The organism is Pseudomonas acericola (SeqCode), from assembly GCF_053456465.1.
The window spans coordinates 1-111,988 of sequence record NZ_JBRFJB010000002.1 but is presented as its reverse complement, the minus strand read 5'-3'; the positions used below and the strand labels follow the sequence as shown (position 1 = coordinate 111,988).

Annotated in this window: 114 protein-coding genes, 7 tRNA genes and 2 pseudogenes (1 of these 123 cut by a window edge); 60 read left to right on the top strand and 63 right to left on the bottom strand. The window is 61.3% G+C overall.

The window, feature by feature from the left end:
• Together pfkB and ptsP are read right to left on the bottom strand one after the other, a co-directional pair.
• Window positions 1–178, bottom strand: partial view of a 1-phosphofructokinase gene (gene pfkB / locus ACU688_RS06535; RefSeq protein ID WP_448184125.1) — the beginning only. The gene continues 743 nt to the left of window position 1, outside the view; only the first 178 of its 921 coding nucleotides appear in the window; it begins with the start codon at window positions 176–178; the stop codon falls past the left edge of the window.
• A complete protein-coding gene (ptsP, locus tag ACU688_RS06530; protein ID WP_448184124.1) occupies window positions 179–3,037 on the bottom strand; it encodes a phosphoenolpyruvate--protein phosphotransferase in 2,859 nt (952 codons plus the stop codon). It abuts the gene before it with no gap.
• Window positions 3,038–3,330: 293 nt separating this feature from the next.
• Here ptsP and cra point away from each other — a divergent pair, with 293 nt between their 5' ends.
• A complete protein-coding gene (gene cra, locus ACU688_RS06525; protein WP_448184123.1) occupies window positions 3,331–4,326 on the top strand; it encodes a catabolite repressor/activator in 996 nt (331 codons plus the stop codon).
• A gap of 2 nt (window positions 4,327–4,328) precedes the next feature.
• On the top strand, window positions 4,329–5,105 hold the full coding sequence (locus tag ACU688_RS06520; RefSeq protein WP_448184122.1) for a TatD family hydrolase: 777 nt from the start codon (window positions 4,329–4,331) through the stop codon (window positions 5,103–5,105).
• On the opposite strand, the gene ACU688_RS06515 is transcribed toward ACU688_RS06520, so the two are convergent.
• The 5 genes from ACU688_RS06515 to ACU688_RS06495 form a co-directional block, all read right to left on the bottom strand.
• Window positions 5,052–5,480, bottom strand: coding sequence for a hypothetical protein (locus ACU688_RS06515; RefSeq protein ID WP_448184121.1), 429 nt, complete (start codon window positions 5,478–5,480; stop codon window positions 5,052–5,054). The genes ACU688_RS06520 and ACU688_RS06515 overlap by 54 nt on opposite strands.
• Window positions 5,481–5,606: 126 nt before the next feature.
• Window positions 5,607–6,311, bottom strand: coding sequence for a methyl-accepting chemotaxis protein (locus ACU688_RS06510; RefSeq protein ID WP_448184842.1), 705 nt, complete (start codon window positions 6,309–6,311; stop codon window positions 5,607–5,609).
• A 1,520-nt stretch (window positions 6,312–7,831) separates the two neighbouring features.
• Window positions 7,832–8,668, bottom strand: a complete 837-nt coding sequence (gene ampE / locus ACU688_RS06505; RefSeq protein WP_448184120.1) for a regulatory signaling modulator protein AmpE — start codon at window positions 8,666–8,668, stop codon at window positions 7,832–7,834.
• Complete coding sequence (gene ampD / locus ACU688_RS06500) at window positions 8,665–9,228, bottom strand: 1,6-anhydro-N-acetylmuramyl-L-alanine amidase AmpD (RefSeq protein WP_448184119.1); 564 nt, start codon at window positions 9,226–9,228, stop codon at window positions 8,665–8,667. Before ampD ends, ampE begins: the two co-directional genes overlap by 4 nt.
• Before the next feature lie 43 nt (window positions 9,229–9,271).
• A complete protein-coding gene (locus ACU688_RS06495; RefSeq protein WP_448184118.1) occupies window positions 9,272–11,440 on the bottom strand; it encodes a DUF1631 domain-containing protein in 2,169 nt (722 codons plus the stop codon).
• Window positions 11,441–11,674: 234 nt separating this feature from the next.
• Between ACU688_RS06495 and nadC the strand changes: the two genes are divergently transcribed.
• Window positions 11,675–12,523 carry a carboxylating nicotinate-nucleotide diphosphorylase gene (gene nadC / locus ACU688_RS06490; protein WP_124527522.1) on the top strand — a complete coding sequence of 283 codons (849 nt, stop codon included), beginning with the start codon at window positions 11,675–11,677 and terminating at the stop codon, window positions 12,521–12,523.
• Between the two features lie 145 nt (window positions 12,524–12,668).
• Here the strand turns inward: nadC and ACU688_RS06485 are convergent, their stop codons facing one another.
• The 4 genes from ACU688_RS06485 to ACU688_RS06470 all read right to left on the bottom strand — a co-directional run bounded on the left by ACU688_RS06485 (window position 12,669) and on the right by ACU688_RS06470 (window position 15,078).
• Window positions 12,669–12,974, bottom strand: a complete 306-nt coding sequence (locus ACU688_RS06485; RefSeq protein WP_448184117.1) for a DUF6388 family protein — start codon at window positions 12,972–12,974, stop codon at window positions 12,669–12,671.
• Between the two features lie 136 nt (window positions 12,975–13,110).
• A tRNA-Thr gene (locus ACU688_RS06480) sits at window positions 13,111–13,183 on the bottom strand.
• Between the two features lie 39 nt (window positions 13,184–13,222).
• Window positions 13,223–14,629, bottom strand: coding sequence for an O-antigen ligase family protein (locus ACU688_RS06475; RefSeq protein ID WP_448184116.1), 1,407 nt, complete (start codon window positions 14,627–14,629; stop codon window positions 13,223–13,225).
• Window positions 14,630–14,664: 35 nt separating this feature from the next.
• Complete coding sequence (locus tag ACU688_RS06470) at window positions 14,665–15,078, bottom strand: pilin (protein ID WP_448184841.1); 414 nt, start codon at window positions 15,076–15,078, stop codon at window positions 14,665–14,667.
• A gap of 202 nt (window positions 15,079–15,280) precedes the next feature.
• On the opposite strand from ACU688_RS06470, the gene ACU688_RS06465 reads away from it, so the two are divergent.
• From ACU688_RS06465 to yacG, 4 genes are read left to right on the top strand one after another with little or no spacing between them, the layout of a single operon-like run.
• Window positions 15,281–16,489 carry a type II secretion system F family protein gene (locus ACU688_RS06465; protein ID WP_448184115.1) on the top strand — a complete coding sequence of 403 codons (1,209 nt, stop codon included), beginning with the start codon at window positions 15,281–15,283 and terminating at the stop codon, window positions 16,487–16,489.
• Window positions 16,486–17,352 carry a prepilin peptidase gene (locus ACU688_RS06460; protein ID WP_448184114.1) on the top strand — a complete coding sequence of 289 codons (867 nt, stop codon included), beginning with the start codon at window positions 16,486–16,488 and terminating at the stop codon, window positions 17,350–17,352. Before ACU688_RS06465 ends, ACU688_RS06460 begins: the two co-directional genes overlap by 4 nt.
• Window positions 17,349–17,972 (top strand): dephospho-CoA kinase, encoded by a 624-nt coding sequence (gene coaE / locus ACU688_RS06455; RefSeq protein ID WP_448184113.1) that lies wholly within the window; start codon window positions 17,349–17,351, stop codon window positions 17,970–17,972. The genes ACU688_RS06460 and coaE overlap by 4 nt, the downstream gene beginning before the upstream one ends.
• Window positions 17,969–18,169 carry a DNA gyrase inhibitor YacG gene (gene yacG / locus ACU688_RS06450; protein WP_017737928.1) on the top strand — a complete coding sequence of 67 codons (201 nt, stop codon included), beginning with the start codon at window positions 17,969–17,971 and terminating at the stop codon, window positions 18,167–18,169. Before coaE ends, yacG begins: the two co-directional genes overlap by 4 nt.
• Here the strand turns inward: yacG and ACU688_RS06445 are convergent.
• Window positions 18,166–18,381 (bottom strand): hypothetical protein, encoded by a 216-nt coding sequence (locus ACU688_RS06445; RefSeq protein ID WP_003171680.1) that lies wholly within the window; start codon window positions 18,379–18,381, stop codon window positions 18,166–18,168. The genes yacG and ACU688_RS06445 overlap by 4 nt on opposite strands.
• 65 nt (window positions 18,382–18,446) lie before the next feature.
• Complete coding sequence (locus tag ACU688_RS06440) at window positions 18,447–19,136, bottom strand: energy-coupling factor ABC transporter permease (protein WP_448184112.1); 690 nt, start codon at window positions 19,134–19,136, stop codon at window positions 18,447–18,449.
• 99 nt (window positions 19,137–19,235) lie between these two features.
• Between ACU688_RS06440 and ACU688_RS06435 the strand changes: the two genes are divergently transcribed.
• The 3 genes from ACU688_RS06435 to ACU688_RS06425 are packed head-to-tail and all read left to right on the top strand — an operon-like array spanning window position 19,236 to window position 21,452.
• Window positions 19,236–19,865 carry a DUF1780 domain-containing protein gene (locus ACU688_RS06435; RefSeq protein WP_016971624.1) on the top strand — a complete coding sequence of 210 codons (630 nt, stop codon included), beginning with the start codon at window positions 19,236–19,238 and terminating at the stop codon, window positions 19,863–19,865.
• Window positions 19,866–19,919: 54 nt separating this feature from the next.
• A complete protein-coding gene (locus ACU688_RS06430) occupies window positions 19,920–20,093 on the top strand; it encodes a DUF3094 family protein (RefSeq protein WP_016976295.1) in 174 nt (57 codons plus the stop codon).
• A gap of 60 nt (window positions 20,094–20,153) precedes the next feature.
• Window positions 20,154–21,452 (top strand): NAD(P)/FAD-dependent oxidoreductase, encoded by a 1,299-nt coding sequence (locus tag ACU688_RS06425; protein ID WP_448184111.1) that lies wholly within the window; start codon window positions 20,154–20,156, stop codon window positions 21,450–21,452.
• 193 nt (window positions 21,453–21,645) lie between these two features.
• On the opposite strand, the gene ACU688_RS06420 is transcribed toward ACU688_RS06425, so the two are convergent.
• The 7 genes from ACU688_RS06420 to rluD form a co-directional block, all read right to left on the bottom strand.
• Window positions 21,646–21,722 (bottom strand) — tRNA-Pro (locus ACU688_RS06420).
• Between the two features lie 94 nt (window positions 21,723–21,816).
• A tRNA-Lys gene (locus ACU688_RS06415) sits at window positions 21,817–21,892 on the bottom strand.
• Window positions 21,893–21,897: 5 nt separating this feature from the next.
• Window positions 21,898–21,974: transfer RNA gene (locus tag ACU688_RS06410), tRNA-Pro, on the bottom strand.
• A 9-nt stretch (window positions 21,975–21,983) separates the two neighbouring features.
• Window positions 21,984–22,059, bottom strand: a tRNA-Asn gene (locus ACU688_RS06405).
• A gap of 302 nt (window positions 22,060–22,361) precedes the next feature.
• A complete protein-coding gene (clpB, locus tag ACU688_RS06400) occupies window positions 22,362–24,926 on the bottom strand; it encodes an ATP-dependent chaperone ClpB (RefSeq protein ID WP_017737922.1) in 2,565 nt (854 codons plus the stop codon).
• 130 nt (window positions 24,927–25,056) lie between these two features.
• Window positions 25,057–25,782, bottom strand: coding sequence for a peptidoglycan editing factor PgeF (pgeF, locus tag ACU688_RS06395; protein WP_448184110.1), 726 nt, complete (start codon window positions 25,780–25,782; stop codon window positions 25,057–25,059).
• Window positions 25,779–26,741 (bottom strand): 23S rRNA pseudouridine(1911/1915/1917) synthase RluD, encoded by a 963-nt coding sequence (gene rluD, locus ACU688_RS06390; protein ID WP_017737920.1) that lies wholly within the window; start codon window positions 26,739–26,741, stop codon window positions 25,779–25,781. The genes pgeF (ACU688_RS06395) and rluD overlap by 4 nt, the downstream gene beginning before the upstream one ends.
• A 149-nt stretch (window positions 26,742–26,890) precedes the next feature.
• Here rluD and ACU688_RS06385 point away from each other — a divergent pair, with 149 nt between their 5' ends.
• Together ACU688_RS06385 and ACU688_RS06380 are read left to right on the top strand one after the other, a co-directional pair.
• Complete coding sequence (locus ACU688_RS06385) at window positions 26,891–27,916, top strand: outer membrane protein assembly factor BamD (RefSeq protein ID WP_124527531.1); 1,026 nt, start codon at window positions 26,891–26,893, stop codon at window positions 27,914–27,916.
• Between the two features lie 126 nt (window positions 27,917–28,042).
• Window positions 28,043–28,276 carry a PP0621 family protein gene (locus ACU688_RS06380; protein WP_448184109.1) on the top strand — a complete coding sequence of 78 codons (234 nt, stop codon included), beginning with the start codon at window positions 28,043–28,045 and terminating at the stop codon, window positions 28,274–28,276.
• On the opposite strand, the gene thiO is transcribed toward ACU688_RS06380, so the two are convergent.
• From thiO to pilV, 5 genes are all read right to left on the bottom strand, one after another.
• Window positions 28,263–29,372 (bottom strand): glycine oxidase ThiO, encoded by a 1,110-nt coding sequence (gene thiO / locus ACU688_RS06375; protein ID WP_448184108.1) that lies wholly within the window; start codon window positions 29,370–29,372, stop codon window positions 28,263–28,265. The two genes, ACU688_RS06380 and thiO, sit on opposite strands and share 14 nt — an antisense overlap.
• Before the next feature lie 62 nt (window positions 29,373–29,434).
• Window positions 29,435–29,836 (bottom strand): type IV pilin protein, encoded by a 402-nt coding sequence (locus ACU688_RS06370; protein ID WP_448184107.1) that lies wholly within the window; start codon window positions 29,834–29,836, stop codon window positions 29,435–29,437.
• An 11-nt stretch (window positions 29,837–29,847) separates the two neighbouring features.
• Window positions 29,848–30,378 (bottom strand): PilX N-terminal domain-containing pilus assembly protein, encoded by a 531-nt coding sequence (locus ACU688_RS06365; RefSeq protein WP_448184106.1) that lies wholly within the window; start codon window positions 30,376–30,378, stop codon window positions 29,848–29,850.
• 7 nt (window positions 30,379–30,385) lie between these two features.
• Window positions 30,386–31,093 (bottom strand): PilW family protein, encoded by a 708-nt coding sequence (locus ACU688_RS06360; RefSeq protein WP_448184105.1) that lies wholly within the window; start codon window positions 31,091–31,093, stop codon window positions 30,386–30,388.
• Window positions 31,090–31,575 carry a type IV pilus modification protein PilV gene (pilV, locus tag ACU688_RS06355; RefSeq protein ID WP_448184104.1) on the bottom strand — a complete coding sequence of 162 codons (486 nt, stop codon included), beginning with the start codon at window positions 31,573–31,575 and terminating at the stop codon, window positions 31,090–31,092. The genes ACU688_RS06360 and pilV overlap by 4 nt, the downstream gene beginning before the upstream one ends.
• A gap of 193 nt (window positions 31,576–31,768) precedes the next feature.
• Between pilV and ACU688_RS06350 the strand changes: the two genes are divergently transcribed.
• Window positions 31,769–32,350, top strand: a complete 582-nt coding sequence (locus tag ACU688_RS06350; RefSeq protein WP_448184103.1) for a GspH/FimT family pseudopilin — start codon at window positions 31,769–31,771, stop codon at window positions 32,348–32,350.
• Here ACU688_RS06350 and ispH read toward each other — a convergent pair.
• From ispH to murJ, 6 genes are all read right to left on the bottom strand, one after another.
• Window positions 32,304–33,251, bottom strand: a complete 948-nt coding sequence (gene ispH / locus ACU688_RS06345) for a 4-hydroxy-3-methylbut-2-enyl diphosphate reductase (protein ID WP_448184102.1) — start codon at window positions 33,249–33,251, stop codon at window positions 32,304–32,306. The genes ACU688_RS06350 and ispH overlap by 47 nt on opposite strands.
• Before the next feature lie 184 nt (window positions 33,252–33,435).
• The gene (locus ACU688_RS06340) at window positions 33,436–33,873 is read right to left on the bottom strand and encodes an FKBP-type peptidyl-prolyl cis-trans isomerase (RefSeq protein ID WP_448184840.1); all 438 of its coding nucleotides are present in this window, start codon (window positions 33,871–33,873) and stop codon (window positions 33,436–33,438) included.
• 7 nt (window positions 33,874–33,880) lie between these two features.
• On the bottom strand, window positions 33,881–34,393 hold the full coding sequence (gene lspA / locus ACU688_RS06335; RefSeq protein WP_017737909.1) for a signal peptidase II: 513 nt from the start codon (window positions 34,391–34,393) through the stop codon (window positions 33,881–33,883).
• Window positions 34,386–37,217 (bottom strand): isoleucine--tRNA ligase, encoded by a 2,832-nt coding sequence (ileS, locus tag ACU688_RS06330; RefSeq protein WP_448184101.1) that lies wholly within the window; start codon window positions 37,215–37,217, stop codon window positions 34,386–34,388. Before ileS ends, lspA begins: the two co-directional genes overlap by 8 nt.
• A 14-nt stretch (window positions 37,218–37,231) precedes the next feature.
• A complete protein-coding gene (ribF, locus tag ACU688_RS06325; protein WP_448184100.1) occupies window positions 37,232–38,170 on the bottom strand; it encodes a bifunctional riboflavin kinase/FAD synthetase in 939 nt (312 codons plus the stop codon).
• Between the two features lie 119 nt (window positions 38,171–38,289).
• Entirely contained in the window at window positions 38,290–39,828 is a 1,539-nt protein-coding gene (gene murJ, locus ACU688_RS06320) for a murein biosynthesis integral membrane protein MurJ (RefSeq protein ID WP_448184099.1), read from the bottom strand.
• 254 nt (window positions 39,829–40,082) lie between these two features.
• Between murJ and rpsT the strand changes: the two genes are divergently transcribed.
• Window positions 40,083–40,361, top strand: a complete 279-nt coding sequence (gene rpsT, locus ACU688_RS06315) for a 30S ribosomal protein S20 (RefSeq protein WP_003171647.1) — start codon at window positions 40,083–40,085, stop codon at window positions 40,359–40,361.
• Between the two features lie 321 nt (window positions 40,362–40,682).
• Here rpsT and ACU688_RS06310 read toward each other — a convergent pair whose 3' ends face one another.
• Complete coding sequence (locus ACU688_RS06310) at window positions 40,683–41,168, bottom strand: FKBP-type peptidyl-prolyl cis-trans isomerase (RefSeq protein WP_016976314.1); 486 nt, start codon at window positions 41,166–41,168, stop codon at window positions 40,683–40,685.
• On the opposite strand from ACU688_RS06310, the gene ACU688_RS06305 reads away from it, so the two are divergent.
• The 3 genes from ACU688_RS06305 (at window position 41,167) to yihG (ending at window position 44,536) form a co-directional block, all read left to right on the top strand.
• A complete protein-coding gene (locus ACU688_RS06305; RefSeq protein WP_448184839.1) occupies window positions 41,167–41,457 on the top strand; it encodes a DUF3565 domain-containing protein in 291 nt (96 codons plus the stop codon). The genes ACU688_RS06310 and ACU688_RS06305 overlap by 2 nt on opposite strands.
• Window positions 41,458–41,536: 79 nt before the next feature.
• The gene (pta, locus tag ACU688_RS06300) at window positions 41,537–43,636 is read left to right on the top strand and encodes a phosphate acetyltransferase (protein ID WP_124529837.1); all 2,100 of its coding nucleotides are present in this window, start codon (window positions 41,537–41,539) and stop codon (window positions 43,634–43,636) included.
• Window positions 43,637–44,536: a 1-acylglycerol-3-phosphate O-acyltransferase, YihG family gene (gene yihG / locus ACU688_RS06295; RefSeq protein WP_448184098.1), complete on the top strand. Its 900-nt coding sequence runs from the start codon at window positions 43,637–43,639 to the stop codon at window positions 44,534–44,536.
• Between the two features lie 188 nt (window positions 44,537–44,724).
• On the opposite strand, the gene cysN is transcribed toward yihG, so the two are convergent.
• The 3 genes from cysN to ACU688_RS06280 form a co-directional block, all read right to left on the bottom strand.
• Window positions 44,725–46,623, bottom strand: a complete 1,899-nt coding sequence (cysN, locus tag ACU688_RS06290; RefSeq protein WP_448184097.1) for a sulfate adenylyltransferase subunit CysN — start codon at window positions 46,621–46,623, stop codon at window positions 44,725–44,727.
• A gap of 9 nt (window positions 46,624–46,632) precedes the next feature.
• Window positions 46,633–47,550 (bottom strand): sulfate adenylyltransferase subunit CysD, encoded by a 918-nt coding sequence (gene cysD, locus ACU688_RS06285; RefSeq protein WP_017735179.1) that lies wholly within the window; start codon window positions 47,548–47,550, stop codon window positions 46,633–46,635.
• A gap of 257 nt (window positions 47,551–47,807) precedes the next feature.
• A complete protein-coding gene (locus ACU688_RS06280; protein ID WP_448184096.1) occupies window positions 47,808–48,566 on the bottom strand; it encodes a Nif3-like dinuclear metal center hexameric protein in 759 nt (252 codons plus the stop codon).
• Window positions 48,567–48,668: 102 nt separating this feature from the next.
• Here ACU688_RS06280 and algW point away from each other — a divergent pair, with 102 nt between their 5' ends.
• A complete protein-coding gene (algW, locus tag ACU688_RS06275) occupies window positions 48,669–49,823 on the top strand; it encodes a Do family serine endopeptidase AlgW (protein WP_017735177.1) in 1,155 nt (384 codons plus the stop codon).
• Between the two features lie 112 nt (window positions 49,824–49,935).
• A complete protein-coding gene (locus tag ACU688_RS06270) occupies window positions 49,936–52,032 on the top strand; it encodes a TonB-dependent siderophore receptor (protein ID WP_448184095.1) in 2,097 nt (698 codons plus the stop codon).
• A 139-nt stretch (window positions 52,033–52,171) separates the two neighbouring features.
• Here the strand turns inward: ACU688_RS06270 and hemH are convergent, their stop codons facing one another.
• On the bottom strand, window positions 52,172–53,194 hold the full coding sequence (gene hemH, locus ACU688_RS06265; RefSeq protein ID WP_448184094.1) for a ferrochelatase: 1,023 nt from the start codon (window positions 53,192–53,194) through the stop codon (window positions 52,172–52,174).
• Window positions 53,195–53,208: 14 nt separating this feature from the next.
• Window positions 53,209–54,108, bottom strand: a complete 900-nt coding sequence (locus ACU688_RS06260) for a TIGR01777 family oxidoreductase (protein ID WP_448184093.1) — start codon at window positions 54,106–54,108, stop codon at window positions 53,209–53,211.
• Between the two features lie 212 nt (window positions 54,109–54,320).
• Here ACU688_RS06260 and ACU688_RS06255 point away from each other — a divergent pair, with 212 nt between their 5' ends.
• The 12 genes from ACU688_RS06255 (at window position 54,321) to ACU688_RS06200 (ending at window position 64,300) form a co-directional block, all read left to right on the top strand.
• Entirely contained in the window at window positions 54,321–55,307 is a 987-nt protein-coding gene (locus ACU688_RS06255) for an NAD(P)/FAD-dependent oxidoreductase (protein WP_448184092.1), read from the top strand.
• Window positions 55,304–55,519 carry a TIGR02450 family Trp-rich protein gene (locus ACU688_RS06250; protein WP_448184091.1) on the top strand — a complete coding sequence of 72 codons (216 nt, stop codon included), beginning with the start codon at window positions 55,304–55,306 and terminating at the stop codon, window positions 55,517–55,519. Before ACU688_RS06255 ends, ACU688_RS06250 begins: the two co-directional genes overlap by 4 nt.
• 111 nt (window positions 55,520–55,630) lie before the next feature.
• Window positions 55,631–56,587 carry a YbgA family protein gene (locus ACU688_RS06245; protein WP_448184090.1) on the top strand — a complete coding sequence of 319 codons (957 nt, stop codon included), beginning with the start codon at window positions 55,631–55,633 and terminating at the stop codon, window positions 56,585–56,587.
• Window positions 56,588–56,590: 3 nt separating this feature from the next.
• The gene (locus tag ACU688_RS06240; RefSeq protein ID WP_448184089.1) at window positions 56,591–57,508 is read left to right on the top strand and encodes a MerR family transcriptional regulator; all 918 of its coding nucleotides are present in this window, start codon (window positions 56,591–56,593) and stop codon (window positions 57,506–57,508) included.
• Window positions 57,509–58,954 (top strand): deoxyribodipyrimidine photo-lyase, encoded by a 1,446-nt coding sequence (gene phrB / locus ACU688_RS06235; RefSeq protein WP_448184088.1) that lies wholly within the window; start codon window positions 57,509–57,511, stop codon window positions 58,952–58,954.
• On the top strand, window positions 58,947–59,369 hold the full coding sequence (locus ACU688_RS06230; RefSeq protein WP_448184087.1) for a nuclear transport factor 2 family protein: 423 nt from the start codon (window positions 58,947–58,949) through the stop codon (window positions 59,367–59,369). Before phrB ends, ACU688_RS06230 begins: the two co-directional genes overlap by 8 nt.
• Window positions 59,366–60,148 (top strand): SDR family NAD(P)-dependent oxidoreductase, encoded by a 783-nt coding sequence (locus ACU688_RS06225; protein ID WP_448184086.1) that lies wholly within the window; start codon window positions 59,366–59,368, stop codon window positions 60,146–60,148. Before ACU688_RS06230 ends, ACU688_RS06225 begins: the two co-directional genes overlap by 4 nt.
• A complete protein-coding gene (locus ACU688_RS06220; protein ID WP_448184085.1) occupies window positions 60,145–61,392 on the top strand; it encodes an NAD(P)/FAD-dependent oxidoreductase in 1,248 nt (415 codons plus the stop codon). Before ACU688_RS06225 ends, ACU688_RS06220 begins: the two co-directional genes overlap by 4 nt.
• Window positions 61,389–62,198: a DUF1365 domain-containing protein gene (locus tag ACU688_RS06215; RefSeq protein ID WP_448184084.1), complete on the top strand. Its 810-nt coding sequence runs from the start codon at window positions 61,389–61,391 to the stop codon at window positions 62,196–62,198. The genes ACU688_RS06220 and ACU688_RS06215 overlap by 4 nt, the downstream gene beginning before the upstream one ends.
• The gene (locus ACU688_RS06210; RefSeq protein ID WP_448184083.1) at window positions 62,185–63,456 is read left to right on the top strand and encodes a class I SAM-dependent methyltransferase; all 1,272 of its coding nucleotides are present in this window, start codon (window positions 62,185–62,187) and stop codon (window positions 63,454–63,456) included. The genes ACU688_RS06215 and ACU688_RS06210 overlap by 14 nt, the downstream gene beginning before the upstream one ends.
• Complete coding sequence (locus ACU688_RS06205; RefSeq protein WP_448184082.1) at window positions 63,449–63,940, top strand: DUF2878 domain-containing protein; 492 nt, start codon at window positions 63,449–63,451, stop codon at window positions 63,938–63,940. The genes ACU688_RS06210 and ACU688_RS06205 overlap by 8 nt, the downstream gene beginning before the upstream one ends.
• Window positions 63,941–63,994: 54 nt before the next feature.
• Window positions 63,995–64,300 carry a YkgJ family cysteine cluster protein gene (locus tag ACU688_RS06200; RefSeq protein ID WP_071491045.1) on the top strand — a complete coding sequence of 102 codons (306 nt, stop codon included), beginning with the start codon at window positions 63,995–63,997 and terminating at the stop codon, window positions 64,298–64,300.
• 135 nt (window positions 64,301–64,435) lie between these two features.
• On the opposite strand, the gene ACU688_RS06195 is transcribed toward ACU688_RS06200, so the two are convergent.
• The 6 genes from ACU688_RS06195 to hemA all read right to left on the bottom strand — a co-directional run bounded on the left by ACU688_RS06195 (window position 64,436) and on the right by hemA (window position 69,816).
• Window positions 64,436–64,954 carry an acyloxyacyl hydrolase gene (locus ACU688_RS06195; RefSeq protein ID WP_448184081.1) on the bottom strand — a complete coding sequence of 173 codons (519 nt, stop codon included), beginning with the start codon at window positions 64,952–64,954 and terminating at the stop codon, window positions 64,436–64,438.
• A 114-nt stretch (window positions 64,955–65,068) separates the two neighbouring features.
• Window positions 65,069–65,863 carry a glutamate racemase gene (murI, locus tag ACU688_RS06190; protein WP_448184080.1) on the bottom strand — a complete coding sequence of 265 codons (795 nt, stop codon included), beginning with the start codon at window positions 65,861–65,863 and terminating at the stop codon, window positions 65,069–65,071.
• Window positions 65,856–66,611, bottom strand: coding sequence for a molybdopterin-synthase adenylyltransferase MoeB (locus ACU688_RS06185; RefSeq protein WP_448184079.1), 756 nt, complete (start codon window positions 66,609–66,611; stop codon window positions 65,856–65,858). The genes murI and ACU688_RS06185 overlap by 8 nt, the downstream gene beginning before the upstream one ends.
• Window positions 66,605–67,435, bottom strand: coding sequence for a peptide chain release factor N(5)-glutamine methyltransferase (gene prmC / locus ACU688_RS06180; RefSeq protein ID WP_448184078.1), 831 nt, complete (start codon window positions 67,433–67,435; stop codon window positions 66,605–66,607). Before prmC ends, ACU688_RS06185 begins: the two co-directional genes overlap by 7 nt.
• 12 nt (window positions 67,436–67,447) lie before the next feature.
• Complete coding sequence (gene prfA / locus ACU688_RS06175; protein WP_122489521.1) at window positions 67,448–68,530, bottom strand: peptide chain release factor 1; 1,083 nt, start codon at window positions 68,528–68,530, stop codon at window positions 67,448–67,450.
• Window positions 68,527–69,816 carry a glutamyl-tRNA reductase gene (gene hemA, locus ACU688_RS06170; protein ID WP_448184077.1) on the bottom strand — a complete coding sequence of 430 codons (1,290 nt, stop codon included), beginning with the start codon at window positions 69,814–69,816 and terminating at the stop codon, window positions 68,527–68,529. The genes prfA and hemA overlap by 4 nt, the downstream gene beginning before the upstream one ends.
• Before the next feature lie 182 nt (window positions 69,817–69,998).
• On the opposite strand from hemA, the gene ACU688_RS06165 reads away from it, so the two are divergent.
• From ACU688_RS06165 to ACU688_RS06075, 19 genes are all read left to right on the top strand, one after another.
• Window positions 69,999–71,723 carry a tetratricopeptide repeat protein gene (locus tag ACU688_RS06165; RefSeq protein ID WP_448184076.1) on the top strand — a complete coding sequence of 575 codons (1,725 nt, stop codon included), beginning with the start codon at window positions 69,999–70,001 and terminating at the stop codon, window positions 71,721–71,723.
• A 4-nt stretch (window positions 71,724–71,727) separates the two neighbouring features.
• Window positions 71,728–72,345: a lipoprotein insertase outer membrane protein LolB gene (gene lolB, locus ACU688_RS06160; protein WP_448184075.1), complete on the top strand. Its 618-nt coding sequence runs from the start codon at window positions 71,728–71,730 to the stop codon at window positions 72,343–72,345.
• Between the two features lie 49 nt (window positions 72,346–72,394).
• Entirely contained in the window at window positions 72,395–73,198 is an 804-nt protein-coding gene (gene ispE / locus ACU688_RS06155) for a 4-(cytidine 5'-diphospho)-2-C-methyl-D-erythritol kinase (protein ID WP_448184838.1), read from the top strand.
• 37 nt (window positions 73,199–73,235) lie between these two features.
• Window positions 73,236–73,310: transfer RNA gene (locus ACU688_RS06150), tRNA-Gln, on the top strand.
• A 46-nt stretch (window positions 73,311–73,356) separates the two neighbouring features.
• Window positions 73,357–74,298 carry a ribose-phosphate pyrophosphokinase gene (locus ACU688_RS06145; RefSeq protein WP_003208392.1) on the top strand — a complete coding sequence of 314 codons (942 nt, stop codon included), beginning with the start codon at window positions 73,357–73,359 and terminating at the stop codon, window positions 74,296–74,298.
• Between the two features lie 138 nt (window positions 74,299–74,436).
• Window positions 74,437–75,030 (top strand): 50S ribosomal protein L25/general stress protein Ctc, encoded by a 594-nt coding sequence (locus ACU688_RS06140; RefSeq protein ID WP_017735149.1) that lies wholly within the window; start codon window positions 74,437–74,439, stop codon window positions 75,028–75,030.
• A 168-nt stretch (window positions 75,031–75,198) separates the two neighbouring features.
• The gene (pth, locus tag ACU688_RS06135) at window positions 75,199–75,783 is read left to right on the top strand and encodes an aminoacyl-tRNA hydrolase (protein ID WP_017735148.1); all 585 of its coding nucleotides are present in this window, start codon (window positions 75,199–75,201) and stop codon (window positions 75,781–75,783) included.
• Between the two features lie 21 nt (window positions 75,784–75,804).
• The gene (ychF, locus tag ACU688_RS06130) at window positions 75,805–76,905 is read left to right on the top strand and encodes a redox-regulated ATPase YchF (protein WP_017735147.1); all 1,101 of its coding nucleotides are present in this window, start codon (window positions 75,805–75,807) and stop codon (window positions 76,903–76,905) included.
• A 321-nt stretch (window positions 76,906–77,226) separates the two neighbouring features.
• A complete protein-coding gene (locus ACU688_RS06125) occupies window positions 77,227–78,150 on the top strand; it encodes a sigma 54-interacting transcriptional regulator (protein ID WP_448184074.1) in 924 nt (307 codons plus the stop codon).
• Between the two features lie 182 nt (window positions 78,151–78,332).
• Entirely contained in the window at window positions 78,333–78,536 is a 204-nt protein-coding gene (locus ACU688_RS06120) for a hypothetical protein (RefSeq protein ID WP_448184073.1), read from the top strand.
• 115 nt (window positions 78,537–78,651) lie between these two features.
• A complete protein-coding gene (locus ACU688_RS06115) occupies window positions 78,652–79,020 on the top strand; it encodes an EscI/YscI/HrpB family type III secretion system inner rod protein (protein WP_448184072.1) in 369 nt (122 codons plus the stop codon).
• 5 nt (window positions 79,021–79,025) lie between these two features.
• Window positions 79,026–79,826, top strand: a complete 801-nt coding sequence (gene sctJ, locus ACU688_RS06110; protein WP_448184071.1) for a type III secretion system inner membrane ring lipoprotein SctJ — start codon at window positions 79,026–79,028, stop codon at window positions 79,824–79,826.
• Entirely contained in the window at window positions 79,816–80,418 is a 603-nt protein-coding gene (locus ACU688_RS06105; RefSeq protein ID WP_448184070.1) for a type III secretion protein, read from the top strand. The genes sctJ and ACU688_RS06105 overlap by 11 nt, the downstream gene beginning before the upstream one ends.
• The gene (gene sctL, locus ACU688_RS06100) at window positions 80,396–80,977 is read left to right on the top strand and encodes a type III secretion system stator protein SctL (RefSeq protein ID WP_448184069.1); all 582 of its coding nucleotides are present in this window, start codon (window positions 80,396–80,398) and stop codon (window positions 80,975–80,977) included. The genes ACU688_RS06105 and sctL overlap by 23 nt, the downstream gene beginning before the upstream one ends.
• Window positions 80,978–81,058: 81 nt before the next feature.
• Window positions 81,059–81,274: a hypothetical protein gene (locus ACU688_RS06095; RefSeq protein ID WP_448184068.1), complete on the top strand. Its 216-nt coding sequence runs from the start codon at window positions 81,059–81,061 to the stop codon at window positions 81,272–81,274.
• 2 nt (window positions 81,275–81,276) lie between these two features.
• The gene (locus ACU688_RS06090; protein ID WP_448184067.1) at window positions 81,277–81,672 is read left to right on the top strand and encodes a type III secretion system chaperone; all 396 of its coding nucleotides are present in this window, start codon (window positions 81,277–81,279) and stop codon (window positions 81,670–81,672) included.
• An 11-nt stretch (window positions 81,673–81,683) separates the two neighbouring features.
• Window positions 81,684–83,822: a type III secretion system outer membrane ring subunit SctC gene (sctC, locus tag ACU688_RS06085; protein WP_448184066.1), complete on the top strand. Its 2,139-nt coding sequence runs from the start codon at window positions 81,684–81,686 to the stop codon at window positions 83,820–83,822.
• Window positions 83,819–84,022: an HrpT family type III secretion system protein gene (gene hrpT, locus ACU688_RS06080; protein WP_448184065.1), complete on the top strand. Its 204-nt coding sequence runs from the start codon at window positions 83,819–83,821 to the stop codon at window positions 84,020–84,022. Before sctC ends, hrpT begins: the two co-directional genes overlap by 4 nt.
• The gene (locus ACU688_RS06075; RefSeq protein ID WP_448184064.1) at window positions 84,019–84,390 is read left to right on the top strand and encodes a transcriptional regulator; all 372 of its coding nucleotides are present in this window, start codon (window positions 84,019–84,021) and stop codon (window positions 84,388–84,390) included. The genes hrpT and ACU688_RS06075 overlap by 4 nt, the downstream gene beginning before the upstream one ends.
• On the opposite strand, the gene sctU is transcribed toward ACU688_RS06075, so the two are convergent.
• The 11 genes from sctU to sctW are packed head-to-tail and all read right to left on the bottom strand — an operon-like array spanning window position 84,391 to window position 94,525.
• On the bottom strand, window positions 84,391–85,488 hold the full coding sequence (gene sctU / locus ACU688_RS06070) for a type III secretion system export apparatus subunit SctU (protein WP_448184063.1): 1,098 nt from the start codon (window positions 85,486–85,488) through the stop codon (window positions 84,391–84,393).
• Entirely contained in the window at window positions 85,485–86,273 is a 789-nt protein-coding gene (gene sctT / locus ACU688_RS06065; RefSeq protein WP_448184062.1) for a type III secretion system export apparatus subunit SctT, read from the bottom strand. Before sctT ends, sctU begins: the two co-directional genes overlap by 4 nt.
• A gap of 10 nt (window positions 86,274–86,283) precedes the next feature.
• Complete coding sequence (sctS, locus tag ACU688_RS06060) at window positions 86,284–86,547, bottom strand: type III secretion system export apparatus subunit SctS (protein WP_207040161.1); 264 nt, start codon at window positions 86,545–86,547, stop codon at window positions 86,284–86,286.
• Between the two features lie 7 nt (window positions 86,548–86,554).
• On the bottom strand, window positions 86,555–87,208 hold the full coding sequence (gene sctR / locus ACU688_RS06055; RefSeq protein WP_448184061.1) for a type III secretion system export apparatus subunit SctR: 654 nt from the start codon (window positions 87,206–87,208) through the stop codon (window positions 86,555–86,557).
• A complete protein-coding gene (gene sctQ / locus ACU688_RS06050; RefSeq protein WP_448184060.1) occupies window positions 87,205–88,218 on the bottom strand; it encodes a type III secretion system cytoplasmic ring protein SctQ in 1,014 nt (337 codons plus the stop codon). The genes sctR and sctQ overlap by 4 nt, the downstream gene beginning before the upstream one ends.
• Complete coding sequence (locus ACU688_RS06045; protein ID WP_448184059.1) at window positions 88,215–88,667, bottom strand: type III secretion system HrpP C-terminal domain-containing protein; 453 nt, start codon at window positions 88,665–88,667, stop codon at window positions 88,215–88,217. Before ACU688_RS06045 ends, sctQ begins: the two co-directional genes overlap by 4 nt.
• Complete coding sequence (sctO, locus tag ACU688_RS06040) at window positions 88,664–89,092, bottom strand: type III secretion system stalk subunit SctO (RefSeq protein WP_448184058.1); 429 nt, start codon at window positions 89,090–89,092, stop codon at window positions 88,664–88,666. The genes ACU688_RS06045 and sctO overlap by 4 nt, the downstream gene beginning before the upstream one ends.
• Window positions 89,079–90,437, bottom strand: a complete 1,359-nt coding sequence (locus ACU688_RS06035; protein ID WP_448184057.1) for a FliI/YscN family ATPase — start codon at window positions 90,435–90,437, stop codon at window positions 89,079–89,081. Before ACU688_RS06035 ends, sctO begins: the two co-directional genes overlap by 14 nt.
• Window positions 90,434–91,336 (bottom strand): FHA domain-containing protein, encoded by a 903-nt coding sequence (locus ACU688_RS06030; RefSeq protein ID WP_448184056.1) that lies wholly within the window; start codon window positions 91,334–91,336, stop codon window positions 90,434–90,436. The genes ACU688_RS06035 and ACU688_RS06030 overlap by 4 nt, the downstream gene beginning before the upstream one ends.
• A gap of 37 nt (window positions 91,337–91,373) precedes the next feature.
• On the bottom strand, window positions 91,374–93,467 hold the full coding sequence (gene sctV, locus ACU688_RS06025) for a type III secretion system export apparatus subunit SctV (RefSeq protein ID WP_448184055.1): 2,094 nt from the start codon (window positions 93,465–93,467) through the stop codon (window positions 91,374–91,376).
• A gap of 2 nt (window positions 93,468–93,469) precedes the next feature.
• On the bottom strand, window positions 93,470–94,525 hold the full coding sequence (gene sctW, locus ACU688_RS06020) for a type III secretion system gatekeeper subunit SctW (protein ID WP_448184054.1): 1,056 nt from the start codon (window positions 94,523–94,525) through the stop codon (window positions 93,470–93,472).
• Window positions 94,526–94,788: 263 nt separating this feature from the next.
• Between sctW and ACU688_RS06015 the strand changes: the two genes are divergently transcribed.
• From ACU688_RS06015 to pgeF (ACU688_RS05995), 5 genes are all read left to right on the top strand, one after another.
• A complete protein-coding gene (locus ACU688_RS06015; RefSeq protein ID WP_448184053.1) occupies window positions 94,789–95,340 on the top strand; it encodes an RNA polymerase sigma factor in 552 nt (183 codons plus the stop codon).
• A gap of 211 nt (window positions 95,341–95,551) precedes the next feature.
• A tRNA-Met gene (locus ACU688_RS06010) sits at window positions 95,552–95,628 on the top strand.
• Between the two features lie 188 nt (window positions 95,629–95,816).
• Entirely contained in the window at window positions 95,817–96,596 is a 780-nt protein-coding gene (locus ACU688_RS06005; protein ID WP_448184052.1) for a PhzF family phenazine biosynthesis protein, read from the top strand.
• A gap of 36 nt (window positions 96,597–96,632) precedes the next feature.
• Window positions 96,633–98,462, top strand: coding sequence for a gamma-glutamyltransferase (gene ggt, locus ACU688_RS06000; RefSeq protein ID WP_448184051.1), 1,830 nt, complete (start codon window positions 96,633–96,635; stop codon window positions 98,460–98,462).
• A 26-nt stretch (window positions 98,463–98,488) separates the two neighbouring features.
• Window positions 98,489–99,193: a peptidoglycan editing factor PgeF gene (pgeF, locus tag ACU688_RS05995; RefSeq protein WP_448184050.1), complete on the top strand. Its 705-nt coding sequence runs from the start codon at window positions 98,489–98,491 to the stop codon at window positions 99,191–99,193.
• 170 nt (window positions 99,194–99,363) lie between these two features.
• Here pgeF (ACU688_RS05995) and ddlA read toward each other — a convergent pair whose 3' ends face one another.
• From ddlA to ACU688_RS05975, 4 genes are read right to left on the bottom strand one after another with little or no spacing between them, the layout of a single operon-like run.
• The gene (gene ddlA, locus ACU688_RS05990) at window positions 99,364–100,458 is read right to left on the bottom strand and encodes a D-alanine--D-alanine ligase (RefSeq protein WP_448184049.1); all 1,095 of its coding nucleotides are present in this window, start codon (window positions 100,456–100,458) and stop codon (window positions 99,364–99,366) included.
• A 44-nt stretch (window positions 100,459–100,502) separates the two neighbouring features.
• Window positions 100,503–101,141: a LysE family transporter gene (locus tag ACU688_RS05985; RefSeq protein WP_448184048.1), complete on the bottom strand. Its 639-nt coding sequence runs from the start codon at window positions 101,139–101,141 to the stop codon at window positions 100,503–100,505.
• Between the two features lie 35 nt (window positions 101,142–101,176).
• Complete coding sequence (locus ACU688_RS05980) at window positions 101,177–101,389, bottom strand: helix-turn-helix domain-containing protein (RefSeq protein WP_448184047.1); 213 nt, start codon at window positions 101,387–101,389, stop codon at window positions 101,177–101,179.
• A gap of 7 nt (window positions 101,390–101,396) precedes the next feature.
• A complete protein-coding gene (locus ACU688_RS05975) occupies window positions 101,397–101,960 on the bottom strand; it encodes a DUF2975 domain-containing protein (RefSeq protein ID WP_448184046.1) in 564 nt (187 codons plus the stop codon).
• Between the two features lie 203 nt (window positions 101,961–102,163).
• On the opposite strand from ACU688_RS05975, the gene ACU688_RS05970 reads away from it, so the two are divergent.
• Window positions 102,164–102,973 carry an AraC family transcriptional regulator gene (locus ACU688_RS05970; protein ID WP_448184045.1) on the top strand — a complete coding sequence of 270 codons (810 nt, stop codon included), beginning with the start codon at window positions 102,164–102,166 and terminating at the stop codon, window positions 102,971–102,973.
• 121 nt (window positions 102,974–103,094) lie between these two features.
• Here the strand turns inward: ACU688_RS05970 and ACU688_RS05965 are convergent, their stop codons facing one another.
• Window positions 103,095–104,438, bottom strand: coding sequence for an MFS transporter (locus ACU688_RS05965; RefSeq protein WP_448184837.1), 1,344 nt, complete (start codon window positions 104,436–104,438; stop codon window positions 103,095–103,097).
• Between the two features lie 122 nt (window positions 104,439–104,560).
• Here ACU688_RS05965 and ACU688_RS05960 point away from each other — a divergent pair, with 122 nt between their 5' ends.
• On the top strand, window positions 104,561–105,445 hold the full coding sequence (locus ACU688_RS05960; protein WP_448184044.1) for a LysR family transcriptional regulator: 885 nt from the start codon (window positions 104,561–104,563) through the stop codon (window positions 105,443–105,445).
• Between the two features lie 3 nt (window positions 105,446–105,448).
• Here ACU688_RS05960 and ACU688_RS05955 read toward each other — a convergent pair whose 3' ends face one another.
• From ACU688_RS05955 to ACU688_RS05940, 4 genes and pseudogenes are all read right to left on the bottom strand, one after another.
• Window positions 105,449–106,024 (bottom strand): flavin reductase family protein, encoded by a 576-nt coding sequence (locus ACU688_RS05955; RefSeq protein WP_448184043.1) that lies wholly within the window; start codon window positions 106,022–106,024, stop codon window positions 105,449–105,451.
• Between the two features lie 52 nt (window positions 106,025–106,076).
• Window positions 106,077–106,508: pseudogene (locus ACU688_RS05950) on the bottom strand (methyl-accepting chemotaxis protein); the annotation flags it as partial.
• A gap of 108 nt (window positions 106,509–106,616) precedes the next feature.
• Window positions 106,617–107,303 (bottom strand): annotated as a pseudogene (locus ACU688_RS05945) (PAS domain-containing protein); the annotation flags it as partial.
• Between the two features lie 195 nt (window positions 107,304–107,498).
• The gene (locus tag ACU688_RS05940; protein WP_448184042.1) at window positions 107,499–107,831 is read right to left on the bottom strand and encodes a DUF2790 domain-containing protein; all 333 of its coding nucleotides are present in this window, start codon (window positions 107,829–107,831) and stop codon (window positions 107,499–107,501) included.
• Window positions 107,832–108,057: 226 nt separating this feature from the next.
• On the opposite strand from ACU688_RS05940, the gene ACU688_RS05935 reads away from it, so the two are divergent.
• From ACU688_RS05935 to ACU688_RS05925, 3 genes are all read left to right on the top strand, one after another.
• Window positions 108,058–109,377, top strand: a complete 1,320-nt coding sequence (locus ACU688_RS05935; RefSeq protein WP_448184041.1) for an OprD family porin — start codon at window positions 108,058–108,060, stop codon at window positions 109,375–109,377.
• A gap of 341 nt (window positions 109,378–109,718) precedes the next feature.
• On the top strand, window positions 109,719–110,393 hold the full coding sequence (locus tag ACU688_RS05930; protein WP_017738105.1) for a heavy metal response regulator transcription factor: 675 nt from the start codon (window positions 109,719–109,721) through the stop codon (window positions 110,391–110,393).
• Window positions 110,390–111,784 carry a heavy metal sensor histidine kinase gene (locus ACU688_RS05925; RefSeq protein ID WP_448184040.1) on the top strand — a complete coding sequence of 465 codons (1,395 nt, stop codon included), beginning with the start codon at window positions 110,390–110,392 and terminating at the stop codon, window positions 111,782–111,784. The genes ACU688_RS05930 and ACU688_RS05925 overlap by 4 nt, the downstream gene beginning before the upstream one ends.
• The last annotated feature ends 204 nt before the right edge of the window (window positions 111,785–111,988 follow it).

Below are 111,988 nucleotides of genomic sequence, written 5' to 3'. Positions count from 1 at the left end.
AACCGCCCACGCTCACCAGATGCCCCAGGTCGGCCAACACCTGCGCCACATTCACGCCCTTGCCGGCGGCGTGGGTCAGCACGTTGTCACTGCGATTGACTTCGCCCGGCTCCAGGCGCGCCAGGCGCACCGTCAGGTCCAACGCCGGGTTCAGCGTCAGGGTCAGAATCCTTGCCATTTACACGGCCTCCACAAGGGCACGCACTTCGGCGGGCGAACCCACCGCGAGTGCTTGTTGCGCCAGGCCCTGGGCCTCGCTCAGACTGAATTCACGCACCCGCGCCTTCACTTCGGGAATGCTGCGGGCCGACACACTCAACTCGTCCACACCCAGGCCGATCAGCACCGGCACGGCCAGCGGGTCCGCCGCCAGCTCGCCGCACACGCCGACCCATTTGCCATGGGCATGGGCCGCGCGCACGGTGATGTCGATCAGCTGCAACACCGCCGGGTGCAGGCCATCGGCCTGGGCCGACAAGGTCGGATGGCCACGGTCGATGGCCAGGGTGTACTGGGTCAGGTCGTTGGTGCCGACGCTGAAGAAGTCCACTTCCTTGGCCAGCACCGGGGCGAGCAAGGCTGCCGACGGCACTTCGATCATGATGCCCAGTTGCAGGTCGGCCACCGGGATTTCCAGGCGCAGGCGCTCGGTCATGTCGCGGGCGGCGCGCCATTCATCGACGCTGCCGACCATGGGGAACATGATGCGCAGCGGGCGGTTGTCCGCCGAACGCAGCAGCGCACGCAATTGCGCTTCCATGATCTGCGGGCGTTGCAAGGTCAGACGAATGCCACGCACGCCGAGGAAGGGGTTTTCTTCCTGGGCAATCGGCCAATACGGCAGCGGTTTGTCGCCGCCCACATCGAGGGTGCGCACCACCAGCGGACGCCCGCCGAGACCATCAAGGACGCGGCGATATTCGGCTTCCTGGGTGGCTTCGTCCGGCGCTTGCGGGTGGGCCATGAAAATCAGTTCGGTGCGCAGCAAACCAATGCCTTCGGCACCCTGCTCCACCGCACTGGCCACACCGGCGCTTTCGCCGATATTGGCGAACACTTCCACGGCGTGACCGTCGCGGGTCAACGCCGGTTCATGGCGCTGGGCCGAGGCGGCTTGCAGGCGTTGTTCGCGGGTGTCGCGCTCGACGGTGGCACGTTGCAGGGTGGCCGCGTCGGCGTCCACATGCAGGCGGCCGCGCTGGCCGTCCAACAGCAAGGGCGTGCCGGAGGCCAGCAGCAACACGGCGGGGCCGGCGCCCACCAACGCCGGAATGCCCAGGGCACGGGCGACGATGGCGCTGTGGGCCGTGGCGCCGCCACGGGCGGTGAGGATGCCGGCGACGCGGGTCGGATCAAGGCGCGCTACGTCGGACGGGCCGACTTCGTCCATCACCAGGATGTACGGCTCGCTGGGCTCGCGGGCGGTTTCGACGCCACACAGTTGCGCCAGCACACGGCGGCCGATGTCACGCAGGTCGGCGGCGCGCTCGGCGAGCAAGGCGTCCTGCAACGATTCCTGCTGCTTGGCGGCGGCTTCGATCACGCTCATCCACGCGGCTTCGGCGCTTTCGCCTTGTTTGAGGCGGGTGTCGACTTCGTCGCTGAGTTCCGGGTCGTCGAGCATTTCCTGGTGGGTGATGAAAATCTCGCGGATCGCCTTGGCCTGGCTGCGCTCGATCAGGCCCTGGATATCGCGGCGCACATCGGCCAGGGCGGCTTGCAGGCGCTGGCGCTCGATGGCCGAGGACTCGCCGCGCAGCGGGTAGTCGAACACTTGTTGAATCTGGATATGCGCCGGGCCAATGGCGATGCCCGGCGCGGCGGCGATGGCCTGGAGCTGGCTGCCGCTCAACGGTGCGCTGAGCGCCGGCTCGATATCGACAGTGGCCGGTTGCGCGGTGACGGTCGGCAGCGGCTCGATCTCTTCACCCAGGCCTTCTGCTACGGCGGCCAACAAGGCTGGCAGCGCATCGCCGGCAATCGTCGGTTCAGCGACAAATTCCAGCACCTGGCCACGGCGGGCGCCGAGGCTCAGCAGTTTGCTCAAGCTCTTGACCGAGACGGCGCCCACTGGGCCATCGACGATGCGCACGCGCAAATCGCCGTCAAAACTTTTTGCCAATTGCGCGAGGATCTTCGCCGGCCGCGCGTGCAGGCCGTGGGCGTTGGCCAGGGTGATACGCGCGCTGGGCCAGTCGGGCGGCAGTTCGCCGCCGAGCACTTCAAGCACCGCGCGGCTGCTGGTGGCGCGGCCCAATTCCTGGCCACGGCCTTCAATCAGCAAGGCGCACAGGCGCTCCAGCAAGGTTTGGTGGGCTTCGCCGAGGCTGGCCAGGCAGAACAGGCCGTTGAGCGGCTGGCCGAGGTAGCGCATGGGTTTGTCCGGGGTGACAAACGCCAGGCCTGGGCGCTTGACCGTTTGCTCGCTGTGCAGCCACCACAGGCCATCGCCCAGCGGCAGTGCATCGACCTGCTGCAACACGGCAGCGAAACCGTTGCTCACACAATCGGCCTGGCGCAACAGGCGCGCGCCACGCCACACGAGTTCTTCGAAATCATCGGCCGACACGCCGAGGCTGATCATCTGTGCGTCCAACGCCAGTTCCTGCGGCGCGCCTTGCAGCAGCTTGAGCAAGGCTTCGGCGCTGCCGGCGCGGCGCAGTGCCTGGCCGAGGTCGGTCTCGCCGAGGGCGCGGGTCAGCAGTTGCAGCAGGCGCAGGTGTTCATCGGATTTGGCGGCAATGCCAATCGCCAGGTAGACGATCTGGCCGTCGCCCCAGTCCACTCCTTCGGGGAACTGCAGCAGGCGCACGCCGGTGGCAAACACCTGGTCGCGGGTTTCCGGGGTGCCGTGGGGGATCGCAATACCTTGACCGAGAAAGGTCGAGCCTTGGGCTTCACGGGCTTGCAAACCGCTGAGGTAACCCTCGGCGACCAGGCCGTCGGCCACCAGTTTTTCAGCGAGCAGGTGCAAGGCAGCAGACTTATCCACAGCCACCTGGCCCATGGAAATCTGCTCGTGGGTGAGCTCAAGCATGCCGTTCTCCTAGTTAGTGCGATGGACGCACTAGGTATTGTTTTGAATAAACAGTGTAATGGCGTTGCGTAATAGCTGACTGAGTAGTCAATTGGCAGTGGCCACTCAGTAGCGAAGATCGTAAAAATACGCTTGCTGAAACGTTTAATCTAGAATTTATGGCAGATTACGCGTTAATTGAGCATCCTTGAAGGACCACTCGGCACTTGAGCTTGGACATTGGTCGTGTGCAGTAATCGGTTACGATTGGACAAAATGTCGGGGCAAGCTCTAAAAAACAAGGAAATCCCGGTTTGAAACTCAGTGATATTGCACGCTTGGCCGGTGTGTCCGTAACCACCGCCAGCTACGTCATCAATGGCAAGGCCGAACAACAACGGATCAGCAACGCCACCGTCGAACGGGTGCGTGCCGTGGTTGAAGCCCATGGGTTTACGCCCAACCCCCAAGCCGCCGGGCTGCGCAGTCGGCACACGCGCACCTTGGGTTTTATCCTGCCCGACCTGGAAAACCCCAGTTACGCACGTATCGCCAAGCTGTTGGAGCAAGGCGCACGGGCACGCGGCTATCAGTTGCTGATCGCCAGCTCTGATGATGACGCCAACAGCGAGCGCCAGTTGCTGCAACTGTTTCGTGCCCGCCGTTGCGATGCGCTGTTTGTCGCCAGCTGCCTGCCGGCCAGTGACGACAGCTACCGCGAACTGCAAGCCAAGGGCCTGCCCATCATTGCCATCGACCGGGTGATGGAGACCGCGCAGTTCTGCTCGGTGGTCAGCGACGACCGCCAGGCCTGCCAGCAACTGACCGCCAGCCTGCTGCAACCGCTGCCCAAGCAGATCGTGCTGATTGGCGCACGGCCGGAGCTGAGCATCAGCCAGGAGCGCGCGGCGGGTTTCCGTGACGCGCTGCAAGGGTTCAGCGGCGAGGTGATCGTCGAACAGGGCGAAGCCTTCAGCCGTGACTGTGGCCGACAGTTGATGGAGCAACTTCTACAACAACTGGGGCATTTGCCTGACGCGCTGGTAACAACGTCCTACGTGCTGCTGCAAGGCGTGTTTGATGCGCTGCATGACTTCCCGCTGAAGTCGCGCCCGCTGCGGCTGGGCACGTTTGGTGACACACAGTTGCTGGATTTCCTGCCGCTGCCAGTCAACGCCATGGCCCAGCAACATCAGTTGATCGCCGATACCGCGCTGAAACTGGCCCTCGCGGCCATCGAAGAGCAGCACTACCAGCCGGGCGTACATGCCATCGGCCGGACCTTCAAGCAGCGTATCCGCGAGGCCTGAACGTGGAGCTGATCGACACCCACACCCACCTGGACTTCGCGGACTTCGACAACGACCGCCGCGAAGTCCTCGCCCACAGCCGTGCACTCGGCGTGCGGCGCATGGTGGTGCTGGGGGTGTATCAGCAGAATTGGCAACGGTTGTGGGATCTGGTGCAAGCGGATGAAGGTTTGTTCGCAGCCTTTGGCCTGCACCCGGTGTATCTCGATGACCATCGCCCCGCCGACCTGGTGGAACTGGGTGATTGGCTGACCCGCCTGCACGGCCATCGGCAATTGTGTGCCGTGGGCGAGATCGGCCTGGATTACTTTCTCGAACACCTGGACCGCGAGCGCCAGCAACGCCTGTTTGACACCCAACTGAAACTGGCCGTGGACTTCCAACTGCCAGCGCTGCTGCACGTGCGCCGCAGCCACGCGGCCGTGATCGCCACCCTCAAGCGCATCCGCCTGCCACGGGGCGGCATCATCCATGCCTTCGCCGGCAGCACGGAGGAAGCCCGCGAGTACATCAAGCTGGGTTTCAAGCTCGGCCTGGGCGGCGCGGCCACCTGGCCCCAGGCGTTGCGCATGCATAAGGTGCTGGCGCAATTGCCGCTGGACAGCGTGGTGCTGGAGACCGACGCCCCGGACATGGCCCCCGCCATGTACCCCGGCCAGCGCAATAGCCCGCAGCACCTGCCGGATATTTGCCGCGCCCTGGCCGAGCGCATGGGCATCGAACCGTTACTGCTCGCGCAGGCGAGTACACGCAATGCGTGCGAGCTGTTCGATTGGTAGCCGGCTGACGCTGTGCAGGTTGAGGGTCATGCGTTGCCGGTAGCGGGCATAACGTAATACGAGGAAATGAACCAGCACCGTCACCAGCGAAATATTGAACTGCCCAATCACGCTGAGCAGCCCCACCCACTCCGCCACCAACGCCACCATCAAGGTCGCGCAGGTCAGGATGATCATGCTCGGACGGACCAGGGCCCACTGGTTCAAGGCACGAAACTGACACAGCTGTTTATGGCTACCGAGCTTCAGACACGACTGGCAATACGTGCATTCAAAGGGTTCGTCGATGGCAATGGCATTCAATTGCCAAGGCTTGAGCTCGAACGTCATGTCACATTGGGCGCAATGCCCCCGAATGCCAATTACTGCGGTCATCGCCGACTCTCCCCGAGACCGTGATTAGAGGACACAAACTCTCACCAATTCCGGGCGCAATAAAAGATCCGTAGGTAAATCAAGACAAGTGCCACACCTTAAACAACTTAGTCCTACCCTCAACTCCTACACCCGAAAGGCCCCGATAAGCTGCTTCAACTCAATCACCTGCATCGACAGCTGCCGGCTGGCCGCTTCGGTCTGATGCGCACCGTGGGCCGCATGCTCGCCGGCGCGGTTGATTTCGACGATGTTCTGGTCGATATCATGGGCGACCGCCGTTTGCTGCTCCACGGCGGCGGCAATCTGCTGGTTCTGATCGACGATCATGCCGACAGCACCGAGGATGTTTTCCAGCGCCTGCTGTACTTTTTCTGACTGCCCCACCGTGCCATTCGCCATTTCATGGCTGCTGCCCATGGCCTTCACCGCTGCGGCCACGCCGTTGTGCAAGCGGCTGATCATCTGCTCGATTTCTTCGGTGGAGTGTTGCGTGCGCCGGGCCAGGGTACGCACCTCATCGGCCACCACCGCAAAGCCACGGCCCTGCTCGCCGGCACGCGCTGCCTCAATGGCGGCATTGAGCGCCAATAGGTTGGTTTGCTCGGCAATGCTTTTGATCACTTCCAACACGCTGCTGATGGACTGGCTGTCGGTGGCCAATTGGTTGATCACCCGCACCGATTGGTCGATCTCCGAGGCCAGCCGCGCGATGCTGCCCTGCTGGGATTGCACCAGGCTGCGCCCGCTGACGGTTTCATCGTTGACGCTGTGGGCGCTACTGACCGCTGCCGCCGCGCTGCGCGCCACTTCCTGGGCGGTGGACGACATTTGGTTCATCGCCGTCGCCACCTGTTCAATCTGGCTGCGCTGGCCGGACACCGCGTGATTGCTCTGGGCCGATACCGATTCCACCTGGCCGGCCTGGACTTCGACCTGGCTGACGGTGTGGCCGACGCGCTCGATCAAGTCATGGATTTTCGCCACGGTGCCGTTGAACACCTCGCCCAACTCGCCCAGCTCATCGCGGCTATGGGCAACAAAGGTGACGGTCATATCGCCCGCCGCGACTTTGTCCATCATCGCGCCGAGGCGGCGCAGGGTGGTGCGGGTGGACGCGTAGAAGCCGGCGTACAGATAGAAAATCAGCAAAAACACCGCCGACAGGGCGCAGACCAGCCCAACCATGTGCGTGCGGTTTTGCGCCAGCCGCTGCTCCAATTGCTGCTCAAGGAATGTGAGGGTCGCCTCATCGAGCTGGTAGGTCTGGGCCATCAGTTGGCTGACGTTGTCGTAGAACCCTTGCCAAGGCGCGTCGAGGGTTTCGGCCATGACCACCTGCTCTTCAAACAACTCGCTGCCTTGCTTGAGGCTGGCATTGCTGGCCTTGGCCAGGCCATCGAGCGCGGCGTGGGCGGCCTTGCTGGAGCCCAGTGCATCCTGCAACTTCAGGGCGTATTCGCCGTGGAGTTTTTCCAACTGCTGCAACAACTCGTCAAAGCGCGTGCTGGAGGAGGAGTTGAGAAAGCCCTGGCCCAGGGAATACGCGCCCATCGCCCGGCCTTCGCCCAGGGTCTGGGTGACTTGCGGAGTGATGCTGGTGACCAGCTCGGTGAGTTGGCGCAAATCGCCCTGGGGGTCGCGGCTCAGGCCGGACTGGCTGGCAATCACCTGGCTGAGCATTTGCGCCTTGTTGAGCAACTTGCCGATCAGCGCGCTTTTGCTCAGCAGCGAGGTTTCCTGTTGCTGGGCCTTGAAGGCGGCGATCAATTCATCGCGCTTGGCGTCAAACGCGGCGATTTGCTCGGGGTCGGTGGCCATCGCAGTAAGGCTTTGCAGGCGGCTCAGCACACTCTGCTCCAAGGCGCTGATCTTGCCTTCCAGGTCACCGGCCTTGCCGGACTGGCCGAGGGTCGCGTTGATCTGTACCTGGTTGTTCAGGGTTTCAAGGTCGCGGCGCAGGGCCAGGCTGCTGCCGAGCAAATCCAGGCTTTGCAGTTCGATGCGCGTGCCCTGGAATTCGCGCCAGGAGTCGCGCACAAGGTAATAGTTGGTGGCCAGCATCGGCAGCAGGAACAGCACGCTGATCAGGCTGAATTTCATGCCGAAGCTCAGGCGATTCATCAGCGCGACGGCGGGATAGAGCAAGCTCTTCACAGGTGAACTCCCTTTCTTTTATTTTTATTGAGGCGCAGGGCAGCGGCAGAACGCCACCATCTATATAGCTCAATTTGAAAGGGAGTTTTGTAACGTAAGGTTAACGACAGCCGGGACACCACAAAACAAATGTGGGAGCGGCGGTGCGACGATTCGACTTGCTCGCTCCCACATTTTTGACCGCGTTCGCTTGGTTAAGGCAGTACGGTCCAGATCGCGAAGCCGGCATACCACAGCACTGCCGCGCGCAGCAGCAGTTCCCACAGCCGGTCGAGGCTGTTGATGCCGTCTGCGCCTACCACCGGTGGTGGGATTTCGGCGGCGACCAGGCCAACTTTCTCCACCAACTGGGCGGCGCTGATGTCCCAGCTCAGCAGTTCGTGGAGCATCACGCGGCTGACCGCGACGAAGTTGCCCACCAGAGCAAAACTGGCCGCCAGCAAGCGCACCGGCAGCCAGTCAAACGCATGGCGCAACTGCCCGGCGCGCTCGGCCACCAGCGGGTTCTGGCTGTGTTCGTTGGCCAAAGCCAGCAGGCGATAGGCCAGGGCGGCAACCGGGCCCAGCAGGAAGTACCAGAAGATCACCGCGAAAAAGCTCTGGTACGCCTGCCACAGCAGATGCCCCTGGACGCGTTCGAGCAGTTGCTCGCCACTGTCGGCGCCCAGCTTCAGGTCGCGCTCGGCGACGTGCTCGGCGGCTTGCAGGTCGCCACGCCGCCAGGCGTCACGGAACGGCCCGAGCCCGGCCAATAGATCGCCGCGCCCCAGGCTGTAGATCACCACCAACAGGTGCACCGGCAGGGCCAGCAGGCCGTAGGCCACGGGTTCCAGCACCAGCAGCAACAGCGCCAGCAACGCCACGGGCAGCAACACCAGCAGCACCAGGATCAGCCAGGGCTGCTTGCCCATGCGCGGGCTCGATTCCAGCTTGGCCAGTTCGCGCAGCCATCCAACGTCGCGCTGCAACCGCTGGCGCAAGGCCGAGAATTTCTCGATCCACACCGCCAGCACCAACACCAGGAAACTCATTGTGCGTGTCCTCCATCCTGCAGGGCGCCGCGAAAGCGCGCCCAATCAAAAGCCGGGCCGGGGTCGGTCTTGCGCCCCGGGGCGATATCGCTGTGACCACAAATACGCTGGTGGGTAATGCCTGGATACGCCGCCAGCAATTGGCGGGTCAGGTCGATCAGCGACGTGTATTGGGCGTCGGTGAACGGCAATTCATCGGTGCCTTCCAACTCGATACCCAAGGAAAAGTCATTGCAGGTCTCACGCCCCTCGAAACACGAGACCCCGGCGTGCCAGGCGCGGTCGATGCAGGACACAAACTGCGTCACGGCACCGTCGCGCTCAATCAGAAAATGCGCAGACACGCGTAGGTCGGCGATCCCTTCAAAGTAAGGGTGTTCCGTGACATCCAGGCGGTTCTGGAAAAATTCCTGCACCTTGCCGGTGGCAAACTGCGCCGGTGGCAGGCTGATGTTATGCACCACCAACAGCGAGATTTCGCCGGCGGGGCGCTCGTTGAAGTTGGGCGAAGGGCAATGACGAATGCCCTTGCACCAACCGCTGAGGGGGTCCAACTGCATACAGGGTCCTTGAACGTGACAAAGTGTGACCAGTATGCCGCGTTCAGCCCTGTGGTTGCGATGGTTTGCCACGATTGAGTTGGCGCAAGTTGCCCAGCACCGAGGCCAGCGCGCGGTCAAACAGCGGCCCATCGTCAAGCCTGCGTAGGGCGCCACGCTTGAAGGCCTGGGCCAATTGGCCGAGGTTTTGTTCCAGCACCTTGAGGCCGGTGTGGCTGATGAAAATGTAACGATTGGCCGGCGCCACAATCGCCGTCAGCTTGCAGCGCAGTGCAGCGTCGCCGCCTTGCTGGAACTCGACCCAGTCACCGATGCGCATCTGCAGGGCACTGATCAGGTCAGGGTCATCGCCCGGCAAGTCCTGGGCGGTGTCGGGCAACTCGGCGCCGAAGGTGAAAGGCTCACGGACAACGCTCAACACTTCGACGCCCGTCAGGGGCTGCACGTGCAATACCTGCAAGCGCACAAAGAATTCACGGGTGCTGAACGGGTCGAACGCAGCGCTGGTCAAGCCGTCGCGCAACGCTTTGAGCAGCCCCGGCAGGCGTTCCAGCAGATGGCGCCCAGCTTCGGTGTCGCTTTGCAGGCCCACGCTCCAGATCAACTCGTCCAGGGTGCGCAGCGCCGACTGCCACTGCACCGACTGCTCGCCATACTTGAGGCTGGCCAGCAACAGCACCTGGCTCCACGCCTGTTGTACAAACTGCACCACGGCTGGCGGTAATGCCTTGCCCAGCAGCCGATGATTCAGCACCTGGGCAACCCGGTGGCGCGCCTCGTCGTTGAGCACGCGCACCTGCTCGGCGTCACGGGTGTGCTGCTCGACCAGTTCGCAGCGGCGCTGCTCATCGGCAATAAACGCCGTGAACTCCGCGAGCAGCTGGGAAAAAATCGCCGGTTCTTCGACAAACTCATTCAGCAGACGCTGCACAACTTGCTCGATACGCAGGTACAGCGTGTCGCGCTGATAATCGTCCCGTGGGCTCCACTGCGCAGCGGCACAACCGACTTCATTGAGCAGCCGCCGTACCGGATGGCTGGGCCGACTGAAAAAACTCTTGTCCAGCACCGCGACTTTCAGCAACGGGATCTGCAACCGGGCGATCAACGCCCTGAGCGCACCCGGCAAGTTGCGGTCCTTGCGGATGAACTCGAACAGCATGGCCATCAGGTTGATCACGTCTTCGTCCGCAACCTCCACCACCCGGGATTTGCCGCTCTTGACGCTGACCCGGGTCAGCAACTGGCCAAGCTGGTTGCGCAGGTCGACATCGTCTTCGGTGTCTGGCGTGGGCACGTACTGCTGCAAATGGGACAGCAGCCGCAGCAGGTCGCGCGTTGCGATCGGCTGAAGTTCGGCGCTGGCTTCCAGGGTGGGCGCCACGCTGCCACGCACAACCTTGAGCCGTTCCTGCAAGGCGGCGAACGCTTGTTGGCCGTTTTCGTCCAGCGGTGCATCGGTGGCCGGCACGCTGTCTTTACGCAAGTGTTCACGGGCCGCCCGCCCGCCGGGGCGCCGCGAGGGCACCGCCTTGAGTTCGGGCAACACGCCGGTGGCGACCAACAGCTGATTGGCTTCGCCATACAGTTGGTCGGCGTCGCTGAGCACGTACTTCTCAAACAGCTTGAGCATGATCAGCTTGACGCGGATTTCCACCCCCAGGCTGCGCCCCGCCCGCAGGAAAAACTCGCACAACAGTGCCGGCCCCAAGGGGTTCTCGCGCTCGTCCAGGCCCTTGACCAGCACGGCACTCAAGCGCGCTGTCAATTGCCCCAGGGCCAGGCCGTCACGGTGGCGCACCCGCCCCAGCATGGCCTCCAGCGCCACGGCTTTCTCCAACTCATCGCGGGATGTGCCCGTCACCGCGTCGTAGGACACCACCGGCACCAACTGCCGCTCACCCTGCCCCGCCAGGCCCAGGTTGGCGAAGGCGGCGAACAGCTGCTCCATGAACACGCGCTCGAAATTTTTGCGCTTGAGGCGCAGGTCGCGCATGGCTTCAAAGAAAATATGGTGATCGAGGTTGTTGCGCGCCTTGTCGGCCATTTCGAAGAGGGTGTCGTCGGCGTTGTCGAACAGTTCCTGCAGACCTTGCTGCAACTGCTGCGCGGCCTTGTCACGGACCTGTAGCAACACCACCGGCAAGCGCGCGAGCGGCGATGGCAAAGCCTGTGCCTTGTTGATTGGCACCACCTTTCCGTCATTGTGCATCCTGGCCTCCTGATACGGCGGTGTCTGTTGGGGAATGATGGCGCGGGCGCTGCGCGATTCCAGTCATCACCAGGACGTCAAAGCTATGACGCCAATTGCAAGGCGCGAGATTATCTTGCAAATGGGGGTAGTTGCGCCAGCAAACTCTGTCATTCGGCTGTAATTGAGCGGCGGGTTATGGGTTCGAACGCACACTGCCCCTATAATCCAGGCACTTTGTTTGTGGAGCCTGTTATGCCGAATCTCCGTCTTGCCGACCTCACCGCCGAAATCGAAGCCAACGTGCGCCGCGCGCTGCTTGAAGACATCGGCAGCGGCGATATCACCGCGCAATTGATCCCGGCCGAGCGCCTGGCCAAGGCCACGATCATTACCCGCGATGCGGCGGTGATTGCCGGCACAGCTTGGGTGGATGCGGTATTTCGCCAGTTGGACCCACGGGTCGCCGTGCATTGGCAGGTGGCCGACGGTGAGCGTGTCAGCCCCAACCAGGCGCTGTTCCACCTTGAAGGCCCGGCGCGCTCACTGCTCAGCGGCGAGCGCAGCGCGCTGAATTTCCTGCAACTGCTCTCTGGCGTGGCGACGCGCGCCCAGTTCCTGGCGGACTTTGTCGCCAGCACCCAGGTCAAGCTGCTGGACACCCGCAAGACATTGCCGGGCCTGCGCCTGGCGCAAAAATATGCGGTCACCTGCGGTGGCTGTCACAACCACCGCATCGGTTTGTATGACGCCTTCCTGATCAAGGAAAACCATATTGCCGCCTGCGGTGGCATTGCCCAGGCCATTACGGCCGCCCACAAGATCGCGCCGGGCAAACCGGTGGAGATCGAAGTGGAAAGCCTGGAGGAATTGCGTGAAGCGCTGGCGGCGGGCGCCGACATCATCATGCTCGACGAACTGAGCCTGGACGATATGCGTGAAGCGGTGCGCTTGAATGCCGGCAAGGCCAAGCTGGAAGCCAGTGGCGGGATCAATGAAAGCACGCTGCTGCCGATCGCGGAAACCGGCGTGGACTACATCTCCATTGGCGCGATGACCAAGGATGTGAAGGCGGTGGATTTGTCGATGCGCCTCAGTCTCTGAGGCAATGCTAGGGAGAGGCGAGCTGGCTGTGGCGAGGGAGCTTGCTCCCGCTGGGCTGCGCAGCAGCCCCAAAATTTTGGGAGCGCTTCGCACTCCAGCGGGAGCAAGCTCCCTCGCCACAACAAGCCCCCTCCACCGCAGGCACTCAAACCACCAGATTATTCATCTCGCAATACTCTTCCCACTCAACACCCAACACTTCGGCCGCCTCCTTGTGCAAGGCCAGCCGTGCGGTGTCGAATTCGTCCGCTGTCGAGGTGTACTTGAGGGTCAGTTCCCAAGGCTGCAAGCCCTGGCTCTCTGCCTCATCCTCGAATGCCCACTGGATCTGGTCCCGCTGATCATCAGCGCTCAGTTCCTTGATCTCTTCTTTAAGCTGCGGCGTGCCTTCAAGGTATTTCTTGAGGGCTTCTGCGTGCCGAACTTCCTGGGTCATTTCAGTCGTGGTCATGTCGTTCTCTTAGATCAAGGAATGGGGATGCATCTGGGTCATCAAGGTTGCGCAGATACAAAAGAGCGGGCGTGAATACCGACTCGTCTGGCCTTCAGAACCATTCTGGGATCATCTGAAAACAGTGCTGCCTTTTTGCCCGAGACAGGAATCGAACCTGCGACCTTCGCGTTACGAGTGCGCTGCTCTACCAACTGAGCTACACGGGCGGTGGGCTAAAGCTAGCACCGCATCGGGTGTCCGGCAACTCACGACCCAGGCAGCGCAATCACCCCTTGGGCCCAGAAGCGCGGCTGGAGGCGCTTGTGGGTGTCGCCGACATAACGTTGCTGGGCCTGTGCGATGTGAGGCACATCACGAACGGCAACAAATATCAGCAGACCAACGGCCAATACACTCATCAGCGTCCACAGGTGACTGACCGGTGCCGGCAAGGCAGTTGGCGCCACCGCCCAGATGTGCAGCGCCATCAGCCAACCCACCACCAACGCCAACCACAGCTGTGAAATGGGCATCACGATCACGCCATCGACCATGGACTGCGTCAGCGCGCCGACCAATGCGGCAAACAGGCACAGGCGCAGCAGGTCCGAACGTTGCGCCGACAACGCCCGCTCACGCAGCACGCTGACAGTGGCCCAACCGCCGCGCCAGACCAATGCGGCGACGCAAATCGTCGAAGGCACACCCCACTCACTGGCCCATTGCAGGATCGCCTGATGAGGATGGGTCGCCACGTCGTTGGGGATGTCGGCAAACTGCATCGGCCCGAGCCCCAGCCAAGGGCGTTCGATGATCATATGCCAGGCCTGCCACCAGATCTCGGCACGTCCCGACAGTGACGTGGTGAGGCGATCGCTGGCATCACTGGAGGTCTCGATACCCAAATATCCCGTCAGCACCGTGAACAACAGCCCGTACAGCAACAGGCCAACGCTCACCGCCGCCAGCTGCCAGGCCAACCAGCGTCGCCCGAACGGCCCCAACACCACCAGCAAGGCACCCGCCGCGCCCATGCCGAGCCATGTACCCCGCGTGCCCCCGCTGATGGCGATCAACCACCACACCGACAGCAAGGCAAACACACCAACGCGCAAGAAACGAGGAAGCGTGGGCATCAACAGCGGCAGTGCCAGCAACGGCAGGGTGAAGGTCTGGAATTGACCGTAGAAACGCTTGTTGGAAAAACCCGACAGCAACAGATCGAGGTCCAACACCTGTTGGCCACTGCTAAACGCCAGCATCACCGCCTGCAGGTATTGGATCGACTTGATAAGGCACAACAGCACGACAACCAGCAGCAGGACGCGGTCCAGAGGCTCGCCGCCATGGCGGCGAAGCGCGGCGAACGCCAGCGCAATCACGCCGCAACCGACCAGCAACGCCACCTCGGTGAACGCCCAGAGAGGGCGGTGGGCCCTGACCGAAGACAGCAGGCCCAGGGCGATCACCAGCCCCAGGCCGAACGCGGTGGGCCGGTCCACCCACGCCGTGTTGGGGGCCGACAGCCCATACAGCAGCGCGCCCAGCGCCAGGGCAATCTGCAGCGTGCGTTGCAGGTCGTGCCCACTGAAAGGGACACAGACCCCCAGCACCAGCAAGCACACCGCCAGCACCAGAAACACATTACCGCGCCGCTGTATGGAAAACGCCATCAGCCACCTCTACGTCCGTGTGGATGGTTGGACCGTTACGCCCCGTTGGCGCCGCAGCCCTTGGCGACGTATTTTTCTTCGGCGCTGGTCACACATTTCCAGCCCTTGGTCGCGTCGCGGGTCAAGGTGATGGTCTTGCCCAGTACCGGCGCCGGGGCGTCGATAATTTCGCAGCTGATGGAACCGACGCCCGTGGCCACATCCCCTGCCACGTCGATCTTGCAGTTGGCGGTCGGGGTGGTGCCACCGATCAAGGGCAAGGTGGGCACTGTGCCTTGGTTGAAAACGTCCTCGTAACCGGCCTTCAACGCCGTGATTTCAGCCAGCCCCGCCGTGAACTTGGCCTTGGCCTGGTGGGTGGTGTACATCGGCAAGCCGATGGTGGCCAAGATGCCGATGATTGCCACGACGATCAGCAACTCGATCAAGGTAAAGCCTTTCTGACGTATCACATTCACTCTCCAGAATAGAACCTATGACAAGGCGCGTCCTGCGCCCCGTAGTGTGCAGCGGCGCCAGTGTACTCATCCGCAACCGCCCGAGCGCCTGCAAGACGCACATTCTGACATTTTATCCCGCGCGGCCAGCCTGTCCGAATTCGTCACCTGACTAAGCTATAAATCTTCCACTCCCCGCATGCGGAACCGAGACATGGACAACGTTTCAACGATCTACGCCTGGGAAGGCACCAACCGCAAAGGGCGCAGGGTCTGCGGGCAAACCGCTGGCCACAACCCCGCGCTGATCAAGGCGCAGCTGCGCCAGCAGGGGATCTGCCCTGGCCGTGTGCGTAAGCGAAACAGTGTTTTGCCGAACCTCACATCACCGATCAACCCGGCGGATATCGCCCTCTTCACCCGCCAGCTGGCCACACTGCTGAAAGCGGGCATCCCTCTGCTACAAGCCCTCGGCATTGTCGGCGAAGGCTTCGAAAACCCGCGCATGCAAGCATTGGTCAATGGGTTGAAACAAGAGATCGCCGCCGGCACCAACCTGGCAATGGCGTTGCGCAAACAGCCATGCTACTTCGATGAGTTGTACTGCAACCTGATTGCGGCAGGCGAACAAGCTGGCGCCTTGGAAACACTGCTGGAACGCGTGGCGATGCACCTGGAAAAAACCCAGCAACTCAAGGCGCGGATCAAGAAGGCCATGACTTACCCAGCGGCGGTGCTGGTAGTCGCCAGCGTAGTCTGTACGCTGCTGCTGATGCACGTGGTGCCGCAATTCCAGAGCCTCTTCGCTGGCGTCGAGGGTGAGCTGCCCGGTTTTACCCTGGGGGTTATTGCGCTGTCCGAATTCCTGCAACGCGCTTGGTGGATCGTTGCACTTTGCCTGGGTCTAGCCATTGCCGCGCTGCGCCAGGCTTATCGCGTATTCCCGGGGTTTCGTCACGGGTTGCAAGCAGCTTTATTGAAAGCGCCCCTGGCAGGCGCATTGATGAAAAAATCCGCCGTCGCCCGCTACGCTCGCACACTCTCGACTACGTTTAGCGCAGGCGTTCCCCTGGTGCAGGCCTTGGACTCAGTGGCCGGCGCCGTCGGCAACGGACCATTCAGACATGCCATAGAGCGCATGCGCCATGATGTCGCCACCGGTATTCAATTGAATCAAGCCATGACCGGCAGCGGCCTGTTTCCCAGCATGGCGATCCAGATGACGATCATCGGCGAAGAGTCCGGTACGCTGGACCGCATGCTGGAAAAGGTCGCCAGCCACTATGAGGCTGATGTAGACAGCCTGGTGGATAGACTCACAAGCTTGATGGAGCCGCTGATCATGGTCGTGCTGGGGAGCATTGTCGGGGGACTGGTGATTGCGATGTATCTGCCGGTGTTTCAATTGGGGAGCGCATTTTGAGCCTGCTGCTGAGTGAACAACCGTGGCTTTTTGTCGGCATGGCGTTGGTGCTGGGCCTGATCGTCGGCAGCTTCCTCAACGTGCTGGTGTGGCGCCTGCCGAAAATGCTCGAACGTGAATGGCGCGCCCAGGCCCAGGAGGTCCTCGGCCTGCCAACCGACCCGGCGGGGCCGACCTACAACTTGATGTTTCCCAATTCCTGCTGCCCCCATTGCAGCCAGCCGATTCGTCCCTGGGAAAATATCCCCGTGCTCAGCTACCTGATGCTCCGGGGGCGCTGCACCCATTGCCGTGGGCCGATCAGTGCGCGTTACCCCTTCACCGAACTGGCCTGTGGGCTGATCTCGGCCATGGTGGCCTGGCATTTCGGCTTTGGCTGGCAAGCGGCGGCGATCATGCTGCTGAGTTGGGGGCTGCTGTCGATGAGCCTGATCGATGCAGATCATCAACTGTTGCCGGATGTATTGGTGCTGCCGCTGTTGTGGCTGGGGCTGATCCTCAACAGCTTCGAGTGGCAGGTGACGCTGGCCGATGCCGTATGGGGCGCAGTGGTCGGTTATATGAGCCTGTGGTCGGTGTTCTGGCTGTTCAAGCTGGCCACCGGCAAGGACGGCATGGGCCATGGCGACTTCAAGTTGCTGGCCATGCTCGGCGCCTGGGGCGGCTGGCAAATCCTGCCGATGACCTTGCTGATGTCATCGCTGCTCGGGGTGATGGGAGGGCTGATCCTGATGCGCCTGCGCAAGACCCAGGCGTCGGCCCCGATGCCGTTCGGCCCCTATCTGGCAATTGCCGGCTGGATTGCATTGCTCTGGGGTGGTCAAATAACCGACTTCTATTTGCAGTCTGTCGGTTTCAGATGACCACTTCTGTTGCAACACCCTGGATTCTTGGCCTCACTGGCGGCATCGGCAGCGGCAAAAGCGCGGCGGCCCAGCACTTTATCGATCTGGGCATCGACCTGGTGGACGCCGATCACGTCGCGCGCTGGGTCGTCGAGCCCGGCCGGCCGGCTCTGGCGCGTATCGCCGAGCACTTTGGCGCCGGCGTGCTGCAACCTGACGGCCAATTGGACCGCGCCGCGTTGCGCAAGCTGATCTTTGAAGTACCCGAACAGCGCCGCTGGCTGGAAGCCTTGCTGCACCCGTTGATTGGCGAAGAGATTCGCAGCCACCTGGCGCGCGCGCAATCGCCTTACGCGATCCTGGTGTCGCCGTTGCTGATCGAATCCGGCCAGCACAGCATGACCCAACGCATCCTGGTGATCGACGTGCCGCAATCGCTGCAGATTCAGCGTACCCTGCAGCGCGACGGCATCAGCGAACAGCAGGTGCAGGCGATCCTCAAGGCGCAGTCCAGCCGCGAAGAGCGCCTGAAACATGCCGATGATGTGCTGGTCAATGACAAGGACCTCGCCTGGCTACACAGCGAGGTCGAGCGACTGCACCACTTTTACCTTACTTTGCGTGGAGGCCGATCATGAGCCAACCCTTGACCGTCGATTGCCCAACCTGCGGCGCCCCCGTGGAATGGACTGCGACCAACCTCAACCGGCCGTTCTGCTCGGACCGCTGCAAACTCATCGATCTGGGTGCCTGGGCCGCAGAGGAACACAAGATCCCCGTGGCCCCGGATGCCGAAGATGAGCTGTTTTCCGAAGACCTGACGCCGCGCCACTAAGGCCGCATAAAGGCGTATTCCTGCTGGTCGTCGAGGTTCTCTGCAAGGTATTGCAGCTCGTCGGCCAGGTCTTCGAAACTGCGCACACCCTTGCTCTGCTGCACCACTGCACTGAGCATGGCGCGCAGGGTCAAGCCTGGGTCAAAGCCGATTTCCTGTGCCGCGTCCTGACTTCTGCGCAACTCCTGCCGTGCCCATTCGTACACACTCATGATCCGTGCTCCTGGAAAATTTCGCAGAGCATGGGCCTGTGTGTGGGCGCAGGATTTGATCTGGATCAACGCGGCGAATCGTCGTCCTTCCAGGGCGCCGAGAGGTAGCGGGTGCGATTGAAGGTCTCCAGCCATTCAGGGCAAAACACCACCAACGCGCTGATGACCATGCCGTTGATAAAGGCTTCGGGGAAGATGATCAGCCACAAGTAGCCGACGAAGTCTTCCAGCCACTCCGGCATAGCGAAGCGCCCGTCGAACCACAGCAGCCCCAACCCCAGCAACAGGCAGAGCAAGGCCGACAGCGCGGCGGCGAAAAAGCCCGAGCAGAAGATATACACAAAGGGGTTGCGTGGTTGCGCGCGCTCCACCAGCAGTGCGCAGGCTTCGGTGACCAGCACCGGCAGCACGATCAACAGCAGGCCGTTAACGCCGAGCGCTGCCAGGTCCTGGCGTCCCAACACCATCAATCCGAGCTGGGCGGCAAAACCGCCGACGATTGCCAAGGGCCAATCCAGCAGCAGGGTCACGGCGGTCATGCCGATAAAGTGGTAGGAGACCCCGGTATCAAAATCCCGCCGTACCAACCACAACATAAACAGCGCGAACACGGTGCCGAACAGCAAATGCTGGCGCCGTCGGTCGGCAAACAGCTCGACCCAGGGTGAACGCACCATCGCCCACAGCACCACGGGCACAAACAGCAGCCAGCCGAGGCCCAAGGTTTGTGGTGCGAGTACTGCAGCACTGATCACGATGCCCCTCCTGCTTGAATAACAGTCGAGTGAGCAGTCTACACCGACCTTTTGCAACGGGACTTCCTGCGGTCATCATTTGGACGCTAAGCTGCAAGCATGGATGACTCAGATTACTTGCGCCTGCTCACCGTAGCGGCCGAACAAGCCAACGCGTTCTTGTCCAATGCCCGCAAATGGGAGCGTGAGCGTTGGGTCTGCCAGCGCCTGCTGCAAGGCTTGAATGTGCCCTACCGGGCCGAAGAGTTTCACGCCGCCGGGCAAGAGCCGCCGGACGTACTGTTTCGCGATGCCAGTTTCGAGGTGTTTTTTGTACTGGACGAGGGCCGGCGCCTGAACGACGAATGGCGTGACGAGTTGCTGCGCCGGCGCAGCGCCTTCTCTCTCAGCCAGTTGGTACGGCGCGAAGCCAAACCGCGACGTATCCCCGCCCATGAGTTTCTGCTGCGCCTGGCGCCGACGTTGCGCAAAAAGGCGCACAACTATAAAGAACGCGGAATAGAGCTGGGGGAGCTGGACCTTATCGCCTTCACCAGCCTCAAGCGTGAAGTGCTCGACCTCAACAGCCACTTCCCGCCGCCGACAGAATATCTGCGCCAGGGCTGGCGCTCGCTGTCACTGGTGGGGCCGACCTTTGCCCGCGTGCTGTTTGCCCACCCCGATGCGCCGGATTTCTTGCGCAACAACCTGGGCCGCAGCATAGTGTTCGACGTGGGCATCAGCCTCTGAGCCCCCGGACTGTAACGTGGCGCCCTTTTGCAACGTCTACCTGACGAGGCCTTTATGACCAGCCGCCTGAACCCCGATGACCAACAGCATGTCGAAGAGTACCTGCAACTCTCCCAGAACCGAGTCGAGCGCAAGCCTTTCCGGCCGTGGCTGCTCCTTGGTGTGGTGCTGGTTGTGGTGATCGGCCTCGGTCTGCTGAGCCGCCTTTTGAGTTACCTGACGCTATGAGCTGCCTGGCGCTCGCGGGGGTAACTGCTCCGATTTCTTTTAGCCTTGCGAGATATCCCCATGACCCATCGTATTATTATCGTCGGCGGCGGCGCCGGCGGCCTGGAGTTGGCTACCCGCCTGGGTAAGACTCTGGGCAAGCGCGGTACCGCCAGCATCACGCTGGTGGACGCCAACCTGACCCACATCTGGAAGCCCTTGCTGCACGAAGTCGCTGCCGGTTCGCTGAACTCTTCGGAAGACGAACTCAATTATGTTGCCCAAGCCAAATGGAACCACTTCGAGTTCCAGCTGGGGCGCATGAGCGGGTTGGATCGTGAACAGAAGAAAATCCAGCTGGCCGCCACCCTCGATGAAGAAGGCCGTGAGCTGGTGCCCGCGCGCGTGCTGGGTTATGACAGCCTGGTGATCGCCGTCGGCAGCACCACCAACGACTTCGGCACCGAGGGCGCGGCGCAGCACTGCCTGTTCCTCGACACCCGCAAGCAGGCCGAGCGTTTCCACCAGCAGTTGCTCAACCACTATCTGCGCGCCCATGCCGGGCAAACCGATGCGGTCGAGCAGATCAGCGTCGCCATCGTCGGCGCCGGGGCCACAGGCGTTGAACTGGCCGCCGAACTGCATAACGCCGCCCATGAACTGGCGGCCTATGGCCTGGACCGCATCAAGCCGGAAAACATGCACATCACCTTGATCGAAGCCGGCCCACGGGTATTGCCTGCCCTGCCGGAGCGGATCGGCGGGCCTGTGCATAAAACCCTGGAGAAGCTCGGCGTGACCGTGTTGACCAACTCGGCGGTGAGCGAAGTGACGGCCGACGCGCTGATCACCAGCAGTGGCCAGGTGATTCCCGCCAGCCTGAAGGTGTGGGCGGCCGGGATTCGCGCACCGGGTTTCCTCAAGGACATCGATGGCCTGGAAACCAATCGCATCAACCAATTGCAGGTGTTGCCGACGCTGCAAACCACCCGCGACGAAAACATCTTCGCCTTCGGCGACTGCGCCGCCTGCCCACAACCGGGCACAGACCGCAATGTGCCACCACGGGCCCAGGCCGCTCACCAGCAGGCTTCGTTGCTGGCCAAGTCGCTGAAGCTGCGCATCGAAGGCAAGGACCTGCCGAACTACAAATACACCGACTACGGCTCGCTGATCTCGCTGTCGCGGTTCTCGGCGGTGGGCAACCTGATGGGCAACCTGACCGGTAGCGTGATGCTGGAAGGTTGGCTGGCGCGGATGTTCTATGTGTCGCTGTACCGCATGCACCAGATGGCGCTGTATGGCTTCTTCCGCACGGCGATGCTGATGCTGGGCAGCAAGATTGGCCGAGGCACCGAACCACGTCTCAAATTGCATTAACAACCGGATCTAGAATGTGACCTGGTAAATGTGGGAGCGGGCTTGCTCGCGAATGCGGTGGTTCAGTGCCAAATGTACTGACTGACACACCGCTTTCGCGAGCAAGCCCGCTCCCACATTTGCTTTGCGGTGAATTCAGGTTTTTCGCAGGCAAAAAAAATCCCCGTATCTTTCGATACGAGGATTTTTAATATGGTCGGGGTAAGGGGATTCGAACTCCTGACATCCTGCTCCCAAAGCAGGCGCGCTACCGGACTGCGCTATACCCCGGTAAAAAAAAGGCGACCTTTCAGTCGCCTTCTTCGATCAGTGCTTTTGGCCTCTGATCTTAAGATCTGATCCCAGCGTTAACTGGTTTCAAAAATGGTGGGTCGTGTGGGATTCGAACCTACGACCAATTGGTTAAAAGCCAACTGCTCTACCAACTGAGCTAACGACCCAAAAATGGTCGGGGTAGGGGGATTCGAACTCCCGACATCCTGCTCCCAAAGCAGGCGCGCTACCGGACTGCGCTATACCCCGGTTTGAAATTGGCTCCGTGACCAGGACTCGAACCTGGGACCCAATGATTAACAGTCATTTGCTCTACCGACTGAGCTATCACGGAACTACATATTTCAAAGTACAACTTCTACTGCTGTGTAACCTTCTCTTCGAGTCTTCCGTATCGCTACGTTGTCATGTCTGAGGCGCGCTATTCTACAATCTTAAAAACCCCTGTCAACCCTTTAAATTGCTTTTAAGACAATGATTTGCGCTTGTTTCTGATTTCTTCTTGGGGAGAAGAAACCCGTGGGCTGACGTTGTTGCGGGGCGCACTTTACTAGCCTTTTCCTTACAGTTCAACGCCCTATCGAAAAAAAAGGCCCCGCGATTCGGGGCCTCCTTTTATTGCGCCAGTGGCTGGGCTCAATGGAAGACGATTTCGTCGTTCTCCACCGTCGCCGCGACGCTGGTGCCAGGCATGAAGCTGCCCGACAGGATCAGCTGCGCCAGCGGGTTTTCGATCCAGCGCTGGATCGCACGTTTCAGAGGCCGTGCGCCATACACCGGGTCGTAGCCAACCGCGATCAGCTTGTCCAACGCCTCGCTGCTCAGCTCCAGGGCCAGCTCGCGCTCGGCCAGTCGGCTGCGCAGGCGACCCAACTGGATCTCGGTGATGCCTGCGATCTGATCCCGCGCCAGAGGCTCGAAGATCACCACTTCATCGACCCGGTTGATAAATTCCGGGCGGAAGTGGCTGGTCAGCGCATCCATCACCGCTGCACGCTGGCCTTCACGATCACCGACCAATTCCTGGATCTGCGCCGAGCCCAGGTTGGAGGTCATCACGATCACCGTGTTGCGGAAGTCCACGGTACGTCCGTGGCTGTCCGTCAGCCGGCCATCTTCCAACACTTGCAGCAACACGTTGAACACATCCGGGTGAGCCTTCTCGACCTCATCCAGCAGGATCACCGAGTAAGGCTTACGCCGCACGGCTTCGGTCAGGTAGCCACCTTCCTCGTAGCCCACATAGCCTGGTGGTGCGCCGATCAAGCGAGCCACCGAGTGTTTCTCCATGAATTCGGACATATCGATCCGCACCATGGCCTCTTCAGTATCAAAGAGGAACTCGGCCAAGGCCTTGCACAGCTCGGTCTTACCCACGCCGGTTGGGCCGAGGAACATAAACGAGCCGCTCGGACGGTTCGGGTCGGACAACCCGGCCCGCGAACGCCGCACCGCGTTGGACACGGCCACCACGGCTTCTTCCTGGCCAATCACACGTTGGTGCAACAGGCTTTCCATCTTCAGCAGCTTGTCGCGCTCGCCTTCGAGCATTTTCGACACCGGAATGCCGGTCCACTTCGAGACGACTTCGGCAATTTCTTCCTCCGTCACCTTGCTGCGCAGCAACTGGTTCTCGGCCTTGCCGTGCTGGTCGACCATTTGCAGGCTGCGTTCCAGGTCCGGGATCACCCCGTACTGCAACTCGGCCATGCGGTTCAAGTCGCCTTTACGGCGTGCGGCTTCCAGTTCCTGGCGGGACTGCTCGATTTTCTGCTGGATCTGCGCAGAGCCCTGCACTTCGGCTTTTTCCGAGGTCCAGATTTCTTCCAGGTCCGAATACTCGCGTTCCAGACGGACTATTTCTTCCTGGAGTTTTTCCAGGCGTTTCTTCGCCGCGTCGTCCTCTTCTTTCTTCAGGGCCTGGGATTCAACTTTCAGCTGAATCAGGCGCCGATCCAAACGGTCGAGCACTTCCGGCTTGGAGTCGATCTCCATGCGAATGCGGCTGGCCGCTTCGTCGATCAAGTCGATGGCCTTGTCCGGCAACTGACGATCGGTGATATAGCGATGGCTCAGTTTCGCCGCCGCAATGATCGCACCGTCAGTGATCGCCACTTTATGGTGGACCTCATAACGCTCTTTCAGGCCACGCAGGATCGCGATGGTGTCCTCTTCGCTCGGTTCTTCCACCAGCACTTTCTGGAAGCGACGTTCGAGGGCCGCATCCTTTTCAATGTACTGGCGATACTCGTTGAGCGTCGTGGCACCGACGCAGTGCAACTCGCCCCGCGCCAACGCTGGCTTGAGCATGTTGCCCGCATCCATGGAGCCTTCGCCTTTACCGGCGCCGACCATGGTGTGCAGTTCGTCGATAAACAGAATGATCTGCCCTTCCTGCTTCGACAGCTCATTGAGCAGGGATTTCAGGCGTTCTTCGAACTCGCCACGGAACTTGGCACCGGCGATCAACGCCCCCATATCCAGGGACAACAGGCGTTTGCCTTTCAGGCCGTCCGGCACTTCACCATTGATGATGCGCTGGGCCAGACCTTCGGCAATCGCGGTTTTACCCACGCCAGGCTCACCGATCAGCACCGGGTTGTTCTTGGTGCGACGTTGCAACACCTGGATGGTGCGACGGATTTCATCGTCACGCCCGATCACCGGGTCAAGCTTGCCGTCTTCGGCGCGCTTGGTCAGGTCGACGGTGTATTTATCCAGGGCCTGGCGCGACTCCTCATGGTTGGGGTCGTTCACCGCGTCGCCGCCACGCAGGTTGTTGATGGCATTTTCCAGGGCTTTCTTGCTCACGCCCTGGCCCAGCAACAACTTGCCGAGCTTGCTGTTTTCGTCCATGGCGGCGAGCAGCACCAGTTCGCTGGAGATGAACTGGTCGCCCTTTTGCTGGGCCAGGCGGTCCGCTTGGTTAAGCAGGCGCGCCAAGTCCTGGGACATGTTCACGTCGCCGGTCGGATTTTGGATTTTTGGCAGTTGGTCGAGCTCTTTGCTCAACTCCTTGCGCAGGCTGTTGACGTCGAAGCCCACCTGCATCAGCAAGGGCTTGATAGAACCACCTTGCTGCTCCAGGAGCGCCTGCATCAAGTGCGCAGGCTCAATGGCCGGGTGGTCGAGGCCCACCGCCAGGGATTGAGAGTCAGATAATGCCAACTGCAATTTGCTGGTTAAACGATCAATACGCATTAGTCACCTTCCTTTTGAGCAGGCCGGAGATATAAAACATCCTGAATGAAGAAACCTGCCAGATACCCTTATAGATGGGGTGGATTCTGGGAGTTTCAAGCGCCGGGCAGTTGACGCAAGTCAGAAGAGTCTAGCGCTCAAGCCAGATAAGGGAGGCAAACCGGCCGGTACGAGGACTGCGGCGGTAAGAAAAGAAGCGCGGATCGGTCACCGTACAGAAACCGCCACCATAAACAGCGGTGACGCCGTGTGCGGCAAGGCGCAGGCGAGCGAGCTTATAGATGTCGGCCATGAACTTGCCGGGGTTGCGACTGGGCGCAAAGGCTTCGGCGGTGATCGGCAATTGCTGCGTGAAGGCTTCCCGCACTTCCGGGCCGACTTCAAAAGCTTGCGGGCCAATCGCCGGGCCGAGCCAGACCAGAACCTCGCCAGGCTCCGTATCCAGGCTTTCAAACGCCGCTTCCAGCACGCCCGCCGCCAGGCCACGCCAACCGGCATGGGCGGCGGCGACGCGAGTGCCAGCACGGTTGCAGAACAGTGCGGGCAGGCAATCGGCAGTCATTGAAGTGCACGCGATGCCAGGGGTGCTGGTCCAACTGCCATCGGCTTCAGCGGTGCAGTTTGGGTCAGCTTCGACCACAGTCACACCATGAACCTGACGCAGCCAGGCCGGCTGGATATCAAAGGCATCACTCAGACGACGGCGATTCTCAAGGACGGCCTCCAGGCTGTCCTCGACGTGATCGCCCAGGTTGAGGCTGTCGAACGGCGCCAGGCTGACGCCGCCCGCACGGGTGGTGACACAGGCTTTTACCCGAGCCGGCGCGGGCCAGTCAGGTATCAGCCAGTCACTCATCCGATAAACGCCTCGCGATCCTGCTTGAGCAGCGACAGCAACCACACCAAATCGTCTGGCAGAGGCGATTCCCAGCTCATGCGCTTACCGCTCGTCGGATGATCCAGTTCCAGGAAACGTGCATGCAGTGCCTGGCGCGGGAACGACTTCAGCGATTCGACCATGGTCTGACTCGCCGCCGGCGGAATACGGAAGCGGCCGCCGTAGGCCGGATCTCCGACCAACGGGAAGTTGATGTGGGCCATGTGCACGCGAATCTGGTGGGTACGACCGGTTTCCAGCTTGACCCGCACGTGGGTGTGGGAACGGAAACGCTCCAGCACACGGTAGTGGCTGACGGCCTGCTTGCCACCTTCCATCACCGCCATACGCTGGCGCTGCTGGCCGTGACGACCGATCGGCGCGTTGATCTTGCCACCGGCCACCACGACACCGATCACGATGCACTCGTAGATGCGGCTGACGCTGCGACTCTGCAGTTGTGTGACCAGCTGCGTCTGCGCCTGAATGGTCTTGGCCACCACCATCAAGCCGGTGGTGTCCTTGTCCAGACGGTGCACGATGCCGCAGCGCGGGACATTGACGATGTCCGGCACGTGGTGCAACAGGGCATTGAGCAAGGTGCCATCAGCGTGCCCGGCCGCCGGGTGTACCACCAGGCCTGCGGGTTTGTTGATGACCAGGATGTCGTCGTCTTCATAGACGATGTCCAGCTCAATGTCCTGGGCGATCCATTCTCCCTGGGCTTCCTGCTCGGCAGTCAGCTCAAGAATCGCACCGCCATGAACTATGTCTCGCGGGCGGATAACCGCTCCATCCACAGTCAGGCGGCCGTCTTTGATCCAGGCGGAAAGGCGCGAGCGCGAGTGCTCAGCGAATAATTGTGCGGCGACTTGATCGAGGCGTTGGCCGCCCAATTCGGACGGCACCTCTGCGCGAAGTTCAATTTTATCGGACATGCTCAGACTAGGCGTGGCACAGCCTTTGGTTTCGGCTGCGCGCTTGTGGTTAAATACGGCGTCTTTTGCCCCGAGGCTTTCAACGGGGCGCTCATCATAACAGGACGGCCCCGCCCAAGACAGCGGCCGTCATAGGGACGCAAGCCGCCATGCAAGTGAAACACCTGCTGCTGATCGCCATCCTCGCCATGACTGCTGCTTGCTCGTCAACAAAGGACGTCGTCGACGAAAACCTGAGCGAAGTCGAGTTGTACCAGCTGGCTCAGAAAGACTTGGACAATAATAGCTACACCAGCGCCACAGCCAAGCTGAAGGCACTGGAGTCGCGTTATCCGTTCGGCCGCTACGCCGACCAGGCGCAGCTTGAGCTGATCTACGCCAACTACAAGAACGCCGAGCCGGAAGCTGCCAAGTCCGCTGCCGAGCGTTTTATCCGCCTGCACCCGCAGCACCCGAACGTGGACTACGCCTACTACCTCAAGGGCCTGACCTCGTTTGACCAGGACGTTGGCCTGCTGGCGCGCTTCCTGCCGCTGGACATGACCAAGCGTGACCCGGGCGCTGCCCGCGACTCCTACAACGAGTTCGCCCAGCTGACCAGCCGCTACCCGAACAGCCGCTACGCGCCGGACGCCAAGCAGCGCATGATCTACCTGCGCAACCTGCTGGCCTCCTACGAGATCCACGTCGCCCACTACTACCTGACCCGTCAGGCCTATGTCGCTGCCGCCAACCGTGGCCGCTATGTAGTGGAAAACTTCCAGGAAACCCCATCCGTGGGTGACGGCCTGGCCGTGATGACCGAGGCTTACCAGCGCCTGCACTTGGACGACCTGGCCAGCACCAGCCTGGAAACCCTGAAGCTGAACTACCCTGATCACCCAAGCCTGAAAGACGGCCAGTTCGTGCCTCAAGTCGCCGAAGCGGACAACCGCTCGTGGCTGAGCAAGTACACCTTGGGCCTGATCGAGTCCCGTCCACCGCTGCCGCCGGGCGAAACCCGCGCCAACCAGGACGTGATGAAACAGTTCCAGGACGCCAAGGAAGCCATTCCTTCGGAGCTCAAGCCTCATGACGAGAACGGCGACGTGATCGAAGAAGAAGCCCCGCAAGCCCTGGGCAACAACCAGGACCGCTCGTGGTTCAGCTACATGACCTTCGGTGTGTTCGACTGATCCGTTGACGCAACGCAAAAAGGGAGCCCCTCGGGGCTCCCTTTTTTATGGGCAAGCATTATTGCGCTGTGCGCCTGCCATGTCCTTGGCTAAACTGGCGCATTCCTCGTCGAGAAGCTGCCCACCATGGTTCGTCTACTGTTCTGGATTGCCATTATTGCCGCCGCAGTATGGTTCTGGCGTAAATTCAAAAGCCCGGCTGCCAAACAGCAGCGCGCCGCCGAACCCGACGCCGCATTGATGGTGCGCTGCGCCCACTGCGGCGTGCATTTGCCGCAAAATCACGCCCTGAGCTCAGGCCAGGCATGGTATTGCAGCCAACCTCACCTGGAACAAGGGCCGAAGTCTATCCAGCGTTGATTCGACCTTGCGGGGCATATGGCGCCGGGTCGATGATCGGCGCATGTCCCAGCAACAAGTCGGTAAACAACTGGCAGGACGCCGGCGCAAGCACCAGCCCATTGCGGTAATGCCCGCAGTTGAGCCACAAGCCACTGAACCCCGGCACCTGGCCAATATACGGAATGCCTTCCGGCGAACCCGGACGCAAGCCCGCCCAATGCCCGACCACTTCCGCCTCGGCCAAGGCCGGAATCAGCTCGACCGCCGACACCTTCAAGCTTTCCAACGCAGTGTCGGTCGGCGTCTTGTCGAAACCCTCATGCTCCAGGGTGCTGCCGATCAAGATATGCCCGTCACGCCGCGGGATCGCATAACGCCCCTTGGCCAGGACCATGCTCGATAGGAAGTCCGCAGCACACTTGTACAAGATCATCTGGCCCTTGACTGGCTCCACCGGTAGCGACAAGCCCAGAGTACCCAGCAACTCACCGCTCCACGCCCCCGCCGCCAAGACCACCTGATCGCCGAGGATCGGGCCACCCGTGGTGTTCACCCCGACGACATTGCCGGCGTCCTGTACAAAGCCGGTCACCTCGCATTGTTCATGCAGGGTCACACCCGGCAGCGCCAACAGCGCCGCCTTGAGGGACTTGACCAGCCGAGGGTTGCGCACATTGGCGACATTGGCCATGAAGATCGCCTGGGAATAGCCACCGCCCAACACCGGCACCGCATCATGGGCGGCCGAAACATCCACCTTGCTCAACGGGCGGCCTTCCCGTGCCGCCCAGGCCAGCGCTTCGGCTTCGTCTTCCAGGTCGAGCCAGTACAAGCCGGTGGTGTGGACTTCAGGATCAACGCCCGTGGCAGCAAACAGGCGCTGTGCAAGCTGTGGATAAAAATCCTGCGACCAATGGGCCAGCGCCGTGACCGCCGGGCTGTAGCGCCACGGGTACAACGGCGAAACAATGCCGCCACCAGCCCAGGAAGACTCCTGCCCCACGCCGGCACGCTCCAGCAGTACCACCGCCTGCCCCTGGGTCGCCAGGTTGAACGCCGTCAACAAGCCGATTACGCCACCACCGACCACCACCACTCGCTGTTGCTTAGCCATTATTCGATCCAGCCGATAAATAGGGACAAGCGCACCCGGCGCCCAATCATCCAGCACTATCATCATTGCCCCCAGCACAGCGTGCGCGACATATCCGGTGCTGCGCCAGGGTTGGCCCGCGCGCCGGCGCTGGTCAGGCTGAAGCCGCCGCAAGGGTCAGCGGCCATCACCGAGTCAGCAATGGGCGTGGCCAGCAGGCGGAAATCCTGAGGGTTCAATACAGCGGTGATTCTATAGCGATCATTGCCCGCACTGACGCCGCTGGCGTCAATAAAACTGCCATTGCGCGCATAAAAGCGCTCCAGGTACTGCGCCTGCTCGGTCAACAGCGCGACAATTTGCCCGCGATAGACCTTTTTTACCTGGCCGCTATAGCCGGGGTAAGCAATCCCGGCCAGCACCCCAATGATTGCCACGGCAACCAGCAACTCGATCAGGGTAAAACCCTGGCTATCCTTATCCATTCAACCGCTCCTTATTGAAGTTGCCGCCAAGCCACCCGTCGAAACCGCGAGCTGCCCTCCCCGTCTACTCGCGCGTACACGCTTTCCAAGACTGTACGGGCTTGGCCGCTTAGCCCGACCGCCGTCACTCGGTACACGGCGGCCGATACTTGCGCCGGTAAATGAGCCAGCCCCACGGCAGGGCCCAAGGACTGAATGCCGTAGAAGCCGTCCTTGAGAGCGACCCAGGTAACGCCGGAAACCGGGTTCACTCCAGCACCGCTCAGTAAAAACGCCTCGCCCGGCGGCGCGCAGGTGATAACGGACCGACACTCCGGCAAGGCCGAAGGTACCCGCTGTACGACCGACTCCCCCAGCCTCAGGCCACTTTCGGCACTTTGCAGCGACTGGTTGCGATGCCACAGGCTAGCGGCGGCCTTCTGCTGGGATACCGCGCCCTGCATCGACGCCAAGCCAATCAGCGACAACAACAGCAGAAACACCAGGCTGATCAGCAACACCATGCCCCCCTGCCGCACATTTGCGCGTTGAGAAATGCCCATGCTCGCCCTAACCCAGACGGTTTCGCAGCGCGGCTACGACGCTGTAGGTTTGCTCCTTGACCCGCCCCGTTGGGTCCTGAAGCGTCATCAGGATACGCACGCTGCGGATCAGGGATTCATCATCGGGGCTGGCGTCATAACGCACCACTTCCACCGAGTCAGGCTTGGCGGCCACGCCGAAGCTGATATCAAACGCCTGCACGTTATCCACCAGCACCGCCTTGGCCGGTGCGGCAGGCGTACTGACCTTCAACTGGCCCGCCTCGAAGGTGTAGGTGATCTGTCGTAATCCAAAGCGAATCTGCCCAGGCAAAGGCACGGGTGCGCTGCCGATGAACGCCTCGGCGGCCCCCGTGCAATCGGACAGCACCGTCCAATCGGGCTTGCCGCCGCCATCGCCGCTATCCACCGTCACCAACGTCAGTGACGCTGAACCGTTCCCGGCGCTCCAACGCACGGGCTGATCAAAGGCCGCCGGGGCATTCTCGATAAGCGCCATGCCCAGGCAGCCAAACATGCCCGCCTGGCGGATGTCCTGAGTCATCTTGCCAAGAACAAACCGCGCATCATCCTGCAGCAACATCGCCGCCTGCTGGCTGGCCTGTGTCATGCGGGAACTGATCACCACCTGACTGACCCCAGCCACCAGCACCAGCCCGATGGCCAGCGCCAGCAGCAACTCAACCAGGCTGAAACCGCGAAGACGCTGGCTCATGGTGCCACTCCAGGCTCACGACTGATGCGACTGGACAAGGTAAAGGTCTCTCGTGCGTCGCTGGTGTTCGTGGCCCGCCGGTCATCCCAACTGATGGTGACGGTCACTTCATTGGCGCGAACCGCCACCGAGCCTTTGGCGCTCGGCCCGGCAAATCCGAGGATATTGGCTTCGAAATCATGCAGGTCCAGATCACGCACGCTAGCGTTGGCACTGCTGGCCGGCGCACGTTCTGCGCGGCCCCACGCGTAGTCGGCGGCGGCGTTGGCGCGGATGCGGTCGAGCATGTCATAGGCAATGAAACTGGCCTGGCTGATCATCCTGGAACTGTCGGTGTACTTGAGCGCATTGAGCTGGATGGCGGCCGCCCCCAACAGGCCAACGCAGAGAATCAATAGTGCGACCAGCACTTCGATCAGCGTCATGCCGGTTTGGCACCGAAGCAAGGCGCGGGGAAAAAATGTGTTCGGGCAGGCAAGCATTACCGTCGTCGTCCGTGTCGAGGGCCAAAAAAGAAGCAGGAAAAACCTGCTGTGCAGCCAAGACTAGCGCCGGTTTTTCATCCGTGGTGCTACCGGAACAAAGGGAAATACTTTGGACAAAAAGGCCATCATCCAGGGTTAAGGTGCAGGCGCTATACCTAGGACTGCACCCACATCCACGGAGGGATGACCTATGCAACAACGCGGTTTCACCCTGATTGAACTGCTGCTCGGGCTGATCATGAGCGGCATCCTGGCGAACCTGGCCGTGCCCAGTTTCAAGAACCTGCTCGAATCACAGCAACGACATAGCGCCGCACAATCCCTGGCCGGCGGGCTGCGCTACGCGCGCACCGAAGCCATCGCACGCAACCGGGCCGTGGTCATTCACGCCCAGGACGAAGACTGGAGCCGAGGTTGGCGGGTGATCGTGGATGTAAGCGGGCGTGGCCACCTGGATGAGGGCAATCCAGTGCTGCTGGAGCACCAGGACAGCGGGCGCGTAGCGATTGTCGGCAATGGCCCGGTCAAGAGCCAGGTGCGCTTCAGCGGGCTGGGCGAACCGGTATTTTCAGGCGGGGGGTTTCGGGCGGGCACGGTGCATGTGTGCGCCACGGACCAGGCGCAAAGCCAGTACCAAGTGGTACTGGCGCCCAGCGGGCGTATCAGCCTGCGCAGCGACAGGGCCGAACAGGCGTTGTGCCGGAGTTACTCCGGCACCCTGGCATTCAGAGCAACGAGCGAACCCGCAGCTCCTTGGGCATGGAGAAAGTGATGTTTTCTTCACGACCGGCCAACTCATCGGCACCGGTGGCGCCCCAGGCGTGCAGTTGTTGGATCACACCGCGCACCAGGACTTCCGGGGCCGAGGCACCGGCAGTGATGCCGATACGTTCGACGCCATCGAACCAGCTGCGTTGCATGTCTTCCGCGCCGTCGATCAGGTACGCCGGTGTAGCCATGCGCTCGGCCAGCTCACGCAGGCGGTTGGAGTTGGAGCTGTTAGGGCTGCCGACCACCAGGACCACATCACACTCGTCGGCCAGCTGCTTGACTGCGTCCTGGCGGTTTTGCGTGGCGTAGCAGATGTCGTCCTTGCGCGGGCCACCGATGGCCGGGAAGCGACTGCGCAGGGCGTCGATGACGCGGCTGGTGTCGTCCATGGACAAGGTGGTCTGGGTCACGAAGGCCAGGCGCTCGGGATTGTGCACCTGCAGGTTGGCGACGTCTTTTTCGTCTTCCACCAGGTAGATGGCACCGCCATTGCTGGCGTCGTACTGGCCCATGGTGCCTTCGACTTCCGGGTGGCCGGCGTGGCCGATCAGGATGCATTCACGGCCGTCACGGCTGTAGCGTGCGACTTCGATGTGTACCTTGGTCACCAGCGGGCAGGTGGCGTCGAAGACTTTCAGGCCACGGCCTGCCGCTTCGGTACGCACTGCCTGGGAAACACCGTGGGCGCTGAAGATGACGATCACGTCGTCCGGCACTTGGTCCAACTCTTCGACGAAGATCGCGCCACGTGCGCGCAGGTCTTCGACCACGAATTTGTTGTGGACGACTTCATGGCGCACGTAGATCGGCGGCCCGAAGACTTCCAGGGCGCGGTTGACGATTTCGATCGCACGGTCCACGCCGGCGCAGAAGCCACGGGGGTTGGCGAGTTTGATGTGCATGCTGTGCCTCGTGTCTTGCAGGGCAAGAAATTGGATCAACTCAGCTCTATAAGTGCAAGCCTCTGTGGGAGCCGGGCTTGCCCGCGATGCAGACGACTCTGTGTATCAAGTACACCGAGGTGATGCAATCGCAGGCAAGCCAGCTCCCACACAAGCCGCCACCCGCAGGAACCGGTTTCGTCAGTCAGAGCGCTTTAACGTCGATGATTTCAACGTCAAAGGTCAAGGTTTTACCGGACAGCGGGTGGTTGAAGTCGATGGTCACTTGCGTGTCATCGAAGGTTTTCACCACGCCAGGCAATTCGGTATTCGCCGCATCATTGAAGATCACCAGCAAGCCTTCCGACAGGTCCATGCCTTCGAACTGCGAACGCGGGATGATCTGCACGTTTTGCGGGTTGGGCTGGCCAAAGGCGTTTTCCGGCAGGATCTGCAGGTTGCGCTTGTCGCCAGCCTTGAAGCCGAACAGGGCCGCTTCGAAACCCGGCAGCAGGTTGCCGTCGCCGACCTTGAAGGTCGCCGGGGCTTTGTCGAACGTGCTGTCGACCGTGTCGCCATTCTCCAGGCGCAGTGCGAAATGCAAGGTGACTTCCGTGTTCTGGCCGATGCGTTGCTCAGCCAATACCTGATCAGTCATTGACGGTCTCTCCGGTTTTCTTACTTTTGAACATGTCCAACGCCAGCATGATTGCACCGACGGTGATGGCGCTGTCGGCAAAATTGAACGCCGGGAAGTACCAGCGGTTCTGCCAATGCACGAGGATAAAGTCGATCACATGGCCCAGGGCAATGCGGTCGTACAGGTTGCCCAGCGCGCCGCCCAGCACCAGGGCCAGGGCGATGGCCAGCCAGGTGTCGTCGCGGCCGAGGCGCTTGAGCCAGACCACCAGCACCGCACTGACCACCACGGCGATCAGGGCGAACAGCCAGCGCTGCCAGCCACCACCGTCGGCGAGGAAGCTGAACGCCGCACCGGTGTTGTAGGCCAGGGTCCAGCTGAAGTAGTCGGGAATGACCACGATCTGCTGGTACATCTGCAAGGCGCCTTCGAAGTGAGCCTTGCTGACCTGGTCAATGACCAGGACCAGCACGCTCAGTACGAGCCAGCCCAGGCGTCCAAAACGACTGGCTGCATTAGGCATAGTGACGAACCTCGCCAGCACCGCTGATGTTGTCGACGCAACGACCACAAATTTCCGGGTGCTCAGGGTTCACGCCGACGTCTTCACGGCAGTGCCAGCAACGGGCGCACTTGGCGAAGGCCGACTTGACCACCTTGAGTTTGAGACCCGGCACTTCGGTGGCGACCGCGTCCGCCGGGGCCTGGGCGAATGGCGCCAGGCTTGCGGTGGAGGTGATCAGCACGAAGCGCAGTTCGTTGCTCAGCTTGGCCAGGTCGGCGGTGAGGCCTTCCTCGGCAAACAGGGTGACTTCGGCTTGCAGGTTGCCACCGACGGCCTTCGCCGCACGCTGCACTTCCAGCTCCTTGTTCACCGCAACCTTGACGGCCATCACGCCTTCCCAGTACTCGCGGCCCAGTTCGAAGTCGGCCGGCAGTTCGGTCAGGCCTTCGTACCAGGTGTTGAGCATCACGGATTCGTTACGCTCGCCCGGCAGGTATTCCCACAGTTCGTCGGCGGTAAAGGCCAGGATCGGTGCGATCCAGCGCACCAGCGCTTCGGAGATGTGATACAGCGCGGTCTGCGCCGAACGGCGCGCCTTGCTGTTGGCGCCGGTGGTGTACTGGCGGTCCTTGATGATGTCGAGGTAGAAACCACCCAACTCCTGCACGCAGAAGTTGTGGATCTTCGAGTAGACGTTCCAGAAGCGGTATTCGCCGTAGTTTTCCTGCAACTCGCGCTGCAGCAACAGGGTACGGTCCACGGCCCAACGGTCCAGGGCGAGCATGTCCTCGGCCGGCAGGATGTCGGTGGCCGGGTTGAAACCGGTCAGGTTCGACAGCAGGAAGCGTGCGGTATTACGGATACGACGGTAGGCATCGGCGCTGCGGGCCAGGATCTGGTCCGACACGGCGATCTCGCCGGAGTAGTCGGTCGACGCCACCCACAGACGCATGATGTCGGCGCCCAGGGTGTCGTTGATCTTCTTCGGCTCGATCACGTTTTTCAGCGACTTGGACATCTTGCGGCCCGTCTCGTCGACGGTGAAGCCGTGGGTCAGCAGTTCGCGGTACGGCGCGTGGTTATCGATGGCGCAACCGGTCAGCAGGGACGAATGGAACCAGCCACGGTGTTGGTCCGAACCTTCCAGGTACAGGTCGGCACGCGGGCCGGTCTCGTGACCCATCGGGTGCGAGCCACGCAGGACGTGCCAGTGGGTGGTGCCCGAGTCGAACCACACGTCGAGGGTGTCGCTGATCTTGTCGTACTGCGGCGCTTCGTCGCCCAGCAGTTCGGCGGCGTCCATCTTGAACCAGGCTTCGATGCCTTCCTGTTCAACGCGCTGGGCCACGACTTCCATCAGCTCTACGGTACGCGGGTGCAGCTCGCCGCTTTCCTTGTTCAGGAAGAAAGGGATCGGCACGCCCCAGTTACGCTGGCGCGAGATGCACCAGTCCGGGCGGTTGGCGATCATCGAGTGCAGGCGCGCCTGGCCCCAGGCCGGGACGAACTTGGTGTCTTCGATGGCCTTGATCGCGCGGTTACGCAGGGTATCGCCGCTGGTGGGCTCTTTGTCCATGCCGATGAACCACTGCGCGGTGGCGCGGTAGATCAGCGGGGTCTTGTGGCGCCAGCAGTGCATATAGCTGTGCTGGATGGTGGCGGTTTGCATCAGCGCACCGACTTCACGCAGCTTTTCGATGATCGGCTGGTCGGCCTTGAAGATGAATTGGCCGCCGAAGAACTCCAGCGACGGCACGTACACGCCGTTGCTTTGCACCGGGTTGATGATGTCATCGTTGACCATGCCGTACTTCTTGCAGATCACGAAGTCGTCTACGCCGTAGGCAGGCGAGCAGTGAACGATACCGGTACCCGAACCCAACTCGACGTAGTCAGCCAGGTACACCGGCGACAGGCGGTCGTAAAACGGGTGACGGAAGTTGATCAGCTCCAGCGCGGTGCCGGTGGTGGTGGCGATGACCGAACCTTGCAGCTCGTAGCGCGCCAGGCAGGCTTCGACCATTTCTTCGGCCAGCACCAGCAGGCGATCACCGACGTCCACCAGGGCGTAGGTGAATTCCGGGTGCACGTTCAGCGCCTGGTTGGCCGGGATGGTCCACGGGGTGGTGGTCCAGATCACGATGGCGGCAGGCTTGGCCAGCGATGCCAGGCCGAAAGCCTCGGCCAGCTTGGCCTCGTCGGCGATCGGGAAGGCCACGTCGATGGTCGAGGACTTCTTGTCTTCGTACTCGACTTCCGCTTCGGCCAGGGCCGAACCGCAGTCAAAGCACCAGTTCACGGGCTTGAGGCCCTTGAACACGAAACCGCCCTTGACGATTTCGGCCAAGGCGCGGATTTCACCGGCCTCGTTCTTGAAGTTCATGGTCTTGTACGGGTTGTCCCACTCGCCGAGCACGCCCAGGCGGATGAATTCTGACTTCTGCCCTTCGATCTGCTCGGTGGCGTAGGCACGGCACAGTTCGCGGGTTTTATCCGCGCCCAGGTTCTTGCCGTGGGTCACTTCGACCTTGTGTTCGATCGGCAGGCCATGGCAGTCCCAGCCCGGGACGTACGGCGCGTCGAAGCCCGACAGGGTTTTCGAGCGCAGGATCATGTCCTTGAGAATCTTGTTCAGCGCATGACCGATGTGAATCGTGCCGTTGGCATAAGGAGGGCCGTCGTGCAGGACGAATTTCGGACGATCCTTGCCAATCTCGCGCAACTTTCCGTACAGGCCAATACTGTCCCAGCGCTGCAGGATCTGCGGTTCGCGCTGTGGCAGGCCGGCCTTCATTGGGAAGGCGGTGTCCGGAAGGTTTAGCGTGGCTTTATAGTCGGTCATTTAAGGCTCTTCGGTTAGCGATGGGCGCTAGGTGCGGCTAGTGCACGGGCGGCGGCGACATCCGCATTGATCGCCGTTTTCAACGCCTCAAGGGAGGCGAAACGCTGCTCTTCACGCAGCTTTTGGTGGAAAACCACCGTCAAACGCCGGTCATACAGATCACCGGCAAAATCCAAAAGGTGAACTTCCAGGTGGGCCTTGCCATCACCTGCAACCGTGGGCCTGACGCCTATGTTGGCGACTCCCGGCCACGGTTGGCCGTCGATATCGACACTCACCAGGTAAACCCCGGTGAGTGGCACACGACGGCGCTTGAGCTGCACGTTGGCGGTTGGCGTGCCCAGTTGGCGCGCCAGCTTCTGGCCGTGCAGGACCCGCCCGGCAATGCGGAACGGGCGACCGAGCAAACGCTCGGCCAACGCGAAGTCAGCGGCGGCCAGGGCGTTACGCACCTGGGTGCTGCTCACGCGCAGGCCGTCCAGTTCGACGGTTTGCGCGGCTTCGACGGTAAAACCTTGATTGACGCCAGCCTGTTGCAGGAAATCGAAATCGCCGACGCGGTCGCAGCCAAAGCGGAAGTCGTCGCCGACCTCCAGGTGCTGCACGCCCAGGCCGTCCACCAGGATTCGGTCAACGAACTCGGCAGCGCTGAGGCTTTGCAAACGCTGGTTGAAGGCCAGGCAGAGAACACGGTCCACGCCTTCATCGGCCAGCAGTTGCAGCTTGTCCCGCAGGCGGGCCAGACGTGCCGGCGCCGTCTCGGGGCTGAAATATTCCCGCGGCTGTGGCTCAAATATCACCACGCAGCTGGGCACGCCCAACTCGACCGCGCGCTCGCGCAGCCTGGCCAGGATAGCCTGGTGGCCACGGTGAACACCGTCAAAGTTGCCAATAGTGGCGACGCAGCCCCGATGCTGGGGGCGCAGGTTGTGGAGACCTCGAACCAGCTGCATAACGCGCTTCTTGCTCATAAAGTGGTCGATTATAACCACACCCAGCCCCGGACGACAGGCAACAGAACAGGCCAAATGGGTCGAATCGATAAAACAGCCGTTTTATCGCGACAAACGCTCTAGCCAATCGACTTGCGATTGAAATCCCGCAGGCGAAAGCCCTGCAACAGCAACATCCCGAAGTACACCACCACACCGGCCACCACCAGCACGCCAAGCCGCAGGAAACGCTCCAGCATATGGCCTTCGTCCCAGGCAGGCATGAAGTGCATCAGGCCAAGCAATACCGCCGACATCGCCGTCACCGCCACCACCAGCTTGAGGGCAAACAGGCCCCAGCCTGGCTGCGGCTGGAACATCTGCTGTTTGCGCAGTTGGTAGAACAGCAGGCCGGCGTTGATGCACGCACCGGCACTGATGGCCAGGGCCAGGCCGGCATGGGCCAGCGGGCCGATAAATACCAGGTTGAGCAGTTGCGTGACGATCAGCGTGAAAATTGCGATTTTCACCGGTGTACGGATGTTTTGCTGGGCATAGAAACCCGGCGCCAGCACCTTGATAACAATGATGCCGAGCAGGCCGACCGAGTAGGCGACCAGCGCGTGCTGCGTCATCAGGGCGTCATGGGCATCGAACTGGCCGTATTGGAACAGCGACACGGTCAGCGGCTCGGCCAGAATCCCCAGCGCCAGGGAGCACGGCAGCACCAGCACAAAACACAGGCGCAGGCCCCAATCGAGGATGCGCGAGTATTCCTGGCGGTCCTTGCTGGCGTAGGTGCGCGCCAGGGTCGGCAGCAGGATGGTGCCCAAGGCCACGCCGAGCACGCCGGACGGCAGTTCCATCAGGCGGTCGGCGTAGTACATCCACGACACCGAGCCCGACACCAGCAGCGAGGCGAACGCGGTATTGATGATCAGGGAAATCTGACTGACGGACACCCCGAGGATCGCCGGCAACATATTGCGCATCACGCGCCAGACGCCGGTGTCCTTCAGATTGAGGCGCGGCAGCACCAGCATGCCGATCTTTTTCAGGTGCGGCAGTTGGTAGAGCAACTGTGCCAGACCACCGGCCAGCACGGCCCAGCCCAGGGCCATGACCGGTGGGTCGAAGTACGGCGTGAGGAACAGCGCGAAGAGGATCATGCTGACGTTGAGCAGGGTCGGCACGAAAGCGGGCACCGAAAAACGGTTCCAGGTGTTGAGGATCGCCCCGGCCAGGGATGACAGGGAAATCAGCAATATATAAGGAAAGGTCACCCGCAGCAGGTCGGTGGTCAGCGCGAACTTTTCCGGGGTATTGGCAAAACCGGGGGCCGTGGCCCAGATCACCCAGGGCGCAGCGAGCATGCCGATGAGGGTGACCAGCATCAGCGCCAGGGTCAGCAGGCCCGAGACATAGGCAATAAAGGTGCGCGTCGCTTCCTCGCCTTGCTGGGTCTTGTATTCGGCCAGGATTGGCACGAACGCCTGGGAAAAAGCGCCCTCGGCGAAGATCCGCCGCAGCAGGTTGGGCAGTTTAAACGCAATGAAGAAGGCGTCCGTGGCCATGCTGGCGCCAAAAATGCGCGCCAGCAAGGTGTCGCGCACGAAGCCCAAAACCCGCGAGATCATCGTGATAGAGCTGACGGCGGCCAACGATTTGAGGAGGTTCATTGAAAGAGTTTGCGCCTATTAGATAAACAGCAGGCGAACAACGCGCCTACTTATGCGATACTGCGCGCCTGCAACAGCACAGAGCCAAAGCTCGCGAGTTTACAGGTCAAGCGCCGGAAATAAATCACCCGCCTCTTCAGATCGACCACTCAGCAGTTCGCATCAGCCGCTCTTGACAACACATCAAGTCATCGGCATGATTCGCGGCCTATTTTGTTTGCTATTTCCTAAAAAGTCTTTCGAGGAGCTCGACGGTGGCCAACACACCTTCCGCCAAAAAACGTGCAAAACAGGCTGAGAAGCGTCGCAGCCACAACGCCAGCCTGCGTTCCATGGTTCGTACCTACATCAAGAATGTAGTTAAAGCCATCGACACCAAAGACGCTGAAAAAGCTCAAGCAGCTTACGTTCTGGCTGTGCCTGTTATCGACCGTATGGCCGATAAAGGCATCATCCACAAGAACAAGGCCGCTCGTCATAAGAGCCGTCTGAATGGCCACATCAAGGCTCTGAACGTCGCTGCAGCAGCCTAAGTGGTAACAACTGCCGCGTAACCCCGGTTACGCAACAGTTAAGAAATGCCCCGTACCGAAAGGTCCGGGGCATTTTTGTTTGTGCCTGAAATATGAATTGCACAGTTCAGCATGTGGGAACTGGCTTGTGTGGGAGCTGGCTTGTGTGGGAGCTGGCTTGCCTGCGATAGCGGTGGATCAGCTTGCATAGGTGTTGCTGACCCACCGCCATCGCGGGCAAGCCCGCTCCCACATTGGGATTGCATACATTCTTTCTTTGGGTACAAAAAAACGCCCCGAACAGGTCGGGGCGTTTTTGCTAGCAGCTGATCAATGCATCAATCAGTGCTGGTGACCGCCTTCACCGTGAACGTGGCCGTGAGCCACTTCTTCCTGGGAAGCGTCGCGGATGGCAACGATCTTCACTTGGAAGTTCAGGCGCTGGCCAGCCAGCGGGTGGTTGCCGTCAACGGTGACGTCGTCGCCGTCCAGATCACGGATGGTGACGATCTGCATTTGGCCGTCCGGCGCGGAAGCGTGGAACTGCATGCCCACTTCCAGCTCGTCAACGCCTTCGAACATGCTGCGGCTCAGGGTGCTGACCAGTTCGGCCGAGTACTCGCCGTAGGCATCTTCAGGTTCTACGGCAACAGTCAGTTCATCACCAACGTTCTTGCCTTCCAGAGCCTTTTCCAGGCCTGGGATGATGTTACCTGCGCCTTGCAGGTAGACCAGCGGCGCGCCGCCGGCGGAGCTGTCGATGACCTCACCAGCGTCGTTGGTCAGGGTATAGTCGATGGAGACAGCCTTGTTAGCGGCGATCGTCATGGGGCGAGACCTTTTGCATAAGAATGAAGAACGGACAAGTCTAAACAAGGATTTGCCCGAAAGCGAACAGAACCCGGACAGACGGGGTCGCACACGCGACTCGACGGTCACCGGTTTTCACCAGGACGACGACCAGCACTGGGTTGCCGAGCTGTCTTGCGGCCACACCCAGCACCTGCGCCACCAGCCGCCATGGCAGTCCCGCGCCTGGGTGCTCGACCCCGCACAGCGCCAGGAAAAAATAGGCCAGCCCTTTACCTGCGGCTGGTGTGCGCAAGTGCACGAATAACGATAACCTTGGCGCCTGATTCGCGGTAGACGCTCAGCCATAGAGCGTCACCCAAGCCATGCACCTCCAGAGAATTCGCATGCAGACTTTTTTTATCGCGCCCACCGATTTTGGTGTGGGTCTGACCTCCATCAGCCTTGGGCTGGTGCGCACCCTTGAGCGGGCCGGGCTGAAAGTCGGGTTCTTCAAGCCCATTGCCCAGCCGCACCCCGGCGACACCGGCCCCGAACGCTCCACCGAGCTGGTGGCGCGCACCCACGGCCTGAAGCCGCCACAACCCCTGGGCCTGGCCCATGTGGAGCGCATGCTCGGCGACGGCCAGCTCGATGAGCTGCTCGAAGAAATCATCACCCTGTATCAACAGGCCGCCGTAGGCAAGGATGTGCTGATCGTCGAAGGCATGGTGCCGACCCGCAGCGCCAGCTATGCCGCCCGGGTCAACCTGCACCTGGCCAAGAGCCTGGATGCGGAAGTGATCCTGGTCTCTGCCCCGGAAAACGAAGTGCTCACCGAACTCTCCGGCCGTGTGGAATTGCAGGCCCAGCTGTTTGGCGGCCCGAAAGACCCGAAAGTGCTCGGCGTGATCCTCAACAAGGTGCGCACCGACGAAAGCATGGAGGTCTTCTCCGCGCGCCTGAAGGAACATTCGCCGCTGTTGCGCAGCGGTGATTTCCGCCTGCTCGGCTGCATTCCCTATCAGCCGGAACTCAACGCCCCACGCACCCGCGACGTGGCCGACCTGATGGGCGCACAGATCCTCAACGCCGGCGACTACGAAAGCCGGCGCATGACCAAGATCATCATTTGCGCGCGCACCATGCGCAACACCGTGGAGCTGCTCAAGCCCGGCGTGCTGGTGGTAACCCCCGGCGATCGCGATGACATCATCCTCGCCGTCAGCCTGGCCGCGATCAACGGCGTGCCCCTGGCCGGCCTGCTGCTGACCAGCGACACCCTGCCCGACCCGCGCATCATGGATCTGTGCCGTGGCGCGTTCCAGGCCGGGCTGCCCGTGCTGTCGGTGAGCACCGGTTCCTACGACACCGCCAACCAGCTCAATAGCCTCAACAAAGAAATCCCCATCGATGACCGCGAGCGCGCGGAGATCATCACCGACTTCGTCGCCAGCCACCTCGATGCGCGCTGGCTGCACCAACGCTGTGGCACGCCACGGGAGATGCGCCTGTCGCCGGCAGTGTTCCGCTACCAGTTGATCCAGCGCGCCCAGGCCGCCAACAAGCGCATCGTCCTGCCCGAAGGCAGCGAGCCGCTGACCGTGCAAGCCGCCGCAATCTGCCAGGCGCGCGGGATTGCCCGTTGCGTGCTGCTGGCCAAACCGGCGGATGTTGAAGCGGTCGCCCGCGCCCAAGGCATCGAATTGCCCGAAGGCCTGGAGATTCTCGACCCGGACCTGATCCGCCAGCGCTACGTCGAACCGATGGTGGCCCTGCGCAAGAGCAAAAGCCTCAACGCGCCGATGGCCGAGCAACAATTGGAAGACACTGTGGTGATCGCCACCATGATGCTCGCGCTGGATGAAGTGGATGGCCTGGTCTCCGGCGTCATTCACTCCACCGCCAACACCATCCGCCCAGCCCTGCAACTGATCAAGACCGCGCCGGGCTGCACGCTGGTGTCGTCGGTGTTCTTCATGCTCTTTCCCGAGCAAGTGCTGGTGTACGGCGACTGCGTGATGAACCCGCACCCAAGCGCCGCCGAGTTGGCGGAGATTGCCCTGCAAAGCGCCGACTCGGCCGCCGCGTTCGGCATCACGCCGCGCGTGGCGATGATCAGCTATTCCAGCGGCGATTCGGCCAGCGGCGAAGAAGTGGAGAAAGTCCGCGAAGCCACCCTGCTCGCCCACGAGCAGCAAAGCTCGCTGCTGATCGACGGCCCGCTGCAATACGACGCCGCCGCCAACGAAAACGTGGCCCGCCAGTTGGCACCGAACAGCCTGGTCGCCGGTAAAGCCACCGTGTTCGTGTTCCCGGACCTGAACACCGGCAACACCACCCACAAGGCCGTGCAACGCAGCGCCGATTGCGTAAGCCTGGGGCCGATGCTCCAGGGCCTGCGCAAACCGGTCAACGACCTGCCACGCGGCGCCCAGGTGGATGACATCGTGTACACCATCGCACTGACTGCGATCCAAGCCGCCAACCGACCTATGGATATCTAAATGCTGGATTTTCTACCTGCCGCCGTGCGCGGGGTGATCGCGTCGTTGTTGCTGGCGCTGAACACGATCCTGTTGTGCTCGTTCCTGTTTATCGTCGCGCTGTTCAAGGCGTTGCCGTTCGCCAAGCGCTTCAGTGAATGGCTGATGAACCACACTCACGAAGCCTGGGTGACCAACAACAAAGGCTGGATGAACCTGGTGCGCCGCACGCGCTGGCACATCAAGGGCCTGGAAGGCCTGGACTATCAGCACTCGTACCTGGTGACCAGCAACCACCAGAGCTGGGTCGACATCATGGTGTTGCAGTACGTGCTCAATCGCCGGATTCGCCCACTCAAATTCTTCCTCAAGCAGGAACTGATCTGGGTGCCGGTGATTGGCTTGGCGTGGTGGGCTTTGGGCTTCCCCTTCATGAAGCGCTACACCAAGGCGTACCTGGAAAAGCACCCGGAGAAGAAAGGCAAGGACCTGGAAACCACCCGCAAGACCTGTGCGAAGTTTCGCGACAACCCAGTGGGCATTTTCAACTTTGCCGAAGGCACGCGGTTTACTCCGGGCAAGCATGCGCAGCAGAAGTCACCGTTCCGCTATTTGCTCAAGCCCAAGGCCGGTGGCATTGCGTTTGTACTGGATGCGATGGGTGAGCAGTTGAAGTCATTGGTCAATGTGACCATTCACTATCCGGCTGGGCGCCCTGGGTATTGGGATTTGCTGTGCGGGAATGTGCAGGACGTTGTGGTGCAGTTTGAAGAGGTGCAGATCCCGGCTGAGTTCATTGGCAAAAATTATGAGCAGGATGGGGAGTATCGGACGGCGTTCCAGGGTTGGATCAATAAGCTGTGGGAAGACAAGGATGCCCTGCTAGACACGCTGCACACCGAATTCCCAGACAGAAAGTGATCAAAATGTGGGAGCTGGCTTGCCTGCGATGCAGGCACCTCGGTACATCAGTTGAACCGAGGTGATGCTATCGCAGGCAAGCCAGCTCCCACAAAAGCCAGCTCCCACATTGACCGAGTCCGGTCTTGAGGACATAAAAAAGCCCGCCACCGAGTGATCGGTGGCGGGCTTTTTTGTGACGGCAATCCTTAGATCGCGCCGCGCTGACGCAACAGCTCCAGCACTTGCTTGACGCTCTCTTCCAGCGACAACGCCTGAGTGTCGATCACCAGATCGGCATTCAACGGCACGTCGTACGGGAAGGACTCACCCGGGATGTTATCCCCACCCGCCGCGTACAAACCTTGCGGATCACGCTCGGCGCACACCAGCGGCGACGCTTGCACGTAGACCGTCAGCAAACGATCACCGCCGATCAGCGCCTTGGCCTGTTCACGGCCTTCGGCATCCGGGGCAACGAACGCAGCCAGGGTCAGCAGGCCCGCTTCGTTGAACTGGCGCGCCACGTGAGCGGCACGCCGCCAGTTCTCGGTGCGACCGGCACGGTCCTGCGGCAGGCCTTTGTTCAGGTCGTGACGCAGGTTCTGGCCATCCAGCACAAACACCGCACGGCCCATGTCGAACAGCTTGCGCTCAACCGCATAGGCCAGGGTGCTCTTGCCAGCGCCCGACAGGCCGCTGAACAGCACGGTGGCCGGCTGCTGGCCGAAGCGCTGTGCGCGTTCTTCGGTGGCCACGTGGGCCAACTTGCCGTGCTGCGCCGAGCTGCCGTGGGTCACCGGCGGCGCGATGATCATGCCCGCGGCCACAGTGCCGTTGGTCAAACGGTCGATGACGATAAACGCACCGGTGGTGCGGTTGCTGTCGTAACCGTCCAGGGCGATGGCGGCGTCAAGGCTGACCTTGACCCGGCCGATCTCGTTCAATTGCAGGGAACTCGCCGGGCCTTCGGCCAGGGTGTTCACATCTACGCGATGCACGATGCTGGTGATGGAACCCGGCACGTAGCTGGTGGCGCGCTTGATGTCGTATTTCTTGCCCGGCAGCATCGGCTCTTCGGCCATCCACACCAGCATGGCGTCGAAGGCGTCGGTCACTTGCGGCACGTTGTCGGCGTGTACCAGCAGGTCGCCACGGGAGATGTCGATCTCGTCTTCCATGGTCAGGGTCACGGCCTGGCCTGGGCCGGCGTTTTCCAGCTCACCTTCAAAGGTGACGATGGATTTGACGCGGCTGCTCTTGCCCGACGGCAGCACCACGACTTCGTCGCCCTTGTGCACGATGCCGCTGGCCAGGGTGCCGGCAAAACCACGGAAGTTCAGGTTTGGACGGTTGACGTACTGCACCGGGAAACGCAGGTCGGTGTAGTTGCGGTCGTTGGCGATCTCGACGGTTTCGAGGATCTCCATCAGCGACTGGCCGGTGTACCAAGGCGAACGCTCGCTCTTGTTCACCACGTTGTCGCCCTTGAGCGCCGACATCGGCACAAAGGCCATGGTGCTCGGCTTGAACGCGATACCTTCGGCGAACTTCAGGTAATCGGCCTTGATCGACTCGAACACGCTTTGGTCAAAGCCGTTGATGTCCATCTTGTTGACGGCAATCACGATGTGCTTGATGCCCAGCAACGACGCGATGTAGCTGTGGCGACGGGTCTGGGTCTGCACGCCGTAGCGGGCGTCGATCAGGATGATCGCCAGGTCACAGGTGGAGGCACCGGTGGCCATGTTGCGGGTGTACTGCTCATGGCCGGGGGTGTCGGCGATGATGAATTTGCGCTTGGCGGTGGAGAAGTAGCGGTACGCGACATCGATGGTGATGCCCTGCTCACGCTCGGCCTGCAGGCCGTCGACCAGCAATGCCAGGTCGATGTCGTCACCGGTGGTGCCGACTTTCTTCGAATCGCGGGTGATGGCTTCCAGGTGATCTTCGTAGATCATCTTGGAGTCGTGCAGCAGGCGCCCGATCAGGGTGCTCTTGCCGTCGTCGACGTTGCCGCAGGTCAGGAAGCGCAACATCTCTTTGCGCTCGTGCTGGCCCAGGTAGGCGAGGATGTCCTCGCTGATCAAATCAGATTGATGCGACATGACAGCCCCTTAGAAATAGCCTTGACGTTTTTTATCTTCCATCGAGCCTGCACCATCGTGGTCGATGACACGGCCCTGGCGCTCGGAAGTTCGCGTCAGGAGCATTTCCTGAATGATGTCCGTCAGCGTCTCGGCTTCGGACTCCACCGCGCCCGTCAACGGGTAGCAGCCAAGGGTACGGAAACGTACTTTCTTTTTGACGATTCGGGCTTTGTCTTCGTCGGACAAGTGCTCGAGGATGCGGTCGTCGTCGATCATGATCAACGTGCCGTTCTTCTCGATCACTTCACGTTCGGCGGCGAAGTACAGCGGCACGATCGGGATGCCTTCGAGGTAGATGTACTGCCAGATGTCCAGCTCGGTCCAGTTGGACAGCGGGAACACACGGATCGACTCGCCCTTGTTGACGTTGCCGTTGTAGACGTTCCACAGCTCCGGGCGCTGGTTCTTCGGATCCCAGCGGTGCTTGCTGTCGCGGAACGAGTACACGCGCTCTTTGGCGCGGGATTTCTCTTCATCGCGACGGGCACCGCCGAATGCTGCGTCGAAACCATGCTTGTCCAGGGCTTGCTTGAGGCCCTCGGTCTTCATGATGTCGGTGTGCTTGGCGCTGCCGTGGGTGAACGGGTTGATGCCCTGCGCCACGCCATCCGGGTTGACGTGGGTGATCAGCTCCAGGCCCAGTTCCTCGACCATCTTGTCGCGGAATTTGTACATCTCCTGGAATTTCCACTGGGTGTCCACGTGCATCACCGGGAACGGCAGCTTGCCCGGGAAGAACGCCTTGCGTGCCAGGTGCAGCATCACGGCGGAGTCTTTACCGATCGAGTAGAGCATCACCGGGTTATCGAACTCGGCGGCGACCTCGCGGATGATGTGGATGCTTTCCGCCTCCAGCTGTTTCAGATGCGTCAGTTTGTCGACCATGGTTACTCACGGAAAAACGATCTTATGGACGGCCAGCGGGCCGTGTTCGAGCGGGGCATGCTAGCACAGCACCTTCTTCTAATCAGGGAGCTGGCTAGATCGAAACGGTATATGAATATGCCCCCGAGTTTGGGGATGACGCGCGGTCAAGTGTGGGAGCTGGCTTGCCTGCGATAGCATCGCCTCGGTTTATCAGACAGACCGAGGTGTCTGCATCGCAGGCAAGCCAGCTCCCACATTTTGTACAGCGGTGACCGTTAAATAGGGTTCGGGCAATCGATAAACAGATGCTCCAGCGCAAACCGCCGCGCCAGGTAGTCCCCCAGCGCCTGCACACCATAACGCTCGGTGGCGTGATGGCCGGCGGCAATAAAGCTGATGTCGTTTTCCCGCGCACTGTGGAAGGTCTGCTCGGACGCTTCACCGCTGAGGAACAGGTCCACACCCGCCGCAACCCCATGGTCGATGTAACCCTGACCACCCCCAGTGCACCAGCCCACGCGCCGGATCATCTCACTGCCTTCGATCAGCAGCGGCTCACGCCCCATGACTTCCTGTACGCGCCGGGCGAAATCCCGTGGCGACAACGGCTCGGCAAGGGAGCCGACCAGGCCGACGACCTTGGCGTCATTGGGGTCCAGCGGGCCTTCGACGGTGATGTCCAACTGGCGGGCGAGCTGCACGTTGTTGCCCACATCGGGGTGTAGGTCCAGCGGCAGGTGGTAGGCCAACAGGCTGATGTCGTGCTTGAGCAGGGTTTTCAGGCGGCGCTGCTTCATGCCGGTAATGCAGGGGTTTTCGCCTTTCCAGAAATACCCGTGGTGCACCAGCACCAGGTCAGCCCCGGCTTCGACGGCCGCGTCCAGCAGGGCCTGGCTGGCGGTCACGCCGCTGACGATGCGCATCACCTGCGGGCGCCCTTCCACTTGCAGGCCATTGGGGCAGTAATCGGCGATTTTGGAGCTGTTCAGGTAGCGGTCAGCTTCATCGACTAATGTGCTCAGGGCAACGGCCATAAAAGACTCCTAAATATCCCGTTCGAAGGCACTCACAGCCTCGTATAATGCGCGACATTATGGGCGCTCTCCCGCCCCCTGCAACCTGTCAGGACTTACTTGATGCTCAAGGCACTGCGTTTTTTTGGATGGCCATTGTTGGCTGGCGTGCTGATCGCGATGCTGATCATTCAGCGTTATCCCCAGTGGGTGGGCTTGCCCAGCCTGGACGTAAACATGCAGCAGGCACCGCAAACCAACGCGGTGGTGCAAGGCCCGGTGACCTATGCGGACGCGGTGGTCATCGCTGCGCCGGCCGTGGTCAACCTGTACACCACCAAGGTCATCAACAAACCGGCGCACCCGCTGTTTGAAGACCCGCAGTTCCGTCGCTACTTCGGCGACAACGGGCCCAAGCAACGGCGCATGGAGTCAAGCCTGGGTTCGGGCGTGATCATGAGCCCGGAAGGCTACATCCTCACCAACAACCACGTGACCACCGGCGCCGACCAGATCGTGGTGGCGTTGCGTGACGGCCGCGAGACCCTGGCTCGCGTGGTCGGCAGCGACCCGGAAACCGACCTCGCGGTACTCAAGATCGACCTGAAAAGCCTGCCCTCCATCACCCTCGGCCGCTCCGACGGCCTGCGCGTGGGTGACGTCGCGCTGGCCATCGGCAACCCGTTCGGCGTCGGCCAGACGGTGACCATGGGCATCATCAGCGCCACCGGGCGCAACCAGCTCGGCCTGAACAGCTACGAAGACTTCATCCAGACCGACGCCGCGATCAACCCCGGCAACTCCGGCGGCGCGCTGGTGGATGCGAATGGCAACCTGACCGGCATCAACACGGCGATTTTCTCCAAGTCCGGCGGCTCCCAGGGCATCGGTTTTGCGATCCCGGTGAAGCTGGCGACGGAAGTGATGAAGTCGATCATCGAACACGGCCAGGTGATTCGCGGCTGGCTGGGCATTGAAGTGCAGCCGTTGACCAAGGACCTGGCCGAGTCGTTTGGCCTGACCGGGCGCCCGGGTATCGTGGTCGCCGGGATCTTCCGTGACGGCCCGGCGCAGAAAGCCGGCCTGCAACTGGGCGACGTGATCCTCAGCATCGACGGCGAACCGGCCGGCGATGGCCGCAAGTCGATGAACCAGGTGGCGCGGATCAAACCGACCGACAAGGTGACGATCCTGGTGATGCGCAATGGCAAAGAGATCAAGTTGTCAGCGGAAATCGGCCTGCGCCCACCGCCGGCACCGGTGAAAGAAGAGGAATAAACGCCCTCGCCCAGGTGCCCGTTCGCGGGTACCTGTAAGCGTATATTTCATAGCGATTCATTCTCATTAGGCATGTTATATTGTTTCAATATAGACATTGGAACGCTCTATCATGCCGTCTCGAAGAATTGCCCCACTGGCTGGCCTGGCCCTGGGTTTACTGCTTGATCCCGCCTTCGCCGAAGACAACACCCTGGAACTCGACACCATCAGCGTCACCAGCGACGCCTATGAGTCCGCCACCAGCCCGGTCAAAGGCTACCGCGCCACCCGTTCGGCCAGTGCGACCAAAACTGACACGGCGCTACGCGACATCCCACAATCCATCAGCGTGATTCCCGCCACGGTGCTCAAGGACCTAGGCAGCACCAGCGTCGAGCGCGCCCTGGAATTTGCCGGCGGCGTGTCCAAGCAAAACAACTTCGGCGGCCTGACGCTTTACGAGTACAGCGTGCGCGGCTTCACCACGTCCGAGTTCTACCAGGACGGCTTCAGCGCCAACCGTGGCTACCCGAGCACCCCGGACGCAGCCAATATCGAACGCATCGAAGTGCTCAAGGGCCCCGCCGCCAGCCTGTACGGGCGTGGCGATCCTGGCGGCACGGTGAATATCGTCACCAAGAAACCCCAACCAGAGGCCTTCACCACCCTGCAAACCAGCGCAGGCAGTTGGGACCGCTATCGCACTGCCCTCGACGTCAACACCCCGCTGGACAGCGAAGGCCACGTGCTGTCGCGGGTCAACCTGGCGGTGGAAGACAACCACAGCTTCCGCGATCACGTGCAGAGCAAACGGGTGTTCGTCGCGCCGTCGTTCAGTTGGCAACTGGACCCGGACACCACCCTGCTCGTCGAAAGCGAATTCGTGCGCCACAGCTCCACCTTCGACCGTGGCATCGTCGCCGCCCCCGGCGTGTCGCGTTCCACCTTCCTCGGCGAGCCCAACGACGGCGACATCGACAACCACAACAACCGCCTCCAGGCCGCCCTCGAACACCACCTCAACGATGCCTGGAGCCTGCGCCTGGCCAGCCACTACAAACAAGGCAGCCTGTGGGGCGACGCCTCGGAAAACCGCGCGCTGAATGCCGACGGCCACACCCTCAATCGCCGCTACCGCGAACGCTCCATGGGTTGGCACGACAGCATCACCCAACTGGAACTGCGCGGCCTGTTCGACATTGGCAGCTGGCAGCACGAATTGCTGGTGGGCACGGAAAACGAGGACTACCGCAAGAAGGAACGCGTGACGGCGATTGCCGGCAGCCCCTACGCCATCGACCTCTACAACCCGGTCTACGGCCAGGCCAAACCCAACGGCGCGCACGGCGGCACCGACTTCTTCGAACAGACCAAAAGCCACGCGCTGAACCTGCAAGACCAGATCGTCTTCACCGACCGCCTGCGCGGCATGCTCGGGGCGCGCTTCGAGCATTTCGAACAACGCATCGACAACTATATCGGCAACACGCCGCCGACCAAGCAAACCCACGACGCTCTCACCCAGCGCGCTGGCCTGCTGTACCAGCTAACGCCGCAAGTCGGTGTGTTCGCCAACGCCTCCACCTCGTTCAAACCCAACAGCGGGTTGGACGCCAACAACAAAGGCTTCAAGCCGGAAGAAGGCGTGGGTTATGAAGTGGGAATCAAGAGCGAGCTGTTCGACGACCGCCTCAGCACCACGCTTGCCGCGTTCCATATCGAAAAGGAAAACGTGCTCACGCTGGACCCTGCCACCAACCTCAACCGCGCCATGGGCAAGGCCCGCAGCCAGGGTTTTGACCTGCAACTGACCGGGCAAGTAACGGATGCCGTACGGGTGATTGGCGCGTTTGCCTACATCGACGCCGAGGTGACCAAGGGTGACAAGGCCATCCCCGCCGGCAGCCGGATTCTTGGCGTGGCCAAGCGCAGTGGCAGTCTGTTGGGGGTGTATGAATTCCAGGACGGCGCGTTGCGCGGGTCAGACGTGGGCGCGGCGTTTACCTATGTAGGGGATCGCTCCGGTGAGGCGGGTACGAGCTTTGAGCTGCCGGCGTATCACACGGTGGATTTGTTGGCGCATTACAAGGCCACGGAGAACGTGACGGTCGGCTTGAATCTCAACAACCTGTTTGATGAGAAGTACTACGAGCGGTCCTACAGCAGCTACTGGGTCAACCCGGGTGAACCACGCAATCTCACGGTCAGCCTGACCCTAAACCTGTAACCCGGTCAAAAAATGTAGGAAGGCTAATGTGGGAGCGGGCTTGCCCGCGATAGCGGTGTATCAGCCAACAAATCTATCGACTGACACGCCCCCATCGCGGGCAAGCCCGCTCCCACATGTTGATCTTCACTGGCTTCAGCTATAGCGACACGGGTGCTTTTTCACACAAAGCATTCAACGCCTTCGCCCACTGCGGATCATCATTCAGGCACGGCACCAGCACCAACTCCTCGCCCCCCGCCTCGCGAAACTGCTCCAGCCCGCGATCCCCAATCTCCTCCAGCGTCTCGATGCAGTCGGCGACAAACGCCGGGCACATCACCAGCAGCTTTTTCACGCCTTGCTGGGCCAGGGTTTCCAGGCGGGCTTCGGTGTAGGGTTCGATCCACTTCGCCCGGCCCAGGCGCGATTGGAAGGCCACCGACCATTTATCTTCCGGCAAGCCCATGCGCGCGGCAAAATCCCGCGCCACGCTGAAACATTGCCCGCGATAACAGGTGGCGCGCACCTGCGCCGAGGCGTTCGCGCAGCAATCGGTGGCACCGTCGAAGGTGTGCCCAGGGTTGAGTTTTTGCAGGTGCCGCTCCGGCAAGCCGTGGAAGCTGAACAGCAGGTGATCGTAATCCTGCTGCAAATGCGGCTTGGCGCTGGCCACCAGGGCGTCGAGGTATTCCGGTTGGTCGTAGAAGGGTTGCAGGATCGCCAACGGCAGGTCGAGCTTTTTCTCACGCAGCACACGGCGGGCTTCCTCAATCACCGTGGTCACAGTGCTGTCGGCAAACTGCGGGTACAACGGCGCGAGGGTGACCTTGCGAATGCCCTGACTGGCGAGACGGGTCAGCACCGTTTCAATCGACGGCTCGCCGTAGCGCATCGCCAATTCCACCGGGCCGTGGGTCCACTGCGCTGTCATCTGTTGTTGCAGGCGACGGCTAAGCACCACCAGCGGCGAGCCTTCCTCCCACCAGATGGACGCGTAGGCGTGGGCCGACTGCTCGGGGCGCTTGATCAGGATCAGCGACACCAGCAAGCGCCGCACCGGCCACGGCAGGTCGATCACATAAGGGTCCATCAGGAACTGATTGAGGTAGCTGCGCACATCGGCCACCGAAGTGGACGCCGGTGAACCCAGGTTGACCAGTAATAACGCGTGATCCGTCATGCAACATCCTATGGCTAGAGGCGGCTGGACAAGTCGTCCAGGGCCGCGCGCAACTCTGTGAACTGAAAAGTGTAACCGGCCGCCAGCAGCCGTTCGGGGACGGCCTTCTGCCCGCCCAACAGCAACCCGGACAACTCGCCCAACCCGACCTTCAACGCAAACGCCGGCATGGGCATGAACGCCGGGCGGTGCAACACCTGGCCCAACGTCTTGGCAAACTCGCGGTTGCGCACCGGGTGCGGCGCGCACGCATTATAAGGACCGCAGGCCTGTGCGTTGTGCAGAAGAAAATCAATCAGGCCGATTTGATCCTTGATATGCACCCATGGCATCCACTGCCGACCGCTACCAATCGGCCCGCCCAGCGCCAGTTTGAACGGCAGCAACAGGCGCGACAAAAAGCCGCCCTCGGCCGCCAGCACCAGACCCGTGCGCACCAGCACCACGCGCATGCCCAGGGCTTCGGCGCGTTGGGCGGTTTCTTCCCAGGCCACACACAGCTGGCTGGGAAAATCGTCCTGCACCGGGCCGCTGGCTTCGGTCAATTCGCGCTCGCCACCGTCGCCGTACCAGCCCACGGCGGAACCGGAGATCAGCACCGCCGGTTTCTGCTCCAGGCTGTCCAGCCACGCCAGCAGGGTTTCGGTCAGGCCGATGCGGCTGCTCCACAACAACGCCTTGCGCTTGTGGGTCCACGGGCGGTCGGCAATGGGCGCGCCGGCCAGATTAATGACCGCGTCCACCGGGCCGATAACCTGTTGTAGGCGGCCGACTCCCGACACCTGAGCGCCGCAGACCTTGGCGACCTGTTCCGGGTGGCGGCTCCACACGGTCAGGCGATGACCTTGGGCAAGCCAGTGTTGGCAAAGTTGGCGGCCGATCAAGCCGGTACCGCCGGTCAGCAAAATATGCATGGGACGCTCCTCATGTAACGTTCGCTGCCGATCACTGGTCTATTTTATAGGCAGGGATCATTTGTAATCGGGCGTAACGTTGGCTTAAGCCTCTGCTTTAACCATAGGTCACACCGTATAGAACAGGCACGCCAAAACTTATACCAAAAAACAATATTGTACAGCTATTGGTGTCGGCGTAGTCTGTACCCAACGGTAAAACGAGGCCTCCCATGACTGTTCCCATCGCGATCATAGGCACCGGCATCGCCGGTCTCTCCGCCGCCCGAGCGTTACGAGACGCGGGGCACGTTGTACAACTCTTCGATAAAAGCCGCGGCAGTGGTGGCCGCATGTCCAGCAAGCGCAGCGATGCAGGCGCCCTGGACATGGGTGCACAATACTTCACCGCCCGCGACCGGCGCTTCGTCAACGAAGTGCAGCGCTGGCAAAGCAACGGCTGGGCCGCGCAGTGGAAGCCGCAACTCTACAACTTCAAATCAGGCCAACTCACCCCCTCCCCCGATGAACAGATCCGCTGGGTCGGCGCACCGCGCATGAGTGCGATCACCCGCGCGCTGCTCGACGACTTGCCGGTGACGTTCGGTTGCCGCATCACCGAGGTCTTCCAGGGCACCCAACACTGGAACCTGCTCGATGCCGACGGCGGCAACCACGGCCCGTTCAGCCATGTGGTCATCGCCACGCCCGCGCCCCAGGCCACCGCCCTGCTGGCGGCCGCGCCCAAGCTGGCCAGCGCCGCCGCAGGCGTGAAGATGGACCCGACCTGGGCCATCGCCCTGGCGTTCGACACGCCCTTGGACACGCCGATGGAAGGCTGCTTCGTGCAAGACAGCCCCCTCGACTGGCTGGCCCGCAACCGCAGCAAGCCGGGGCGCGACGCCACCCTCGACACCTGGGTGTTGCACGCCACCAGCGCCTGGAGCAAGGCCCACCTGGACCTGCCCAAGGAAGCCGTGATCGAGCACCTGCACGGCGCCTTCGCCGAACTGCTGCACAGCGCCATGCCCGCGCCGTCCTTTAGCCTGGCGCATCGCTGGCTCTACGCGCGCCCGTCCGCCAGCCATGAATTCGGCGTGCTGGCCGACGCCGACCTGGGCCTGTACGTGTGCGGTGACTGGTGCCTGTCCGGGCGCGTGGAAGGCGCCTGGCTCAGCGGCCAGGAAGTGGCGCGACGCTTGATCGAGCACCTGCAATGAACCGCATCAACCCCGCCAAACTGCTGCTGTCCAAATGGACAGCAGCGCACCCTCGGAACAAGGAAAAACACTTCCTGGTGACCGAGCTGTTTCGCGACGACGAAGGCACTGTGCTGGATATCGAGCTGCAAGCGGTGATGACCCGCCGTGCTCAGCGCCTGGCGTGGCAAACCCTACAAAATGCCGAAGACTGGAAAATCGGCTGGCAATAGCCCAATAGCATAACCTGTACAAATAATTTGACTTGTACAACTCCGCGCCTATGATGAGATTTAGTTGTACAAGATAAATATCTTGTACAGGAATCTTGCCGGGGTTTGCCTATGTCCAGCACCAAACCGAAGATCGCCATCAGCGCCTGCCTGCTCGGCGAGAACGTGCGCTTCAACGGCGGCCACAAGCAATCCCTGCTGTGCAGCCAGACCCTCGCCGACTATTTCGATTTTGTGCCGCTGTGCCCCGAAGTCGCCATCGGCCTGGGCATTCCCCGCGAACCGATCCGCCTGGTGGGCGACCCCGCCCACCCGCAAGCCGTCGGCACTGTGCACCACGAGCTGAACGTCACCCAGCCCCTGCACGACTACGGCCAGCAGATGGCCGAGCAACACACCGACCTGTGCGGCTACATCTTCATGCAAAAATCGCCGTCCTGCGGCCTGGAACGGGTCAAGGTCTACCGCGAAAACGGCACGCCGGTGGACGGTGGCGGCCGTGGCATCTACGCCCAGGCCTTTTGCGCGCAGCATCCCAACCTGCCGGTGGAAGAAGACGGTCGGCTGAATGACCCGGTGCTGCGGGAAAACTTCCTGACCCGCGTGTTTGTCTACGCCAGCTGGCAACAACTGCTCGCCGACGGCCTGAGCCGCCACCGCTTGCTGGCCTTCCACTCACGCTACAAATATTTGCTGATGGCCCACAGCCCGGCGCACTACAAGCGCCTCGGCCACTTGCTCGGCAACATGGGCAAAGGCGTCAACCTGGATGAACTGGCCGCCTGCTATTTCAGCGACCTGATGACCGGCCTGACCCAGTGCGCCACCCGTGGCACCCACACCAATGTGCTGCAACACATCAGCGGCCACCTCAAACAGGCCATCAGCGCCGACGACAAGCAGGAAATGCAAACCGTCATCGGCCAATACCACCACGGCATCGTGCCGCTGGTGGTGCCGTTGACCTTGCTCAAGCATCACTTTCGCCAACACCCGGACCGCTACATCGCGCAGCAGGCCTACCTGCAACCGCACCCGGAAAACCTCAGCCTGCGTAATGCGATCTAACCCATGAAAGCTGCCCCCCCAGAAGACCTCGCCCAAGCCTTCGCCGACGGCTGGCTGCCGATCCGCGAAGTGGCGCGCCAGACCGGCGTCAACGCCGTGACCCTGCGCGCCTGGGAACGCCGTTACGGCCTCATCGTGCCCCAGCGCACGCCCAAAGGGCACCGGCTGTTCAGCGCCGAACACGTGCAACGCATCCACACCATCCTCACCTGGCTCAATCGCGGTGTGCCAGTCAGCCAGGTCAAAGCGCTGCTCGACTCCGCGCAATCCAGCCCCGACGCCGTCGAAAACGAGTGGCACGCGCTGCGCCAGAACTTGTTGCAGGCCATCAGCGAATTGGCCGAACGCCGCGTCGATGATGCCTTCAACCAGGCCATGGCGTTGTACCCGCCGCGCACCCTGTGCGAGCAATTACTGTTGCCGCTGCTCAACGACCTGGAGCAGCGCTGGCAAGGCCAGTTCGGCGCGCAGATGGAGCGGGTGTTTTTCCTCTCGTGGCTGCGCAGCAAATTCGGCGCGCGTATCTATCACAACAACCGCCAACTCCAGGGCGCGCCGCTGCTATTGGTCAACCATTCTGACCTGCCGCTGGAGCCGCACCTGTGGCTCAGTGCCTGGCTGGCCAGCAGCGCCGACTGCCCGGTGGAAGTCTTCGACTGGCCGCTGCCGGTCGGAGAGCTGGCGTTGGCGGTGGAACACCTGCAACCGCGCGCCGTGCTGCTGTATTCGAGCAAGTCGTTGCAGCTGCCGGCACTCGGCAAGCTGCTGGCCGGCGTGCCGTGCCCGACGCTGATTGCCGGACCAACGGTATGCATCCACCAGGCCGAGTTGGCCGTATTAACCGGTGACATCCCCCAATTGTGCGTGGCCGAAGACCCGTTGTCGGCCCACCAGCTACTGATCCAGCGTGGAATCGTCTAAATGCATTTGATCTGGCTGCGCACCGACCTGCGCCTACACGACAACACCGCCCTGGCCGCCGCGAGCCAGCGGGGCCCGATCGCGGCCGTTTACTTGATCACGCCCGAACAGTGGCTGGCCCATGACGATGCACCCTGCAAAGTGGACTTCTGGCTGCGCAACCTGCGCGAACTGAGCACCACCCTTGGCCAGTTGAACATTCCCCTGCTGATCCGCCACGCCGCGATCTGGGATCAGGCGCCTGCCGTGCTGAGCGAGCTGTGCCGCGAACTGTCCGTGGAGTCCGTACACGTCAACGAGGAATACGGCATTCACGAAAGCCGCCGCGATACCGCCGTGGCCAAGGCGCTGGAAGCCGACGGCGTGACGTTCCACAGCTACCTCGACCAGCTGTTTTTCCAACCCGGCAGCGTGCTGACCAAGACCGGCACCTATTTCCAGGTGTTCAGCCAGTTCCGCAAGGTCTGCTACACCCGCCTGCACAGCGCCTTGCCGCGCCTGGTTTCAACGGCCAAGGCCCAGGCGAAACTCAACGTTGAAAGCGATCCGATTCCGCAGACCGTCGACGGTTTCGAAACGCCCAACGACACCCTGCGCGCCCTCTGGCCCGCCGGCGAAGACGAAGCGCGCCGTCGCCTCGACGCCTTCGCAGACCAGCAGATCAGCTACTACAAGGACGAGCGCGACTTCCCGGCCAAGCCCGGCACCAGCCAGCTCTCGGCGTACCTCGCGGCGGGCGTGGTATCGCCGCGCCAATGCCTGCATGCCGCGCTGCAAACCAACCGGGGCGAGTTCGAAAGTGGCGACATCGGCGCCATCACCTGGATCAACGAGTTGCTCTGGCGCGAGTTCTACAAACACATCCTCGTGGGTTATCCACGGGTTTCGCGCCACCGCGCCTTCCGCCCCGAGACCGAAGCCGTGGCCTGGCGTGATGCGCCCAAGGACCTCGCCGCCTGGCAGCAAGCACGCACCGGCCTGCCGATCATCGACGCGGCCATGCGCCAACTGCTGGAAACCGGGTGGATGCACAACCGCCTGCGTATGGTGGTGGCGATGTTCCTGACCAAGAACCTGCTGATCGACTGGCGTGAAGGCGAGCGCTTTTTCATGCGCCACCTGATCGACGGCGACCTGGCCGCCAACAACGGCGGCTGGCAGTGGAGCTCGTCCACCGGCACCGACTCGGCGCCGTATTTCCGGATTTTCAGCCCGCTGAGCCAGTCGGAAAAATTCGACGGCGAAGGCGTGTTCATCAAGCGCTGGCTGCCAGAGTTGGCCGCGCTGAATAAAAAGGAAGTGCACAACCCCGAAGCGGTGGGCGGCCTGTTCGGCGTGGCGGATTACCCGCGCGCCATCGTCGACCTGAAAAAATCCCGCGAACGCGCCCTGGCCGCCTTCCGCAGCCTGCCCTCACGCGAAGCTGCCGGAGGCATCCATGAGTGACTTCCTGCGCCGGTTCGCCCAAGCGTTCGCGACCTTGGATAAACACAACCTGCAACTGCTGGATAACCTCTACAGCAAGGACATCACCTTCGCCGACCCGCTGCATCAAGTCCACGGCCTGCCGGCGATGCACCGCTACTTTGCCGAGCTGTACAGCAATGTCAGTCAGTTGCGCTTCGACTTTCACGGCTTCGACCAAGTCGCCGAAGGCGAAGGCTACCTGCGCTGGAAGATGAGCTTCTGCCACCCGCGCCTGGCCAACGGCCAGTTGATCCGCGTGGAAGGCTGCTCGCACCTGATGTGGCGTGACAAGGTTTACCACCATCGCGACTACTTCGACGCCGGCGCGTTGCTCTACGAACATCTGCCGGTACTCGGCCGCGTCGTCCGCTGGCTGAAAAGGAGAATGGCATGAGCCTCACCCCGCCCCGCCGTTATTGGCTGACCGGCGCCAGCAGTGGCATCGGCGCCGCGCTTGCCGTGGAGTTGCTCAACAGCGGCGCCCACGTGGCGCTCAGCTCACGCAGCAAAGGCCCGCTGGAAGCCCTCGCCCAACGTTATCCGGGGCAAGTTCTGGTGGTGGCCGGCGACCTGACCAACAGCCAGACCGTGCGCGAGATCGGCGAGCATATCGGCGTGGTCTGGGGCGCGCTGGACACGGTGATCCTCAACGCCGGCACCTGTGAATACGTGGACGCCAGGCAGTTCGACTCGTCGATCATCGAACACGTGGTGCGCACCAACCTGTTGGCCAGCAGTTACTGCATCGAGGCCGCGTTGCCGTTGCTACGTGCCGGGCAAACGCCGCACCTGGTCGGCGTCGCCAGCGCCGTGACGTACCTGCCCATGCCCCGCGCCGAAGCCTATGGCGCGTCCAAGGCCGGCTTGCGTTATCTGTTCGAAGCGCTGCGCATCAGCCTGTCGCCGGAAAACATCGACGTCACGGTGATCAGCCCCGGCTTTGTCGAAACGCCACTCACCGACCGCAACGACTTCCCGATGCCCCTGAGCTGGTCGGCCGACAAAGCCGCGCGGCATATCTTCGCCAAGCTGGACAAACGCCCGCTGGAAATCGCCTTCCCCGCGCTGTTTATCGCCACCCTGTGGCCGCTGTCGAAACTGCCCAGCCGCGTGCAGTTGATCATCGGCAAACGCATGTTGCGCAGCCCGCCACCGCAGAAGGATCGCCTGTGAAAATCGCCATCATCGGCAGCGGAATCGCCGGGTTGACCAGCGCTTACCTGCTCAGCCGTCGCCACGACATCACCCTGTTTGAAGCCGGCGACCGCATCGGCGGGCACACCCATACGGTCAACGTCAGCGTCGAAGGCAAAACCTATGCAGTGGACACCGGTTTTATCGTGTTCAACGACTGGACCTATCCCAATTTCATCCGCCTGTTGGGGCAAGTCGGCGTGGGCTTCAAGCCGACCGAGATGAGTTTTTCGGTGCACGACGAGCAGCAGCGCTTCGAGTACAACGGCAACAACCTCAACAGCCTGTTTGCACAGCGGCGCAATATCCTCTCGCCGGGGTTCTGGGGCATGTTGCGCGATATCCTGCGCTTCAACCGCCAGGCGCCGCTGGACCTGCAGGAGCAGCGCATCAGCGCCGACATGACCCTGGGCGACTACCTCAAGGCTGGCGGCTATGGCGAACGATTTATCCGCCACTACATCGTGCCGATGGGCGCGGCGATCTGGTCGATGTCCCTGGCGGACATGCTCGGTTTTCCCTTGCAGTTCTTTGTGCGCTTCTTCAAGAACCACGGCTTGCTGTCGGTGAGCAACCGCCCGCAGTGGTGCGTGATCGAGGGCGGTTCCAGCAGTTACATCGAACCGCTGACCCGGGGTTTTCGCGAACAGATTCGTCTCAATTGCCCTGTGGATAAAGTCGCACGCAGCGAGGCTGGCGTGGTTATCCACAGCACGGCCGGTGTCGAGCACTTCGACCGCGTGGTGTTCGCCTGTCACAGCGACCAGGCCCTGGCGTTGCTGGCCGACCCGAGCCAGGCCGAGCAAGAGATCCTCGGTGCCCTGCCCTACGCCGACAACGACGTGGTGCTGCACACCGACACGCGCCTGCTGCCAGATCGCAAACTGGCCTGGGCCAGCTGGAATTACCGGCTCAGTGGCAATGCGCAGAGCCAGGCCGCCGTGACCTATGACATGAACATCCTGCAAGGCATCGACAGCGCCACCACCTTTTGCGTCAGCCTCAACCAGACGGCGGTGATCAACCCGCTGAAAGTCCTCGCCCGCTACACCTACGCCCACCCGCAATACAGCCTGGCGGCGGTGGCGGCGCAAGCGCGCTGGCAAGAAGTGTCCGGCGTGCGCAATACCTTTTATTGCGGCGCCTACTGGGCCAACGGCTTCCATGAAGACGGTGTGGTCAGTGCCCTGCGCGTGGCCGACGCCTTTGGGGAACGCCTGTGAACAGCGCCCTGTACAGCGGCTGGATTGCCCATCGCCGGTTTGCGCCCAAGGCTCACGCCTTTCGCTACCGCATCGGCCTGCTGTACCTGGATTTGAGCGAAGAACAGCACGTGCTGGGGCTTTCGCCCTTGGCCGGGCGCAGCCGTTTTGCGCCCTTTGGTTTCCGTCAGCAGGATTACCTGCGTGCATTCACGCGCAGCGGCATGAGCTTGAGCGATGCCGTGCGCCAGGAAGTCGGCAAGGCCCTGGGGCGAACGCCCCAGGGCGTTATCTGCCTACTGACCCAGGCCCGCAGTTGGGGCCTGGCTTTTAACCCGGTGAGTTTCTTCTACTGCTTCGAGGCCGACGGACAACTGGCCGCGATCCTGTGTGAAGTGACCAACACCCCATGGCGCGAACGCTATCACTACGTGCTGCCGGCCCAGGTCCTCGGCGCGGATGAGCACCAGCACTTCGCCGTGGCCAAGGCCTTCCATGTGTCGCCGTTCCTGCCCCGCGACCTGGAATACCGCATGAGCTTCAGCCCGCCCGCCGCCAGGCTCGGCGTGCACATGGCCGATTGGCAGGGGGCGCAAAAAGTCTTCGATGCCACCCTGAGCCTGGAAAAAGAAAGCCTCGACCGCGCCAGCCTGCACCGCTACCTGTGGCGCTTCCCGTGGATGACCGCCAAGACCTGCCTCGCGATTTACTGGCAGGCCCTGCGCCTGTTGCTCAAACGCACACCGATTTTCCCCCACCGAGCCGCCGATGGCGCCTCCCGTACTGCAGTCGGGTATACCAAGGATCGCCGCCATGAAAACCCCTAGCTTATCGGTCAAAACCCATCGCCTGAACGTCAACGGCATGACCAGCGCCCTGCTGCGCAAGGCCGTGCTGCGCCAACTCAGCCAACTGCGCCACGGCCAGTTGGTGGTGATCGAAGGCGGCGAACGCCAGGTCTTCGGCGCACGGGAAGCGCACCTGCTGGGTGAAATCCACATCCTCGATTCGGCCGTATGGGGCCTGGTGGCGGCCAGCGGTTCCATCGGCGCCGGCGAAGCGTTTATCCACGGTTACTGGAGCAGCCCGGACCTCACCGCCGTGGTGCGCGTGATGGTCAGCAACCTCGACGTGCTCGACGCGATGGAAGGCGGCCTCGCGCGCCTGGCCCGCCCGCTGACCCAGGGCTTGCATTGGCTCAACCGCAACACGCGCAAGGGCTCGCAGAAAAACATCGCCGCCCATTACGACCTCGGCAACGACCTGTTCGAAGAATTCCTCGACCCGACCATGATGTATTCGGCGGCGCAATTCCTCACCGCCGACGACACCCTGGAACAGGCGCAACTGAACAAACTGGAGCGCATCTGCCAGAAGCTCGCGCTCAAGCCCGGTGACCATCTGCTGGAAATCGGCACCGGCTGGGGCAGCATGGCGCTGTACGCGGCGCAGCATTACGGCTGCAAGGTCACCACCACGACCTTGTCCAAGGAGCAATTTGCCTACACCGAACAGCGAATCGCCGCCCTGGGGCTGGGTGATCAGGTAACGCTGCTGTTGCAGGACTACCGCGACCTCACCGGCCAGTACGACAAGCTGGTGTCCATCGAGATGATCGAAGCCGTGGGCCACCGCTTCCTGCCCACCTACTTCAAGCAATGCGCGCAGTTACTCAAAAGCGATGGCTTGATGTTGCTGCAAGCCATCACCATCCGCGACCAGCGCTATGAGCAGGCGAAGACCAACGTGGATTTTATCCAGCGCTACATCTTCCCCGGCGGCGCCTTGCCCTGTGTGCAAAAGATGCTCGAGATCGTCAGCCGCGACACCGACATGAACTTGATGCACATGGAAGACTTCGGCCTGCACTACGCACGAACCCTGCGCCTGTGGCATGAGAATTTTCGCCGCGCCCATGGCCGCCTCGCGGAGCTGGGCTACGATGAGTACTTCCTGCGCTTGTGGGAATTCTACTTGTGCTACTGCGAAGGGGGCTTTATGGAGCGTACGATCGGTACCGCACAATTGCTGCTGGCCAAACCCGCCGCGATCAACCCGCCGCTGCTCGGGCGTTTTGATGCTTAAACCGCTGGCCAATGCCGTGCTGTTCCAGTGCGGCTGGTTCGCCTGCGTGCTGGGCGGCAACAGCCGCTGGTTGCTGGTGGCGGTGGCGGCACTCGCCGTGCATCTGCTGTGGATCAGTTCTTGGTCGCGCGAGGGGCAGATGATACTCGCCGTGACTTTGCTGGGCACGGTGATCGACACTTCGCTACGCACCTTTGGCGTGTTTCATTTCAGCATGCCCGGGCCGTTGATTCCGCTGTGGCTGGTGCTGCTCTGGGCGCTGCTGGCAACCACCTTGCGCCATTGCCTGGCCTGGAGCGCACGGCCCTGGTGGCGTGCCAGCCTGTTGGGTGCAGTGGGCGGGCCACTGTCGTATTACGCCGGCAGCCAACTGGCCGGGGTGAGTTTCGGCTACGGCACCACGCCCACCGTGATCGGCCTGGCGTTGCTATGGGCCCTGTTGTTTCCGATCCTGCACTGGGTCGCACGGCAACTGGAGCACTGACGTCCGTCAGAGCATTCATACGCGCAACACCGGCTTGCCTTACACTGCGCGCCTATGACCAACATCCCCCACACCCAAATCGCCGAACCCGCCGTCACCTGCTCGACGTGCGCGGCCTGCTGCTGCCAGTTGGAAGTGATGCTGATCACCGACACGGGCGTGCCAGAGCGTTATATCGACACCGACGATTGGGGCGGCGAAGTGATGCTGCGCCTCGACGACGGCTGGTGTGCGGCGCTGGATCGGGACACGATGATGTGCACGATCTATGAAAGGCGGCCGTTGATTTGCCGGGAGTTCGAGATGGGGGCGCCGGAGTGTCTGGAGGAACGGCAGGGGATTGCGACGGCCTATCGCTGATCCTTCGATCAACACTGATCAAAATGTGGGAGCTGGCTTGCCTGCGATGGCATCACCTCAGTACATCTGGCTCACTGAGGTGTCTGCATCGCAGGCAAGCCAGCTCCCACATTTGATTTGCAGTGTTCTTTAGATTTATAGCGCCAGGGTGTAGTGCAACGAGTAACTCTCGACCCCGTCGTTATTGCTGCTCAGCCCCGCATTGGAATAGTGCGTGGCGCGAATGCCGACTTCATGCCCACCGTTGAAGCGCAGGCCAACGCCCAACCGGTCTTCGAACTGAAAGGCCTGGCCGATATTGTTGTCTTCAACCCGCGTGCGCGAGAACACCGCCACGCCAACCCCCGCCTCGATGTACGGCTTGACCGTCTCCCCGGCAAACTCGTACACAAACACCGGCGAGAACGACAGGCTGCTGACGCTCGCGCGTTTGTCACCGTCCCAGTAGGTGTAGGCGCCGCTCCAGTAACCGGTCAAGCGCCCGGTATCGCTCTGCCACCAGCTTTTGTCCCACTGCGACGTCAGCCCCAACCGATAGGTCATGGTCGAATCGCTGGTACTCCCCACCCCCAATTCCAGGCCAGCGGCCTGGGCTGAAACGGAGTGTCCTACAACGACGGCCGCAATCGCAGCCAAACAGAACAAGCGCTTCATAAGAAACATCCTTTCCCGACGAAGTTATATGGTTTGTGTACAGGCCATCTCGCTAATAGAAGCCGGCGCGTAGACAGAAGTTCCCGCCGATAACGCCGTCATTTCACGAAATTTTCACGCCCCGAAGCTTCGCACAACGCCGGGATATTTCCATAGTGTTGGTAGGATATTTCTTAGGTGATACACATCGCCGCTGGTCCAGAACTGTGCAGGCTCGGGATTGCCGCAGGCCAGCAGATCGCGCTCACCCAGCAGGCGCTTGAGCTGGCGGGCCACGGCGGCGCCGGTGTCGATAAGGATGATGCTGGGGGGCAGCATCTGTGCCAGGAGTGGCTTGAGGAAGGGATAGTGGGTGCAACCGAGGATGATGGTGTCGCAACCGGCGCTGAGCAATGGGTCGATATAGCCCTGCAATAACTGGCGCAGCGCGGGGCTGTTGAGGTCGCCGGTCTCGATCAGTTCCACCAGGCCTGGGCAGGGCTGGGTGATCACCCGTACATCAGTGGCAAAGCGGTCGAGCAAGGCGGCGAACTTGGCGCTTTGCAGGGTGCCGGTGGTGGCGAGCACGCCGACCACTCCGCTGCGGGTCGCGGCGGCGGCGGGTTTGACGGCGGGCTCCATGCCCACCAGCGGCCAGTCGGGCGAGTCCAGGCGTAGATCGGCCACAGCGGCGACGGTGGCGGTATTACAGGCAATCACAAATGCCTTGGCGCCTTTTTCGCGGAAAAACTCAGCGACCCGGCGCGAACGTTCGAGAATGAACGCAGGCGTTTTCTCGCCGTACGGGATATGCCCGCAGTCGGCCACATACAGCAGCGATTCGTGGGGAAGCAGTTGCTGGATTTCGTCCAGCACCGTCAAGCCGCCGATGCCGGAATCGAACACACCGATTGGCGCGTCCTTAACCATGTTGCGGCCCACACACGCTGCAACCGGGGTCGCGCTTGACGCGCAGCTCACGGAAACGGCTGGTCAAGGCATCGATCAACAACAGGCGTCCCACCATTGGCTCGCCGAAACCGGCCAGTAGCTTCAAGGCTTCCAGCGCTTGCAGGCTGCCGACCAGGCCCACCAGCGGGCCGACCACGCCGGCTTCGCTGCAGGTCAGTTCGGTGTCGCTGCCGTGCCCGTATAAACAGTGGTAACACGGGCTTTCGGCGCGACGTGGGTCGAACACCGACAACTGCCCTTCCAGGCGAATCGCCGCGCCGCTGACCAACGGCTTGGTCGCGGCGAAGCAGGCGGCGTTGACCGCTTCGCGGGTGGAGAAGTTATCGCTGCAATCGAGCACCACATCCACCGCCGCGACCGCTGCGGCCAGGGAATCGGCATCCAGCGCGCTGCGATGGGCGACCAGTGTGATTTGCGGGTTGATCGCGCTCAGGCGGCGCAGGGCCGAATCGACCTTGGTCTGCCCGACGCTGTCGGTGTCGTGGATGATCTGGCGTTGCAGGTTGGTCAGGTCGACGGTGTCGAAGTCGGCCACGTGCAATTCGCCAACGCCGGCGGCGGCCAGGTACAACGCCACCGGCGCGCCCAGGCCGCCGAGGCCGATGATCAAGGCGCGGCTCTGTTTGAGGCGCAATTGGCCGTCGATGTCGACCTGCTGCAACAGAATCTGTCGGCTATAGCGCAACAGCTCCTGATCGGTCAGCACGGCCGGCGTCCCAGGGTGATGCGCTCGTGGCCGCCGAGGTCGATGCGGCTGTGCACCTCGTCAAAGCCTGCGCTCAGCAACAGGTCACGCACGGCGGCGGCCTGGTCGTAGCCGTGTTCGAGCAGCAACCAGCCACCGGCATTCAGGTGCTTTGGTGCGTCCTTGATGATGTGGCGCAAGTCATCCAGGCCGTCGCGGCCCGCCACCAGCGCACTGGCCGGTTCGAAGCGCACGTCACCGGCGACCAGGTGCGGGTCGTTGTCGGCGATGTACGGCGGGTTGCTGATGATCAGGTCGTACGTATGGCCTTGCAGGGCGCTGAACCAATGGCTGTTCAACACCGTGACGTTATTCAGGTGCAGGCGCTGGCGATTGCGTTCGGCCAGGGCCACGGCTTCCAGCACGCGGTCGACGGCGGTGACCTTCCAGGCCGGGCGTTCGCTGGCCAGGGCCAGGGCGATGGCACCGCTGCCAGTGCCGAGGTCGAGGACCTCGGTCGGTGTGGCCGGTAACAATTCCAGGGCCGCTTCCACCAGCAACTCGGTGTCCGGACGTGGGATCAGCGTGTGGGGCGCGACCTCCAGGTCGAGTTTCCAGAAGCCTTGCTGGCCGAGGATATACGCCACCGGCTCACCGCCACGGCGACGCTGCAGGTAGCTGGCGAAGGTCAGCGCATCTTCACTGCTGACGATTTTTTCCGGCCAGGTGTGCAGGTAGCTGCGGGACTTGCCTAGAGCCGCCGCCAGCAGAAGCTCGGCGTCGAGGCGCGCGGTGGGCGAGTCTGGCAGGTCGGCAGCGCGCAGCAGGCTAGCGATGATGGTCATTTATTCACCTGTTTATTCACCTATCGCCGCCAATTGATCGGCCTGGTATTCGGCGAGCAACGGCTCGATCACGGCATCGACGCCACCGGCGAGAATCTCGTCGAGGGAGTACAGCGTGAGGTTGACCCGGTGGTCGGTGACCCGGCCCTGGGCAAAGTTGTAGGTACGGATGCGCTCGGAGCGGTCGCCCGAGCCCACCAGCAACTTGCGCTCGCTGGCAATCGCGTTGGCGGCGGCGCTGGTCTGCTGGTCGTTGAGCTTGGCCGACAGCCAGGACATGGCCCGTGCGCGGTTCTTGTGCTGGGAACGTTCTTCCTGGCACTCCACTACGATGCCCGACGGCAAGTGGGTGATGCGAATCGCCGAGTCGGTCTTGTTGACGTGCTGGCCACCGGCGCCCGACGAGCGGTAGGTGTCGACGCGCAGGTCGGCCGGGTTGATCTCGATGGCTTCCTGCTCGTCCGGCTCGGGCAACACGGCCACGGTGCACGCGGAGGTGTGGATACGGCCTTGGGATTCGGTAGCCGGCACCCGCTGTACGCGGTGCGCGCCGGATTCGAACTTGAGCTTGCCGTAAACGTTGTCGCCTTCGACCCGCGCGATGACTTCTTTATAGCCGCCGTGCTCGCCTTCGTTCTCCGAGAGGATCTCGACCCGCCAGCCGCGACGCTCGGCATAACGCGAATACATGCGGAACAGGTCGCCGGAGAAGATCGCCGCCTCGTCGCCACCGGTGCCGGCGCGGATTTCGAGGAACACGTTGCGCCCGTCATTCGGGTCTTTGGGCAGCAGCATGCGTTGCAGGTCGCCTTCCAGCGCGACGAGTTTTTCCTTGGCCTCGCGGACTTCTTCCACGGCCATTTCGCGCATGTCCGGGTCGCTGTCCTTGAGCAGTGCCTGGGCACCTTCGAGGTCGGCCTGGGTTTTCAGCCACTGGCCGTAGGTGGTCACAATCGGCTCAACTTCCGCGTATTCCTTGGAATAGGTGCGAAACTTGGTCTGATCGGAGATGACTTCGCCATCACCGAGCAAGGCGGTCAGTTCTTCAAAACGGTCCTGGAGCACGTCCAGTTTATTGAGCAGTGACGCTTTCATTGCGGTTTTTTATCCGAAGAGCTATCTGACGCGCCCTCACCGAGGGCAAAGAGTTCCTGGGCCATGGCCAGCGCATCGAGGCGGCCTTCGGCGGTAAGCTTTTTCAGTTGCACGCTGGGAGCATGCAGCAATTTGTTGGTGAGGCCACGGGCCAGTTGCATCAGCACCTCTTCGGCGCTGCTGCCGTTGGCCAGCAAGCGCTGGGCCTTGCTCAGTTCCTCGTCGCGCAGGCGTTCGCCCTGCTGACGATACGCCTTGAGCACGTCCACCGCTGCCAGTTCACGCAGGCGCACCATGAAATCGTCGGCGCCGGTGCTGACCATCTCTTCGGCCGCCTGGGCAGCGCCCTGGCGACTCTTGAGGTTTTCGGCGACGACTTCGTGCAGATCGTCGACGCTATAGAGGTAAACGTCGTCCAACTCGCCGACTTCGGGTTCGATATCCCGGGGAACGGCGATGTCCACCATGAAAATCGGCTTGTGCTTGCGCAGCTTCAGCGCGCTCTCGACCGCGCCTTTACCGAGGATCGGCAATTGGCTGGCGGTGGAGCTGATGACGATATCGCTGCGCACCAGTTCAGCCGGGATGTCCGACAGCAACACCGCGTGGGCGCCGAACTGCTCGGCGAGGATGCTCGCGCGCTCCAGCGTGCGGTTGGCGACGACGATGCGCTTCACGCCCAGGTCGTGCAGGTGGCGGGCCACCAGGGTGATGGTTTCACCGGCACCGATCAGCAGGGCCTGGCTGCGTTGCAAATCACTGAAAATCTGTTTGGCCAGGCTGACCGCAGCAAACGCCACGGACACCGGGTTTTCGCCGATGGCGGTGTCGGTGCGCACCTGCTTGGCCGAATTGAACGTGGCCTGGAACAGGCGGCCCAGCAGCGGCCCCACGGTGCCAGCCTCACGCGCCACGGCGTAGGCGGACTTCATTTGGCCGAGGATCTGCGGCTCGCCCAACACCAGCGAATCGAGACCGGCGGCCACACGCATCATGTGACGAACTGCCGCATCTTCTTCGTGCACATACGCACACGCGCGCAGCTCATCGAGGCTTAAATGGTGGTAATCGGCCAGCCAGCGCAGCACCACATCCGCTGAAAGATGTTCCTGCTCTATATAAAGCTCGCTGCGATTGCAGGTTGAAAGGATTGCAGCTTCGCGGCTGTCGGTGAGCCGGCAAAGCTGTTGCAAGGCCTCAACCAACTGCTCTGGCGTGAACGCCACGCGCTCGCGCACGTCTACGGAAGCAGTCTTGTGGTTAATACCGAGTGCGAGGAAGGCCATTCAATATCGCTGATGATGTCGGGAAGCCGACAATTGTCCTACTTCGAAAGATTCAGAACAACCACCGTCGTCTATTGTCCTTATACGTTGTGCCTATAAATACACCAACTGAGTCTCGGTTATGTTTGGCCGAAGGCTTGTGTCATGATGATCCGACCGCAGGTTAGTCGTCCTCTTCCTATATGAATAGATCCTCCGCGTTGCTCCTTGCTTTTGTCTTCCTCAGCGGCTGCCAGGCCTTGGCCCCCGTGTCGCCGGACGGTACGCCGCCGGTGGAAGACAGCACCCCCGCCCCTGAAAAGCCCAAGGTTTATTCCTCGTTCAGTGAAGAAACGGTGCTCAGCCTGCTGAGCGCGGAGCTGGCTGGCCAGCGCAATCGTTTCGATATTGCGCTGGATAACTACGTGACCCAGGCCATCAACACGCAGGACCCGGGGATTTCCGAGCGGGCGTTTCGGATCGCCGAGTACCTGGGCGCCGATCAGGCTGCGTTGGATACCTCGCTGATCTGGGCGAAAAACGCCCCGGACGACCTTGAAGCGCAACGCGCGGCCGCCGTGCAACTGGCACGCGCCGGTCGCTACGACGACTCCATGGTCTATATGGAGAAGGTCTTGCAGGGCAAGGGCGACACCCATTTCGACTTCCTCGCGCTATCGGCCGCCGACACCGACCAGGACACGCGCAATGGCCTGATGAAGAGTTTCGACCGCCTGCTGCAAAAACATCCGAAGAACAGCCAACTGATTTTCGGCAAGGCCTTGCTGTTGCAACAGGACGACGAAGCCGATGCGGCGCTGAAGCTGCTGGAGCAGAACCCACCGGAAGAGGGTGAAATCGCGCCGATCCTGCTGCGTGCGCGCCTGCTGCAAAATCTCAATCGCGGCAAGGAAGCGATTCCGCTGCTGGAAAAAAGCATCAAGAAGTACCCGGACGACAAACGCCTGCGCCTGACTTACGCGCGCATGCTGGTAGAGCAGGACCGCATGGAGGACGCCAAAGTGCAGTTCGCCAACCTGGTCCAGCAATACCCGGACGACGACGAACTGCGTTATTCCTTGGCGCTGGTGTGCCTGGAAGCCAAGGCCTGGGACGAGGCCAAGGGCTACCTGCAAGAGTTGATCGAGCGCGAAAGCCATGTGGACTCGGCGCATCTGAACCTGGGCCGCATTGCTGAAGAGAAAAACGACCCACAGGCCGCCCTGCTTGAATACGCCCAGGTCGGCCCTGGTAACGACTACCTGCCGGCGCAGTTGCGCCAGGCCGATATCCTGATGAGCAATGGCCGCACCGACGAGGCGGAAAAACGCCTGGCGGCCGCGCGCGATGCGGAACCGGATTATGCGATCCAGCTTTACCTGATCCAGGCCGAAACCTTGTCGGCCAACAATCAGGGCGAGCGCGCCTGGAAATTGCTGCAACAAGCGCTGCTGCAATATCCCGACGATTTGAACCTGCTGTACACCCGCGCCATGCAGGCGGAAAAACGCAATGACCTGGCGCAGATGGAAAAAGACCTGCGCCTGATCATCAAGCGTGACCCGGACAACGCCATGGCCCTGAATGCCCTTGGCTACACCTTGTCCGACCGCACGACGCGCTACGACGAAGCCAAGGCGCTGATCGAGCAAGCCCACAAGCTCAACCCGGAAGACCCGGCCGTACTCGACAGCCTGGGCTGGGTCAATTACCGCCTGGGCAACCTCGATGAAGCCGAACGTTTGCTGCGCCAGGCCCTGGAGCGGTTCCCCGACCAGGAAGTCGCGGCGCACCTGGGTGAAGTGCTGTGGGCCAATGGCAAGCAGCGCGAAGCCCGTCAAATCTGGGAGAAGTTCCTCAAGGAACAACCCGAAAGCCCTATCCTGCGCGGCACCATCAAGCGCCTGACCGGATCCGAGACCCTATAAGCTTATGTTCTTGCGCCACGTTGTAGTGTTCAGTCTTATCGCCCTGCTCGCCGGTTGTGCGGGCATCGGCAGCCGTGAATCCGTCGAGGGCCAGGGCAACCCGGCGCAATGGCAACAGCACAAGGATCAGCTCAGCAGCATTGATGGCTGGCAGATCGAAGGAAAAGTCGGCGTTCGCGCGCCGAAAGATTCCGGCAGTGGCACCTTGTTCTGGCTGCAACGCCAGGACTACTACGATATTCGCCTGTCTGGCCCGCTGGGCCGTGGCGCCGCACGCCTGACCGGCCGACCGGGGCAAGTCAGCCTGGAAGTGGCCAACCAGGGCCGCTATGAGGCGACCTCACCGGAAACGCTGTTGGAAGAGCAAATTGGCTGGAAGTTGCCGGTATCGCACCTTGTCTGGTGGGTACGCGGCCTTCCCGCGCCGGACAGCAAAAGTCGCCTGGGCCTGAACGGCGACAGCCGCCTGGCCACCCTTGAGCAGGATGGTTGGCAGGTCGAATATTTGAGCTATGTGCAACAGAACGGCTATTGGCTGCCGGAGCGCATCAAGCTGCATGGCACCGACCTGGATGTCACGCTGGTGATCAAGGACTGGCAACCGCGCAAGTTGGGGCAATAACGTGACCGTACAAAAGCTGACCCTGCCCTCTCCCGCCAAACTCAATTTGATGCTGCATATTCTTGGGCGCCGTGAAGACGGCTATCACGAGTTGCAGACGCTGTTTCAATTTCTCGACTACGGCGATGAGATGACCTTCGCCGTTCGCGACGATGGCGTGATCCAACTGCATACGGCATTCGACGGCGTGCCCCACGACAGCAACCTGATCGTGAAGGCCGCAAAAAAACTTCAGGAACAATCCGGCTGTGCGCTCGGCATCGACATCTGGATCGATAAAATCCTGCCCATGGGCGGCGGTATCGGCGGCGGCAGTTCGAATGCGGCCACCACGTTGCTCGGTCTGAATCACTTGTGGCAGCTGGGCTGGGACCACGATCGCCTGGCGGCGCTGGGCCTTACGCTGGGGGCCGACGTCCCGGTTTTCGTGCGTGGACACGCCGCATTTGCTGAGGGTATCGGGGAAAAACTCACCCCTGTAGAGCCCGAAGAGCCGTGGTATCTCGTGCTTGTGCCGCAAGTATCTGTAAGTACAGCAGAAATTTTTTCAGATCCGTTGTTGACACGTAACTCTTCTCCCATTAAAGTGCGCCCCGTTCCCAAGGGAAACAGTCGAAATGACTGCTTACCGGTTGTAGCAAGGCGTTATCCAGAGGTACGTAACGCTTTGAATTTGTTAGGTAAATTTACCGAAGCAAAATTAACCGGAACTGGAAGTTGTGTGTTTGGGGGCTTCCCAAACAAAGCTGAAGCTGATAAAGTCTCGGCCCTTCTTACAGAGACCCTTACAGGGTTTGTAGCAAAGGGAAGCAACGTTTCGATGTTGCATCGCAAGCTGCAAAGTCTGCTCTAAAAGGAACCGAGTGTTAGGCACTCGTTGCAACAGATACAGGGGCGTCGCCAAGCGGTAAGGCAGCAGGTTTTGATCCTGCCATGCGTTGGTTCGAATCCAGCCGCCCCTGCCATTTTCTAATACTCATCCAGGTTACCCTCAGCCTCTAGGTACTGCGCGTGTCCAAGATGATGGTCTTTACGGGGAACGCTAACCCCGATCTGGCTCGACGTGTCGTACGTCAGCTGCATATCCCTCTCGGTGACATCTCTGTCGGTAAATTTTCCGACGGTGAAATTACAGCCGAGATCAATGAAAACGTCCGCGGTAAAGACGTCTTCATTATTCAGCCGACTTGCGCTCCGACCAACGACAACCTGATGGAACTCGTCGTGATGGCTGATGCCTTCCGCCGCTCCTCAGCGACTCGAATCACAGCTGTAATCCCTTACTTTGGTTATGCCCGTCAGGATCGCCGTCCGCGTTCCGCACGTGTAGCTATCAGCGCGAAAGTCGTCGCTGACATGCTGACCGTGGTAGGTATCGACCGTGTTCTCACGGTTGACCTGCACGCTGACCAAATCCAGGGGTTCTTCGATATTCCGGTAGATAACATCTACGGTTCGCCAGTATTGGTGGATGACATCGAAGACCAGCGCTTTGAAAACCTGATGATCGTGTCCCCGGACATTGGTGGCGTCGTGCGTGCACGGGCTGTTGCCAAATCCCTGGGCGTGGACCTCGGGATCATCGACAAACGCCGTGAAAAAGCTAATCACTCTGAAGTGATGCATATCATCGGTGATGTCGAAGGGCGTACCTGTATTCTGGTTGATGACATGGTCGACACCGCCGGCACCCTGTGCCATGCGGCGAAAGCCTTGAAAGAGCACGGTGCAGCAAAAGTCTTCGCCTACTGCACACACCCTGTGCTGTCGGGCCGAGCGATCGAGAACATCGAGAACTCCATGCTGGACGAACTGGTGGTGACTAACACCATCCCGTTGTCCGCAGCAGCTCAAGCCTGTTCGCGTATCCGTCAACTGGATATCGCACCGGTAGTTGCCGAGGCGGTTCGCCGCATCAGCAATGAAGAATCGATCAGCGCGATGTTCCGTTAAGGGTCAAACCTTCGGATCATTTCACTGACGAAAAGCGCCCCGCCCCAGCATTCTGCCGGGGCGGGGCTTTTTTGCCCATATCGCCTTTAGCGCTGGTCGCAAACGCTGGGGCGAATGTGGTTATTTTGGAGATACAACATGAACGATTTTACTCTGAATGCTGAAGCGCGTTCCGACCTGGGGAAAGGTGCGAGCCGCCGCCTGCGTCGTCTCGCAAGCCTGGTTCCAGCTGTAGTTTACGGTGGCGAAAAAGCCCCTGAATCCATCAGCATGCTGGCCAAAGAAATCGCCAAACTGCTCGAAAACGAAGCTGCCTACAGCCACGTTATCGAACTGAACGTTGGCGGCACCAAGCAAAACGTAATCATCAAAGCTCTGCAACGTCACCCGGCCAAAGGCCACGTGCTGCACGCTGACTTTGTACGCGTTGTTGCTGGTCAGAAACTGACCGCGATCGTTCCAGTTCACTTCGTTGGTGAAGCTGCTCCGATCAAGAAAGGCGGCGAAATCTCGCACGTTGTTGCTGAGATCGAAGTTTCCTGCCTGCCAAAAGACCTGCCTGAGTTCATCGAAGTCGACCTGTCGGCCGCTGAAATCGGTGCCATCATCCACCTGTCCGACCTCAAAGCCCCTAAAGGCGTTGAGTTTGTCGCACTGGCTCACGGTGATGACAAAGCTGTTGCAAACGTACACGCTCCACGCGTTGCACCAGAAGCAGACGCAGCAGAGTAATTCACTCTGTAACGTCGGAGCTTGAGGAAACATCGCGGACCGGAACGTAGCGAGAAAGCGGGCGATAACGCGGCGTTTTACTCTTGAGTAAACAGCTTCTGTCGTCCACTTTCGCCGCACAACGGTTGCGGCGATGTTATCCACAACTCCAAAGGAAGGGCCCCTGTCGTGACTGCCATTAAACTGATCGTTGGCCTGGGAAATCCAGGCGCCGAATACGAACAGACCCGGCATAACGCGGGGGCCCTTTTTGTTGAGCGCATCGCCCACGCGCAAGGTGTGAACCTTGTGGCCGATCGCAAATATTTTGGCCTGACCGGGCGCTTCTCGCACCAGGGTCAGGATGTTCGTCTGCTGATTCCCACCACCTACATGAACCGCAGCGGCCAAGCCGTGGCGGCGCTTGCGAATTTCTTTCGGATCAAACCCGAAGAAATCCTGGTGGCCCATGACGAACTGGACCTGCCACCCGGCGTTGCCAAGCTCAAGCTCGGCGGCGGGCATGGCGGGCACAATGGCCTACGCGACATCATCGCGCAGTTGGGTAATCAGAATAATTTCTACCGTCTGCGGCTTGGCATTGGCCACCCAGGCGTCGCCAGTATGGTTTCAAATTTCGTCCTGGGTCGTGCGCCACGCGCCGAACAGGAAAAACTCGATGCCAGCATCGACTTTGCCCTCGGCGTGCTGCCGGATATCTTCGCCGGTGAATGGAACCGCGCGATGAAAAACCTGCACAGCCAGAAGGCCTGACTCTTACCGAGGGGAAACACCATGGGATTCAATTGCGGCATCGTCGGCCTGCCCAACGTCGGCAAATCCACCCTGTTCAACGCCCTGACCAAGTCCGGTATTGCGGCGGAGAACTTCCCCTTCTGCACCATCGAGCCCAACAGCGGTATCGTGCCGATGCCGGACGCTCGCCTGGATGCACTGGCGGCCATCGTCAATCCAAAACGCATCCTGCCAACCACCATGGAATTCGTCGATATCGCGGGCCTGGTGGCCGGCGCGTCGAAAGGTGAAGGCCTGGGTAACAAGTTCCTGGCCAACATCCGCGAAACCGATGCCATCGCCCACGTGGTCCGCTGCTTTGAAGACGAGAACGTGATTCACGTCTCCAACAGCGTCGACCCGAAACGCGACATCGAGATCATCGACCTGGAACTGATCTTCGCCGACCTCGACAGCTGCGAGAAGCAATTGCAGAAAGTCGCGCGTAACGCCAAGGGCGGCGACAAGGACGCAGTGGTCCAGAAAGGCCTGCTGGAACAACTGATCGCGCACTTCACTGAAGGCAAGCCGGCACGCAGCCTGATGAAGAACATGGGCGTCGATGAGAAGGCCGTGATCAAGGGCTTCCACCTGCTGACCACCAAGCCAGTGATGTACATCGCCAACGTTGCCGAAGACGGCTTCGAGAACAACCCGCTGCTGGACGTGGTCAAGGCCATCGCCGACGAAGAAGGCGCGATCGTGGTGCCGGTGTGCAACAAGATCGAAGCAGAGATCGCCGAGCTCGATGACGGCGAAGAGAAGGACATGTTCCTTGAGGCCTTGGGCCTGGAAGAGCCTGGCCTGAACCGCGTGATCCGCGCCGGTTACGAAATGCTCAACCTGCAGACCTACTTCACCGCCGGTGTCGAAGAAGTACGTGCATGGACCGTCAAGGTCGGCGCCACCGCGCCACAGGCCGCCGGCGTGATCCACACCGACTTCGAAAAAGGCTTTATCCGTGCCGAAGTGATCGCCTACAACGACTTCATCCAGTTCAAGGGTGAAGCCGGTGCCAAGGAAGCCGGTAAATGGCGCCTGGAAGGCAAGGATTACATCGTTAAAGATGGCGATGTGATGCACTTCCGTTTCAACGTATAAGCCTCCCCCGCGGTTCTCGCCGCCCACAAAAAAGCCGATGCCATGCATCGGCTTTTTTGTGGGCGCTCGTCACGCAAACACACCATCGGCACCGTTATCGAAACCAAGGTTTAAGATTAATCCTACTTTCACCCGCTTAACGCTGTGTTCTGTCATATACACATAACGCCTTCCCCAAAGGACTCTTACTTTTCGTACAGCATCTTGGCCATTCCTCCCTTACAGGCCCAATGACAAAGTTGGTAAGTTATGTTTACCGGCTGATATCAACAGAGCATCAGGCCAATAATGAAGAGATAGCGATAGTGGAGCACCCGCACTATGTCGGCCTCGTTTCAAGTAGACAAGGAAGTAGACCCACTTTTTATTGAAGGGTCGGATATTGAAGAAACGGTCAATACGACTGCCATCCTCAACATCGACCTCCTCCTTATGGGAGAAACCGGTACCGGCAAGGACACCTTGGCGCAGCGGGTTCATCATTTGTCGGGGCGACGAGGGAACTTCATTGCCGTGAACTGTGCAGCCATCCCGGAAAGCCTTGCCGAAAGCCAGTTGTTTGGCGTCAACAGTGGCGCCTATACCGGCGCCCTGCAATCGCGGGCCGGGTTTGTGGAGGCCGCTCACCTGGGCACGTTGTACCTTGATGAAATCGACAGCATGCCGCTGGCCCTGCAAGCCAAGTTGTTGCGAATATTGGAGTCACGCGGAGTGGAACGCCTGGGCTCTACCCGTTTCATCCCTGTCGATATGCGCGTCATTGCATCGGCTCAGCATTCGCTGCACACGATGGTCGAGCAAGGCACCTTCAGGCGCGATCTCTACTTCCGCCTGAATGTTGTCCACATTCAACTTCCGGCCCTGCGGGATCGGCGCGAACGCATCATCCCGTTGTTCCTGCAGATGATCCAGCAAGAAGCCAACCACTTCGGCTGCCCTGCCCCGCGGCCCCCGAGCGGGCTGTTGCAACAATTGCTGTGCCATCCCTGGCTGGGCAATGTCCGCGAACTGCGTTCGGCAGCCAAGCGGTTCGTTCTGGGCTTGCCCCTGCTTTCGACTTCCACGGGCAGCAGACAAGAAACGGCAATGAGCCTGAAAGCACGCCTGCAGCAACTTGAGAAAGCACTGATCGAAGAGTCGTTGTTACGCCACGATTACTGTGTCGATAGCGCTGCGGTGGAGCTAAGCGTTGCCAAACGCACGCTCTACTACAGGATGAAGCAACTGGACATAGCGCTGTCCTGATACGGAGGACGGTGACGAACATTTCGAAACACCTACCTCAGAAAATTTTGGAACGCCTTGTTGCCGGAAGCCACACATTTATCGCCGCCATCAAGTAGCAATAGAACACACAGCGCTATAACCAACACTTGATGAGTGGTGAATAACTCAACCCTTTCGGTCACTGAAATTGGAGTTCTATCATGAATATTCCAGGTCTGTCTTCGGCATTGAACTATACATCCGCCTCGGCCTCCCAAGCCGGTTCAGGAACTAAACCCGGCACCGGAAACGGCGGCGATGATCTGCTGGACAAGGCAGAAGCCATTGCCCGGGAAGGCTTCGAGCTGAGTTTGAAAGCCAAGCAAATTACCAACAAGTATTCTGCGGCTAAAGAAGTTCGATAACACGATCACCTCCCCGACCGTTAATCGGGGAGGCGTTCGCGTTCGCTGAAACAACAACTTTTTATATCAGCCGTTACTTGAAGGCTGCGTCAAACATCAATACCGCAGGTCTTATATGCAGATAAAAGAGCTTGATTTTTCAGCGCAGCACAACCGTCTCGACGATGCCTTCAACACACGCAGTCATCCAGCATCGACTACCGATGTAGGTTTTTTCAATTCATCCCTCGAACGCTCGGCACTGCCTGCCGCTCGGGTCGGCAACGAACCCGGCCCTACGCTGCTGGCTGAAGCAGGGCAGCATGTCAAAGCCTTGGAAAGCCGCCTTGCCCACGCACTGAAATCAACCAACAAAGGCGCCGACCCGGATGATTTCAAGCAATACCCGCGTGAGTTGTCCAACGTCGTACTGACCTCACAGCTGCTCGTAAAAAGCTTGGGCAAGGCCACCCAATGCATCGACAAAATCAGCAACCTGCAATAGTGGCCATGAATACATTCCTGCCTGTCGCATTATTCCTGGCGGTTGCACTTTTACTGGGCGGTTGCAGTGAGCGTGTCGAACTGCATCGCAAACTGTCCGAGCAAGAGGCCAATGAGGTCATCGCCGAGTTGGCGGACAAACATATCCGCGCACAGAAAATTCCGGCCAAAGACGGTGTCATCGTAGCGGTCAATGCCGTCGACATCGGGCGCGCCGTACGCACGCTGGAGGCCGTCGGGCTGCCCAGGGTTGCCCGCACCACGCTGGGCGATACGTTTCGCAAGGAGGGCGTCATTTCCACGCCGCTGGAAGAGCGGGCGCGCTACATCTATGCCTTGTCCCAAGAGCTTGAGTCCACCCTGTCCAACATTGACGGCGTGATCGTTGCCCGCGTGCACGTGGTGCTGCCGGAACGCATCGCGCCGGGTGAGCCGGTGCAACCCGCATCCGCATCGGTCTTCATCAAACACGACCCCCGCCTGGACCCCGACAACATCCGCGCTCGTGTACGCAGAATGGTCGCGAGCAGCATCCCGGGGATGACCACGGCAGTAGACAACCCGCAAAAGCTCAGCGTGATATTCGTGCCTGCCACGACGTATCAGGAACAGCAGCGCCTGGCCTATTTCGGTCCGTTCATGGTGCCCGGCGAGGATCTCGGTTTCTGGCGCGCCAGTGTTCCCCTTTTTCTGCTCGGCCTGGTGGCGATCACGGGCGCAGCATTATTCCTCCACGCCCGGCGCCAACGCGCGCAACGAAAGACGCCAGTAGCAGGCGCCTCGATAGGCACGCCCCATGATGCCTGACATCGATCAGCCGCTGAGCGAACATCTGGCCTGGGTCCAATGGTGGGCATTCCCCTGGAAGTACGCCCACGAAGACTGGAGCAACGGCGCGTTCTCCGCGATGGAGGAACTGGACCGCAGTGGAGGATTGATCCCTTGCAACCTCCCGGGTATTGCCACCTGCCTGCCTCCTGCACCTCATGCCACCGTTCTTCGCTTGGCCCTTGCTTCCATAGAGCAACTCGACCTGGCGCTGGCATTGATTCACGGCACTTTCCACCCAGAAGCTACGTCGGCCTTGAGCGAAAACCATCAGCTGTGGTGCACGCGAATATCCAAGGCCCTGCCCCCTGCGCTACTGCTGCCCGATGCTGATCCATTGCAACTACTCCATAGCTGGGTCGAGCCCTCGATCTGGCAGCGCCTTCGGTTGCGCTTCCGCCGTGAGCACGTGCTAGAGGCGCAAAAAAAACCATCCATCGAGAGTGCCAGCAGCCAACTAAACACGCTGTGGAAAGCCGTCGTCTGGCGGGTTACGACAACAACAAGCGACACCATGCCCCCTGACTCGACGGGTAAGGAGATCTGCGATGTTATGCCGACACACCATTGAGTCGCTCAACGGCGCTGCTGGTTTGCCACGCAGCCTGATCCCCCGGGAGGAGCTGAAAGATTGGGAACAGGCCAACCAGCTTCTACGCCGCGCCAATGCCCAAGCTGACGAGTTGCTAAGGCAGGCCGCCAGGAAATGTGAAGTCTTGCAGCAAGAAGCCTCACTGCACATCTGGCAGCGCGCCGATGCCCAACTCAAGCAGTGGGACCTCGACCGCCAAGCGATGTGTGACCACCTGGAGCACTACGCGACCGCTATCACCAACCAGGCCATTCGCTGCCTGCTTGACGACATCGCGCCTCCCCAGAGGCTCGCAGCCCTTCTGAAGCAATTGCTGGCCAGCCAAGTCCAGGAGATCGACGCGACGCTGCTGTGTCATCCACATGACCTTGAGGAGATCAAACAGTGCCTTTCCCAGCGCAACGCCACGTATTGGAAGCTTCACACCGACGACGCGGTCCTGCCTCAGACGCTCGTACTGAAAACCGACGAGGGCGACTTTCGTATCAGTTGGCGTTCACTGCTCGAAGCGTACTTCAACAACAGCAACGCGCACTGACAGCCCGCTCTAGAGCGCTGTCGCCCCCCTCTGGAAAAAGTCGATCCACGCATTCAAACCCACCGGCATGAAGGACACACCATGGACTTTTTTAACGATCTATCTCGCCAACTGTTAAGAAACAGCGATGTCGCCCACAAGTCTTACACCTCGAACATTGCAGAGGTTTCCGCCAATGGTTCAGACGCAGAGTTCTTCGAACTGGCCATGAAAAAAGCAACGACGCAGATGGCCTACCTGGAACACAACCGGGTCAATCACCTGCTGCTCAAAAGTGCCTTCGAGAGTTTCCAGTAACCATGAGAGCGCTAGTCAGTGACTGGTTGAACAGCCGCGAAGAGCAACTCAGCGTGTTTGAGGACGACGACGAAATCATCTTGAAGCGCCAGGCAGAGACGTTGTTGCTGGGCGCTCAACTGACTTCAACGGTTGCCGATAACGCCGCCTTGCACAGTTGGATGCGCCTGGGCGCCGCCAGCCTGAATCACTTCCAGGGTGCACTGGCTCAGAAACCTGGCACGGGTGCGCTTTGGCTGATTCACAACCTGCGGGGGGCATACGACGTAGACGGCCTTTGCGGCGGCCTCCAGACCCTGCTCAATCAACGCGATACCTGGCGCTCCACCGTCGCGCGCCGTGTTCGGCCGGCCCTGAACTTCAAACCCACCTCGCTACGCTCGCAGCCTTATCAATAAGAGAACGCCTTATGTTCAACAAGCCCAACAAGCACACCCGCTTGCGCTTTGATTTGCCCGGCGCATCATCAAAACGCGCGGGTTGGCGCTGCCTGATCGCACTGCCATGGCTGCTGACCCCCGTGGCAAGTGCCTTCGCTGCCATCCCTGCCGAATGGAAAAACACCGCCTATGCCTATGAGGCCCAGCACAAGCCGCTGCGCGAAGTGCTCGAAGACTTCGCCCAGACCTTTGGCACGCAATTGCAGGTCGAGGGGCTGCTGGAGGGCAACGTCAATGGAAAGATTCGCGCCAACACCCCACAGTCATTGCTCGACCGGTTGGGCGTCGAACACCGCTTCCAGTGGTACCTGTACAACAACACGCTCTATATCAGCACCCTGGACCAACAAGAGTCTGCGCGCCTGGAGGTTTCTTCGGAGACCATCTCCGACCTCAAGAAGGCACTGACGGATATTGGCCTGCTCGACAGCCGCTTCGGCTGGGGCGAGTTGCCGGAAGATGGCGTGGTCCTGGTCTCCGGCCCTCGGCGTTACATCGAACAGATCAAGCACTTCAGTAGCCAGCGGCGCTCGTCGGATGAGAAACAGAGTGTGCTGAGCTATCCGCTGAAGTTTGCCAACGCTGCGGATCGCCAAGTGGATTATCGCGGCGAAAAACTCGACGTGCCTGGCGTCGCGAGCATTTTGCGCGGCTTGCTGGAACCACGCGCCACCTCGCCCCTTTCAAGCCTTGGCCAGCGCGCCCCCTCGCAGCCCTCCCCACTCACGCCAAACATTCCCCGGCTGAACAATCCACTGTTGGGGCAGATGCTCGGCGCAGACAGCAACAATGGGCAGCCACAGGCGGGCACCGCACTCACCCCGCGCGCGCCGGCGCCCGCCAGCCGGATTCGCGTTGAAGCCGACGTGCGCAACAACACGGTGCTGATTTACGACTTGCCGGAACGCCAAGCCATGTACCGCGAGTTGATCACGCAACTCGATGTCGCACGCAAGCTGGTGGAGATCGATGCAATCATCCTCGACATCGAGCGCACTCAGTTGCGCGAATTCGGCGTGAACTGGGGGTTTCAGAACAGCCGTTTTCGCGGAGTCGGCACCCAGCTGGCACCGGGCACAGCCTCGCAGTTGTCGATTGATAATCGCGACCGCTTCTACGCGGACATACGCGCACTGGAAGCCAAGGGGCTGGCAACCATGGTCTCCAACCCTTCGGTGCTGACCCTGGAAAACCAGCCGGCGGTCATCGACTTCAACCGCACCCAGTACCTGACACCGGGCCGACAGAACGCAACCATTCTGCCGGTCACCGTGGGCACCAGCTTCCAGGTCGTACCGCGGGTAATCACCAGTCGCGGAGGCCACCAGATCCACTTGGTGGTGGATATCGAAGACGGTAATTTCGACGAGTCCAACCCCATGCCCGGCCAACTGGACGTGCGTCGGGGCAAGGTCAGCACCCAAGCCGTGATGGCCGAAAAACGTTCGCTGGTGGTGGGTGGTTTCCACGTCACCGAGAGCACTGACAAGCAGAACAAGGTGCCGTTGCTGGGGGATATTCCACTGCTGGGCAAGGCGCTGTTTTCCTCGACTGAACGGCAGAACAACCGACGTGAACGCCTGTTCATTCTCACTCCGCGCGTTATCGGCGACCAGTCCGACCCGTCACGCTACCTGCCACAGGCCGATCAGGCTGAGCTGCAAGCCGCCCTCACCCCCTTGGCCAGGCGCTATGCCCCCCACCAGCCGGTGATCAAACGCAGTGACATCATCAGCACCCTCGCCCACCTGGTCAGCGGGGAAGTGCCCAAGACCTTCAAGCTGGCACCGATGCCTGTGGGGCTGAACACCCTGTGCAACACCCGCGAGTTGCTGGCGCTGAACACCGACCGCAGCCAATGGTATGCCGGCCCTGAGTACAACGTGGCAGTCGTAGTGTTGCGCAACCAGTTCAACCGCAATGTGCGCATCGATGAAAAAGAATGCAGCAACTCGCAGACCCTCGCCGTCAGCGTCTGGCCGCAAGCCTGGCTCAAACCGGGCGAAGAGGCCGAGGTGTTTATCGCCATGCGCCCCGTGGTGAAGGATGAACACCTCAGTGTGCCCCGCCCCTCCCTGATCCACACGACTAAAAAGGCCACGCCATGAAACAGCCATTGATGTGCGTCACCGTGATTTGCGTGGCACTGCTCGCCACCGGCTGCACCCCCACCTGCAAGGGCGACTCCTGCTCACGCCCGCAATCGACCAGCAAAAGCCTGGTGATCTGGTGGCCGGCCCACATGCGGGTCGAACCCGGCCCGGCCGGAGAGCGCGCGGACTATCAGACGGTATCGCTGGAGCGATGAGTCTCCACGGGTTGCCCGACGATGACCGGCATCGCCAGGTATTCCTCGACGACCTGGTGAGCGGCAGTGCCGCTCACCAGCAAGTCGCTCCCGGCATCAAGGTGTGTGCACTGCACGCCGCAAACCGCCCGGGACTGGCCTTGGAGATTGCCCGCGAAGCCTTGCAAGCCGGGCAATTGCGGCAGGTGCTGGAACGTCGATTTGAGCAAGCAGCGGCGTTCGAAGGCTGTTTTGTCTACCTCGACGCCCAAGGCAGCCTGGTAATCTGGCAGGCGTTACCCGACCAGCACGACACCGTCGACAAAGCCCTCAGCCGCATGCTCTCACTGGCCAATGTCGACAGCCTGAACAGGCGCTCGACGCGCTGATCAACGCACCTCAAGCTCCGGCAGTTGCAAGGTCTCGCGCTTGGCTTCGTCATCGAGCTCACGCAAGGTCCGGTAGATCACCGCCACGGCCTGCAGGGTTTCACGGGGGATATTCTCCCCCAGCTTTTTCGTGTAGATCGTGCGCGCCAGCCACACACACTGGATCACCGGAATGTCAGCCGCCTTGGCCCTGGCGATCAACTGCCGGGCGTTGGCGTCCGTGCCTTTTTCGACCAATAGTGGCAGCGGTGTCTTGCCGGGACGGTAATACAAGGCGACGGCAAAGTGCGTGGGGTTGACCACCAACATGTCGGACTCTTCCAACTTGGGCAGCTTGACCTTGGGTTCCTCCTGGGCCAACTGCTGGGCCAGCGCACGGCGTTGGCCCTTCACATGGGGATCGCCTTCCATGTCCTTGTACTCTTTGACGACCTCGACCTGGGTCATGCGCAAGCGCTTGGCAAAGAAGTACCGCACCATCGTCACATCGATCAGCGCGAGCACCAACAACAGCCCGAGGCAGGCATGCAGCAAGTGGCGAAACAGGGCAATCAGCGCATGGATGTAGCTGGGCAGGTCGCTGTTGGCCAGGTTGATCAGCGCGTCCAGTGAAGGCCAGATCACTACGTACAAGATCAGGCACAGCAACGCCGCCTTGGCGATGCTCATCAACAAATTCATGATCTGTTGGGCAGAGAACATCTGCTTGAGCTGATTGATGGGGTTGAGGCGATTGAAATCGAGCTTCAGCGCTTCCGGGGCAAACAACAGGCCGAACTGCATCCAACTGCTGATCAACTTCGATGCAATTGCGACCGCCGCCATCAGCAGGGAAAACGAGAAGAACATCACCAGGCTTTCAACCAGCACTTCCTCCAGCGCGCGTGCGAAGGGCTGAGTCATGCGTGACATTGGCAGCACCAGCAATTGCTGAAAACGCTGCATGCTGGTCTCGGCGGTGAACAAGGCGATCTCGCTCATGGCCGTCAGCGCCAACAACTTGCCGACATCCTGGCTTTGCGCGACCTGGCCTTTCTTGCGTTGGTCGCGCAGCTTCTTGGCACTGGCCGGGTGTTTTTTCTCCCCCGAGTCACTCATGGTGCCGGCCCTGTGAACATCAGGCCCAGTGTGTGTTTGAGATCACCCAGCAGGCTCATGCGCCCGACGATCAGGTCCTGCAGCAACGCAAAATACAGCAGCAAAATACCAAGGCCGGCAAGACTCTTGACCGGCGGCGCCAGCGTGCTCACCTGCAACTGCTGGCTGTAGACCCCCAGCAGCGCGATGCCGAACTCCAGCAACAGCAGCACGGCGATAAAGGGCGCGGCATACAGCATCATGTGGGTGAAGGTGTCGGCCAGCAGACCGAGAAACAGGCCCAGCCCATTGGCCGCCGGCAGCGGGAACCACACCGTCGCCGGCCAGATCAGGTAACTGTCCCAGATCACCTGGGTCATCGCCCCCAACCCCAGGCTGATCATCAACAAGAAAATCGCCAACTGCTTGAACAAATGCCCGATGGGTGTCGCGTCCGGCCCCAACGAAGGGTTGAGCTGGCCACCGGCCAATGCGCCGCGCTGGTTATCCAGCAGCGCCCCCACCGACTCGAACATCCAGAACGGCATCGACAACAGCACGCCGAGCAAAAGCCCCAGTGTCACCTCCTTGAGCACCAACGCGCCGAGCAGCAGCGCCGAGTAATCCTGGCCCTCCAGCGCGGCGTGAATACCCGGTGCGGGCAACAGCGCCAGGACCATCACGATGGTGTGCCGGGGCATGCCACGCACATGCTGAAAACAGAACGCGGCCACCAACATGGCGCAGGGGTAGATCCGCGCCATGGCGATAACCAGGCTGGACAGGTAATCAAGGTACAGCAGCACAGGCGTAGCCTCAGTTCAGGGCCGAACGGGCGATCATGTCGAACATGAGGTTGATCAGTTGGATCAACTCCACACCGATCCAGCGCCCGGTCAGGATCAGCGTGATACCCACCGCCACCAGCTTGATGCCAAAGGGCAGCGTCTGGTCCTGCACCTGCATCAGCGCCTGTACCAGGGAGGTCAACACGCCCACCACGACCGCCACAATCAACGGCGGGGCGGACAACACCACCACCAGCAACATGCCCTGTTTGAACAGCACGATCGGTTCCATAGGCTACTCAGAAATAGGAAAGAAACAGGCTGTCGAGCAGCCGCGACCAACCGGATACCAGCACGAACAGGAGCAGTTTGAGCGGTAGGGAAATGGTCATCGGCGAGACCATTTGCATGCCCAGCGCCAACAGCAGGTTGGAGACGATCAGGTCGATCACGATAAAGGGGATGTAGATCAGGAAACCGATCTCGAAGCCGGCCTGCAACTGCGACAGTACAAAGGCTGGCACCAGCAGGATCAGGTCATCGCGCTGAACCTCCTGGGCCATTTGCGCAGGCCATAGCCGCCCAGTGTTCTCCAGCAAATGCGTGAGCACGTCCGCGTCGACATTGCGCAGCATGAATGCACGCAACGGTTTGATCGCCTCCGAGCCCGTCTGCAGAAGCGCCTGCACATTGCTCGTGTCCAGCGGGGCAGTTTTTAAACCCTCGGCGATCTCGTACCCCACCGGCGCCATGATAAACAGCGTGGCCGCCAGCGCGATGCCGTTGATGGCCATGCTCGGTGGCACCTGCTGCACACCGATGGCGTTGCGGGTAATCATCAGCACAATGACGATCTTCAAGAACGCGGTGCACACAATCAGCAGCATGGGCAGCAACGACAGCGCGCCGAGAAAGACCGCCAGGACAATGGGGTCAAGCCCCTGGATGTTCATCGACTGAAATTCACACGGGAGACCTGCAAGCCCAGGCGCCCATCGACTTCGACCAGTTGCCCCTGGCCAATGAGGCGGTCACCGTAGTAGAGCCCGGCCATGCCCGGTGCATAGCCGCCGATACCCAATACCGAACCGGGGGCGAGATTGCGCAGCTCGCCAAGGGTGAGGTTCAAGGTGCCACAGCGGACATTGAGCAGCATGCTCAACTCGTCAAACGGCTCGCTGCCGAATACATCCACCACGGGTTCATCGTCTTCCTGATCGGGGTAGTGGGAAACTGCAAAATCCTCGTCCACGGAGGTGTCCTCTAGAGAAGTAACGGTCAGGCACAACGGCCCGGTTTCATCGCCGATGCGCCCCAGCAATCGCTGCCTGCCCGCCGCTACGTGGCCGGTGCCGTCGGCATGAAAAAACAGCCGCTCAAGCACCAGCACATCACCGGCGCGCAGGCCGCGCACTTGGCTCATCGGCAGTTGCACACGGCCCAGGGTCACGGTCAGCGCCAATGGAAAAGCCGCCGGCAGCGGCGCGGCGACAGCACGCCACGCGGCGGCGTCGCATAAGGCCAGGAAGCTGTTGGGCGTCAGCCACACATAACCTGCGACGCGGGAAGCGCCCAGGGTCACGCTGAGCCGGCAGCCGAACCCAGTGGGGCGTTCGGTGTTCAGCAGGCGCACATAACCCAGCAACGCTCGCACCTGGGGGCTCAGGTGGTGCTGGAACAAGGCCCAGAACCACGAATCAGGATCATTGCCCGCACTGGCCAATGTCACCGGGCAATCGCCCAACAGACTCAGCAGTGGGCCGGCCTCCGCGAACGCCAGTACGCCCCGCGCCGTCTCGAAGCATGTGGCCTCGCCCTTGCCGGTAAAGTGTCCGGGTTCGAGGCGCAGCTCTCCGCGGTTTGCTGCGACCTGAAACGGCAGGCAGAGACCACGCCCCAGGCGCCGGCGCGCGACAACCGTATCGCCGTTGATCAAAGGCAACGTCAAAGACGGCATCATCATGCCGAGCCAGAGTTGGACAAATGCAGGTTGACCGCCAGCCCCAGCGCGTCCGCCAACCGTTCCTGGCACTGCTGCCGCACCCCCTTGAGCCAGCGCGCCGTGGCGTCGAGTTCAGCGTCCAGCTCGATGTTCCAGGCGCCCTGCTCACGGCGCACACTGGCGTTGATCCGGCCCAGGCGCGGCAGATACAACGTCGCCTGGAGCGGCCACTGCGCAGCGCCCAGCACACGAGGCACCAGTTGCTCGGTGAGTGCCTGCACCAACGTGGTCGTGGACGCCGCCTTCATGTTGCCCAGGGACGCCCCGTAGCCTCCCCCGCCCTCCTCATCGGCAAGCAGTTGGGCAAAGAACCGCCCCTGCTCCCACAGCACCACGCTCGTCGCTTGCGGTTCACGCTCAGCCCTTGGCGTACGTGGGCGTTCAGCGGGTTTGGTTGAAACCTGGGTCATGTCTGCTCCTCTGCCAGCAATAGGGCCAACTCCTTTAGTTTTTCCACCTGGCGCAAGCACTCGGTGACCTGTTTCTGCGCGGTGCCAACCTGGGTTTTTTTCTCATCCTGCTGGCCTTGCAATGCCTGTAACTGGCCTTCTTCACGCCTGGTGCTGGCGCATAACGAGCGCTCCTTCACGCCCCAGGATTTCAGGGCCTGGAGGCTGAGCACCTGGCCCTGATGCTCGCTGAGCAACTGCGCACTCTGGCGCGCCTCTTCCTGGCGGGTTTGCTCAAGCGCATCCGCGGCCTGGCGGATATGCGCGAGCAAGGTTTGTTCGGCGCGCTTGGCTTCACGCAGGGCGCGCTCGGCACGGTCAGCCCGATGCCGGCGCAAGCGCCGCAGGGTTTCGATTTCACTCAGCGCGGTATCAGAATGGGACATGGCGCGTCAGCTCCCGCAGTTGCTCCAGCGTCATCGCCATCGGCGAGGGTTCACGCAAGTCCTGACGCAAGAAACCATCGACCGCCTCGCGACTGTCCACTGCCAGGTCGGTCAGGGCATCGCTGCCCGGCTGGTACTCGCCGAGCTTGAGCATCAGTTCAATTTGCTGGTACGCCGACAGCAGCCGACGCAATGCCGTACCGGCGCGGATGTCATCGGGCTCGGCGACGTTGCTCAAGATCCGCGACAGGCTGGCCAACACGTCCACGGCGGGATAGTGGCCACGCTCGGCCAGCTTGCGCGACAACACGATGTGGCCGTCGAGCAACGAGCGCACTTCATCGGCCACCGGATCACTCATGGAATCCTGCTCGATCAGCACCGTGTAGATCGCGGTGATCACCCCCTCGCGTGTCAGCCCGGCCCGCTCTACCAGCCGCGGCAACAGGCTGTACACCGACGGCGGCAAACCACCACGGCCCAGCGGTTCGCCGGCGGCCAGGCCGATCTCACGCTGGGCCCTGGCAAAACGCGTCAGGGAGTCAATCAACAGCAACACCCGTTGCCCCTTGCGCCGGAAACCTTCGGCCAGGGCCGTCGCGGTAAACGCGGCACGGGCTCGCTCCATGCTGGAACGATCGGAGGTGGCGCACACCAACACGGCCTTGGCGCGCAGTTGTTCGTCCAGTTCATGATCAAGAAACTCACGCAGCTCCCGGCCCCGCTCGCCGATCAGGCCGAACACGATCACATCGCACTCCACGTTACGGGCGATCTCGGCCAACAAGGTGGTCTTGCCGCAACCGGCCCCCGCGAACCGGCCCACACGCTGCCCTTCACCTAATGTCAGCAAGCCGTCGATCGAACGCACCCCCGTGGCCAGCGCGCGGTTGATCCTCGGCCGCTCGGTGGGCAGCGGCGCTTCACACAGCACAGGGCTTGCGTCCTGTGTGTCGGCATCGACAAATGCCGTGGGGCCTTCGCCGGTGATGGGGCGTCCAAAACCGTCCAGCACCTGGCCGAGCAATGCATCACTGACCTGCACCCGATGCGGCACGCCAAGACGCTCCACGCTTGCCCCCACCCGCACGCCTTCGAGGTTACCCAGGGCACTGAGTACGGCATCTTGCTGATCGAAGCCGATGATCTCGGCGAGCATGAAGTCGCCGGGATTTTTCTCCACCTGACACAGGTCGCCAATCCGCGCCTGGGGCAACCGGCATTGCAGCAACATGCCGTTGACGCGTTGGATGCGGCCGCGCATCGTCACCGGTGCGAAGCTCACCAGCGCCTGTGACTGGCGCTGTTGCCAGGCGTCGAGACGCTGTTGCAGATCAGCACTCACCAGTGCACCTCGTAGCGCTGCTGGCCATCGAAGATCACCTTGCTGTTATCGATCAGCACCAGCCGCAGGCCGTCCAACTCGTCGCCCACAAACAACCGGCCACCGTCTTCCAGAACCACATGGCCGTTCGGCCCGCCAATGATCTGCACAATCTTGAACGGCAATGCTTCGTCACTGACGCGGACACGACTGATCACTGGCACGGCACTGTCGAACAGCTCGCCAAAGCGGCTGAGCATGCGCGCCACCAGCTCCACATCATCCTGGGGAACCTCTCCACTGAGCGTGACCTGGCCATTGATCACCTGCAGGCTGACCCGCTGTCCCAACTCACGCTCGCTGAGCATCCTCAGCAACTGCTGGCGTACTTCAAACGGCGAAGCCAATTCTTTTTTCTGGAACACCGCTGGTGCCGAGGTCGCCTGAGCCTCACGGTCATCGGTAGAAACAATGCCCACCGCCACAATGATCACGGCCGCCACCAACACCAGGCTGAGCAGGCGCTTTTGCTGCGCCTGTGGCATAGACGACAGCTTCAATGTCGGTGAAATCTCTGCGGCCACCGGTGGCGGCGCAGCGCCTGGTGCGGGTGCCGCCTGTGGCCAGGGCTGATCGGCCAAGGTGACGCACAGCCGAATGGCGCCGATCGAAAACGGCACATTCGGGGTCAGGTTCACGATTTGTGCCAGCACCTGCCCGTCGGCGCCCTGCAACAGCCCCGCCTCGGCCTGCACCGACCAAATAGAGTCGGTCAACCGCAACCGCGCATGCTGCTCGGCAACCCCAGGGTCCTTCAACAACAGGTCTGCACCCTCGTGGGCCCCGATGCTCCACTGCTCGCCAAACAGCGGCAACGCAGCGCCCTGATGCAAACCATCCAGTACACGCAGTTCAAACATCAACCGCCCCTCCCCGGTACTGAACAGGGTGAAACCCTCATGCCACCGCTCCGCGCATCAGCTCATCCTGGCCCACGTCAAAACGCCCCAGCACTTTCACCTTGGAGGCACTGCCCAATTCCGCAAAGGAAAGCACCGGCACATGGTTGAACTCTTCGAGCAGCAAGGTACGCAAAGGGCTGCGCAGGTCTTGCGCCACCAGCATCACGCTTTTGCTTTTGGCACGAACCGTAAAGGCCTGGTTGAGCAGGTTGACCAACGCCGCGCTGCTGTCGTTATCAAGGGCGAAGAACACGCCGGTCTGGGTCTGGCGCAACGCATCGCGCAGGATGTTTTCGGTTTGCGGCGACAGCAGCCAGGCATGCAGGCCATCGGCCTCGCTGTACTGGTGAAAGATCTGGGCCTTGAGGGCGATGCGCGCATAGTCGGCCAGTGCTTCCGGCTCACGCTCATGCTGGCCGTACTCGATCAACGACTCGACGATCAGCCGTACCGCCCGCAACGGCACGCCTTCGCTGGCCAGGCGCTGCAACACCGCAGAAAACCGCGAGAGCGGCATGATGCGCTGCAGCTCCTGCACCAACTCGGGCTGGTTGTGCTCCAGCCAGCTGAGGATCGACTTGCTTTCCTGGATGCCCAGAAACTGCGGGCCGCTGAGCATCATCGCCTTCTTCATGCGCTCGATGATCAACTCCGTGGCACTGAAGCGCTCCAATTGCGCGTCAGCCAGCAGCGGATCGTCGGGGGCCAGCCAGAGCCACTCCTGTTCATCGCGCTCCGCCAGCCCTGGCAATGCGTGCTCGGGCTCGACCTTCAGTGCCGAGCGCTCAACAGCCAGATGGCTGACAACCGACGCCCTGACCATCGGCACTTCATGCACGCAGAAACGCATTTCGTCGTCGGCCAGCGAATCATCAAGCTCCACTTCAAACGGCGGCAGTGTCAGGCCAATGTTGGCAACCAACGCGTTGCGAGCCTGGCGTATGCCATGAATCAAGTCGGTCACCTGGGGCGTACCGCGCAGTACCGGCGAGAACTGCAACAGGTAGGGGCGCGACGGGTCGAACCCGCGCAAGTCTTCCTTGCCGTTCTCTTCCGGGCGAACGGCGTCGGCGGCCTCGGTGGCAGGCCGGGCCTGTCGTTGACGCTTGCGTACGAGGTAATAGCCGAGGCTGCCGGTGATCAGCGAGATCAGGATAAATACCCCGGTCGGCATGCCGGGCACGATCGCAAACGCGAGCATGCCCACCGAGGCGATCACCCAACTCTTGGGTTCGCTGGTCATTTGCCGGGCAATTTCCGCGCCCATATTGCTCACACCTTTGCTCCCGTCCGGGGCTACGCGGGTGATGATCATGCCGGCCGTCAGGGAAATCAGCAGTGCCGGAATCTGGGCGATCAAACCGTCGCCGATGGTCAGCACCGAATACAGCGCCATCGAGTCGGCTGCACTCAACCCATGCTGGAACATCCCCGTGGAGAAGCCCCCCAACAGGTTGACCACGACGATGATCAAGCCGGCGATGGCGTCGCCCTTGACGAACTTCATGGCCCCGTCCATAGCACCGAACAATTGACTCTCGCGGGACAACTGATCGCGCTTGTCCCGGGCTTGCACGCCGTCAATCAGGCCGGCACGCAGATCGCTGTCGATGGACATCTGCTTGCCTGGCATCGCATCCAGGCTGAAACGTGCCGCCACTTCGGCGACCCGTTCCGAGCCCTTGGTAATCACCAGGAAGTTGACCAGGGTCAGGATCAGGAAGATCACCATCCCCACCGCCAGGTTGCCGCCGACCACGAAGTTGCCGAAGGCCTCGACGATGTCACCGGCGTCCTGCTCCAGCAGGATAAGGCGCGTCGTTGCAATCGATAGCGCCAGGCGGAACATCGTGGTCAGCAGCAGGATCGAGGGGAACGACGAAAACGCCAAAGGCCCCGGCAGGTAAAGCGCCAGCACGATCAACAGGCAGGAAATACAGATATTGAGGGCAATCAGGATGTCCACCAGCCAGGTGGGTAGCGGCACGATAAAGATGAACACGATGGCCATGACCACCACGGCGCCGAGGACTTCGGCACGTTGCGCCACCTTGAGCAGCACGGCATTGATGGTCTTGAGTACGCTCACGCCTACGTCCCCCCATCCACGAAGCGTGCGGGCCCGCGCTCGATCCTGGCCAGTTCATCCATCACCGCGACAAAGCAGATCAAGGTCTCCTGCCGTACGCGGCTGTCTGGCCATAGCGCCAGGGGCAACTGCTGCAAAACGGGGTAAAGGGCGTTGAGCGATACGAGTTGCTGGAAGGACGGCCCCCCCCCCAACTCATCTCCCAGCCGCAGGATTTCACCGGCCGCGATACCAGAGCCGGCGTAACCCAACAGGCGCTGCAACAGCTCCACGGCGTCATGTTCGATGCTCAAGCGCTGGATCAACGCCTGGCACCCCCCCAACACCCCGGTCAACTGCCCGCAACTCTGCAACCCCATCAGCAGTGTGCGCAGCATGGCGGTGGGAACGGACGATACATGGGCCGCGATATCATCCGCCAAGGCACCGCGCATCACTTTGAGCCCGGCAGCAAAGCCCTCGCCACCGTACACGCCCAACAGGGCCTGCATCATGGTCGCCAGGGATTGGCGCCTGACCACGCTGGCGTAGTAGAGCGCACGCAGTGCCTGGCGTTCTTGCGGGTCACCGCCGCTGGCCTGCAATGCAATCGCGATATTCAGGCCGGCCTGGATTTCCCGCTTGAAGCGAACCTCCAATTTGGCAATGGCGTCCCGGACAAGCGCGGCTTCAATCTTGCGCGCTTCGGCTTGCGCCAGGGCCGCCACTTGCTTGAGCACTACGAACGTACGTGCCGGATCGTTGCCCGTGAGGTCGAGCAGTGTGTCGGTACTGGGCTGCCGCAACAGCTGAAAGCGCACCCGTCGAGCCATGGACGCCAGCGTCGCCTGTGCCGGGTGGCCCAGTTGGTCATACAGTTGCGCAAGCCGCTCGGTGGACGGCACGCGAACGCCCAAGGAACGCTGCTGCAACGTCCGATTATTGAGGGCTACCTCCTGACCGAAGAGCTGGGCCAACTCATCTGTCGCCTTCACCGACGTCGGTGCAGCCGGCTGCGCCACGCCGGTCTGATCCAGGCGCTGGAGTATGTGCACATCGGGGGAAGATTCGACTTTCATCGGCGGGCCAGGACAGAAAGAGTGTGTCCCTGTGTGGCAAGCCGGGGCCATCCGGTTCCATCGAAACCCGCGCTATCGCAATCGACGAAAAGAACCGCACAAACCCTTGCAGCGCTTTGCAAAAAACCGCACAAAAACGCTTCAATTCAAGATATATATTTATATTAATCAACAAGTTAAACGATTTTTTCCGTTGGCATAACCAGTGCAAAAGGGGTTCCCGTCGAAACCATTTCGACTGCGTCTACCCTGAGGAAAAAATCATGAGTATCCCTATCGAAGCTTTGGTTCACCTTGTTGGCAGCTCGCCTCAATTCATGCTTCAACTGACGGACGAGCAGCAAAAAAAGCTGCGCCGTTTTATTCATAAACGTGTACTCAACCCCGAGGATGCGGATGACCTCCTGCAACTGACCTACCTGGAAGCCTGGCGCAACCGGGAGCGTTTCAGCGGCCAGGCGACCCTCAGCACCTGGATGTGTGGCATCGCGCAGAATCTGATCCGCAACCATTTCCGGCGCATGTATGCCAAGCCGGTCCATTGCGAGTTCGATGAAGCGCTGTGGCATGGCCAGGAAGACAGCCGCAACCTGGACTGGGAATTCGAGATCAACCGTCGCCTGGAGAAAACCCTGAGCGCCATCGACCTGCTACCGCAGGAAATGCGTAAAACGCTGTATGCATCGCTGGAAACCGACGGTAGCTACCAAGACACTGCCGACGTGTTGGACATTCCGATCGGCACCGTTCGCTCACGCCTGTCGCGGGCACGCGAACAGCTCAAACGCGTCACCCACAACTCGCTGTACCCGTAAGTCAGACCACGCGTTGGGCGACAGGGATTCTGCCCAACCGAATCACGCCGCAACCGCTCTCGACTAATTTGCCCCCCCTCGAAACACCCACGCCCACCGCACCACTCGTCGCGGTTTCGCCCTATTTCGCTTAAACAGTTGAAAGCGTAGATAAAAATTAAAAATAAACGCTTGACGCATTCCCGTTCTCCGCGAATAATGCGCGCCACTTGGCTACATAGCTCAGTTGGTTAGAGCATAGCATTCATAATGCTGGGGTCCGGGGTTCAAGTCCCTGTGTAGCCACCAAGTACTAAAAACGGCTTACCGAAAGGTAGGCCGTTTTTTTATGCCCGCAGAAAAGTACCAGGACGATAACGCGCCCGCTTGCGACCAACACAACCGTGCAGATGCGCGCAAAAAAACACGCCATCTGTATTTTGACGCTCCCCTGAGCCACTGTTAGTGTCCAGCCTCCCCCACACGGAGTGCCCCCGATGAAACTGGACATCTACCAAGTCGACGCCTTCAGCCAACACACCTTCGGCGGCAACCCGGCGGCCGTCTGCCCGCTGACCGAGTGGCTGCCCATCGAGCAACTGCACAACATCGCCGCCGAGAACAACCTCTCGGAGACCGCGTTTTTCGTCCCACGCGGTGACATCTACGAACTGCGCTGGTTTACCCCGGAAGTCGAAGTGGACCTGTGCGGCCACGCCACGCTGGCAGCCGCCTGGGTGTTGATCAACCAGTTGGCGGACGCGCCCGAAGTCCTGCGTTTTGCCACCCGCAGCGGCGAGCTCCGCGTAACGCGCAACGGCGACGAGCTGGCGATGGATTTCCCGGCCAAGCGCCCCGAGCGTTGCGAGCCGCCAGCGGGGATGTTGAACGCGCTAGGCATCGAGCATGCCGAAGTCTTCGGCACCGATGACTACATCGTGCTGGTGGACGACGAAACCCAAATCGCCGCGCTGACCCCGGACTTCGCCCGCCTCAAGGGCCTGCCCAAACGCGGTATCGCGGTGACGGCCAAAAGCGCGCGGTTCGATTTTGTCTCCCGCTGGTTCGGGCCGAACGTGGGCATCAATGAAGACCCGGTCACCGGTTCCGCCCACACCTCGCTGGCACCGTTCTGGGCCGAGCGCCTGGGCAAGCAGCAATTGACCGCCGAACAAGGCGGAAAACGCCGTGGCCAGTTGCGCTGCGAACTCCAGGGCGACCGCGTGATCATCTCCGGCAACGCCGTGCTCTACCTGCAAGGCACGATTTACCTGTAAAACACCAAGCCCCAAGGACAACAGATCATTCTCAAAATGAACGGAGTTCAGCGCGTGTTTTCGATTTATCGCCGGCCGTTGTCGGTCTTGGCTGCGGCCCTCACCCTGGCCGCCTGCCACAGCCCAGTCACCGAACAACCACCGGCACCGGAGCTGGGCTCGGGCTACCGCAGCGACCTCACGCTGCGTCACGCCGAACGCCACATGGCCGCCGCCGCCAACCCACTGGCCGCCGCAGCCGGGCGCGAGATGCTGCGCCAAGGCGGTTCGGCGATTGACGCGGCGATTGCGATGCAGGCCGTGTTGACCCTGGTGGAACCGCAGTCGTCGGGGATTGGCGGCGGTGCCTTCATCATGCTGTGGGACGGCCAGAACGTGCACGCCTATGACGGCCGTGAAACCGCGCCGGCCGGTGCGACAGAGCGGCTGTTCCTAAGGGCCGACGGCACGCCGATGGGGTTTGCCGAGGCGCAGATCGGCGGGCGTTCCGTCGGTACGCCGGGTGTGTTGCGCGCGCTGGAAATGGCGCACAACAAGACTGGGCGCCTGCCATGGGCCACGTTGTTCGAGCCGGCGATTCGCCTGTCGCAGCAAGGCTTCGCGATTTCCCCGCGCTTGCATGCGCTGATCGCTGCCGACCGCTACATCCCGCAGTCGCCGGACATGGCGGCGTATTTCTTGAATGCCGATGGCACACCAAAAGCCACAGGCACACTGTTGAAAAACCCGGCGCTGGCCGCCGTATTCCAACGCATCGCCAAGGAAGGACCGGACGCGCTGTACCACGGGCCGATTGCCGCTGAAATCGCGCGCAAGGTGCAGGGCCACAGCAACGCCGGGAGCCTGTCCCAGGCTGACCTGCAAGGCTACAGCGCCAAAGAGCGTGCGCCGTTGTGCACCGACTACAAGCAATGGAAAGTCTGCGGCATGCCGCCACCGTCGTCGGGCGGGATCGCCATCGCGCAGATCCTCGGCACTTTGCAGGCCCTGGAAGCGCGCAAGCCGCAACTGGCCATCGCGCCGATGAAACCGCTGAAGAGCGCCTCACCGGCCGGCCTGGAACCGACGCCCGAAGCCGTGCACCTGCTCGCCGAAGCCGGCCGCCTGGCGTTTGCCGACCGCGCGCTGTACGTGGCCGATGCCGACTTCGTCCCCGTGCCGCTCGCCGGTCTCGTCGCCCCGGACTACCTGGCCAGGCGCGCCGCCTTGATCGGCGAGCGCAGCCTGGGCGTTGCCAAGCCCGGCACGCCGGCGGGCCTCCAAGTGGCGTACGCGCCAGACCGCTCGCCGTTGCGCATCTCCACCTCGCAGGTGGTCGCGGTGGACGACCAAGGCGGCGCCGTATCGATGACCACCACGGTCGAAGCGGCGTTCGGCGCCCATGTGATGGTCCAGGGCTTTTTGCTCAACAACCAGATGACCGACTTCTCGTTCATTCCCGAAGAAGACGGCCAACCGGTAGCCAATCGCGTCGAGCCCGGCAAACGCCCGCGCTCGGCGATGGCGCCAACCCTGGTGTTCGACCGCCACAGCGGCGAGTTGCTGGCCACCGTCGGCTCGCCGGGCGGCTCGCAGATCATCGAGTACGTGAGCAAGTCGTTGGTGGCAATGCTCGACTGGCAACTCGACCCGCAAGCGGCCATCAACCTGCCCAACTTCGGCAGCCGCAATGGCGCTACCGAATTGGAAGCGGGCCTGTTCAGCCCGGCGTTGAAACAGGCCCTGAAAGACAAAGGCCATGCCCTCAGCGAGATCGATATGACCAGCGGCGTGCAGGCCATCGTGCGCACACGCGATGCCCAGGGCAAAGTGTCCCTGAGCGGCGGCGCGGACCCTCGGCGTGAAGGCGAAGCCCTCGGCGACTGAAACTTTTAGCGATGGAGATCAACCCCGTGCAACAGACAGACAACCTCGGCGCCCTCGCTGGCATCGATCATGGTTTTTGTACGATCAATGACCCGCAATGCCCGGATGACGTGTTTATCTGCAAGCAGGTGCACAGTGCTGCGGTGATCGACTGGCAGGCGGATCAGCCGAGCAACACGGTGCCGGCCGACGGCGTGTTCACCGGCTCGCAGCAGCCGATCGCGGTGATTACGGCCGATTGCCTGCCCATTCTTATCGCCGCCAACAACGGCGAGAAAGTGGCGGCGGTGCATGGCGGCTGGAAGGGCCTGCAAGCAGGGATCATCGCCAATGCCGTGCAGCGTTTTGCCGAGGCCGGGATTGGCGCCGAGCAGTTGCAAGTGGCTATCGGTCCGTCGATCAAACCCTGCTGCTATGAGGTGAGCGCCGACTTTATCGCGCAGTTCCAGGCCGATCAGGGTCACTTGTGGCGCTTTGCCCAACCGGCGCCGTTGCTGCCACCGCAGATTGCACCGCCCCATGCACGGCAAGCGGGCAGCGCGTGGTTCGACTTGAGCGCCTACGCGCTGATGCTGTTGCAAGCAGCCGGCGTTCGGCGCGAGCAGGTGGAGGTCAGCAAGGTCTGCACTTACTGCTCGTCGCCGGCGTTTGCCAGCTACCGCAGAAGGACCCACCACCCGGAGGAGGTGAGGACGTTGTTGTATTCGTGGATTGCTCGTACAACGGCCTAGAACGAACGCTGTACCTGTGGCGAGGGAGCTTGCTCCCGCTGGGCCGCGAAGCGGCCCCTGCTCTTTGCTTAAAAAGGCTGGGACTGCTGCGCAGTCCAACGGGAGCAAGCTCCCTCGCCACAGAGACAAGCTCCACCCATCACTAGAAAATCAGCCCAAGCCCGTCAAAATCACCGACTGATCTTCAACCCCTTACGCCCCGCGTGCCGCTCCAACGCCAGCTCGATCAACCGGCTCACCAGTTCGCTGTAGCTCATCCCCGCCGCCTGCCACAACTTGGGGTACATGCTGATGCGGGTGAAGCCGGGCAGCGAGTTGATTTCATTGATCAGCACTTCGCCGTCGTCGGTCAAAAACACATCGACCCGTGCCAGCCCTGCGCAACCCAACACCTCAAACGCCTCGATGGCCAAGCGGCGGATACGTTCGCTGGCTTCGACGCTGATATCCGCGGGTACCACCACCTGAGCGGCCTGGTCGTCGATGTATTTACTGTCGTAGGAATAGAAACCGCTGCTCACCACAATCTCGCCACAACCGCTGGCGATGGGGTGGTCGTTGCCCAACACGGCGCATTCGATTTCACGGCCGCTGACGGCGGATTCCACCAGCACTTTTTCATCGAAACCCAGGGCCAGTTCGACTGCCACGTGGTACTCGGCTTCGCTGCCGACTTTGCTCACGCCCACCGACGAACCCTGGTTCGCCGGCTTGACGAACAGCGGCAGGCCGAGCTTGTTCACTGCATCGTCAAAGGTTGTCTGTGCAGCAGTGCGACGGGTCAGGGTGATGAACGGCGTGACCGCAATCCCGGCGTCGCGCAGCAGGCGCTTGCTGATGTCCTTGTCCATGCACACCGCCGAGCCGAGCACGTCGGAACCGACAAACGGCAGATCGGCCATGCGCAGCAGGCCTTGCAGGCAACCGTCCTCGCCCAGGGAGCCGTGGACGATGGGGAAGATCACATCGACATGGGCCAGCAGGTCGCCGCCAGAGGTTTCCACCAGTTGCTGGCTGGCCTTGCCCGGCACCACCGCCAGTTCGCGGTTGGATTGGTTGAGGGCGATCAAGGCCGGGTTTTCCTGGTTGATCAGGAAGTTCGAGGTGTCATTGAGGTGCCAGTGGCCGGCCTTGTCGATGCCGATCAGCACCGGCTCGAAACGCGTGCGGTCGAGGGCATCGACGATATTGCGCGCCGATTGCAGCGAGACTTCGTGCTCGGCCGAACGGCCACCAAAAATAATCCCTACGCGCACCTTGCTCATGACCCAGCCTCACTGTTGAAAGTAAGGCTTCTTACCACGGGCCGTCAGCGATTCGCTACCAGATGTGCGCCGAACAGCACGTAGCAACCGCCGGCAAAACGGTCGAGCCACTTGCGCGAACGGCTGTAGAGGTTGGCCATGCGTTCGCTGGAAAACACCAGGGCCACGCTGGAATACCAACTGAAGGACAAGGTGGCCATGGTGATCACCGCCAAGGTCAACAGCATCGGCGACGGTGACGGCGGCATGGTGGACGCGAAGATGGTGGCGACGAACAACGCCGCCTTGGGATTGGACAAATTGCCCAGCAACCCCAGGCGCCAGGCGGCGAACAGCGAGCGCCGGGGCTCGTCCGCCAGCAGGTTCTGGCCCATGGCCGGCGCCGAGCGCTTGAACAGTTTCAAACCGAGGTAGATGAGGTAGCAGCCCCCGATAATCTTGAATGCCAGGTACAGCATCGGTGCGGCGGTAAACAGCGACTTGATGCCCAGGCCACCCGCCAGCCCCCACAGGATCGTACCGGTGGCCACACCCGCCGATGCCACCACGCCATGGCGGCGCGAACAGCTGGCGGCCAACTGCGCAGTGTTGAAAAAGTTGGGCCCAGGCGTCACCACCGCAACGGTCCAGAGCAACGCCAACGATAGCAAAGGTGCCGCATACGCCTGGTTGGAGAACAGCATCGTTGAACCCTCTTCACAACGTTGATAAGCCGCTATTACTCGGGCTCAGGTACATGCACCAGCAGGTCACCTGGCTGGCACTCAAGGTACATACAAATGGCGTCCAGCGTCCCCAGCCGTATCCCCTTGACCTTGCCTTGTTTAAGCAATGACAGGTTCTGCTCGGTAATTCCGATGGCCGCCGCCAGGTCCTTGGACTTGACCTTGCGCCGGGCAAGCATGACGTCCAGTTCAATCACAATGGGCATGTCGGTCTCAAACAAATGTACGGTTTTCAGAATCCACTTCACTGGCCTGCAACAGGATACGCGCGATTATCGTGATGCAGGCAGCCAAAAACAGTGCAACAAAACTTGGGGCCGTCACACTCAGGCTGATCATTCGTTGGCCTACGGGTTCGTTCATTGTCACCCAGACGCTCAGCAAGGGCTCACATAAAAAATCCAGCACGACCCACGCCGCAACCGCTTTGCCGACCTTCCCAAGATGCAACGCTGCCATGCTGGAGAAATACTCCCCGCGCGCATAGCTCTGAAACAGCTTGCGCAGGTGACTCAAGCCCGACGCCAGTGCCATCAAGGGAACGCTGGACAACACGATCCCTCCCAGCGTTTGCCACAGCGGAAACAAAGCCACCTGCTCGACCCGCCCCTGAATCTGGCGGTCGCTCAAGGCAAATCCAAACCCGAGCCCGTCGGTGGAGGAACTCAATACGGGAAACAGCCACACAGCGGTATTAAGTACCAGCATGGCAATGATAAGCAGCAGTGTGAGCAGCGACATACGTTGGCTGAGCAGGGCAATGCGTTGAGTATTCATAAAAGTGCTCAAAGGGTGAATGTCGAAGCAAGGTAACGAATAACTTATCGTAAAACAATAATAAATCATCGCAAATCAATACTAAAATCTAAAAGCATGCCTCTATCGCCTCAAAAAACGCGCACAATCGTTCAAGACCTCGACAGACAACCCGAGCCAGACTGGGTTAACGTGTTTCCACTTCCAATGTGTGACAAGCCATCATGGGCAATCCCATCTCCCCCCTCGACTGGATGCACCGCGCCCCGCATGCCAGCGGCATGGACCGTATCGAGGCGTACTTTGCCGGCTTCGCGTTCGACCCGCACCGCCATGACACCTACGCCATCGGCCGTACGTTGTTCGGCGTGCAGAGTTTTCATTATCGCGGCTGCATGACCCACAGCCTGCCCGGCACGACCATGGTGATTCATCCCGATGAGACCCACGACGGTCGCGCCAGCAGTGAGGAAGGCTTCCGCTACCGCATGATCTACGTGGAGCCGGCGCTGATCCAACAGATCCTCGGCGGCAAGCCATTGCCGTTCATACCCTGTGGCCATACCACCGACCCGCGCCTGTTCCGCGCCAGCGAAGTGCTGCTGCAAAGCCTGGATTGCCCGATTGATCCGCTGCTGGAACAAGACGCCATGTACGACGTGGCGCAAGCCCTCAGCGAGGCGTCCGGGGTGATCACCAGCCGCAAGAGCTTCGACTACATTGCCGCCGAACGCGCGCGGGAATTTATCCACAGCGCCCTGGGCCGCAGCATCACCCTGGACGAAATGGCCGAACACGCCGGCCGCGACCGCTGGGCGTTGTCGCGGGATTTTCGTTTGTTGTTCGGCACCAGCCCCTACCGTTACTTGACCATGCGTCGGCTGGACCTGGTGCGCAGCCTGCTGGCCCAGGGCCAATCGTTGGTCAATGCGGCCATGACGGCGGGGTTTACTGACCAGAGCCACATGACCCGGCAGTTTCGCAGCACCTACGGCATGCCGCCGTCGCGTTGGGTGAAGATGCTGGGGCGCTGAAAAAGCCCGATGTGGAATACCGTCAATGTGGGAGCTGGCTTGCCTGCGATGGCTGAGTGTCAGTCACTGGATACTTGGCTGATACACCGCTATCGCAGGCAAGCCAGCTCCCACATTGGATTTAGGTTGTTTCTAGAATTGAGTTCGACTTAGCGCCGCGCTCCCTCAGCCCCAACGCCACCACCGCCCCCACCAGCGCAATCCCCGCACTCCACCACAACGCCCACTCAATCCCACCAGCATTCGCCACCGACACCAACACCGCCAGCCCCAGCGCCCCACCGATCTGCTGGCTGGTGGACGCCATCCCCGCCGCCACGCCCTGCTCCCCCGGGCGGATACCCAAGCCGGCCGCCACCCACATCGCCGTCCACGTCATGCCCTGACCGATGCTCAAGATAAAAATCCCCGGCAGCAGCGACCAGAATCCCACGCCCGTCGGTAATGCCCAGCACACCAGCGCGATGCCCACGGCTCCCGCCAATTGCCCGCTGACCAAGGTATTGCGCAGCCCAATCCTGACCAGCGAACGCTCCGCCAACCAGATGCCGAACGTGCACACCAAGGTCGCCGGCAAAAACGCCAGGCCCGCCTGCAACACGCTGTAGCCGTAGACCTGCTGGTAATACAGCGCCAGAAAGTAGTACTGCACGCCAAAGCTGCTCATGAATACCGCCGTCAGCACCATGGCCATGCGCAGTTCGCGGTAGGCCAGCAGCCGCAGCGGCATCAGCGGGTCGCGGCCACGATGTTCGATCCAGGCGAACAGCCCCAGCAGCGCCACCGCCAGGGCAATGCAGCCGAGGGTCGACGGCGCCGTCCAACCCCACTCCGGGCCTTGCACCAGGGCGAACACCAGCAAGGTGCCGCCGACGGTTACGGTCAGCGCGCCGCTGATATCAAAGTTGCGCCCACGGGCCCGCTCGCCGTCGGCAGGAATCCAGTAACGCGCCGCCCAGGCGCAGCCGCCGGCCAACGGCACGTTCACCAGGAACACGGCCTCCCAGCCCCACACCTGGGTCAACACGCCGCCCAGCAAGGCGCCGAGCGCCAGCCCCGCCGCAGAGGCTGCGCTCCACACCGCAAACGCACGGTTGCGTTCAGGCCCTTCGGCGTAGTGAGTGTTGATCAACGCCAGCGTCGCCGGAAACAACAGCGCCCCGCCCACGCCCTGCACCGCCCGCGCCAGCACCAGCAACACCGCGCTGCCGCCCAATACGGCGGCCAGGGACGCCAACGCATACAGCGCCTGCCCGGTCCGGTACAAGCGGCGCTTGCCGAGCAGATCCGTGGCGCGCCCGCCCAGCAACAGGAAGCCGCCAAACGCCACACTGTAGGCACTCACCACCCACTGCAATTGCTGGGCGGAAAAATCCAAGTGCGTGCCGATCTGCGGCAGCGCGACAAACACGATGGTGGCATCGAGGGCGATGATCAGTTGGGCGGTGGCCAACAGCATCAGCATCCATCCAGAGGGTCGAGAGGCAGACATCACAGCGTCCTGTGCAGAAATGAAGTGCGGCCAGTGTGTTTTATGCGCAATAGATGATAAATAGCGCTATCACTCTTTCAGTAATGACTTTAATCATGGATCTGAACGCTGTTCGCCTGCTGGTCCGCGTGGCCGAAACCCGCAGTTTCACCCGCGCCGCCGGCGACCTGGGGCTGACCCAATCGGGGCTCTCACGCGCCATCTCACGCCTGGAAAACGAGCTGGGCGTGCGCCTGCTGCAACGCAACACCCGCAGCGTCAGCCTCACGCCCGACGGGCAGTTGTTGTACGAGCGCAGCGCGCCGTTGCTGGCGGAATTGGCCGAGGCCGAGAAGCTGATGCTCGACCGCCGTGGCAGCCCCTCGGGCCTGTTGAAGATCAGCACGCCGTCACTGTTCGGGCGCAAGGTGGTGATGCCGGTGATCGGCGAATTGACCCTGCGTTATCCCGAGCTACGCATCGAAGCCGTGATGACCGACCGCCTGGTGGACATCGTCGATGAAGGCTTCGATGCCTTGCTGCGTACCGGCGAGATCCAGGACCAACGCCTGATTGCCCGCACCCTTGCACCGTTGCGCTGGGTCACCGTCGCCGCCCCCGCCTACCTCGCTCGTTTCGGCACACCGCAAAACGTCGATGAGCTCAAGGACCACCACTGCCTCACCGTGCGCAATCTGCGCAGCGGGCGCATGGTTGACTGGCAGTTCATGCTCAATGGCAAGGTGCAGGACGTGAGCGTCGAAGGGCGACTGATCTTTGATATCGGCGACGCGCTGGTGGATGGCGCGGTGGGCGGCTTTGGCATCGCTCAGGTGATGGATTTTGCCGTACGCGACGACTTGGCCGCCGGGCGCCTGGTGCCGGTACTGGAGGATTTCGCCGGGCGCAGCCGGGCGATTTCGTTGGTGTACCCGCCGTCCCGCCAGTATTCGCCGAAGTTGGTGGCGTTTGCCGAGGCGTTGGCAAACGCGCGCTGGTAGGGCTTAGAGCTGGCGCCCGGTGATCGGCTCGCCAATGGTCAGGAAGTGACCGCCCGCGATGTGATGCAAAGTGCGCAATGAATCGTGGCCTTCGAAGTGCCAGTGGCCGTCGCTGAACACGCGCTCATCGGCATACGCCGCGACTACTTCGCCAAGGAACAAATCGTACGTCTGTTGATTGTGCGGTTCGGGCAACAGGCGGCATTCCAGCCAGGCCACGCAGCCTTCCAGCAGCGGTGCATCGGTGTGTTCGCCGCTGAACACTTGTAAGCCGTAAGTGGCGAATTTGTCCGTCTCGCTGCCGGTGGTATTGCCGACGGTCTGTACGAGATCAGCCTGGGCCACGCAAGGCACTTGCAGCACGAAGGTGCCGCTGCCTTCCAGCAACTGGCGGGTCCAGGTGGCTTTATCCAACACCACGGCGACCTTCGGCGGCTCGAAGTCCAGCGGCATCGCCCAGGCGGCGGCCATGATGTTGCGCTGGCCGTTGTGGGCCGCGCTGACCAGCACGGTCGGGCCGTGATTGAGCAAGCGGTAGGCCTTGGACAATGGAACGGGGCGACGGTGGGTAGGGCTCATGGACGGTCGGCTCTTCAAGCAGGAAAGCGCCTACGATACCTGAGCCCTAGGCTCAGCTCGACAGTTGGTTGGCGAACTGCCCTACAGCGCTGACCACCTTCTGCGCGCCGTCCTGGATCTCGACGATCACCGAGCCCGCTTCTGCCGCCAGGGCCAGGCCTTGCTCGGCTTGCAGGCGACCATCGGTCATCAGCGCCACCGCCTCGCGGGCCATGTCCTGGTTCTGACGCACCACGCCGACAATTTCCTCGGTAGCCTTGCTGGTGCGCGAGGCCAGTTGGCGCACTTCATCGGCCACCACCGCAAAACCACGACCTTGCTCGCCGGCACGTGCCGCTTCGATGGCGGCGTTGAGCGCCAGCAAGTTGGTCTGCTCGGCGATGCCGCTGATGGTCTTGACGATGCTGCCAATCACCTGGGACTGGGCATTCAACGCCTCGATGCCTTCGCCGGCCTGCTGCATGTGCTGGGCCAGGTCGCGCATCACATCAACTGCCTGGGTCACCACCGTGGTGCCGCGCTGGGCGCTGTTGTCGGTTTGCAACGAGGTGCTGTAGGCGATGTTGGCGGCGTCGGAAACCGCCTGCTCCTGATTGACCTGATCGGTAATCACCGTGGCGAACTTCACCACTTTGTACAGGCGATCCGTCGCATCCAACACTGGGTTGTAGGTCGCTTCCAGCCACACTGTGCGACCGTGGCTATCGACGCGCTTGAAGCGCGCCGCGACAAACTCGCCGTTGTTCAGGCGTTTCCAGAAGTTCTGGTACTCGGCGCTGTTGTATTCCTCCGGTTCGCAGAACATGCGGTGATGCTTGCCCTTGATCTGCGCCAGGCTGTAACCCATGCCGCCGAGGAAGCGATCGTTCGCGGTGAGCACGTGCCCGCCCAGGTCGAACTCGATCACTGCGGTGGAGCGCACCAGTGCGGTGATCAGGTTTTCATGCTCGCGCGACGCCTCGATGGTGCGGGTCAGGTCGCTGGAGAAGATGGAAAAGTGCTTGATCCGCCCATCGGAGCTACGTACCGGCTGCACGATCGAGCGCAACCACGCTTCCTCGCCACTGCCGCGCATCAAACGCACAGTGCCGGCGAAGTGCTCGCCACGTGCCAGGGCGTTGTTGAAGCGTTGCTGGAACTCGTCATGCTTCACATGCGCCGGTGCCAGGTCGCCAATGGCGCGGCCTTGCAGTTGGCCGCTCTGGTAGGCCATTTCCTTGAGGAAGTTGCCATTGGCCCAATCGATACGGCCCTGGGGGTCCAGCGTCAGGCACAACATCTCGCTTTCCAGGCTCTCCTTGACCTGCTGCAAGCTGGACAGTTCTTCGCGAAGAGCGGACAGCTCCTGCTTCAAGCGGGTGTTGAACATGGGGCACCGATGGTCAAATGGAGAGAAGGATCTGACCTGCATCGGCCCTGGCGAGGTTTTCTGAAGAGTCCTTTAGGCCAAGGCCCAACTATATTTTTGGATCCATCAACCGCCATTGTTTCGGCACACCCCCATCACTTGGTATTCAAGGGTGTTGAGCTTGCCGGTGGAGTCCTCATAGGTCATGCGCGAAGGCACCGGATTGCAGCTGCGAATCGGCGGCGTCACGCTGACCACCTTGGCGATATCCAGCGGCATGCCATAGCGATACACCTGCACCTCGGGCGCGGACTTGCCGTTGCGGGCGGCGTAATCGGCCATGACCTTTTCATTGCGCTCCATCATCAAGGCAAAGGTACGGTCGCCGCCGCCTTCGGCCAATGCGCCGAACGACAAGACTGCCGCCAATACACCCAGGCCAAGTTTAAAAAAGTTCATCACAAGTTCCTCGCTTCAAAGTTGAGTGCCCAGCGTAACGAGCGAACCCTGACGCGATGTTCACCAGAACATTACTTATTTGTTAGGTGAGCGTGAGATTCCAAAATTGTAATGTGCGTGCCACTTCGCCGTTATCTGTCATTTGCAACTATCAGCCCGGGCCACATCAATAAGAACGCCCACCTCATATAAGAAGCTGATCACTGCCAATACCGAGGAGCGCAACATGCACAGTGCTTATTACACCCTTCCCTTTTCATTGCTGGCCGCGCTACCCCTGGCCGCCGTGGCCGTGGAAGACAAGCCCGAAGGTTTTATCGAAAGCAGCAGCGTGAACGTGCTGGCACGCAATTTTTACTTCAACCGCGATGACCGCAAGGGCCAATCCAGCCCCACCGGCAATGGCTACTCCGAAGCCTGGGCGCAGGGGTTCATTGCCAAATTCGAATCCGGCTTTACCCAAGGCACGGTCGGTTTTGGCCTGGACGCGTTTGCCATGTACGGCCTCAAGCTCGACTCGGGCACCGGCCGCAGCGGCGGCAAGGGCTCGTTTGGCGTGCTGCCGGTGGACAGCGACAACCATCCAGAATCCGCCTACAGCAAATTCGGCGGCGCCGCAAAACTGCGCGTGCTGGACACCGTGATCAAGGCCGGCGACGTGTTCCCGCTCACACCGGTGGTGGCCTACGGCGACTCGCGGCTGTTGCCGGAAAGCTTTCGTGGCGTCACCGCGCAAAACACCAGCCTGGAGGGCCTGAGCCTGCAAGGCGGACGCTTGAGCGGCATGAGCCAGCCCACCGAGAGCGGCATGGACAAAGGCTTTGCGACGTTCTATGCGGGCAAGGTCGACTCACCGTGGATCGGCTATTTCGGCGGTGATTACCAACTCAACAAGCATCTGAGCGTGAGCCTGTACAGCAGCCGCTTGAAGGACGCCTGGGACCAGTATTACTTCGGCAGCGCCGCCAACTACCCGCTGAACGATGAGGTTTCGCTGTTCGGCGACTTCAACTATTACAAGGCGGTGGATGAGGGCAAGAAACGCCTGGGTGAGTTCGACAACAACATCTGGAGCGCCAGGCTCGGCGTGAAGATCGGCGCCCACAGCGTGGCCGTGTCGCACCAGCGCAACAACGGTGATGACGACTTCGATTACCTGCGCCAGTCGGACTCGATCTTCCTCAACAACTCGATCCAGTACAGCGACTTCAATTCCCCCAAAGAGCGTTCGTGGATGGTGCGCTACGACCTGGACATGCAGCCATTCGGCATTCCCGGCCTGTCATTCATGACCCGCTACGGCAAAGGCACCGGCGCCGACTACAGCAACGCCAACGCGGTGTACATGCGCCGCGATGCGGCAGGCGACCCGCTGACCGATCAGCGCCGCTGGGAGCGCGACATCGAAGCCAAGTACGTGGTGCAAAGTGGCAACTTGAAAGACCTGTCGTTGCGCTTGCGCCAAGCCACGGTGCGTTCCAGTGCATTCGAGTCGGACCTGGAAGAAGTGCGCTTGATCGCCGAGTACCCACTGGCGATTCTTTGAACCATTACATTCGTTCGCGCTTGGCTAACATCTGTTCACAACTAGCCAGTTATCAAAACTGTAATATTGGCCTCACCTTCTGGTTAAGTTGAACTTTATAGACTGGCTTCAACTTGCAACACCGAGCACATTCATCTCTGAAGCTTTTGTGTAGCTCCTTTGGAAAGAGATGGATTTTTTAACGCCCCATTGGGGCGTTTTTTTTGCGTGCTCGCTTAGTTGCGACAGAACGTCGCAGTTGACCCTGAAGTCACTTCACCCTTCAGAATTTTCCTACTCCCCCAGCAGCACCCTCCATAAGGAAATGGACCCCCTTCTCTTTCGGAAAAAGGTAAACCCCCATGCGTATCCTTGTGGTTGAGGACGAGCAAAAAACCGCCGCCTATTTGCAGCAAGGCCTGACTGAAAGTGGCTACGTGGTCGATTGCGCCGCCAATGGCATCGACGGCCTGCACCTGGCCGCGCAGCACGCCTATGAATTGGTGATTCTCGACGTCAACCTGCCGGGCAAGGACGGCTGGGAAGTGCTCGAACAACTGCGCCGCAACGGCAGCCAGCGCGTGATGATGCTCACCGCCCGTGGGCGCCTGGACGACAAGATCAAGGGCCTGGACATGGGCGCCGATGATTACCTGGTCAAGCCCTTCGAGTTTCCCGAATTGCTCGCGCGCGTACGCACGTTGTTGCGGCGCAGCGAACATATCCCACAGCCGGAAGTGTTCTGCGTGTCGGACCTGGAACTCGACCCGCGCCGCCATCGTGCCTATCGCGGCACCCGGCGTATCGACCTGACCACCAAGGAGTTCGCCCTGCTCCAGGTGCTGATGCGCCAGACCGGCGAAGTGATGACCCGCACGCAGATCATTTCCCTGGTGTGGGACATGAATTTCGACTGCGACACCAACGTGGTGGAAGTCTCCATCAGCCGCCTGCGGGCCAAGGTGGATGACCAGAGCGAGGTCAAGTTGATCCACACCATTCGCGGCGTCGGCTACGTGCTGGAAGCGCGGCCATGAAGACCGGCAGCCTGTCGATGCGCCTCGGCCTGACGGTCAGCTTGATGGGCGCCGGCCTGGTGCTGCTGCTGGCCAGCCTGGCTTACCTGGCCCTCACCCATGAACTGGAAAAGCTCGCGCGCAAGGGTTTGGAAAGCAAGATGGAACAGATCCAGCACAGCCTGGCGCAAGGCCTGGACGCTCGCGATATCCGCGCCCGCCCGCACTCGCTGTTGGACTTGGTGATCGGCCACGACAACTTCTACTTGACCATCGTCGGTACCGCGCCCGACGAGCGCGTGCTGCTCAGCGTCGGCGCCAAGCCCCAGGTGCCGCTGCTCACCGACTACCCGCACCGGGAAACCCTCGGCTACCTCAACTGGGAGGACCGCGACGGCAACCAGGTGCTCAGCGCCTCCAGCCTGATGCGCCTGGCCAGTGGCGAGCGCGTGCGCGTGGTGCTGTCCCTGGACCGCATGGACGACCAGGCCCTGCTCAGCGCCTACCTGCGCGCCACGGTCGTGGCGTTGCCCTTGCTGTTGCTGTTGATCGGCATGGGCGCCTGGTGGCTGGTGCAGCGCGGGTTGGCGCCGTTGCAACAGTTCAGCCACGTCGCCGCGCAAGTCACCACCCAGGACCTGACCCATCGCTTGGCCCTGGATAACTTGCCCCAGGAACTGCGGGAACTGGCCCAGGGCTTCAACGTGATGCTCAATCGCCTGGATGCAGGGGTGCAGCAGTTGTCACAGTTTTCCGACGACTTGGCCCACGAAATGCGCGCACCGCTGACCAACTTGATGGGCAAGGCCCAACTCACGCTGTCGCGCCAGCGGCCGCCGGAGGAATACAAGGCAGTGCTGGAATCCAGCACTGAAGAACTGGAGCGATTGTCGCGCATCGTTTCCGACATGCTGTTTTTGGCCCAAGTCAGCCACCCGGCTGCCCGCGCGTCGTTTGCGGCGGTGTCGTTGACGGATGAGGCCCAGCGGGTGATGGAGTTGTTTGCGTTGGGTGCCGAAGACAAACACCTGACCCTGACGTTGATCGGCCAGGCGCAGATCCAGGGTGATCGCCTGATGATCCAGCGCGCCCTCTCCAACCTGCTGTCCAATGCGATCCGCCACAGCCCACCGGGTGGGCATATTTCGCTGCGGGTGGAGACGTATGCGCAGCAGGTGTCGATCTCCGTCAGCAACCCCGGCGCGGGCATTGACGCCCGACACCTGCCCCACCTGTTCGAACGCTTCTACCGCGCCGACAACAGCCGCGCCCGCACCGAAGGCGGCACCGGCCTGGGGCTGGCCATCGTCAAGTCGATCATGACCCTGCACCAGGGGCAGGCCGAAGTGCGCAGCCCGCCGGGTGGCATTACCTCGTTTCGGTTGGTGTTTCCCCTGGTGGCGATTGGTTAAGTTTCCTGTGGGAGCTGTCGAGCTTTAGCGAGGCTGCGATGGCGGTGGGTCTGGCAACTGAGATGTCGCCTGTGCCGCCGCTATCGCAGGCAAGCTGAACTGGCCTAATGAATTTGGACACATCAATAGGGCGCTATGATGGCGCCCAAACCTGAGGTGTGCAGATGATGCGAAAGTCCTATTCCAGCGAGTTCAAGCTCAATG

Coding starts and splice junctions, on each gene's coding strand:
- ptsP (WP_448184124.1), bottom strand. CDS start 3,037: ATGCTTGAGCTCACCCACGAGCAGATTTCCATGGGCCAGGTGGCTGTG.
- ACU688_RS06515 (WP_448184121.1), bottom strand. CDS start 5,480: ATGACCGCAGTAATTGGCATTCGGGGGCATTGCGCCCAATGTGACATG.
- ACU688_RS06510 (WP_448184842.1), bottom strand. CDS start 6,311: ATGTCGTCCACCGCCCAGGAAGTGGCGCGCAGCGCGGCGGCAGCGGTC.
- ampE (WP_448184120.1), bottom strand. CDS start 8,668: ATGAGTTTCCTGGTGTTGGTGCTGGCGGTGTGGATCGAGAAATTCTCG.
- ampD (WP_448184119.1), bottom strand. CDS start 9,228: ATGCAGTTGGACCCCCTCAGCGGTTGGTGCAAGGGCATTCGTCATTGC.
- ACU688_RS06495 (WP_448184118.1), bottom strand. CDS start 11,440: ATGCACAATGACGGAAAGGTGGTGCCAATCAACAAGGCACAGGCTTTG.
- nadC (WP_124527522.1), top strand. CDS start 11,675: ATGCCGAATCTCCGTCTTGCCGACCTCACCGCCGAAATCGAAGCCAAC.
- ACU688_RS06485 (WP_448184117.1), bottom strand. CDS start 12,974: ATGACCACGACTGAAATGACCCAGGAAGTTCGGCACGCAGAAGCCCTC.
- ACU688_RS06475 (WP_448184116.1), bottom strand. CDS start 14,629: ATGGCGTTTTCCATACAGCGGCGCGGTAATGTGTTTCTGGTGCTGGCG.
- ACU688_RS06465 (WP_448184115.1), top strand. CDS start 15,281: ATGGACAACGTTTCAACGATCTACGCCTGGGAAGGCACCAACCGCAAA.
- coaE (WP_448184113.1), top strand. CDS start 17,349: ATGACCACTTCTGTTGCAACACCCTGGATTCTTGGCCTCACTGGCGGC.
- yacG (WP_017737928.1), top strand. CDS start 17,969: ATGAGCCAACCCTTGACCGTCGATTGCCCAACCTGCGGCGCCCCCGTG.
- ACU688_RS06445 (WP_003171680.1), bottom strand. CDS start 18,381: ATGAGTGTGTACGAATGGGCACGGCAGGAGTTGCGCAGAAGTCAGGAC.
- ACU688_RS06435 (WP_016971624.1), top strand. CDS start 19,236: ATGGATGACTCAGATTACTTGCGCCTGCTCACCGTAGCGGCCGAACAA.
- ACU688_RS06430 (WP_016976295.1), top strand. CDS start 19,920: ATGACCAGCCGCCTGAACCCCGATGACCAACAGCATGTCGAAGAGTAC.
- ACU688_RS06425 (WP_448184111.1), top strand. CDS start 20,154: ATGACCCATCGTATTATTATCGTCGGCGGCGGCGCCGGCGGCCTGGAG.
- clpB (WP_017737922.1), bottom strand. CDS start 24,926: ATGCGTATTGATCGTTTAACCAGCAAATTGCAGTTGGCATTATCTGAC.
- pgeF (WP_448184110.1), bottom strand. CDS start 25,782: ATGAGTGACTGGCTGATACCTGACTGGCCCGCGCCGGCTCGGGTAAAA.
- rluD (WP_017737920.1), bottom strand. CDS start 26,741: ATGTCCGATAAAATTGAACTTCGCGCAGAGGTGCCGTCCGAATTGGGC.
- ACU688_RS06385 (WP_124527531.1), top strand. CDS start 26,891: ATGCAAGTGAAACACCTGCTGCTGATCGCCATCCTCGCCATGACTGCT.
- ACU688_RS06380 (WP_448184109.1), top strand. CDS start 28,043: ATGGTTCGTCTACTGTTCTGGATTGCCATTATTGCCGCCGCAGTATGG.
- thiO (WP_448184108.1), bottom strand. CDS start 29,372: ATGGCTAAGCAACAGCGAGTGGTGGTGGTCGGTGGTGGCGTAATCGGC.
- ACU688_RS06370 (WP_448184107.1), bottom strand. CDS start 29,836: ATGGATAAGGATAGCCAGGGTTTTACCCTGATCGAGTTGCTGGTTGCC.
- ACU688_RS06365 (WP_448184106.1), bottom strand. CDS start 30,378: ATGGGCATTTCTCAACGCGCAAATGTGCGGCAGGGGGGCATGGTGTTG.
- ACU688_RS06360 (WP_448184105.1), bottom strand. CDS start 31,093: ATGAGCCAGCGTCTTCGCGGTTTCAGCCTGGTTGAGTTGCTGCTGGCG.
- pilV (WP_448184104.1), bottom strand. CDS start 31,575: ATGCTTGCCTGCCCGAACACATTTTTTCCCCGCGCCTTGCTTCGGTGC.
- ACU688_RS06350 (WP_448184103.1), top strand. CDS start 31,769: ATGCAACAACGCGGTTTCACCCTGATTGAACTGCTGCTCGGGCTGATC.
- ispH (WP_448184102.1), bottom strand. CDS start 33,251: ATGCACATCAAACTCGCCAACCCCCGTGGCTTCTGCGCCGGCGTGGAC.
- lspA (WP_017737909.1), bottom strand. CDS start 34,393: ATGCCTAATGCAGCCAGTCGTTTTGGACGCCTGGGCTGGCTCGTACTG.
- ileS (WP_448184101.1), bottom strand. CDS start 37,217: ATGACCGACTATAAAGCCACGCTAAACCTTCCGGACACCGCCTTCCCA.
- ribF (WP_448184100.1), bottom strand. CDS start 38,170: ATGCAGCTGGTTCGAGGTCTCCACAACCTGCGCCCCCAGCATCGGGGC.
- murJ (WP_448184099.1), bottom strand. CDS start 39,828: ATGAACCTCCTCAAATCGTTGGCCGCCGTCAGCTCTATCACGATGATC.
- ACU688_RS06305 (WP_448184839.1), top strand. CDS start 41,167: ATGGGGCGAGACCTTTTGCATAAGAATGAAGAACGGACAAGTCTAAAC.
- ACU688_RS06310 (WP_016976314.1), bottom strand. CDS start 41,168: ATGACGATCGCCGCTAACAAGGCTGTCTCCATCGACTATACCCTGACC.
- pta (WP_124529837.1), top strand. CDS start 41,537: ATGCAGACTTTTTTTATCGCGCCCACCGATTTTGGTGTGGGTCTGACC.
- yihG (WP_448184098.1), top strand. CDS start 43,637: ATGCTGGATTTTCTACCTGCCGCCGTGCGCGGGGTGATCGCGTCGTTG.
- cysN (WP_448184097.1), bottom strand. CDS start 46,623: ATGTCGCATCAATCTGATTTGATCAGCGAGGACATCCTCGCCTACCTG.
- cysD (WP_017735179.1), bottom strand. CDS start 47,550: ATGGTCGACAAACTGACGCATCTGAAACAGCTGGAGGCGGAAAGCATC.
- ACU688_RS06280 (WP_448184096.1), bottom strand. CDS start 48,566: ATGGCCGTTGCCCTGAGCACATTAGTCGATGAAGCTGACCGCTACCTG.
- algW (WP_017735177.1), top strand. CDS start 48,669: ATGCTCAAGGCACTGCGTTTTTTTGGATGGCCATTGTTGGCTGGCGTG.
- ACU688_RS06270 (WP_448184095.1), top strand. CDS start 49,936: ATGCCGTCTCGAAGAATTGCCCCACTGGCTGGCCTGGCCCTGGGTTTA.
- hemH (WP_448184094.1), bottom strand. CDS start 53,194: ATGACGGATCACGCGTTATTACTGGTCAACCTGGGTTCACCGGCGTCC.
- ACU688_RS06260 (WP_448184093.1), bottom strand. CDS start 54,108: ATGCATATTTTGCTGACCGGCGGTACCGGCTTGATCGGCCGCCAACTT.
- ACU688_RS06255 (WP_448184092.1), top strand. CDS start 54,321: ATGACTGTTCCCATCGCGATCATAGGCACCGGCATCGCCGGTCTCTCC.
- ACU688_RS06250 (WP_448184091.1), top strand. CDS start 55,304: ATGAACCGCATCAACCCCGCCAAACTGCTGCTGTCCAAATGGACAGCA.
- ACU688_RS06245 (WP_448184090.1), top strand. CDS start 55,631: ATGTCCAGCACCAAACCGAAGATCGCCATCAGCGCCTGCCTGCTCGGC.
- ACU688_RS06240 (WP_448184089.1), top strand. CDS start 56,591: ATGAAAGCTGCCCCCCCAGAAGACCTCGCCCAAGCCTTCGCCGACGGC.
- phrB (WP_448184088.1), top strand. CDS start 57,509: ATGCATTTGATCTGGCTGCGCACCGACCTGCGCCTACACGACAACACC.
- ACU688_RS06230 (WP_448184087.1), top strand. CDS start 58,947: ATGAGTGACTTCCTGCGCCGGTTCGCCCAAGCGTTCGCGACCTTGGAT.
- ACU688_RS06225 (WP_448184086.1), top strand. CDS start 59,366: ATGAGCCTCACCCCGCCCCGCCGTTATTGGCTGACCGGCGCCAGCAGT.
- ACU688_RS06210 (WP_448184083.1), top strand. CDS start 62,185: ATGAAAACCCCTAGCTTATCGGTCAAAACCCATCGCCTGAACGTCAAC.
- ACU688_RS06205 (WP_448184082.1), top strand. CDS start 63,449: ATGCTTAAACCGCTGGCCAATGCCGTGCTGTTCCAGTGCGGCTGGTTC.
- ACU688_RS06200 (WP_071491045.1), top strand. CDS start 63,995: ATGACCAACATCCCCCACACCCAAATCGCCGAACCCGCCGTCACCTGC.
- ACU688_RS06195 (WP_448184081.1), bottom strand. CDS start 64,954: ATGAAGCGCTTGTTCTGTTTGGCTGCGATTGCGGCCGTCGTTGTAGGA.
- murI (WP_448184080.1), bottom strand. CDS start 65,863: ATGGTTAAGGACGCGCCAATCGGTGTGTTCGATTCCGGCATCGGCGGC.
- prmC (WP_448184078.1), bottom strand. CDS start 67,435: ATGACCATCATCGCTAGCCTGCTGCGCGCTGCCGACCTGCCAGACTCG.
- prfA (WP_122489521.1), bottom strand. CDS start 68,530: ATGAAAGCGTCACTGCTCAATAAACTGGACGTGCTCCAGGACCGTTTT.
- hemA (WP_448184077.1), bottom strand. CDS start 69,816: ATGGCCTTCCTCGCACTCGGTATTAACCACAAGACTGCTTCCGTAGAC.
- ACU688_RS06165 (WP_448184076.1), top strand. CDS start 69,999: ATGAATAGATCCTCCGCGTTGCTCCTTGCTTTTGTCTTCCTCAGCGGC.
- lolB (WP_448184075.1), top strand. CDS start 71,728: ATGTTCTTGCGCCACGTTGTAGTGTTCAGTCTTATCGCCCTGCTCGCC.
- ispE (WP_448184838.1), top strand. CDS start 72,395: ATGCTGCATATTCTTGGGCGCCGTGAAGACGGCTATCACGAGTTGCAG.
- ACU688_RS06140 (WP_017735149.1), top strand. CDS start 74,437: ATGAACGATTTTACTCTGAATGCTGAAGCGCGTTCCGACCTGGGGAAA.
- ychF (WP_017735147.1), top strand. CDS start 75,805: ATGGGATTCAATTGCGGCATCGTCGGCCTGCCCAACGTCGGCAAATCC.
- ACU688_RS06125 (WP_448184074.1), top strand. CDS start 77,227: ATGTCGGCCTCGTTTCAAGTAGACAAGGAAGTAGACCCACTTTTTATT.
- ACU688_RS06120 (WP_448184073.1), top strand. CDS start 78,333: ATGAATATTCCAGGTCTGTCTTCGGCATTGAACTATACATCCGCCTCG.
- ACU688_RS06115 (WP_448184072.1), top strand. CDS start 78,652: ATGCAGATAAAAGAGCTTGATTTTTCAGCGCAGCACAACCGTCTCGAC.
- sctJ (WP_448184071.1), top strand. CDS start 79,026: ATGAATACATTCCTGCCTGTCGCATTATTCCTGGCGGTTGCACTTTTA.
- ACU688_RS06105 (WP_448184070.1), top strand. CDS start 79,816: ATGATGCCTGACATCGATCAGCCGCTGAGCGAACATCTGGCCTGGGTC.
- sctL (WP_448184069.1), top strand. CDS start 80,396: ATGTTATGCCGACACACCATTGAGTCGCTCAACGGCGCTGCTGGTTTG.
- ACU688_RS06095 (WP_448184068.1), top strand. CDS start 81,059: ATGGACTTTTTTAACGATCTATCTCGCCAACTGTTAAGAAACAGCGAT.
- ACU688_RS06090 (WP_448184067.1), top strand. CDS start 81,277: ATGAGAGCGCTAGTCAGTGACTGGTTGAACAGCCGCGAAGAGCAACTC.
- sctC (WP_448184066.1), top strand. CDS start 81,684: ATGTTCAACAAGCCCAACAAGCACACCCGCTTGCGCTTTGATTTGCCC.
- hrpT (WP_448184065.1), top strand. CDS start 83,819: ATGAAACAGCCATTGATGTGCGTCACCGTGATTTGCGTGGCACTGCTC.
- ACU688_RS06075 (WP_448184064.1), top strand. CDS start 84,019: ATGAGTCTCCACGGGTTGCCCGACGATGACCGGCATCGCCAGGTATTC.
- sctU (WP_448184063.1), bottom strand. CDS start 85,488: ATGAGTGACTCGGGGGAGAAAAAACACCCGGCCAGTGCCAAGAAGCTG.
- sctS (WP_207040161.1), bottom strand. CDS start 86,547: ATGGAACCGATCGTGCTGTTCAAACAGGGCATGTTGCTGGTGGTGGTG.
- sctR (WP_448184061.1), bottom strand. CDS start 87,208: ATGAACATCCAGGGGCTTGACCCCATTGTCCTGGCGGTCTTTCTCGGC.
- sctQ (WP_448184060.1), bottom strand. CDS start 88,218: ATGATGATGCCGTCTTTGACGTTGCCTTTGATCAACGGCGATACGGTT.
- ACU688_RS06045 (WP_448184059.1), bottom strand. CDS start 88,667: ATGACCCAGGTTTCAACCAAACCCGCTGAACGCCCACGTACGCCAAGG.
- sctO (WP_448184058.1), bottom strand. CDS start 89,092: ATGTCCCATTCTGATACCGCGCTGAGTGAAATCGAAACCCTGCGGCGC.
- ACU688_RS06030 (WP_448184056.1), bottom strand. CDS start 91,336: ATGTTTGAACTGCGTGTACTGGATGGTTTGCATCAGGGCGCTGCGTTG.
- sctW (WP_448184054.1), bottom strand. CDS start 94,525: ATGAAAGTCGAATCTTCCCCCGATGTGCACATACTCCAGCGCCTGGAT.
- ACU688_RS06015 (WP_448184053.1), top strand. CDS start 94,789: ATGAGTATCCCTATCGAAGCTTTGGTTCACCTTGTTGGCAGCTCGCCT.
- ACU688_RS06005 (WP_448184052.1), top strand. CDS start 95,817: ATGAAACTGGACATCTACCAAGTCGACGCCTTCAGCCAACACACCTTC.
- ggt (WP_448184051.1), top strand. CDS start 96,633: ATGAACGGAGTTCAGCGCGTGTTTTCGATTTATCGCCGGCCGTTGTCG.
- ddlA (WP_448184049.1), bottom strand. CDS start 100,458: ATGAGCAAGGTGCGCGTAGGGATTATTTTTGGTGGCCGTTCGGCCGAG.
- ACU688_RS05985 (WP_448184048.1), bottom strand. CDS start 101,141: ATGCTGTTCTCCAACCAGGCGTATGCGGCACCTTTGCTATCGTTGGCG.
- ACU688_RS05980 (WP_448184047.1), bottom strand. CDS start 101,389: ATGCCCATTGTGATTGAACTGGACGTCATGCTTGCCCGGCGCAAGGTC.
- ACU688_RS05975 (WP_448184046.1), bottom strand. CDS start 101,960: ATGAATACTCAACGCATTGCCCTGCTCAGCCAACGTATGTCGCTGCTC.
- ACU688_RS05970 (WP_448184045.1), top strand. CDS start 102,164: ATGGGCAATCCCATCTCCCCCCTCGACTGGATGCACCGCGCCCCGCAT.
- ACU688_RS05965 (WP_448184837.1), bottom strand. CDS start 104,438: ATGCTGATGCTGTTGGCCACCGCCCAACTGATCATCGCCCTCGATGCC.
- ACU688_RS05960 (WP_448184044.1), top strand. CDS start 104,561: ATGGATCTGAACGCTGTTCGCCTGCTGGTCCGCGTGGCCGAAACCCGC.
- ACU688_RS05955 (WP_448184043.1), bottom strand. CDS start 106,024: ATGAGCCCTACCCACCGTCGCCCCGTTCCATTGTCCAAGGCCTACCGC.
- ACU688_RS05940 (WP_448184042.1), bottom strand. CDS start 107,831: ATGAACTTTTTTAAACTTGGCCTGGGTGTATTGGCGGCAGTCTTGTCG.
- ACU688_RS05935 (WP_448184041.1), top strand. CDS start 108,058: ATGCACAGTGCTTATTACACCCTTCCCTTTTCATTGCTGGCCGCGCTA.
- ACU688_RS05930 (WP_017738105.1), top strand. CDS start 109,719: ATGCGTATCCTTGTGGTTGAGGACGAGCAAAAAACCGCCGCCTATTTG.
- ACU688_RS05925 (WP_448184040.1), top strand. CDS start 110,390: ATGAAGACCGGCAGCCTGTCGATGCGCCTCGGCCTGACGGTCAGCTTG.